The organism is Duganella phyllosphaerae, from assembly GCF_001758785.1.
Lineage (GTDB): Bacteria > Pseudomonadota > Gammaproteobacteria > Burkholderiales > Burkholderiaceae_D > Rugamonas > Rugamonas phyllosphaerae.
In genome coordinates this window covers 1-115,343 of the sequence record NZ_LROM01000077.1, presented here as the reverse complement: position 1 = coordinate 115,343, position 115,343 = coordinate 1, and the positions used below count along the sequence as shown (strand labels likewise).

The 115,343-nt window shown below is 64.2% G+C and carries 89 protein-coding genes and 3 tRNA genes (1 of these 92 running past the window's edge); 37 read left to right on the top strand and 55 right to left on the bottom strand.

Going from position 1 to position 115,343, the window contains the following annotated elements; genetic code table 11:
- Window positions 1–307, top strand: partial view of a sugar diacid recognition domain-containing protein gene (locus DUPY_RS10390; protein ID WP_070247751.1) — the 3' portion only. The gene continues 851 nt to the left of window position 1, outside the view; 307 of the gene's 1,158 nt are visible here — the last part of the coding sequence; its start codon lies beyond the left edge, outside the window; it ends in the stop codon at window positions 305–307.
- A gap of 1 nt (window position 308) precedes the next feature.
- Here the strand turns inward: DUPY_RS10390 and DUPY_RS10385 are convergent, their stop codons facing one another.
- On the bottom strand, window positions 309–1,910 hold the full coding sequence (locus DUPY_RS10385; protein ID WP_070247750.1) for a methyl-accepting chemotaxis protein: 1,602 nt from the start codon (window positions 1,908–1,910) through the stop codon (window positions 309–311).
- A gap of 314 nt (window positions 1,911–2,224) precedes the next feature.
- Between DUPY_RS10385 and DUPY_RS10380 the strand changes: the two genes are divergently transcribed.
- The 6 genes from DUPY_RS10380 (at window position 2,225) to DUPY_RS10355 (ending at window position 6,844) form a co-directional block, all read left to right on the top strand.
- Window positions 2,225–3,721: a protein adenylyltransferase SelO gene (locus tag DUPY_RS10380; RefSeq protein ID WP_071651616.1), complete on the top strand. Its 1,497-nt coding sequence runs from the start codon at window positions 2,225–2,227 to the stop codon at window positions 3,719–3,721.
- A 14-nt stretch (window positions 3,722–3,735) separates the two neighbouring features.
- Window positions 3,736–4,134 (top strand): peptide-methionine (R)-S-oxide reductase MsrB, encoded by a 399-nt coding sequence (msrB, locus tag DUPY_RS10375; RefSeq protein WP_070247749.1) that lies wholly within the window; start codon window positions 3,736–3,738, stop codon window positions 4,132–4,134.
- A gap of 16 nt (window positions 4,135–4,150) precedes the next feature.
- Window positions 4,151–4,780, top strand: coding sequence for a septation protein A (locus DUPY_RS10370; RefSeq protein ID WP_070247748.1), 630 nt, complete (start codon window positions 4,151–4,153; stop codon window positions 4,778–4,780).
- A complete protein-coding gene (locus DUPY_RS10365) occupies window positions 4,777–5,049 on the top strand; it encodes a BolA family protein (RefSeq protein WP_070247747.1) in 273 nt (90 codons plus the stop codon). The genes DUPY_RS10370 and DUPY_RS10365 overlap by 4 nt, the downstream gene beginning before the upstream one ends.
- Window positions 5,050–5,183: 134 nt before the next feature.
- Window positions 5,184–5,966 carry a peptidylprolyl isomerase gene (locus DUPY_RS10360; RefSeq protein WP_070247746.1) on the top strand — a complete coding sequence of 261 codons (783 nt, stop codon included), beginning with the start codon at window positions 5,184–5,186 and terminating at the stop codon, window positions 5,964–5,966.
- Between the two features lie 98 nt (window positions 5,967–6,064).
- A complete protein-coding gene (locus tag DUPY_RS10355) occupies window positions 6,065–6,844 on the top strand; it encodes a peptidylprolyl isomerase (protein WP_070247745.1) in 780 nt (259 codons plus the stop codon).
- Window positions 6,845–7,169: 325 nt separating this feature from the next.
- Here DUPY_RS10355 and purL read toward each other — a convergent pair whose 3' ends face one another.
- Window positions 7,170–11,180, bottom strand: a complete 4,011-nt coding sequence (gene purL / locus DUPY_RS10350; RefSeq protein ID WP_070247744.1) for a phosphoribosylformylglycinamidine synthase — start codon at window positions 11,178–11,180, stop codon at window positions 7,170–7,172.
- Window positions 11,181–11,454: 274 nt separating this feature from the next.
- Here purL and DUPY_RS10345 point away from each other — a divergent pair, with 274 nt between their 5' ends.
- The gene (locus DUPY_RS10345; protein WP_070247743.1) at window positions 11,455–13,092 is read left to right on the top strand and encodes a response regulator; all 1,638 of its coding nucleotides are present in this window, start codon (window positions 11,455–11,457) and stop codon (window positions 13,090–13,092) included.
- Window positions 13,093–13,103: 11 nt separating this feature from the next.
- Here the strand turns inward: DUPY_RS10345 and DUPY_RS10340 are convergent, their stop codons facing one another.
- Together DUPY_RS10340 and DUPY_RS10335 are read right to left on the bottom strand one after the other, a co-directional pair.
- Window positions 13,104–15,161, bottom strand: coding sequence for a hybrid sensor histidine kinase/response regulator (locus DUPY_RS10340; protein WP_084640646.1), 2,058 nt, complete (start codon window positions 15,159–15,161; stop codon window positions 13,104–13,106).
- The gene (locus tag DUPY_RS10335) at window positions 15,158–18,787 is read right to left on the bottom strand and encodes a hydantoinase B/oxoprolinase family protein (protein ID WP_070247797.1); all 3,630 of its coding nucleotides are present in this window, start codon (window positions 18,785–18,787) and stop codon (window positions 15,158–15,160) included. Before DUPY_RS10335 ends, DUPY_RS10340 begins: the two co-directional genes overlap by 4 nt.
- Window positions 18,788–18,895: 108 nt before the next feature.
- Here DUPY_RS10335 and DUPY_RS10330 point away from each other — a divergent pair, with 108 nt between their 5' ends.
- Entirely contained in the window at window positions 18,896–20,515 is a 1,620-nt protein-coding gene (locus tag DUPY_RS10330; RefSeq protein WP_070247741.1) for a bifunctional ADP-dependent NAD(P)H-hydrate dehydratase/NAD(P)H-hydrate epimerase, read from the top strand.
- A gap of 205 nt (window positions 20,516–20,720) precedes the next feature.
- On the opposite strand, the gene chrA is transcribed toward DUPY_RS10330, so the two are convergent.
- The 3 genes from chrA to DUPY_RS10315 are packed head-to-tail and all read right to left on the bottom strand — an operon-like array spanning window position 20,721 to window position 24,189.
- Window positions 20,721–21,965, bottom strand: a complete 1,245-nt coding sequence (gene chrA, locus DUPY_RS10325) for a chromate efflux transporter (RefSeq protein WP_070247740.1) — start codon at window positions 21,963–21,965, stop codon at window positions 20,721–20,723.
- The gene (locus DUPY_RS10320) at window positions 21,911–23,455 is read right to left on the bottom strand and encodes a S41 family peptidase (RefSeq protein WP_070247739.1); all 1,545 of its coding nucleotides are present in this window, start codon (window positions 23,453–23,455) and stop codon (window positions 21,911–21,913) included. Before DUPY_RS10320 ends, chrA begins: the two co-directional genes overlap by 55 nt.
- Before the next feature lie 14 nt (window positions 23,456–23,469).
- Window positions 23,470–24,189, bottom strand: a complete 720-nt coding sequence (locus DUPY_RS10315) for an ABC transporter ATP-binding protein (protein ID WP_070247794.1) — start codon at window positions 24,187–24,189, stop codon at window positions 23,470–23,472.
- 31 nt (window positions 24,190–24,220) lie between these two features.
- Between DUPY_RS10315 and DUPY_RS10310 the strand changes: the two genes are divergently transcribed.
- Both DUPY_RS10310 and mnmH read left to right on the top strand, forming a co-directional pair.
- Window positions 24,221–24,871: an arylesterase gene (locus tag DUPY_RS10310; RefSeq protein ID WP_070247738.1), complete on the top strand. Its 651-nt coding sequence runs from the start codon at window positions 24,221–24,223 to the stop codon at window positions 24,869–24,871.
- A complete protein-coding gene (gene mnmH / locus DUPY_RS10305) occupies window positions 24,868–25,929 on the top strand; it encodes a tRNA 2-selenouridine(34) synthase MnmH (protein WP_070247737.1) in 1,062 nt (353 codons plus the stop codon). Before DUPY_RS10310 ends, mnmH begins: the two co-directional genes overlap by 4 nt.
- Before the next feature lie 145 nt (window positions 25,930–26,074).
- Here the strand turns inward: mnmH and DUPY_RS10300 are convergent, their stop codons facing one another.
- From DUPY_RS10300 to DUPY_RS10250, 11 genes are all read right to left on the bottom strand, one after another.
- Window positions 26,075–27,988, bottom strand: coding sequence for a SurA N-terminal domain-containing protein (locus DUPY_RS10300; RefSeq protein WP_071651615.1), 1,914 nt, complete (start codon window positions 27,986–27,988; stop codon window positions 26,075–26,077).
- Between the two features lie 335 nt (window positions 27,989–28,323).
- A tRNA-Asp gene (locus tag DUPY_RS10295) sits at window positions 28,324–28,400 on the bottom strand.
- A gap of 54 nt (window positions 28,401–28,454) precedes the next feature.
- Window positions 28,455–28,530: transfer RNA gene (locus DUPY_RS10290), tRNA-Val, on the bottom strand.
- A 53-nt stretch (window positions 28,531–28,583) separates the two neighbouring features.
- Entirely contained in the window at window positions 28,584–28,856 is a 273-nt protein-coding gene (gene hbs, locus DUPY_RS10285) for a non-specific DNA-binding protein Hbs (RefSeq protein WP_019921008.1), read from the bottom strand.
- A 216-nt stretch (window positions 28,857–29,072) separates the two neighbouring features.
- The gene (gene lon, locus DUPY_RS10280) at window positions 29,073–31,484 is read right to left on the bottom strand and encodes an endopeptidase La (protein WP_070247735.1); all 2,412 of its coding nucleotides are present in this window, start codon (window positions 31,482–31,484) and stop codon (window positions 29,073–29,075) included.
- 282 nt (window positions 31,485–31,766) lie between these two features.
- Complete coding sequence (gene clpX, locus DUPY_RS10275; RefSeq protein WP_070247734.1) at window positions 31,767–33,035, bottom strand: ATP-dependent Clp protease ATP-binding subunit ClpX; 1,269 nt, start codon at window positions 33,033–33,035, stop codon at window positions 31,767–31,769.
- Window positions 33,036–33,217: 182 nt separating this feature from the next.
- Window positions 33,218–33,856: an ATP-dependent Clp endopeptidase proteolytic subunit ClpP gene (gene clpP / locus DUPY_RS10270; protein WP_070247733.1), complete on the bottom strand. Its 639-nt coding sequence runs from the start codon at window positions 33,854–33,856 to the stop codon at window positions 33,218–33,220.
- Window positions 33,857–34,029: 173 nt separating this feature from the next.
- Window positions 34,030–35,370, bottom strand: coding sequence for a trigger factor (gene tig / locus DUPY_RS10265; RefSeq protein WP_070247792.1), 1,341 nt, complete (start codon window positions 35,368–35,370; stop codon window positions 34,030–34,032).
- A gap of 31 nt (window positions 35,371–35,401) precedes the next feature.
- Window positions 35,402–35,488, bottom strand: a tRNA-Leu gene (locus DUPY_RS10260).
- A gap of 226 nt (window positions 35,489–35,714) precedes the next feature.
- The gene (locus tag DUPY_RS10255; RefSeq protein ID WP_070247732.1) at window positions 35,715–38,822 is read right to left on the bottom strand and encodes an efflux RND transporter permease subunit; all 3,108 of its coding nucleotides are present in this window, start codon (window positions 38,820–38,822) and stop codon (window positions 35,715–35,717) included.
- A complete protein-coding gene (locus DUPY_RS10250; RefSeq protein ID WP_141749502.1) occupies window positions 38,819–39,943 on the bottom strand; it encodes an efflux RND transporter periplasmic adaptor subunit in 1,125 nt (374 codons plus the stop codon). Before DUPY_RS10250 ends, DUPY_RS10255 begins: the two co-directional genes overlap by 4 nt.
- Window positions 39,944–40,163: 220 nt before the next feature.
- On the opposite strand from DUPY_RS10250, the gene hpnC reads away from it, so the two are divergent.
- The 5 genes from hpnC (at window position 40,164) to DUPY_RS10225 (ending at window position 44,932) form a co-directional block, all read left to right on the top strand.
- Window positions 40,164–41,015: a squalene synthase HpnC gene (hpnC, locus tag DUPY_RS10245; RefSeq protein ID WP_070247730.1), complete on the top strand. Its 852-nt coding sequence runs from the start codon at window positions 40,164–40,166 to the stop codon at window positions 41,013–41,015.
- Between the two features lie 38 nt (window positions 41,016–41,053).
- Window positions 41,054–41,887 (top strand): presqualene diphosphate synthase HpnD, encoded by an 834-nt coding sequence (hpnD, locus tag DUPY_RS10240; RefSeq protein WP_070247729.1) that lies wholly within the window; start codon window positions 41,054–41,056, stop codon window positions 41,885–41,887.
- Window positions 41,874–43,343, top strand: a complete 1,470-nt coding sequence (hpnE, locus tag DUPY_RS10235; RefSeq protein ID WP_084640645.1) for a hydroxysqualene dehydroxylase HpnE — start codon at window positions 41,874–41,876, stop codon at window positions 43,341–43,343. Before hpnD ends, hpnE begins: the two co-directional genes overlap by 14 nt.
- Before the next feature lie 130 nt (window positions 43,344–43,473).
- Window positions 43,474–44,115: a DUF1700 domain-containing protein gene (locus tag DUPY_RS10230; RefSeq protein ID WP_229255319.1), complete on the top strand. Its 642-nt coding sequence runs from the start codon at window positions 43,474–43,476 to the stop codon at window positions 44,113–44,115.
- A gap of 10 nt (window positions 44,116–44,125) precedes the next feature.
- Complete coding sequence (locus DUPY_RS10225) at window positions 44,126–44,932, top strand: head GIN domain-containing protein (protein WP_070247727.1); 807 nt, start codon at window positions 44,126–44,128, stop codon at window positions 44,930–44,932.
- Here the strand turns inward: DUPY_RS10225 and DUPY_RS10220 are convergent, their stop codons facing one another.
- Window positions 44,933–46,183, bottom strand: a complete 1,251-nt coding sequence (locus DUPY_RS10220; RefSeq protein ID WP_070247726.1) for a TIGR03862 family flavoprotein — start codon at window positions 46,181–46,183, stop codon at window positions 44,933–44,935.
- A 33-nt stretch (window positions 46,184–46,216) separates the two neighbouring features.
- Between DUPY_RS10220 and DUPY_RS10215 the strand changes: the two genes are divergently transcribed.
- Window positions 46,217–46,450, top strand: a complete 234-nt coding sequence (locus DUPY_RS10215) for a hypothetical protein (RefSeq protein ID WP_070247725.1) — start codon at window positions 46,217–46,219, stop codon at window positions 46,448–46,450.
- Here the strand turns inward: DUPY_RS10215 and moaD are convergent.
- The 3 genes from moaD to thrC are packed head-to-tail and all read right to left on the bottom strand — an operon-like array spanning window position 46,447 to window position 49,405.
- The gene (gene moaD / locus DUPY_RS10210) at window positions 46,447–46,701 is read right to left on the bottom strand and encodes a molybdopterin converting factor subunit 1 (protein ID WP_070247724.1); all 255 of its coding nucleotides are present in this window, start codon (window positions 46,699–46,701) and stop codon (window positions 46,447–46,449) included. The two genes, DUPY_RS10215 and moaD, sit on opposite strands and share 4 nt — an antisense overlap.
- Window positions 46,701–47,900, bottom strand: coding sequence for a molybdopterin molybdotransferase MoeA (locus DUPY_RS10205; RefSeq protein WP_070247788.1), 1,200 nt, complete (start codon window positions 47,898–47,900; stop codon window positions 46,701–46,703). The genes moaD and DUPY_RS10205 overlap by 1 nt, the downstream gene beginning before the upstream one ends.
- Window positions 47,901–47,926: 26 nt before the next feature.
- Window positions 47,927–49,405 (bottom strand): threonine synthase, encoded by a 1,479-nt coding sequence (thrC, locus tag DUPY_RS10200; RefSeq protein ID WP_070247723.1) that lies wholly within the window; start codon window positions 49,403–49,405, stop codon window positions 47,927–47,929.
- A gap of 225 nt (window positions 49,406–49,630) precedes the next feature.
- Here thrC and DUPY_RS10195 point away from each other — a divergent pair, with 225 nt between their 5' ends.
- Window positions 49,631–52,417, top strand: a complete 2,787-nt coding sequence (locus tag DUPY_RS10195) for a putative bifunctional diguanylate cyclase/phosphodiesterase (RefSeq protein WP_070247722.1) — start codon at window positions 49,631–49,633, stop codon at window positions 52,415–52,417.
- Between the two features lie 88 nt (window positions 52,418–52,505).
- Here DUPY_RS10195 and DUPY_RS10190 read toward each other — a convergent pair whose 3' ends face one another.
- From DUPY_RS10190 to kbl, 3 genes are read right to left on the bottom strand one after another with little or no spacing between them, the layout of a single operon-like run.
- Window positions 52,506–53,891 (bottom strand): L-serine ammonia-lyase, encoded by a 1,386-nt coding sequence (locus DUPY_RS10190; protein WP_070247721.1) that lies wholly within the window; start codon window positions 53,889–53,891, stop codon window positions 52,506–52,508.
- A 35-nt stretch (window positions 53,892–53,926) separates the two neighbouring features.
- Window positions 53,927–54,910 carry an NAD-dependent epimerase/dehydratase family protein gene (locus DUPY_RS10185; protein WP_070247720.1) on the bottom strand — a complete coding sequence of 328 codons (984 nt, stop codon included), beginning with the start codon at window positions 54,908–54,910 and terminating at the stop codon, window positions 53,927–53,929.
- A 59-nt stretch (window positions 54,911–54,969) separates the two neighbouring features.
- Entirely contained in the window at window positions 54,970–56,175 is a 1,206-nt protein-coding gene (gene kbl / locus DUPY_RS10180; RefSeq protein ID WP_070247719.1) for a glycine C-acetyltransferase, read from the bottom strand.
- 214 nt (window positions 56,176–56,389) lie between these two features.
- On the opposite strand from kbl, the gene DUPY_RS10175 reads away from it, so the two are divergent.
- The gene (locus DUPY_RS10175) at window positions 56,390–56,965 is read left to right on the top strand and encodes a helix-turn-helix domain-containing protein (RefSeq protein WP_070247718.1); all 576 of its coding nucleotides are present in this window, start codon (window positions 56,390–56,392) and stop codon (window positions 56,963–56,965) included.
- A 39-nt stretch (window positions 56,966–57,004) separates the two neighbouring features.
- On the opposite strand, the gene DUPY_RS10170 is transcribed toward DUPY_RS10175, so the two are convergent.
- The 9 genes from DUPY_RS10170 to DUPY_RS10135 form a co-directional block, all read right to left on the bottom strand.
- Window positions 57,005–58,717: a response regulator gene (locus DUPY_RS10170; RefSeq protein WP_141749501.1), complete on the bottom strand. Its 1,713-nt coding sequence runs from the start codon at window positions 58,715–58,717 to the stop codon at window positions 57,005–57,007.
- Window positions 58,692–60,242: an ATPase domain-containing protein gene (locus DUPY_RS10165; RefSeq protein ID WP_070247717.1), complete on the bottom strand. Its 1,551-nt coding sequence runs from the start codon at window positions 60,240–60,242 to the stop codon at window positions 58,692–58,694. Before DUPY_RS10165 ends, DUPY_RS10170 begins: the two co-directional genes overlap by 26 nt.
- A gap of 73 nt (window positions 60,243–60,315) precedes the next feature.
- A complete protein-coding gene (locus DUPY_RS10160) occupies window positions 60,316–62,463 on the bottom strand; it encodes a prolyl oligopeptidase family serine peptidase (RefSeq protein WP_208600029.1) in 2,148 nt (715 codons plus the stop codon).
- A gap of 101 nt (window positions 62,464–62,564) precedes the next feature.
- The gene (locus DUPY_RS10155; protein ID WP_070247716.1) at window positions 62,565–64,994 is read right to left on the bottom strand and encodes a putative bifunctional diguanylate cyclase/phosphodiesterase; all 2,430 of its coding nucleotides are present in this window, start codon (window positions 64,992–64,994) and stop codon (window positions 62,565–62,567) included.
- Between the two features lie 10 nt (window positions 64,995–65,004).
- Window positions 65,005–65,634: a methylamine utilization protein gene (locus DUPY_RS10150; protein WP_229255318.1), complete on the bottom strand. Its 630-nt coding sequence runs from the start codon at window positions 65,632–65,634 to the stop codon at window positions 65,005–65,007.
- 169 nt (window positions 65,635–65,803) lie between these two features.
- Window positions 65,804–65,959: a hypothetical protein gene (locus tag DUPY_RS28865; protein ID WP_229255317.1), complete on the bottom strand. Its 156-nt coding sequence runs from the start codon at window positions 65,957–65,959 to the stop codon at window positions 65,804–65,806.
- Window positions 65,960–67,222 (bottom strand): tetratricopeptide repeat protein, encoded by a 1,263-nt coding sequence (locus DUPY_RS10145; protein ID WP_229255316.1) that lies wholly within the window; start codon window positions 67,220–67,222, stop codon window positions 65,960–65,962.
- Window positions 67,223–67,333: 111 nt separating this feature from the next.
- Window positions 67,334–67,951: a 3'-5' exonuclease gene (locus DUPY_RS10140; protein WP_070247714.1), complete on the bottom strand. Its 618-nt coding sequence runs from the start codon at window positions 67,949–67,951 to the stop codon at window positions 67,334–67,336.
- Window positions 67,944–69,206: an Hsp70 family protein gene (locus DUPY_RS10135; protein WP_070247713.1), complete on the bottom strand. Its 1,263-nt coding sequence runs from the start codon at window positions 69,204–69,206 to the stop codon at window positions 67,944–67,946. Before DUPY_RS10135 ends, DUPY_RS10140 begins: the two co-directional genes overlap by 8 nt.
- 246 nt (window positions 69,207–69,452) lie before the next feature.
- On the opposite strand from DUPY_RS10135, the gene DUPY_RS10130 reads away from it, so the two are divergent.
- The 5 genes from DUPY_RS10130 (at window position 69,453) to DUPY_RS10110 (ending at window position 76,758) form a co-directional block, all read left to right on the top strand.
- The gene (locus DUPY_RS10130) at window positions 69,453–70,583 is read left to right on the top strand and encodes a LacI family DNA-binding transcriptional regulator (RefSeq protein ID WP_070247782.1); all 1,131 of its coding nucleotides are present in this window, start codon (window positions 69,453–69,455) and stop codon (window positions 70,581–70,583) included.
- 3 nt (window positions 70,584–70,586) lie between these two features.
- Window positions 70,587–72,776: an ATP-dependent helicase gene (locus DUPY_RS10125; RefSeq protein ID WP_070247712.1), complete on the top strand. Its 2,190-nt coding sequence runs from the start codon at window positions 70,587–70,589 to the stop codon at window positions 72,774–72,776.
- A 115-nt stretch (window positions 72,777–72,891) separates the two neighbouring features.
- The gene (gene pal / locus DUPY_RS10120) at window positions 72,892–73,422 is read left to right on the top strand and encodes a peptidoglycan-associated lipoprotein Pal (protein ID WP_070247711.1); all 531 of its coding nucleotides are present in this window, start codon (window positions 72,892–72,894) and stop codon (window positions 73,420–73,422) included.
- 190 nt (window positions 73,423–73,612) lie between these two features.
- A complete protein-coding gene (locus DUPY_RS10115) occupies window positions 73,613–74,347 on the top strand; it encodes a hypothetical protein (RefSeq protein WP_070247710.1) in 735 nt (244 codons plus the stop codon).
- Window positions 74,344–76,758: a hypothetical protein gene (locus tag DUPY_RS10110; RefSeq protein WP_070247709.1), complete on the top strand. Its 2,415-nt coding sequence runs from the start codon at window positions 74,344–74,346 to the stop codon at window positions 76,756–76,758. The genes DUPY_RS10115 and DUPY_RS10110 overlap by 4 nt, the downstream gene beginning before the upstream one ends.
- Window positions 76,759–76,795: 37 nt before the next feature.
- Here the strand turns inward: DUPY_RS10110 and DUPY_RS10105 are convergent, their stop codons facing one another.
- The 3 genes from DUPY_RS10105 to DUPY_RS10095 form a co-directional block, all read right to left on the bottom strand.
- Window positions 76,796–77,254: an FKBP-type peptidyl-prolyl cis-trans isomerase gene (locus tag DUPY_RS10105; protein WP_070247708.1), complete on the bottom strand. Its 459-nt coding sequence runs from the start codon at window positions 77,252–77,254 to the stop codon at window positions 76,796–76,798.
- A 102-nt stretch (window positions 77,255–77,356) separates the two neighbouring features.
- A complete protein-coding gene (locus DUPY_RS10100; RefSeq protein ID WP_070247707.1) occupies window positions 77,357–77,584 on the bottom strand; it encodes a hypothetical protein in 228 nt (75 codons plus the stop codon).
- Between the two features lie 46 nt (window positions 77,585–77,630).
- Complete coding sequence (locus tag DUPY_RS10095; RefSeq protein WP_070247706.1) at window positions 77,631–79,079, bottom strand: SulP family inorganic anion transporter; 1,449 nt, start codon at window positions 79,077–79,079, stop codon at window positions 77,631–77,633.
- A 204-nt stretch (window positions 79,080–79,283) separates the two neighbouring features.
- Here DUPY_RS10095 and DUPY_RS10090 point away from each other — a divergent pair, with 204 nt between their 5' ends.
- Entirely contained in the window at window positions 79,284–79,508 is a 225-nt protein-coding gene (locus DUPY_RS10090) for a hypothetical protein (RefSeq protein WP_070247705.1), read from the top strand.
- 15 nt (window positions 79,509–79,523) lie between these two features.
- On the opposite strand, the gene DUPY_RS10085 is transcribed toward DUPY_RS10090, so the two are convergent.
- The 4 genes from DUPY_RS10085 to DUPY_RS10070 all read right to left on the bottom strand — a co-directional run bounded on the left by DUPY_RS10085 (window position 79,524) and on the right by DUPY_RS10070 (window position 84,219).
- Window positions 79,524–80,306 (bottom strand): Crp/Fnr family transcriptional regulator, encoded by a 783-nt coding sequence (locus DUPY_RS10085; RefSeq protein ID WP_070247704.1) that lies wholly within the window; start codon window positions 80,304–80,306, stop codon window positions 79,524–79,526.
- A 211-nt stretch (window positions 80,307–80,517) separates the two neighbouring features.
- The gene (locus DUPY_RS10080) at window positions 80,518–82,614 is read right to left on the bottom strand and encodes a TonB-dependent receptor family protein (protein ID WP_070247703.1); all 2,097 of its coding nucleotides are present in this window, start codon (window positions 82,612–82,614) and stop codon (window positions 80,518–80,520) included.
- A 75-nt stretch (window positions 82,615–82,689) separates the two neighbouring features.
- The gene (locus DUPY_RS10075; RefSeq protein WP_141749500.1) at window positions 82,690–83,190 is read right to left on the bottom strand and encodes a hypothetical protein; all 501 of its coding nucleotides are present in this window, start codon (window positions 83,188–83,190) and stop codon (window positions 82,690–82,692) included.
- Window positions 83,191–83,244: 54 nt separating this feature from the next.
- A complete protein-coding gene (locus DUPY_RS10070) occupies window positions 83,245–84,219 on the bottom strand; it encodes an extracellular catalytic domain type 2 short-chain-length polyhydroxyalkanoate depolymerase (protein ID WP_443093057.1) in 975 nt (324 codons plus the stop codon).
- A 241-nt stretch (window positions 84,220–84,460) separates the two neighbouring features.
- Here DUPY_RS10070 and DUPY_RS10065 point away from each other — a divergent pair, with 241 nt between their 5' ends.
- The 3 genes from DUPY_RS10065 to DUPY_RS10055 all read left to right on the top strand — a co-directional run bounded on the left by DUPY_RS10065 (window position 84,461) and on the right by DUPY_RS10055 (window position 87,490).
- Window positions 84,461–84,889, top strand: a complete 429-nt coding sequence (locus DUPY_RS10065; protein ID WP_070247700.1) for a Fur family transcriptional regulator — start codon at window positions 84,461–84,463, stop codon at window positions 84,887–84,889.
- An 86-nt stretch (window positions 84,890–84,975) separates the two neighbouring features.
- Window positions 84,976–86,250, top strand: a complete 1,275-nt coding sequence (locus DUPY_RS10060; RefSeq protein ID WP_070247699.1) for a GTP-binding protein — start codon at window positions 84,976–84,978, stop codon at window positions 86,248–86,250.
- A 52-nt stretch (window positions 86,251–86,302) separates the two neighbouring features.
- Window positions 86,303–87,490: an esterase-like activity of phytase family protein gene (locus tag DUPY_RS10055; RefSeq protein ID WP_070247698.1), complete on the top strand. Its 1,188-nt coding sequence runs from the start codon at window positions 86,303–86,305 to the stop codon at window positions 87,488–87,490.
- Here the strand turns inward: DUPY_RS10055 and DUPY_RS10050 are convergent.
- Both DUPY_RS10050 and DUPY_RS10045 read right to left on the bottom strand, forming a co-directional pair.
- Complete coding sequence (locus tag DUPY_RS10050; protein WP_070247697.1) at window positions 87,456–89,123, bottom strand: RecQ family ATP-dependent DNA helicase; 1,668 nt, start codon at window positions 89,121–89,123, stop codon at window positions 87,456–87,458. The genes DUPY_RS10055 and DUPY_RS10050 overlap by 35 nt on opposite strands.
- Before the next feature lie 114 nt (window positions 89,124–89,237).
- A complete protein-coding gene (locus DUPY_RS10045) occupies window positions 89,238–89,624 on the bottom strand; it encodes an OsmC family protein (RefSeq protein ID WP_070247696.1) in 387 nt (128 codons plus the stop codon).
- Window positions 89,625–89,770: 146 nt separating this feature from the next.
- On the opposite strand from DUPY_RS10045, the gene DUPY_RS10040 reads away from it, so the two are divergent.
- Complete coding sequence (locus DUPY_RS10040) at window positions 89,771–92,038, top strand: outer membrane beta-barrel family protein (protein ID WP_070247695.1); 2,268 nt, start codon at window positions 89,771–89,773, stop codon at window positions 92,036–92,038.
- 59 nt (window positions 92,039–92,097) lie between these two features.
- Here DUPY_RS10040 and DUPY_RS10035 read toward each other — a convergent pair whose 3' ends face one another.
- Window positions 92,098–93,267: a branched-chain amino acid ABC transporter substrate-binding protein gene (locus tag DUPY_RS10035; RefSeq protein WP_070247694.1), complete on the bottom strand. Its 1,170-nt coding sequence runs from the start codon at window positions 93,265–93,267 to the stop codon at window positions 92,098–92,100.
- A gap of 122 nt (window positions 93,268–93,389) precedes the next feature.
- Here DUPY_RS10035 and DUPY_RS10030 point away from each other — a divergent pair, with 122 nt between their 5' ends.
- A complete protein-coding gene (locus DUPY_RS10030) occupies window positions 93,390–94,550 on the top strand; it encodes a pyridoxal phosphate-dependent aminotransferase (protein ID WP_070247693.1) in 1,161 nt (386 codons plus the stop codon).
- A gap of 3 nt (window positions 94,551–94,553) precedes the next feature.
- Window positions 94,554–96,755 (top strand): hybrid sensor histidine kinase/response regulator, encoded by a 2,202-nt coding sequence (locus DUPY_RS10025; RefSeq protein WP_070247692.1) that lies wholly within the window; start codon window positions 94,554–94,556, stop codon window positions 96,753–96,755.
- 15 nt (window positions 96,756–96,770) lie between these two features.
- Here the strand turns inward: DUPY_RS10025 and DUPY_RS10020 are convergent, their stop codons facing one another.
- On the bottom strand, window positions 96,771–97,844 hold the full coding sequence (locus DUPY_RS10020; RefSeq protein ID WP_070247691.1) for an NAD(P)/FAD-dependent oxidoreductase: 1,074 nt from the start codon (window positions 97,842–97,844) through the stop codon (window positions 96,771–96,773).
- Window positions 97,845–98,004: 160 nt separating this feature from the next.
- On the opposite strand from DUPY_RS10020, the gene DUPY_RS10015 reads away from it, so the two are divergent.
- Genes DUPY_RS10015 through DUPY_RS10000 form a run of 4 tightly spaced genes read left to right on the top strand, consistent with a single transcriptional unit; the run spans window position 98,005 to window position 101,682 of the window.
- Window positions 98,005–98,958 carry a MerR family transcriptional regulator gene (locus DUPY_RS10015; protein ID WP_070247690.1) on the top strand — a complete coding sequence of 318 codons (954 nt, stop codon included), beginning with the start codon at window positions 98,005–98,007 and terminating at the stop codon, window positions 98,956–98,958.
- A gap of 28 nt (window positions 98,959–98,986) precedes the next feature.
- Window positions 98,987–99,694, top strand: a complete 708-nt coding sequence (gene folE, locus DUPY_RS10010; RefSeq protein WP_070247780.1) for a GTP cyclohydrolase I — start codon at window positions 98,987–98,989, stop codon at window positions 99,692–99,694.
- A 16-nt stretch (window positions 99,695–99,710) separates the two neighbouring features.
- The gene (locus DUPY_RS10005) at window positions 99,711–100,136 is read left to right on the top strand and encodes a BLUF domain-containing protein (RefSeq protein ID WP_070247689.1); all 426 of its coding nucleotides are present in this window, start codon (window positions 99,711–99,713) and stop codon (window positions 100,134–100,136) included.
- 4 nt (window positions 100,137–100,140) lie between these two features.
- On the top strand, window positions 100,141–101,682 hold the full coding sequence (locus DUPY_RS10000) for a cryptochrome/photolyase family protein (protein ID WP_070247688.1): 1,542 nt from the start codon (window positions 100,141–100,143) through the stop codon (window positions 101,680–101,682).
- A gap of 1 nt (window position 101,683) precedes the next feature.
- On the opposite strand, the gene DUPY_RS09995 is transcribed toward DUPY_RS10000, so the two are convergent.
- The 9 genes from DUPY_RS09995 to DUPY_RS09955 form a co-directional block, all read right to left on the bottom strand.
- The gene (locus DUPY_RS09995; RefSeq protein WP_070247687.1) at window positions 101,684–103,786 is read right to left on the bottom strand and encodes a LamG-like jellyroll fold domain-containing protein; all 2,103 of its coding nucleotides are present in this window, start codon (window positions 103,784–103,786) and stop codon (window positions 101,684–101,686) included.
- An 81-nt stretch (window positions 103,787–103,867) separates the two neighbouring features.
- A complete protein-coding gene (locus DUPY_RS09990) occupies window positions 103,868–105,124 on the bottom strand; it encodes a TerD family protein (protein ID WP_070247686.1) in 1,257 nt (418 codons plus the stop codon).
- 109 nt (window positions 105,125–105,233) lie between these two features.
- Complete coding sequence (locus DUPY_RS09985; protein WP_229255315.1) at window positions 105,234–107,549, bottom strand: glycoside hydrolase family 2 protein; 2,316 nt, start codon at window positions 107,547–107,549, stop codon at window positions 105,234–105,236.
- A 220-nt stretch (window positions 107,550–107,769) separates the two neighbouring features.
- Window positions 107,770–108,099: a type II toxin-antitoxin system RelE/ParE family toxin gene (locus tag DUPY_RS09980; RefSeq protein ID WP_070247684.1), complete on the bottom strand. Its 330-nt coding sequence runs from the start codon at window positions 108,097–108,099 to the stop codon at window positions 107,770–107,772.
- Window positions 108,096–108,362, bottom strand: coding sequence for a type II toxin-antitoxin system Phd/YefM family antitoxin (locus tag DUPY_RS09975; protein ID WP_070247683.1), 267 nt, complete (start codon window positions 108,360–108,362; stop codon window positions 108,096–108,098). Before DUPY_RS09975 ends, DUPY_RS09980 begins: the two co-directional genes overlap by 4 nt.
- A 60-nt stretch (window positions 108,363–108,422) precedes the next feature.
- Window positions 108,423–110,720, bottom strand: coding sequence for a xanthine dehydrogenase family protein molybdopterin-binding subunit (locus tag DUPY_RS09970; protein WP_070247682.1), 2,298 nt, complete (start codon window positions 110,718–110,720; stop codon window positions 108,423–108,425).
- Window positions 110,717–111,766 carry an FAD binding domain-containing protein gene (locus DUPY_RS09965; RefSeq protein WP_208600028.1) on the bottom strand — a complete coding sequence of 350 codons (1,050 nt, stop codon included), beginning with the start codon at window positions 111,764–111,766 and terminating at the stop codon, window positions 110,717–110,719. Before DUPY_RS09965 ends, DUPY_RS09970 begins: the two co-directional genes overlap by 4 nt.
- The gene (locus tag DUPY_RS09960) at window positions 111,763–112,317 is read right to left on the bottom strand and encodes a (2Fe-2S)-binding protein (RefSeq protein ID WP_070247681.1); all 555 of its coding nucleotides are present in this window, start codon (window positions 112,315–112,317) and stop codon (window positions 111,763–111,765) included. The genes DUPY_RS09965 and DUPY_RS09960 overlap by 4 nt, the downstream gene beginning before the upstream one ends.
- Window positions 112,318–112,412: 95 nt before the next feature.
- Entirely contained in the window at window positions 112,413–112,601 is a 189-nt protein-coding gene (locus DUPY_RS09955) for a hypothetical protein (RefSeq protein ID WP_141749497.1), read from the bottom strand.
- Window positions 112,602–112,794: 193 nt separating this feature from the next.
- On the opposite strand from DUPY_RS09955, the gene DUPY_RS09950 reads away from it, so the two are divergent.
- Together DUPY_RS09950 and DUPY_RS09945 are read left to right on the top strand one after the other, a co-directional pair.
- Entirely contained in the window at window positions 112,795–114,642 is a 1,848-nt protein-coding gene (locus DUPY_RS09950; RefSeq protein ID WP_070247679.1) for a rhamnogalacturonan lyase, read from the top strand.
- Between the two features lie 74 nt (window positions 114,643–114,716).
- Window positions 114,717–115,064, top strand: coding sequence for a hypothetical protein (locus DUPY_RS09945; protein ID WP_141749496.1), 348 nt, complete (start codon window positions 114,717–114,719; stop codon window positions 115,062–115,064).
- Between the two features lie 12 nt (window positions 115,065–115,076).
- Here the strand turns inward: DUPY_RS09945 and DUPY_RS09940 are convergent.
- The coding region (locus tag DUPY_RS09940; RefSeq protein WP_141749495.1) for a response regulator at window positions 115,077–115,343 on the bottom strand (267 nt) is incomplete at its 5' end.

Below are 115,343 nucleotides of genomic sequence, written 5' to 3'. Positions count from 1 at the left end.
CTATTACGACCAGGCGCTGCCGGTGCTGCTGTCGGGACTCGATGCCGGCTGGCAGGCCGAGCAGCTGCGCCAGCCGATGCAAAAGCTGCGAGCGCAGGACAAAAGCAAGGAACTGTTGCAGCGCACCCTGGAAACATGGTTCCGCCACGACAGCCATTTGGCCGCCACGGCGGAAGCATTGCACATCCACCGCAACACGCTCGACTACCGGCTGCGCCGCATCGGCGAGATCACCGGGCTCGAGCTGGCGCGGCTGGAAGACCGCTTCCTGTTATATGTATCGTTGTTGCTGGCCGATGTAGATTGAATCAGTAACCGAGCGCCAGCGCCGGTCGCTTCGGCGCCCGACCCAGGCGCGGCGCCGACTGCGCCTCGACCTGGAACGTGCTGACCAGCGCTTCCAGCGTTGCCGCCTGCTCCTGCAGCGACCCTGCCGCAGCCGCAGCTTCTTCCACCAGCGCCGCGTTCTGCTGGGTCACTTCGTCCATCTGCGCAATCGCCTGGTTGATCTGGTTGATGCCCTCGCTCTGCTCTTCGCCGGCAACCATGATCTCGCTGATGATGCCGGTCACGCGCTCCACGCTGCTGACGATCTCGTCCATCGTTGCGCCGGCCTTGTCCACCAGCTGCGAGCCAGCATCGACCTGCTCCACCGACGCCGTGATCAGTTCCTTGATTTCCTTGGCTGCAGCCGCCGACCGCTGGGCCAGGTTGCGCACTTCGGTGGCCACCACCGCAAAGCCCCGTCCCTGTTCACCGGCGCGCGCCGCTTCCACTGCCGCGTTCAGCGCCAGGATATTGGTCTGGAACGCAATGCCATCGATCACGCCGATAATGTCGGCGATCTTGCGCGAGGAACCGTTAATCGTGCTCATGGTATCGACCACTTGCGAGACCAGCTGGCCGCCCTTGCTGGCCACGTCCTGGGCGGTTACCGCCAGGTGGTTGGCCTGGCGCGCATTGTCGGCGTTGTGGCGCACGGTGGTGGTCAGCTCTTCCAGCGAAGACGCGGTCTCTTCCAGTGCGGCAGCCTGGTTCTCGGTGCGGCGCGACAGGTCAAGGTTGCCATGCGAAATTTCGGCGCTGGCAGTGGCAATCGAATTGCTGCCGCTACGGATGCCGCGCACGGTGGTGGACATTTGCTCCTGCATGCGGATCAGGCCCTGCATCAGGTTGCCCATCTCGTCGTCGCGATCAACCTGTATGTCGTTGGCCAGGTTGCCGCCGGCAATCTGGTCGAAGTGGCCGAGTGCGGCGCGCAGCGGTTTCAGGATGGCCGACAGCAGGCGCAGCGTGGAATAAGCGATCAAGGCCATGGCCGCCAGCAAGGCGATCACGAAGCCGATTTCGAACTTGCCGAAGAATGACTGGCTCTCGTCATAGTGTTTTTGAGCGCCGTCGAGCTGGTATTTTTCCAGCTTGTTGGAGGCGGCGTCGAAAATGCCGAACTCCTTGCTCATCTTGTTCATGGCCAGGTCGTCGATCTTCTCGGCATTTTGGGTACGGATCGCCGCCATCAGCTCGCGCAGGAAGCCGATATACACGGTGCGCTTTTTATCGAGGTCGGCGGCCAGCGCTTGCTCTTCGCCCACCAGCGGCAGCGCCAGGTATTCCTTCCAGGCCTTGTCGCCATCGACAATGAACCCTTCCGCGCGGCTCAGGGTTTTTTCGAGGTCCGATGCCTCCGGATGAAATACGCCGCGATCGATGACGAAGCGCGCGCGATTGAGGAAGTTCTTGGAATTGCCGAGTATGAGTACGGACGCCATCTGGTTCGAATAGACGTCCTTCAGGGCAAAGTTGACCTTGTTCAGGCCAAACAGGCTAACGACACCGATGGAAATAATCAACAGGCCGAGAACTGTCATGGTGACAATAAGCCGGGTACGGATAGTGAGACTAGTGAACATGGGGGTCCTGGAGCGCTGGGCGCGAAGTCGAAGAAATGCTGCAAAGCAATAATTTACGGGTAAATACTTATTACCGTCAATCAATTTATGAATGAAGTAACTTACTATTAGCTAGTTGAGGTTTGCGCAATATTGCTGTTCGCAAGGGCTGGCGCGGGTTTGCCGGCGATTTTCTGCGCTGCGAGTAAGACGACTATTTGTATTTTTCGCGCCACGCGGGCCGACAGTGCGCTCAGTGCGCGCCGATCGCGCTTCGTCCATGCATGCACGCTACGCGCTTGCCCACGCTGCGGTAAAATCGCGCTTTCCGGCCCATGGGCCAGGTGCTCTTCACAGGAACCATCATCGCTACCAATCTGACCTCGCTGCCGCTGGACAATTCTTTTGCGTCCTTGCCGCCCGCGTTCTATACCAGGCTGATGCCCACGCCCCTGCCCTCGCCCTACCTGGTAGCGGTGAGCCCGGCGGCCGCGCAACTGATCGGCCTCACGCCGCAGCAGGTGGCGGACAGTCTCGACGTCCTGGTCGGCAATGCCGTGCCGGAACAGGCGCAACCACTGGCGGCCGTGTATTCAGGCCACCAGTTCGGCGTGTGGGCCGGCCAGCTCGGCGACGGCCGCGCCATCCTGTTCGGCGCCGCCGCCACCCCGCAGGGTCCGCTGGAGCTGCAATGGAAAGGCGCCGGCCAGACGCCCTACTCGCGCATGGGCGACGGTCGCGCCGTGCTGCGCTCGTCGATCCGTGAATTCCTGTGCTCGGAAGCCATGCATGGCCTCGGCATCCCCACGTCGCGCGCGCTGTCGATTGCCGGTTCCAACCAGGGCGTGATGCGCGAGACGGTAGAAACCGCCGCTGTCGTGGTGCGCTTGGCGCCCAGCTTTGTGCGCTTCGGCTCGTTTGAGCACTGGTACTACCGCAAGCAGAACGACCAATTGAAAATCCTGGCCGACTACGTGATCGACCATTTTTACCCAGAACTACGCGCCAGCGACAATCCCTACCAGGGCCTGCTCGAGCAAGTGACGCGCCGCACCGCGCACATGATTGCACAGTGGCAAGCGGTGGGCTTCATGCACGGCGTGATGAACACCGACAATATGTCGATCCTGGGCCTGACCATCGATTACGGTCCGTTCGGCTTCATGGAAGCATTCGACGCAGATCACATCTGCAACCATACCGACCAGCAAGGCCGCTATGCGTATTCGAACCAGCCGCAGGTTGGCCATTGGAATTGCTACGCGCTGGCCCAGGCCCTGCTGCCGCTGATCGGCGAGCCGGAAGACGCACAGGCGGCGCTCGACGTGTACCAGCCAGCCTTTGCGGCCAAGCTCGACGAACTGCTGCACGCCAAGCTGGGCCTGACGCAACTCGACGCCCACGCCGACGCCGACCGCGCCCTGTTCGACGGCATGTTCGCCATGCTGCCAGGCGTGGACTTTACCCAGTTCTTCCGCCGCCTCGGTGGCCTCAAGTCGCAGGACGCCAGCGGTGACGAACCGCTGCGCGACCTGTTCATCGACCGCGCCGCCTTCGATGCGTGGGCCCGGCAATATCGCCAGCGATTGCAGGCCGAGCACAGCGTCGATGGCGACCGCCAGCTTGCGATGAACCGAATCAACCCCAAATACGTGCTACGCAATTACCTGGCCCAGGTGGCCATCGACAAGGCGCAGCAGCACGACTATTCGGAAGTCGAAAAATTGCTGGCCATCTTGCAGCACCCGTACGACGAACAGCCCGAGCACGACCAATACGCCGCCTTGCCGCCCGACTGGGCCAGCCATCTCGAAGTGAGTTGTTCTTCTTAAGAAAGATCTAAGCCATGACCAATAAAGTCACCAAGTCCGACGCCGAATGGCGCGCCATGCTCGATCCAATGGAATATGAAGTCACCCGCCACGCCGCTACCGAGCGCGCCTTTACCGGCAAATTCTGGGATCACCACGAACACGGGACGTATACTTGCGTGTGCTGCAACACGCCGCTGTTTACTTCCGACACCAAGTTCGATTCCGGTTGCGGCTGGCCCAGCTACTTCGAGGCCATCGATCCTGCCAACGTGATCGAGAAAACCGACCGCACCCATGGTATGCTGCGCACCGAAATTCTGTGCGCCGTGTGCGACGCCCACCTGGGACACGTGTTCCCGGACGGACCGCCGCCGACCGGCCTGCGTTATTGCATCAACTCGGCGTCGCTGCGGTTCGATCCACAAGATTAAAAGATATTGAGGCACCATGAAATTCCTGTTCGACTTATTCCCGGTCATCCTCTTCTTTGCCGCCTACAAGCTGGCCGGCATGCATGCCGAAGCAGCGCAGGTGTTTACCAACACCTACCTGGGCAGCATCATTTCAGGTGGCAGTGTGACGCCGGACCAGGCCCCCATCGTGCTGGCCACGGTGGTCGGCATCCTGGCCACGGTGCTGCAGATCGCTTACCTGAAAGTGCGCGGGCGTAAGGTCGAAGGAGTGATGTGGTTTTCCCTGGCCATGTTCGTGTTCTTTGGCGGCCTCACCATCTACCTGCACGATGAAGCCTTCGTCAAATGGAAGCTGAGCATCGTCTATTGGTCATTCGCCGTCGGCCTGCTGGTCAGCGACCTGGTCTTCAAGAAAAACCTGATGCGCAAGTCGATGAGCGAATTCGTCGAACTGCCCGATGCGGGCTGGACCCGTATCAACCTGGCCTGGATCGCCTTTTTTACCGTGATGGGCGTACTCAACTGGTACGTGGCTTTTGTGCTGTTCAAAGGTAACACCGATGCCTGGGTCAATTTTAAAATGTTCGGCACCACCGCGTTGATGTTCGTGTTCATCATCGGCCAGACCGTTTACCTCTCGCGCCACATGAAGGAGCAAGCATGACCGAAACCCGTATCGAGCGCATCCGCAGCAAGCTGGAAGCGGCCTTGTCCCCGCTTCAATTGACACTCGACGACGACTCCCATTTGCACGCCGGCCATGCTGGCGCCGCCTCCGGCGGTGGACATTACAGCGTCAGAATCGTTTCGTTACAATTTGAAGGGCAGAGACTCGTCACAAGACATCGACTCGTGTATGATTCCGTGAACGATATGATGCATAAAGAAATTCATGCATTGGCCATTACTGCATTGGCTCCGTCCGAAGTATGATGTTGTGCCGGTGGGGTGGAACCAGGCTATAGGTCTCAGAAAATATTCGAACACAAAAGCTGAATAAAAGACAGATAGCAACTCTTACTCCCTCCTCCGGTTTTCGCTAAATCTTCCCCCTACAGGAATTAATAATGACTTTCAAGCCAGCCCGTTTGCTGATTGCACTGCTCGCCGTTGCCGCCGTACCTGCTTTTGCACAAAATGTTGCCGTTGTTAATGGCAAAGCCATCCCGAGCTCGCGTGTTGACGCTGTCGTCAAGCAAGTCGTCGCCCAAGGCCAGCAGCCGGATTCGCCACAGTTGCGCGAGCTGATCAAGAAGGACCTGATCGGTCGTGAAGTCATGATGCAAGAAGCCGAAAAACAAGGCTACGGCAAAAACCCTGCCGTCAAAGATCAGATCGAAAACGCCCGCCAGGCCATCATCACCAATGCGCTGGTAGGCGACTACGTCAAGAAAAACCCGGTCTCGGATGCCGACGTCAAGGCCGAGTACGACAAAGCCGTGGCTGCCGCTTCGGCCGAAAAAGAGTATCACGTGCGTCACATCCTGCTGGCGACCGAGGCCGAAGCCAACGACGTCATCGCCAAGCTCAAAGGCGGCGCCAAGTTCGAAGATCTGGCCAAGCAGTCGAAAGACACCGGTTCGGCTGCCAACGGCGGCGACCTGGACTGGGCTACCCCATCGTCGTTCCCACCAGTATTCTCGGCAGCTTTCGTCAACCTGCAAAAAGGTGGCGTGACCGAGAAGCCGGTGCAAACCCCTAACGGCTGGCACGTGATCAAGGTCGACGACACCCGCGCCGTGAAACTGCCGCCGCTGGAAGAAGTCAAAGGCCAGGTACAAGAAGGCCTGATGCAGAAGAAAGTTCAAGCTTACCAGGAAGAACTGGTTAAAAAAGCAAAAGTGCAGTAATGTTCTGCAAGGCGGCGCCCTACGGGGCGCCGTTTCTCATTTCAAGTTGGTAATATGCGCGTCCAAGTGCAATTTCAAGCTTTTAAAGGATTTAGATAATGATGTTGAAACCAGCCCGTCTGTTGTTAGCCATGCTCGCTGTTGCTGCAGTGCCCGCTTTTGCGCAAAACCTCGCGACCGTCAATGGCAAAGCCATTCCGGCCGCCAAGGCAGACCAAATGGTCAAACAGGTCGTAGCTCAAGGCCAGCAACCTGACAGCCCGCAATTGCGCGAAATGGTCAAGAAAGAACTGATCGGCCGCGAAGTGATGCTGCAGGAGGCGAATAAACAAGGTTATGGCAACAAGGCTGACGTCAAAGCCGCCATCGATAACGCCAGCCAGAGCATTATCATCAACGCCATGCTGGCCGATTATGTGAAAAAGAATCCGGTCAAGGATGCCGATATCAAGGCCGAGTACGACAAATACAAGGCAGCCAACGGCGGCAAGGAATATCACTCGCGCCATATCCTGGTGACCACCGAACAGGAAGCCAAGGACATTATCGCCAAGCTGAAAGCCGGCGGTAAGTTCGAAGAACTGGCCAAGGTATCGAAAGACGGTTCCGCCAACAATGGTGGCGATTTGGGCTGGATGTCGCCAGGCAAGCTGGTCAAGCCATTCGCCGATGCGATGGTCGCCCTGAAACCAGGTGCGATCACCGAAACCCCGGTCAAGACCGAGTTCGGCTACCACGTGATCAAGCTGGACGAAGCGCCACGCGATGCCCAGTTCCCACCGTTCGACCAGGTCAAGGGCCAGATCGCCCAACAGATGCAGCAAGGCAAAATCGCCGCGTACCGCGACGAGCTGCAAAAGAAAGCCAAGGTTCAGTAAGTTGAACCGGGCAGCGTGAGGCTGCCTTGATGTAAAAGCGCCCGGCCTTGTGCCGGGCGTTGTCGTTTACCGGCTTCATGCTGCGGCAGCACAGCCAGATGTCAGCTTGAAGATGCCAAACTCTGGCGCAATCCTCCGAGCCCGTCATCCTCGTGAACGCGGGGATCCATGCTGAGCAAGCACACCGCGCGGCCCATTCTTCACGCGTTCTATGGATCCCCGCGTTCGCGGGAATGACGGATTAGAGTGCAGTGTTAATAACCGATGACAAAAAGCCGGGCCACTGCTTGCGCAGGGCCCGGCTTTCAGGAACGACTAATACTGTTTAACCGACAAACTTGCGCGCGTTACGGAACATGCGCATCCACGGCGACTCCTCGCCCCAACCTTCCGGATGCCACGACTGCTGCACTGTGCGGAACACGCGCTCGGCGTGCGGCATCATGACCGTGAAGCGGCCGTCAGGCGTGGTCACCGACGTAATGCCCTGCGGCGAACCGTTCGGATTATACGGATACGCTTCGGTAGCCTCACCGCGATTGTCGACAAAGCGCATTGCCGCGATCGCTTCGGTGATATTCCCGGTCTGGGTAAAGTCGGCATAACCTTCGCCGTGCGCAATCGCGATCGGGGTCTGGGTACCGGCCATGCCATTGAAGAATATCGACGGGCTATCCATTACTTCCACCATCGCAAAGCGCGCTTCGAATTTCTCCGATTTATTGGTGGTGAATTTCGGCCACGCGTGGGCGCCGGGAATAATCGATTTCAGATTACTCATCATCTGGCAACCATTACAAACACCGAGGCCGAAACTGTCGCCTCGCGCAAAGAAGCGGGCGAACTGTTCCGACAGCGCGGTATTGAACAGAATAGTCTTGGCCCAGCCTTCGCCCGCACCCAATACGTCGCCATACGAGAAACCGCCGACCGCGATAACACCCTGGAAGTCGTCGAGTTTCACTCGGCCGGCAATCAGGTCGCTCATGTGGACATCGACCGCGGTAAAGCCGGCCTGATGCATCACGTAAGCGGTTTCGATATGCGAGTTGACGCCCTGCTCGCGCAGGATGGCCACCCGTGGCCGCACGCCAGTGGCCAGGAATGGCGCGGCGATATTGTCGCCCAGGTCGAACGTGATGTTCGGCTGCATGCCCGGATCCTGTTCGTCCAGCAAGCGGTCATATTCGGCATCGGCGCAGGCCGGGTTGTCGCGCAGGCGTGCGATGCGCCAGCTGGTTTCGCTCCACAGGCGGTGCAGCGCGCTGCGCGGCTGGCTGTAGATCAGCTTGGCATCGCGGGTGAATTCGATCACGCCACGGTCGTTCGGCTTGCCGATGATGTGGCTGCACGCGCCCAGGTTGAAGCTGCGCAGCACGTCCATGACCAGCGACTTTTCTTCGGCACGGACCTGGATCACGGCGCCCAGTTCTTCCGAGAACAGCGCGCGCAGGGTTTGCTCGTTGCGGCGCTCGGCGATCTGGCCGGTCCAGTTCTTGGCGTCGCCCTGGTCGGCGCCATGGCCCTGTTCCAGGGTCAGGATGTCGAGGTTGATCGACAGGCCGGCACGACCGGCAAACGCCATCTCGGTCAGCGTGCCGTACAGCCCGCCGTCGGACCGGTCGTGGTAGGCCAGCAGCTTGCCGTCGCGGTTCAGTTGCTGGATGGCAGCGAAGAAGCCTTTCAGGTCTTCGGCGCTGTCCACGTCCGGGGTCTCGTTGCCCAGCTGGTTCATCACCAGGGACAGCGCCGAGGCGCCCAGGCGGTTCTTGCCACGGCCGAGGTCGATCAGGATGATGGCCGTGTCGCCGGCATCGGTCCTGATTTGCGGCGTCAGCGACTTGCGTACGTCATACACTGGCGCGAATGCCGAGACGATCAGCGATACCGGCGACAGCACGGCTTTCGCCTGATCCTCATCCTTCCAGGTTGTGCGCATCGACAGCGAATCCTTGCCGACCGGAATGCTGATGCCCAGTGCCGGGCACAGCTCCATGCCGACCGCTTTCACGGTGTCGTACAGCGCGGCGTCCTGGCCAGGCTGGCCGCAGGCGGCCATCCAGTTGGCCGACAGCTTGATGTCGGAGATATCGGCAATTGGCGCGGCAGCGATATTGGTGATCGCTTCGGCGACCGCCATGCGGCCCGAGGCGGCAGCGTCGATCACGGCCAGCGGGGTGCGCTCGCCCATGGACATCGCTTCACCGAGGTAGCCCTCGAAACTCATGGTGGTCACGGCGCAGTCGCCGACCGGCACCTGCCAGGGACCAACCATCTGGTCGCGCACCGACATGCCGCCCACGGTACGGTCGCCGATGGTGATCAGGAACGACTTGTCGCCCACGGTCGGCAGCAGCAGCACGCGCCTGGCCGCTTCGGCCAGGTCGATGCCGGTCAGGTCCAGTGGCGGCAATGTGCGCACGACGTGTTCCACATCGCGCTGCATCTTCGGCGGTTTGCCCAGCAGTACGTCCATCGGCATGTCGACCGGGTTGTTGCCCAGTTCCGGATCGATCAGCTTGAGCTGGCGCTCTTCGGTGGCGGTACCGACCACGGCAAACAGGCAGCGCTCGCGCTCGCACAGCGCCTGGAACAGCGGCAGGCTTGCCGGTGCAATCGCCAGCACGTAACGTTCCTGCGATTCATTGGACCAGATTTCCTTCGGCGCCATGCCGCTCTCTTCGAGCGGAATCTTGCGCAGGTCGAAGATCGCGCCGCGCTTGGCGTCGTTGGTAATTTCCGGGAAAGCGTTTGACAAGCCGCCGGCGCCCACGTCGTGGATCGAGATGATCGGATTGTCTTTACCGAGCTGCCAGCAGCCGTTGATCACTTCCTGGGCGCGGCGTTCCATTTCCGGGTTGCCGCGCTGGACCGAGTCGAAGTCGAGGTCGGCAGAGTTGGTGCCGGTCGCCATCGACGAGGCAGCCGAGCCGCCCATGCCGATGCGCATGCCGGGGCCGCCCAGCTGCACCAGCAGGCTGCCGACCGGGATGTCGTTCTTGTGCGTGTGCTGCGACGAGATGTTGCCGATGCCGCCGGCGATCATGATCGGCTTGTGGTAGCCGAACACGGCAGCTTCACCGAACTGGGCGCTGACATTTTGCTCGTAGGTGCGGAAGTAGCCGCCGAGCACCGGGCGGCCGAATTCGTTGCTGAACGCGGCGCCGCCGAGCGGGCCGTCGATCATGATTTGCAGCGCCGAAGCGATGCGGTCCGGCTTGCCGTAGGCTTTGCCGTCGGCATCGACTTCCCACGGCTGCACGGCGTCCGGCAGCAGCAGGTTGGAGACCGTGAAGCCGGCCAGGCCAGCCTTGGGCTTGGCGCCGCGACCGGTAGCGCCTTCGTCGCGGATCTCGCCGCCGGCGCCGGTGGAGGCGCCCGGGAATGGCGAGATGGCGGTCGGGTGGTTGTGGGTTTCCACCTTCATCAGGGTATGGGTCAGCTCGGTGACCGGGGCGTATTCCTGGCCGGCGCCTTGCGGGAAGAAGCGCATCACGGTCGCGCCTTCCATGATCGACGAGTTGTCGCTGTAGGCCACCACCGTGCCCTTCGGCTGCAGTTCGTGGGTGTTCTTGATCATGCCGAACAAGGACTTGGGCTGCGCCACGCCGTCGATGGTCCAGTCGGCGTTGAAGATCTTGTGGCGGCAGTGTTCGCTATTGGCTTGCGCGAACATCATCAGTTCGACGTCGGTCGGGTTGCGGCCGGCGCGGGTGAATGCCGCGTCCAGGTACTCGATCTCGTCGTGCGACATCGCCAGGCCCAGGTCGGTATTCGCCTTTTCCAGCGCACTGGCGCCGGCGCCGATCACGTCCACGGTCTCCAGTGGCTTCGCGTCCAGCGTGCGGAACAGGCCGGCAGCTTCGTCCGGGTGGCGCAGCACCGATTCCGTCATGCGGTCGTGCAGCAAGGCGGCCACGGTCTGCACATCCTGGTCCGACAGTTTCTTCGGCGCGCCGATGCTGCTGCCCAGGATGCCGCCCTTGAGGTTGATGCGGAACGCGATGCCGCGCTCGACGCGCTTGACGTGCGCCATGCCGCAATTGTGGACGATGTCGGTGGCCTTGGAGGCCCACGGCGAAATCGTGCCGAAACGCGGGATCACGAAGAATTCCTCGACCGCACCGTCAGCGTTGTCGGCCTGGGCCGGTTCGCCGTAGGTCAGCAGCGCGCCGAGACGGCTGGTGTCGTCGGCCGACAGCGGCTGGGCGGCATCGATGAAGTGGACATAGCGGGCCTGGACTGCGGCAACCTGCGGAAGCGCGGCTTGCAGTTGGTTTAACAGGCGTTGGCTGCGGAAGGCGGACAGGGCGTTGGAGCCCGGGAGTATCAACATGATGGAAGAGTAGTTGATGCAGCGTGGCTGCGGATTAAAGGTAGACAGCGAAATTGAAACACAGGCATGGGCTTGCAGAATTCCTTTTGCGCGCATTATACCCGTTCCGCCCCTCCCCATACAGCACCAGGATGCGGCTGCCGACAGCGACAAAGTATTCCACAAGCAACGTTTAGGGGCCGAGGCGCGCCAAAATGTGACTTGTGCCATGCAAAAACGCATCATTTCACCGACCTTCGGTTATGCTGGGAACAACCTGGAATGGATAAGAAACATGGCGGACTATAGCGAGTTGTCGGTACTGATCGTGGACCCGAACCCGGGCATGCGCGGCAGCCTGCACAATATGCTGAACCAGTGCGAGATCACCCGTATCGAGTACGCGGTGGGTTCCGGCACGGCCATCCGCCAGCTGAGCCGCCGCCAGTTCGACATCGTGCTGTGCGAGTACGACCTGGGTAACGGCAGCGAAAACAATGGCCAGGACGGCCAGCAGCTGCTGGAAGATTTGCGCCACCATCGCCTGATCCCGCCGTGGTGCATCTTCATGATGATCACGTCCGAGGGCGTGTACAGCCGCGTGATCGGCGCGGTGGAGCTCGCGCCTACCGATTACGTGCTCAAGCCATTCACCGTGGATGCCCTGCTGCAGCGGATCCGCCGCGCGGTGGAGCGGCGCGACGTGTTCTGGCCGGTGTACCAGCATGTAGCAGCCGGCAATATCCGCAAGGCGATCACCGGCTGCAAGGAGGGGGAGCAAGCCAACCCGCGCTACGCCACCGACTACGCGCGCCTGCGCGCCGAGCTGCTGGTGTCGATCGACGACCTGGTCGAAGCCGAGTTCGTGTACCAGGCGATTTTGCTCACCCGCCCTACCGCCTGGGCCAAGCTGGGCCTGGCGCGCTGCCAGTTCGGCCTGGGCAAGCTGGTCGAAGCGCAGCAAACCCTGACCGACCTGCTGCAACAGCACACCACCTTCATGGCCGCCTACGACTTGTTGGCGCGCACCCTGCAGGCGCTGGGCCAGCAGCAGTCGGCCAAGAAGGTGCTCGAAGACGCGGTGGACATTTCGCCGCACATGGTGCGCCGCCTGCGCCACCTGGGCGAAGTGGCGTTCGCCACTGGCGACGTCGGGGTGGCCGAACGGGCGTTCAAGCAGGTGGTGACCAAGGCCAAGTATTCCGAGTTCCGCGACCCCGAGGACCACGTCAAGCTGGTCAAGACGCTGGTTAAAAAAGGCGACGCCTACCAGGCCGGCGGCGTGATCCGCGACATGGAGCGCTCGCTGCGCAACAATGCCAACACCGACACCTGCCGGGCGATTGCCGCCGGCATGGTGCAGCAAATGGCCGGCAATATGACCGCCGCCGCAGCCGAACTGACCACTGCCGTCAACGGCATGGCCAACACGCGCGGCCTGTCGAGCGAGCTCAAACTCGACCTGATCCAGAGCTGCCTGAACGTCAAGCTCGACCAGCAGGCTTCGTCGGTGATGCTGGACCTGATGAATGACGACGACAGCGGCGTGTCGATGGACGATGCAGTTGAGGTCTTCGAAAAAGCGGGCCGCCACGACCTGGCCCAGGGGATGGGCGAACAGATCAAGATGCAGGTGGGCGAACTGCTGGCGCACGCGGCGCAGAAAAGCACCGAGGGCGACCTGCGCGCGGCGGTGGACACCCTCAACGCCGGCCTGCGCAAGGCGCCAGCCAATATGGCGCTGCTGCCGGCGGCCGCGTCGGCCATCCTCAGGCAGCTCGACGACATGGGCTGGGAAGCGCCACTGGCCGAACAGGCCGCGTACCTGCTCGAGCGCATGCGCAAGATCGACGCCCACCACCCGGCGCTGGACGCGCTGTTGGCGCAATACCACCACACCCAGCGCAAGTACGGTATCGCGACATCGGCCTAGGCAACCCCGGCCTAGCCGGGTTTGACCGGCCCAGTCAGCACCTGTCGTACCTTGCGCGCCAGCGCCTCGCGGGAATACGGTTTGCCCAGCAGTTGCACGCCGGGCTCGAGCCGGCCACCGTGGACGATGGCGTTTTCCGCGTAACCCGAGGTGTAGAGCACGGCCAGTCCGGGCGTCTTCTGCCGCGCCAGCCGCACCAGGTCGGTGCTGCGCAGCGGACCAGGCATCACCACGTCGGTAAACAGCAGGTCGATGCCGATGCCGCTGTCGAGGATGCTCAGTGCGGCAGTCGCGTCGGCGGCCTTGAGCACGGAGTAGCCGAGTTGCCTGAGCAATTCGACGGCAGTCTCGCGCACGCCCTCGTCGTCTTCGACCACCAGCACGGTTTCGTTGCCGCCTACCACGGCGCCGGCTTCGGGCTCCGCCACACAGGCATCCTCTTCTTCCAGGCAGCGCGGCAGGTAGAGCTTGACCGTGGTGCCGCTGCCCACTTCGCTGTAGATGTTGACATGGCCGCCAGACTGCTTGACGAAGCCGAATACCATCGACAGTCCCAGTCCCGTACCCTGCCCTTCGGGCTTGGTGGAAAAGAACGGATCGAACGCCTGCCCCAGCACCTCGGGCGGCATGCCGCAGCCGGTGTCGGTGACCGCGATCAGCACGTACTGGCCGGGCTGGACGTCGGCGTGGCGCTGCGCATAGTGCTCGTCGAGGCTGGCGTTGGCCACTTCGATGGTCAGCCTGCCGTTGCCGTTCATGGCGTCGCGGCCATTGATGCACAGGTTGAGCACGGCGTTTTCCACCTGCGCGGTATCGACCAGCGCGCTCCAGGTGCCGGGCGGGATCACGGTCACCACCTCGATGGTTTCGCCCAGCGACCGGGCCAGCATGTCGTCCATGGCCGCGATCAGCGCGCCCACCTTGATTACGCGCGGCGCCAGCGCCTGGCGCCGGCCAAAGGCCAGCAGGTAGCTGGCCAGCCGGGCCCCGCGCCGCACCCCGCCCAGTGCGCTGTCGACGTAGCGCTGGCCACGACTGTCGCCCGCCACCACGTGCGACAGCAAGTGCAGGTTGCCAGAGATGACTTGCAGCAGGTTGTTGAAGTCGTGCGCGACGCCGCCGGTGAGCTTGCCCATCGCTTCCATCTTGCGGGCCTGGTGCAGCGCTGCTTCGGTTCGCTTCAACGCCTCGGCAGCGGCCCGCTCGGCCGTGCTATCGCGGCCGATGCCAAGCAGGAAGTTGCCATTGAGCGCATTGGTCCACTCCATGTAGATGTACTCGCCGCGCTTGTGGCGCAGGCGCACCTCGATCCTCGGTGAGCCCTGGCCATGGCGAATGGCGTCCAGGCGCCCGATCACGACATCGCGTTCGAGCGGATGGATCAGCGCGGCCACCGGGGTGCCGGACAGTTCATCCTCTTGCCAGCCGAGGGTGCGGCTAAAGGCAGGATTGACGGCGGCCACGCCGTTGTCGCTGTCGAGCAGCGCCATCGCATCGCTGGACAGCTGCCAGATCCGGTCGCGGTCCTGGGTCAGTACCTGCAACTCGTCCTTGAGCGCGGCCGAATAGCGCGCCGTATCGCGCAAGGCGTGTACCTTGGCCGTGGTTTCCACCACCGTGTCGAGCACGCCGACGGTGACGCCCTGCTCGTCCAGTACCGGGCTGTAGCAAAAGGTGAAGAAGGCTTCCCTGATCTGGCCGTCGCGGTCGACCATCAGCGGGAAATCCTCGATGAAGGTGGATTTACCCTGCCAGGCGCGGTCGAGGATCGGCTCGATGTCGTCCCACACTTCGCTCCAGACCTCGGCCAGCGGACGGCCCAGGCCATCGGGCTTCTGGCCCATCAACGTCATGTAACCGTCGTTGTAAATCATCAACATGTCCGGCCCCCAGAACAGGCAGGACGGGAAGTCCGAGGCCAGTATCAGGTTCACACTCACGCGCAGCGAGGGCGGCCAGTCGGCGATGTGGCCCAGGCCTGTGGCAGCCCAGTCGTGCTCGTACACCCGGGCGGCCATGGAACTGGTCAATTGAGCGGGGCGATGCGCTGTCGGCCGGACCGCGCTCATGGCAGCACCGTGCCGTAACCGCCGCCGCCCGGCGTCTCGATCACGAAAGCGTCGCCAGCCTGCATGGCGGTCTTGCCGATGTGGCCCAGCTGCTCCACCGAACCGTCGGCGCGCAGCACGGTGTTGCGTCCCAGCGCACCGGGATGGCCGCCGGCCATGCCGAACGGCGGCACAATCCGGTTGTTGGACAGGATCGCCGCTGTCATCGGTTCGAGGAAGCGCACCGTGCGCACGCCGCCGTCGCCGCCGCGCCATTCGCCGGCGCCGCCGCTGCCGGCGCGGATGCGATAGCTCTCGAGCCGCACCGGGAAGCGAAATTCGAGGATCTCGGGATCGGTCAGGCGCGAATTGGTCATATTGGTCTGCACCACGCTCACGCCGTTGAAACCGGGACCGGCGCCGGAGCCGCCGCTGATGGTTTCGTAGTACTGGTACTTGGCGTTACCGAAGGTGAAATTGTTCATGGTGCCCTGCGCGGCCGCCATCACGCCCAGCGCGCCGTACAGGGCGTTGGTGATGCAGGTGGACGTTTCCACGTTGCCAGACACCACCGAGGCCGGGTAGTGCGGGTTGAGCATGGAACCGGGCGGTATGATCACCCTCAGCGGCTTCAGGCAGCCGGCGTTGAGCGGAATCTCGTCATTGACCAGGGTGCGGAACACGTACAGCACCGCTGCCATGCACACGGCTGACGGCGCGTTGAAGTTGTTGTCCAGTTGCGGCGAGGTGCCGGTGAAGTCGATCTCGGCACTGCGGCTGTCGTGATCGACGGTGACGGTGACCGCGATCTGCGCGCCGTTGTCGAGCTCGAGCCTGTAAGCCCCGTCATGCAGCGCGCTGATCACGCGCCGCACCGCTTCCTCGGCATTGTCCTGCACGTGGCCCATGTAGGCGCGCACCACGTCGAGGCCGAAGTGCGCGACCATCTTGCGCAGCTCTTCCACGCCCTTCTGGTTGGCAGCCACTTGCGCGCGCAGGTCGGCCAGGTTCTGGTCCGGGTTGCGCGCCGGGTAGCGAGCGCCGGCCAGCAGGGCCCGGGTTTCCGCTTCGCGCAGCTTGCCGCCGTCGGCGCCCTCACTTGCCCCATCCACCAGCTTGAAATTACTGATCAACACGCCCTCTTCCTCGATCACGCGCGAGTCCGGTGGCATCGAGCCGGGCGTGGTGCCGCCGATGTCCGCGTGGTGGCCGCGCGATCCGACGTAGAACAGGATCTCGGCCCCGGCCTCATCGAAGACAGGCGAAATCACCGTCACATCGGGCAGGTGGGTGCCGCCGTTGTACGGATCGTTGAGCATGAACACGTCGCCGGGCTGCATCTGGCCGGCGTTTTCGCGCATCACGGTCTTGATGCTCTCGCCCATGGAGCCGAGATGCACCGGCATGTGCGGGGCGTTGGCGATCAGGTTGCCGTCGGCATCGAAAATCGCGCAGCTGAAATCGAGGCGCTCCTTGATGTTGACCGAATACGCGGTGTTTTGCAGCCGCAGCCCCATCTGCTCGGCGATCGACATGAACAGGTTATTGAAGATTTCGAGCATCACCGGGTCGGCGCTGGTGCCGATGGCCACGCGCTGCGGCAGTGCAGCCACCCGGCGCAGCACCAGGTGGCCGCGCGCCGTGGCTTCGGCGCGCCAGCCCGCTTCGACGATGGTGGTGGCGTTGGCTTCGGCGATGATCGCCGGGCCGTCGATGACAGCGCCCGGCTCGATGTCCACGCGCTGGTACAAGCCGGTTTGCAGCCACTGGCCGCCAGCGTACATCGGCACCACGGTCGCCGGTGCCGGTGCTGTCGCCGGCGTGGCGGCCTGTGGTTCGGCCTCGGCCGGCGCATCGGATGCGCCCACCGCTTCCACCGACACCGCTTCCACGATCAGCGCCCTGCCCTGCATCAGGAACGAGTAGCGCTTGCGGTAGGCCGCTTCGAACTGCGCCCGCATGGCGGCAACGCCGCCGGATGGATCGAACAGGGCGATCAGCGCCGTATCGGTGCCTTCGTAGCGCAGGTGCACGCGCTCGACCAGGGTAATCCGGTGTTCCTCGACGCCCTGGTGCAGCAGGTCGGCGCCGGACTGGCGGCCCAGCGCATGCAGCCGCGCTTCCAGGTCGGGCAGCGCGTGTTCGTCAAGCCGGGCTTCCACTGCGGCCTCGCGCATGCTGGACTGGTCGGCCAGGCCCATGCCGTACGCCGACATCACGCCCGCCAGTGTGTGCACGAACACGGTTTTCATGCCCAGCGCGTCGGCCACCAGGCAGGCGTGCTGGCCGCCGGCGCCGCCAAAGCTGGTGAGCGCGTAGTCGGTCACATCGTGGCCGCGCTGCACCGAGATCTGCTTGATGGCGTTGGCCATATTGCCCACTGCGATGGCAAGAAAGCCTTCAGCCACCTGCTCCGGCGTGGTGGGATTACCGGTGGCGGCCGCAATGCGCGCGGCCAATTCGACGAAGCGCACCCGCACTGCCTGGGCGTCGAGCGGCTGGCGGCCGTCGGCGCCGAACAAATGCGGGAAGTGCTCGGGCTGAATCTTGCCGAGCATGACATTGCAGTCGGTCACCGCGAGCGGACCGCCACGGCGGTAGCTGGCCGGCCCCGGGTTGGCGCCGGCGCTGTCGGGGCCCACGCGGTAGCGGCTGCCGTCGAAGTGCAGCACCGAGCCGCCGCCGGCAGCGACCGTGTGGATGCTCATCATCGGTGCGCGCATGCGCACGCCGGCCACCTGGGTGTCGAACACGCGCTCGAACTCGCCGGAAAAATGCGAGACGTCGGTGGACGTGCCGCCCATGTCGAAGCCGATCACCTTGTCGAAACCGGCCAGCTGGCTGGCGCGCACCATGCCGACGATGCCGCCGGCCGGGCCACTGAGGATGCTGTCCTTGCCCTGGAAGGCGCGCGCATCGGTCAGGCCCCCGGACGACTGCATGAACTGCAAATTCACACCAGGCAGCTCGTACGCCACCAGGTCCACGTAGCGGCGCAGGATCGGCGACAGGTAGGCATCGACCACGGTGGTGTCGCCGCGCGCGACCAGCTTCATCAACGGGCTGGCCTGGTGCGAGACCGAGACCTGGGTGTAGCCGATGTCGCGCGCGGCGTCGGCCACGCGATTCTCGTGCGCGTGGTAACGGTAGCCGTGCATGAAAACGATGGCCAGCGAACGCAGGCCCTTGTCGTACGCCGACTGCAACGCCGCGCGGGCGCCGGCCAGGTCGAGCGGCACCACGGTGTCGCCGTGGGCGCCCATGCGTTCGTCGATTTCGATGACGTCGGTGTACAGCAGTTCGGGCAGGACGATGTGGCGGTCGAACAGGCGCGGGCGGTTCTGGTAGGCAATACGCAGCGCGTCGCCGAAGCCGCGCGTGATGGCCAGCGCGGTCGGCTCGCCCTTGCGCTCGAGCAGCGCGTTGGTGGCGACCGTGGTGCCCATCTTGACGGCGCCAATGCGTTCGACCGGGATGGCTTCATGCGCCGCCACGCCCATCAACTGGCGGATGCCGGCGATCGCGGCATCGGCATAATGTTCAGGATTTTCGGAAAGCAACTTCAGGGTGCGCAGTTGGCCATCGGACGCCAGCGCCACGATGTCGGTGAAAGTGCCGCCCCGGTCGATCCAGAATTGCCAGTCCATGCATGCCTCGTAGCTTTCGGTGAAGCGGCTATTGTAGTGCGTGTGGCGTCCGCCACTCAACACGGCTGGCAACACGGCTGGCACGAGCGCCAATGTTAAGATGGCGGCATGAAGCCACTTTACCGCAGCGCCGACATCCGCGCCATCGAACACGCAGCCGCAGCAGAGCTGCCAGAGGGTGAGTTGATGCGGCGCGCGGGGCGGGCTGCGGCCGCTGCTGCGCAACGCCTGCTGTCATCCGCAGCGCCTCATCCAGGCCCGGCGGATACCTTTCCTGACCGGGCGCCGGCGCTGCAGCGGTTACAGGTGCGGGTGCTGGTGCTGGCGGGCCCCGGCAACAATGGCGGCGACGCGCTGGAAGCGGCGGCGCACCTGGCCGACGCCGGGATTTCGGTGACAGTGCTGCACAGCCGGCCCGGTAATGCGCAGTCGCCGGAACGGGCAGCAGCATGGCGGCGGGCCGCCGACAGCAGCGCGCGCTTTGAAGAGCTGTCGGCGCCTGCCGTGCAGACGGGCGACTGGCAACTGGTGATCGATGGCCTGTTCGGCATCGGCCTGGCGCGGCCCATCGGCGGTGCACTGCGCGCGCTGGTGGAGGCCGTCAACCAGCTGCCCTGCCCGGTCCTGGCGCTGGACGTGCCCAGCGGCCTCGATGCGGACACCGGCGCCATCGTCGGCCCGGACGGCATCGCGCTGCGCGCCAGCCACACCATCACGTTCATCGGCGACAAGCCGGGCCTGCATACCAACGAGGGCCGCGACCATGCCGGCATCGTCGAGGTGGCGCACCTGGACATCGACCCGGCGCTGTTGCCGACCGCTGAGCTGCAGTTGAACCGCCTGGAATTATTCGCCCGCCATTTACACGCACGACGCCACAGCGGCCACAAGGGCACTTACGGCAACGTCGCCGTGATTGGCGGCGCCACCGGCATGCGCGGCGCGCCGATCCTGTCTGCGCGCGCCGCGCTGCATGCCGGCGCCGGCCGCGTGTACGTGCTGTTTCCCGAAGATCCGCTGCCAGCCGACAGCGGCCAGCCCGAACTGATGTGCCGCCTGGCCGAAGGCTACGACTTCGGGCAAGCCACGCTGGCCATCGGCCCCGGCCTCGGCGACTCGGCCACGGCCGCCGATTTGCTGGCGCGCGCCATCGCCAGCCAGGGCCCCCTGCTGGTCGATGCCGACGCCCTCAACCTGCTGGCGCACACCCCGGCCTTGCAACGCGCGCTGGCCAGCCGTGGCGCAACCGCCGAGCCGACGCAGCACGCGCTGCAAGCGGCGCGGTTGCTGGACGCTAGCGCAACCGCCGTGCTGACGCCCCATCCACTGGAAGCGGCGCGGTTGCTGGGTTTAAGCGTCGCCGCCGTGCAGGCCGACCGGGTGGCGGCAGCGCGCACCCTGGCCGCGCGCTTGCAGGCAGTGGTGGTATTGAAAGGTTCGGGCACCGTCATCGCCGCGCCCGGTGGCGACTGCGTGATCAACCCCACCGGCAACCCGGCGCTGGCAACGGCCGGCACCGGCGACGTGTTGTCGGGCCTGTGCGCCGCCCTGCTGGCGCAGGGCTGTCCGCCGTGGCCGGCAGCGCTGGCGGCTGTGTGGCTGCACGGCGCGGCAGCGGACGAATTGGCGGCCAGTGGCGTCGGACCGATCGGCATGACTGCCGGCGAGCTGATACCGGCGATCCGCGCTGGCATCAACCGGCTGGCGCGACTGAACCTGGTCCGATAACAGACGCCCTGAGGCCCTCTGCCTGAACGGATGCCGCACCGCTGAGGTCTGCCCCCAATGCCGTCAATTAGGAACAGTCATTCTGCATCGGCGCGCAGGCGATAATACATGCCGAGCATATGATCACGCGCTCTATGGATTCCCGCCTGCGCGGGAATGACGACTCATCGGTTGCGGTTAAAACGCTTAATTTGGCGGCACTCGTTTAACCCGGTGCGAGACCCAGCCAGCCGACCAGGGCGCAAGCAAGCACCACCACCCACGGCTGCAGCTTCCACCAGGTTAAAGCGGCCAGTGCGGCCAAGGCCAGTGCCAGGTCGCGCCAGCCGAGTATGGCGCTGGTCCACACCGGGTGGTACAGCGCGGCCAGAAGCACCCCGACAACGGCCGCGTTCATGCCAGCCAGCGCAGCCTGGGCGCGGCGGTTTTTCCTCAGCGACTGCCAGAACGGCAAGGCGCCGGCCAGCAGCAGGAACGAGGGCAAAAAAATCGCCAGCAGGCAGATCGCGCCGCCCAGCCAACCGGACGGCGCCACCGTCATCGACGCGCCCAGAAACGCGGCAAACGTGAACAGCGGTCCCGGCACCGCCTGCGCTGCGCCGTAGCCGGCCAGGAAAGCCTGGTTGCCCACCCAGCCGCTCGGCACCACCTCCGCTTGCAACAGCGGCAATACCACGTGGCCGCCGCCGAACACCAGCGCACCGCTGCGGTAGAAGGCATCGACCATCGCCAACGGCTGGCCCGGCAGCCAGTGCACCGCCACCGGCAAGCCGATTAACAGCGCAAAGAACAGCGCCAGCCAGCAGGCGCCGGCGCGGCGGCTGATCGTGACCGGGAGAATGTCGACAGCAGCGACCGCGCCTGGCCGCAACAGCAGCAGCCCGATCACGCCCGCCGCAGCGATCACGCCCACCTGCGCCCACGCCGAAGGCCCCAGCAGCACGCCACCGGCAGCAGCGACCATCAGCAGCACGCGCGGCAGGTCGGTGCACAGCTTGCGCCCCATGCCCCACACCGCTTGCGCCACCACGGCCACCGCCACCACTTTCAGGCCATGCACCGCGCCTGCCGGAAACAGGTCGCCATGGCTGGCCAGGCCCAGCGCAAACACGATCAGGAGGATGGCCGAGGGCAGCGTAAAGCCGGCCCAGGCCGCCAACGCGCCAGCGTAGCCGGCGCGCGACAAGCCCAGCGCCATGCCCACCTGGCTGCTGGCGGGACCGGGCAGGAACTGGCACAGCGCCACCAGGTCGGCATAGCCAGCTTCGGTCAGCCAGCGCCGCCGGGTGACGAATTCATCGCGAAAATAGCCAAGGTGGGCGATGGGGCCGCCGAACGACGTCAGCCCCAGGCGCAAAAAGATCAAAAAAACGCGCCACGGGTGGCGCGCATCGTTCAACGGCGCACCAGGTCGGCTTCGATGGCTTTCAGGAAGGCGCGCTGCGACCATTCGAGGTCATTGACCACGATGGCCGGCGTGTAGAACGTGGCGGCGCTGCGCGGCCGGTTGACCACCACCTTGGACGGCACGATCACCGACGCCAGGCCCGACTTGAGCGGCTCGAGACGGATGCCGGTGTACGACGAATCGGCCGCGCTGGGCGCCCCGATCAACCTGGTATTGGAAAACAGCGAGAACACGTCGAGCGCTTCGAGGCAGGCGCCGGTGCACTGGCCCGGCACCACCACGTACACCGGCTTGGTAAACGGCGCCGGATCGCCGGGCAGGTTTTCGGCGCGGTCGCTGTCACTCACCGGGGCCCGGCGCGCCGGATCGGGATAGAATTTTTCATCGCGCGACTGCGCCGCCAGCATGCCTTGCGCAATTGCGGCCGGATCGTAACCAAGCGCGCTGCGCTCCTTGTCTGTCAACTGCGCCGACTCGAACGAGGTGTAGGCGATATTGCCGAACGACGCACGCCACATCACCGCCTGCCGCGCCTGCGCCACCTTGAGGCGGCGGTTGACGCGCGACTCGCCCCACAGCGCGCGCGCCAGGTTCATGGCCCAGACCGCGTCGCCACCCTGGTTGCCGCGCAGGTCGATCACCACGGCGTTGGCGTCGAGGTAACGCTGGCGATTGGCCTGCACCTCGGCCAGCATGGCGACGTAGGCTGCGCGCTCGGTGTCGTTGGGCTGGAACGTGGGCAGCGCGAACCAGTGCAGGCCGTAGCGCGGCGTGCTCACGCCGGGCGGTTGGGTGACGCCGTTGAAACTGTCGTCGCGCAGGCGCTGAGCCGCCTCGTCCATCGGGCGCCAGCTGAGCGTGAGGCGCGACTCGCGCCCCTCGTCGATGAAGATGCACTGCACCGGCAAGGTGATGAATGGATTGCCCTGGTCGATGAATACGTCGGGGGCAAACGACCACCATGGGCCGGTGCCGCCGCTGCGCTGGCCGAAGCCGAACACATTGGTCTCCACCAGTTGCGCAATCGGTTTGCCATCGCAGTCGGCAATGCGCGCGCCCACGGCCGGGCCGCCGGGGGTGGTGGCGGCCACGAACATATTGTCGCCACGCCACGCAGTAATAAAGCCGGGCCAGCGCGGCGGCGCTGGCGGCATGTCCTTGAGCACCACGCCGGCACGGCCATCGCCAAGCAGGGCGTTAAAGTGCTGCAACGCTGCCGCATAACCGGCGCCGTCGCGCACTTTCGAAGCCAGCAACTGGGCGCCTTCGCGCGCTTTTTCAAGGTTGCCGGCAAAGTCGGGGTTGGCGGGATCGACCGTGCCCGGGTGATCGTCCAGCGTGACCAGGTAGGCCGCTTCGACATCGGCAACGGCAGCCTGCCGCCACTGCTCGGCGGACATGGTGGGCGCTGCGGCCGGCGCGGCCGGGGAACGCAGGGCCGGCGCCTGCGCATACGCGCCCGCCATGGTCACTGCCAGCCAGGAGCAAACGCCGAAACTGCGCGCGGATTTTTTAACGGATGCGATCGACATATGGACTCCCCTGCTCAGACCAGCCGCCCGGCGGCAATCGTGATCGTGCGGCCGCAACGCGCGGCCATCGACTGATCGTGGGTGACCAGCACCAGGGTGGAACCGTGCTGGCGGTTCAGTTCGAACATCAGCTGGATCACCGCTTCGCCGGTGGCGGCATCAAGGCTGCCGGTCGGTTCGTCGGCAAACAGCAGCGGCGGCTCGCTGACGAAAGCGCGGGCCAGCGCCACGCGCTGCTGTTCGCCACCGGACAGGTACTTGGGGTAATGCTTGAGCCTCGATGACAGGCCCACGCGATCGAGCATGGCTGCGGCTTTTTCGCGCGCACCGGCCACGCCGGCCAGTTCGAGCGGCAACATGACGTTTTCCACGGCAGTCAGGTGCGCCAGCAACTGGAACGACTGGAACACGAAACCGAGCTTTTCCTTGCGCAGCGCGGCGCGGCCGTCTTCATCGAGCGCGTAGATATCGACGCCGTCGAGGATGACCTTGCCGGCGCTGGGGGTATCGAGTCCGGCCAGCAGTCCCAGCAAAGTGGACTTGCCGGAACCGGAGGCGCCCACGATGGCAAGCGTCTCCGCCCGTTGCACGGTAAAATCCACCTCATGCAGGATCGTCAGTTCGCCACTGGCATCGGCCACCCGCTTGGCGAGGCCGCTGACGACGATGGCGGCCTGGTTGGCCGTCACGCTGGTGGCGGCTTGGGCTGCATTGAATCCGGGACCATCCGGCACGAAATTGGAAGACGCTTTAGGGAAATCAGGCATGCGCAATATGGTAATGAAGTTTGCAAAGAAGCTCAGTGTACACGCAGCAGCCGCCCTGCTGATGGCAGCTGCATCGGCGAGCGCTTATTCTGCACCAAAAACAGTCCTCGTGCTGGGCGACAGCCTCTCTGCGGAATACGGCCTGGCCCGGGGTACCGGCTGGGTGGCGTTGGCAGAAAAGAAAGTCAAGGCGCAGAAGCTCGATGCCGAGATCGTCAACGCCAGCGTCAGCGGCGAGACCACCAGCGGCGGCCGCTCACGCCTGCCCGCGCTGCTGACCAAACACAAGCCGGGGCTGGTCGTGATCGAGCTGGGCGCCAACGACGGCCTGCGCGGTTTGCCGGTGGCGGCGGCGCAGGCGAACCTCAAGGCCATGGCCGAGGCAGCCGGCCAGGCCGGCGCCAAGGTGATGCTGGTCGGCATCCGCATCCCGCCCAACTATGGCCGCGATTATTCGGAAAAATTCTATGCCATGTACGGCATCCTGAGCCGCGAGCTGAAGGCGCCGCTGGTGCCATTCATGCTCGAAGGCGTGGCCGAGAAAACCGAATTGTTCCAGCCCGACCGCCTGCATCCGCTGGCGGCGGCGCACCCCACCATCCTCAACAATATCTGGCCCGTGCTGGAAAAATCGATCAAGGCAAAATGAAATATCCAGAAGTACTCGGCATCGCCGATGTCCTGCCCCAGCTCGCCAGCTTCGACGCCATCATCGACGCCCGCAGTCCGGGCGAATACGCGCAGGACCACCTGCCCGGCGCCATCAATGCGCCGGTGCTCGACGATGAGCAGCGCATCCGCATCGGCACCATGTACAAGCAGATCGGCTCGTTCGAAGCCAAGAAGCTGGGCGCGGTGCTGGTGGCAAAGAACATTGCCAGCCATATCGAACAACTGTGGCTGGACCAGCCGCGCGAATGGCGGCCGCTGGTCTATTGCTGGCGCGGCGGCAACCGCAGCGGCTCGATGGCCCACATCCTGTCCAAGGTAGGCTGGCCGGTGGTGCAGCTGGACGGCGGCTACAAGGCCTTCCGTGCCGAAGTGAACGCCGACCTCGAGATAGCGCCGCCGCTGCGCTTCAAGGTGATCTGCGGCACTACCGGCAGCGGCAAGAGCCGCTTGCTGGAGGTCCTGGCCGCACAAGGTGCGCAGGTACTGGACCTGGAACAGCTGGCCGCGCATCGCGGCTCGGTGCTGGGCAACCTGCCCAGCCAGCCGCAGCCGAGCCAGAAAGCGTTCGAGACACGTATCTGGGACTGCCTGCGCCACTGCGACCCGGCGCTGCCGGTGTTCGTGGAATCGGAAAGCAAAAAGGTCGGCAACCTGCGCGTGCCGGCCGCCCTGATGGACACCATGCGCAGCGCCGACTGCATCGCGCTCACATTAAGCCGCGCCGACCGCGTGCGGCTGCTGATGGAAGACTACGCGCATTTCCTGGTCAGCCCGGCCACCCTGAACGCCCAACTCGAGCACCTGGCAGCGCTGCACGGCAAGGAAAAGATTCGCCGCTGGCAAGCGATGAGCGAGAGCGGCGCGATGCCGCAGCTGGTCGATGAACTGTTGGCCGAACACTATGACCCCGCTTACCTGCGCTCGATCGACCGCAATTTCGTGCGGTATGGGCAGGCAATGCCGCTCGAGCTTGGCGACATCGGCGCGGACGATTTCCTCGCTGGCGCGCGCTGGCTGATGGCTTCGGTGCGCTAGCTCATCCCCTCCCCCACGCTGCGATAAATCACCGCTACCACGTGGGGTCGGACCCGGTACCGGGTCCGACCCCGGATGGCTCTGCGGGTTTAATACGTGCAAAAAAAAGCCGCGTATCGAACGCGGCTTTTTCGTTTCTAACGTATTACTCTTTAACTTCGGTCACCGTCGTGGTGGTGATCGGTTTCAGGATCTTGACCTTGGCGCGCTGCTTGAGCAGTTCGATGTATTCGTACATCTCTTGCTGGGCCAGGATGGTACCGATCTGCTCGGCTTCCTGCTTGCGACGCTCGGCGTCCTGCTCGGCAGGCTGTTGCACCTTGCCAATGCGATACACGCCATAACCCATGCCTGGCAACTCCACGCCCACGTAGGCTGGCAGCTTGCTGGTGTCGGCTTTCATCACGTCTTGCAAGGCTACGCCATTCAGGCCTTCCGGCTTGCTGCGCGAGACCAGCTTGGCAGGGCCGAAACCGGTGGCGTCGCCAGCTTTTCTGGCAGCAGCGAGTTTCTCGGCGCCGGCTTTCATCGCCAGCTTCGATGCTTCTTCCATGGTCACGCGCTGGCGGATCGCCGCGTCCACTTCGGCCAGCGGACGCTTGGTCGCAGGCTTGAACTCGACGATACGGCCGGCTACCAGGGTGCTTGGCGCCACTTCGATCGCTTCGGTGTTGGTCTTCTTGGTGATCGAGTCATTCGAGAACAACGCGGTGAGGAACTTGGCGTTGTTGTACGGCGCAGGACCGGCTTGCGGCGACGGCGTGCGCGAGATGTTGCTGGCAGTCTCGATCTTCAGACCCAGCTTGTCGGCGGCCGGCTTCAGGCTGTCTGACTGCTCATACACGGTGTTGGTGAACGCTTCGGCCATTTCCGAGTATTTTTTCGACGCTTGCGCGGTTTTCAGTGCTTCGGCCACTTCGGTCTTGACCGAGTCCAGCGGCTTGACCACCGCAGGTTTCAGTTCCGTCACGGTCAGCACATGGAAACCGTAGTCCGACTGCACCGGATCGCTGATCTCGCCCTGCTTGAGCTTCATGACCACCGCTTCGAGCGCTGGCGCCGGCAGGCTGCCCTTGGTCACCAGGCCCAGGTCGCCGCCCTCTTCCGACGATGGATCTTCGGACTTGGCTTTGGCGATCTTGGCGAAATCGGCTGGCGCTTTGCGCACTTCGGCGGCAATCGCTACGGCCTTGGCCTTGGCGGCTGCGACGTCGGCAGCGCTGGCGCCTTTTTTCAGTGCGACCAGGATGTGGGCGGCACGGCGGGTTTCCGGCGTGGTGAACGCGGCCGGGTTGGCTTCGTAATACTTGGCGATGTCGGCATCGGTGACTTTTACCTGGCTCAGCACGGCTTCGTTGTTGAGCACCACGTATTCGATCTTGGCCTGCTCGGGAATTTCGAAGAACTTGCTGTTCTTGTCGTAGAAGGCCTTGACCATGGCATCGGTCACTTTGACCTGCGGCACGAAATCGGTGATCGGCAGCATCAGTTCCTGCACTTCACGCTCTTGCGAACCGATGTTCGACAGCGTGGTGGCGACCGTGCGCGGCGCAAAACCGGTATTCTGCACGGCGCCGCCCAGCTGCTGCAGCGCCATGTCGCGGCGCATGCGCGCATCGTTCATGGCTGGCGTGAGACCTTGCGACGCCAGGATGGCCTTGTAGCGCTCCATGTCGAAGTTGGCGGCGCCGCCGAACAGGTCCATGATCGCGCGCTGCAATTGCGGGTCGCTGATGGTCAGGTTGGAACGGATGACTTCGGCGCCAATGGCGCGCTCGGCGATCAGTTGGTCGAGGATGTTTTGCTTGAACTCGGGCGTGTCGAACATTTTCTGGTCGAACTGCGCACCCATGCGCTGGCGATAGCTGTCGAGCTGGTTACGCAGGGCATTGTCAAATTCTTGCTGGGTCAGCGGTTGACCGCCGACCTTGGCGATGGTGGTCGCATCGTCGCCAAAACCTTTGTAGCTTTCGAGACCGACTAAGGCAAACGACGGGACGATGATGATCGCCAGGAGAATCTGCATCAAACGTTGATGATTACGAATAAATTCAAACATGGTCAGCCAATTCCGATTGATAGGGACTTGCACATACAAAAATGGCGAACTCGCGTCCGCCAACTCCACGGGATTTTACAGCGCACACACCTCTATAGCAAGGGTAATCATGGCAGCTTGCTATGGGCTGGATTGGGCCGCTTGCCTCAAAACCGTCATTCCCGCAAAAGCGGCAATCCATGCTGAGCGTGCTAATCAAGCGGCCCATGGATCCCCGCGTGCGCGACGATGACGGATTAAGCGATAACGTTATAAACTCGGTATTCAACTCGCCGATTAATTGAGCACAAAAGAAAAACCCCGCAGCTATTACTAGCTGCGGGGTATCTTGTTCTTGGCGGAGCGGACGGGACTCGAACCCGCGACCCCCGGCGTGACAGGCCGGTATTCTAACCAACTGAACTACCGCTCCAGCAAACTTACTAGGTGCAACATTGTACTACAAGGCACTACATTTTGCAAACCCTGGTGGGCGGTGAGAGGCTCGAACTCCCGACCTAAGCCTTGTAAGGGCTCCGCTCTACCAACTGAGCTAACCGCCCCAGATTTGCTATGGCAAACAGTTAATTTAACCTTAGCTGCCCACCGAAGTCCGTTAGTTTACAGCATCTTTCAAAGCTTTGCCAGCTTTAAATTTAGGAACTTTTGCTGCTTCGATGGTGATCTCTTCCTTGGTGCGCGGGTTGCGGCCGGTACGGGCAGCGCGTTCGCTCACGGAGAAGGTACCGAAGCCGACCAGGGTCACGCTGTCGTTCTTTTGCAGGGTGGTGGTCACGCCGTCGATTACGGCATCCAGCGCGCGCGCAGCAGCAGCTTTCGAGATATCAGCGGAAGTGGCGATATGGTCGATCAATTCAGTCTTATTCAAAGCAGTTCCCCGTCACATAAGTTATAACATTTAGCCCGTCGATTTATTGGTCAATTCAACCAGTCATTCGCGGCCGAGAAAAATCTCAGGCCGTATTAAACAAGCCAGCGTGTACCCCTGTCAAGGTTGGCACTGTAGAAAAGTAGGTGAAAATAAAAAACAGGCGCCATAAAAGCGCCTGTTTTGGTAAAACGTGATACTAAAAACGAATAAGTGTTAGTGCTTTACCACTTCCGTTTGGCCGTCCGGTTTGGCGGCAGCGGCTGCCACCGCTTCCACCGGCGCGGTTTCCGTCAACGGTTCAGGCTGGCGTTCCAAGGCCACTTCGAGCACCTTGTCGATCCAGCGTACCGGAACGATTTCCAGCTTGTTCTTGACGTTGTCCGGAATGTCGGCCAAGTCCTTGACGTTCTGCTCGGGGATCAGCACGGTCTTGATGCCACCGCGCTGGGCCGCCAGCAGTTTTTCTTTCAGGCCACCGATCGGCAACACTTCGCCGCGCAGGGTGATCTCGCCCGTCATGGCCACGTCGGCACGCACCGGAATGCCCGTAAACACCGACACCATCGCCACCGTCATCGCCGCGCCGGCCGAAGGACCGTCTTTCGGCGTTGCGCCTTCCGGCACGTGGATGTGGATGTCGCTCTTCTCGAACACTTCGTTCTTGATCCCGAGGCGATTGGCACGGCTACGCACCACGGTGCGGGCCGCTTCGATCGACTCCTTCATCACGTCGCCCAAAGTACCGGTACGAATCACGCCGCCTTTACCAGGCATCGACACGGCTTCGATGGTCAGCAAGTCGCCGCCCACTTCGGTCCATGCCAGTCCAACCACCTGGCCGATCTGGTTTTCTTTCTCGGCCACGCCAAAATCGTAGCGGCGCACGCCCAGGAACTTGTCCAGGTTTTTCGGCGTGACCAGCACTTTTTTGTCGGACCTTTTCAGCAGCAGCATCTTGACGACCTTGCGGCAGATCTTCGAGATTTCGCGTTCCAGCGAACGCACCCCGGCTTCACGGCTGTAGTAGCGGATGATGTCGCGCAGCGTCGCTTCGGAGACCGAAATCTCTTCTTCCTTCAGGCCGTTGTTCTTGATCTGCTTGGGCAGCAGGTAACGCATGGCGATATTGGTCTTTTCGTCCTCGGTGTAACCCGACAGGCGGATCACTTCCATGCGGTCGAGCAGCGCCGGCGGAATGTTGTACGAGTTCGACGTTGCCACGAACATCACGTCCGACAGGTCGAAGTCCACTTCGATGTAGTGGTCCGAGAACGTGTGGTTCTGTTCAGGGTCCAGCACCTCGAGCAGGGCCGACGACGGATCGCCACGGAAATCGGCGCCCATCTTGTCGATCTCGTCGAGCAGGAACAACGGGTTGCGCACGCCGACTTTCGACAGCGATTGCAGCACCTTGCCCGGCATCGAGCCGATGTAGGTACGACGGTGACCACGGATCTCGGCCTCGTCGCGCACGCCACCCAGGGCCATGCGCACGAACTTGCGGTTCGTGGCGCGGGCGATGGACTGGCCCAGCGAGGTTTTACCCACGCCCGGAGGACCAACGAAGCACAGGATCGGTGCTTTCAGTTTGTCCACGCGCTGTTGCACCGCGAGGTATTCCAGGATGCGTTCCTTGACCTTGTCCAGGCCATAGTGTTCGCCCTCGAGTACTTTTTCGGCGTTCGACAGGTCGTTGTTGACCTTGGACTTTTTCTTCCATGGCAAGCTCACCAGCGTGTCGATGTAATTGCGCACGACAGTCGCTTCGGCCGACATCGGCGACATCAGCTTGAGCTTTTTCAGTTCTGCAGTGGCCTTGTCCAACGCTTCTTTCGGCATCTTGGCCAGCGCGACTTTTTTCTCGAGTTCGTCGAGGTCGGCGCCATCTTCGCCCTCGCCCAGTTCCTTCTGGATGGCTTTGACTTGCTCGTTCAGGTAGTACTCGCGCTGCGATTTTTCCATTTGGCGCTTGACGCGGCCACGGATGCGCTTTTCAACCTGCAGAATGTCCAGTTCGCCTTCGAGCTGGCCCAGCAGGTGCTCGAGGCGCTTGGCGACGCTGAAGATTTCCAGTATCACTTGCTTCTGCTCGAGCTTTAGCGGCAGGTGCGCGGCAACGGTGTCGGCCAGGCGGCCGGCGTCGTCGATGCCCGACAGCGAGGCCAGGATCTCCGGTGGAATTTTCTTGTTCAGTTTGACGTACTGGTCGAACTGCTGAACGATGGCGCGGCGCATCGCTTCGATTTCCGAATCGTCGCCCAGCTCGGAGTCGAGCGGCGTCAGGTCGGCCACGAAGTGCGTTGGCGTATCGGTGATCTTGTTGATGCGTGCGCGCTGGGCGCCTTCGACCAGTACCTTGACGGTGCCGTCAGGCAGCTTGAGCATTTGCAGAATATTGGCCACGCAGCCGATTTCATAGATATCGGAAGCGGAAGGTTCATCCTTGGCGGCCGCTTTTTGCGCGGCAAGCATGATGCTCTTGCCCTGCTCCATTGCGGCTTCCAGCGCCTTGATCGATTTCGGGCGTCCTACGAACAGCGGTATCACCATATGCGGAAAAACGACGACGTCCCGCAACGGCAATAACGGCAGTTGAGTTTGCTCTGTTAATTTGGAAGTTGTCATGGCGTACCTTATGTGAAAGCGTAAAGATGATGTGGCGATGGTCCGCCCAATCACAAGACCGAACTACAAGAAATAATACTATGGATGAAAGAATATTGCCCACAGCGGTACTTGCATTGCAGTCACGCTGAAAATCCAATTAAAAAAGCCACGCGCAACAGCTGCTGTCACGCGTGGCTTTTCGATGGAAGCCTGCTCTGTTCTTGATTTAAATTGTACCGCCTGACCCGGAGGATGAGAAAAGATTTTTACATCGATCCGGGATAAGTGTGCACCTCTTAATTAATTCTCACCAGAGGCTTTTGCCTGCTCCTGGTAAATTAATAAAGGTTTGGCGCCGCTGGTAATGGTATTTTCATCAATAACCACTTTTACGACATTGGTTTCATTCGGCAGCTCGTACATGGTGTCGAGCAGCGCGTGTTCCAGGATCGAACGCAAGCCACGGGCGCCGGTCTTGCGCGCCAGGGCTTTCTTGGCGATCGCGTGCAAGGCGGCCGGACGAATTTCCAGCTCGGCGCCTTCCATGTCGAGCAGCTTGGCGTACTGCTTGACCAGCGCGTTCTTCGGCTCCACCAGGATCTGGATCAGCGCTTCTTCGGTCAGCTCGGCCAGGGTGGCGACCACCGGCAGACGGCCAACGAGTTCCGGGATCAGGCCGAACTTGATCAGGTCTTCCGGTTCCGCGTCGAGCATCACTTCGCTGTTGCTGCGCTCTTTCTTGCTCTTGACGCTGGCCGAGAAGCCGATGCCCGATTTTTCCGAGCGGTTCGAGATCACTTTGGCCAGGCCGTCGAACGCGCCGCCGCAAATGAACATGATGTTGGTGGTGTCGATCTGCACGAAGTCCTGGTTAGGATGCTTGCGCCCGCCTTGTGGCGGTACCGAGGCCATGGTGCCCTCGATCAGTTTCAACAGCGCCTGCTGCACGCCCTCGCCCGACACGTCGCGGGTGATCGAAGGATTGTCCGACTTGCGCGAAATCTTGTCGATCTCGTCGATATAGACGATGCCGCGCTGGGCTTTCTCGACATCGTAGTTGCAGCTTTGCAGCAGCTTCTGGATGATGTTCTCGACGTCTTCACCGACGTAACCGGCTTCGGTCAGGGTGGTCGCATCGGCAATCACGAACGGCACGTTGAGCATGCGCGCCAGGGTTTGCGCCAGCAGGGTTTTACCGGAACCGGTCGGACCGACCAGCAAGATGTTGCTCTTGGCCAGTTCGATATCGTCTTTTTTGCCCAGGTGCTTGAGGCGCTTGTAGTGGTTGTACACCGCCACCGACAGGATGCGCTTGGCGGTCTGCTGGCCGATCACGTACTGGTCGAGCAAGTCCTTGATTTCGTTCGGCGTCGGCAGGTCCGACTTGGCGCCGGTCACCGATTCCACGGCCGACGTTTCGTCGCGGATGATGTCGTTGCACAGGTCGATGCACTCGTCGCAGATGAACACCGACGGGCCGGCGATCAATTTCTTTACCTCGTGCTGGCTCTTGCCGCAAAACGAGCAGTACAGTAATTTTTCGCCGCTGGAGGATTTTTTGTCTGACATGGGGCAGTTTTCTCTAGTTACAGGATGCAAGCGTGAATGCAGAAATGTCCGCTAAGCCACATGCTACCCGAAATAAAAACGAAACGCCCGAACGTTTGATCGCCCGGGCGTTTCATGGCAATTCGTCAGCAATCGCACGGGTGGGTCACCCGTGCTTAAAGCCCATACTTCAAGCCCGCAGATCAGGCACGGTTGGTCAGCACCTGGTCGATGATGCCGTACTCTACCGCTTCTTCGGCCGACATGAAACGGTCGCGATCGGTGTCTTTGGCCACCTGCTCGATCGATTGACCGGTACGGTCAGCCATGATCGAGTTCAGGCGATGGCGCAGGTACAGGATTTCCTTGGCCTGGATTTCGATATCCGAAGCCATGCCTTGCGAACCACCGGACGGCTGGTGAATCATCACGCGCGAGTTAGGCAGCGAGAAACGCTTGCCCTTGGCGCCGGCGGCCAGCAGGAACGCGCCCATGGACGCGGCGATGCCGGTGCACAAGGTCGACACTTCTGGCTTGATGAATTGCATGGTGTCGAAAATCGCCAGGCCGGCCGAAACGGAACCGCCAGGGGAATTGATGTACAGCGAGATGTCCTTGTCCGGATTTTCGCTTTCCAGGAACAGCAGCTGTGCCACGATCAGGTTGGCCATCTGGTCGTTGACGGGGCCAACCAGGAAGATCACGCGCTCTTTGAGCAGGCGCGAGTAGATGTCGTACGAGCGCTCGCCACGGCCGCTCTGTTCGACCACCATCGGGATCAAGCCCAGGGATTGGGTATCCAGTGCAGGATTACGGCCGGGGTTACCATTATAACCAGTCATTCTTTTTCCTTGTGAAGCAGCTAAGTCCAGAGGGAGGAACGGCGGCGCTGCTCCGTCATTCCCGCGTAGGCGGGAATCCAATTTCGTTGTATCGCCACAAAATTGGGTCCCCGCCTGCGCAGGGACGACGAAGCAAGCGCCGCCGGGTGTCACTCTATTCTAGCCTAGCTGGATTACGCTTGTGCGTTGCTTCCCATCAGTTCGTCAAAGGCAATACCCTTGGACGACGTTTTCGACAGGCCCAGCACGTAGTTGACGACGTTTTCTTCCAATACAAGGGCTTCGACTTCCGCCAGACGACGACGATCGCTGTAGTAGTACTTCAGCACTTCGCGCGGGTCTTCGTAGCTTTGGGCGAAGTCTTCGATCTGCGCTTTGACTTGCTCAGGCTGGGCTTGCAGGTTGTTTTCGCCAACCAGTTGCGACAGGATCAGGCCCAGGCGTACGCGACGCTCGGCTTTGTCTGCGAACAGTTCTGGTGGGAATGGCACGTCCTTGACGTTCATGCCGCGCTGCGCCATGTCCTGGCGGGTGATTTCAGCCAGGCGCTCGGTGTCCTGGGCGATCAGCGACTGTGGCACGTCGAGGGTAGCGGTTTTCACCAGCGCATCCATCACGGCTTCCTTGTTGCGGGCTTTGACACGGCCGGCAACTTCGCGTTCCAGGTTGACCTTGATGTCTTCGCGCATTTTGGCGATGTCGCCGTCAGCTACGCCCAGAGACTTGGCGAATTCTGCGTCAACTTCCGGCAGGTGCGCCCATTCCAGTTTTTTCAGGGTGATGGTGAACGAGGCGGTTTTGCCGGCCACGTCTTTACCATGGTAGTCCTCTGGGAAAGCCAGTGGGAAGGTCTTGGCTTCGCCAACTTTCAGGCCCAGGGTGGCTGCTTCGAATTCTGGCAGCATGCGGCCTTCGCCCAGCACGAACGGGTAGTCTTCAGCTTTGCCGCCGTCGAACTCGACGCCGTCGATCGAGCCGACGAAGTCAACAGTGGCACGGTCGCCGTTGGCAGCAACTGGCTCGCCGCCGTCGCCGTGTTCGCCAGCTTCGCCCTTGGTGTGGAAGTGCACGCGCTGCTTGCGCAGGATGTCGATGGTCTTGTCGATCTCGGCGTCGGTGACCTCAGCCTTGACGGTTTCGATTTCCACGGTGGTCAGGTCGCCGACCTGCACTTCTGGATAGACTTCGAAGGTTGCATCGAAGGTCAGCACGCCCGCTGGCGACTCTTCCTTCGGCTGGATGTTCGGGTAGCCGGCAACGCGCAGTTGCGCTTCGTTTGCGGCATCGTTGAAAGCGCGGCCAACTTTATCATTGAGCACTTCGGTTTCGATCTGATAACCGAATTGTGCTGCGACCATTTTCATAGGTACTTTGCCCGGACGGAAGCCTGGCGCTTTAGCCGTTTTGGCTTGCACTTTCAGGCGCTTCTCTACTTCGGCGCGGACTTCGGTCAGCGGGAAGGAGATCGTGATACGACGTTCGAGTTTGCCCAAGGTTTCGACTGCAGTTGCCATGTAAAAATCGTCCAAAAAAATATAATACAGTTGGTGCGAGGAGGGGGACTCGAACCCCCACACCATTGCTGGCGTCAGGACCTAAACCTGGTGCGTCTACCAATTTCGCCATCCTCGCGGCATGTTTGCACAAAAGCAAAGGGCGACCCGTAAGTGAAAACGGTCGCCCTTACCCCGGTAGACTCGGGGGCTTTCAACTTCAACGCGATATTCTAACGGGTTTTTTAGTGAAATGTGGTGTTTTTTAAACCAAGCGGATTAATGCGGCATTTTTCGCTTATCTTCACTCTTTTAACCCGCAAAACCGACCAGGGTCGGACCCCGTTCGGGGTCCGACCCTAAGCTTAGGGGGGGCTTATCGCTTTCGGGGCAACCGGTTTCTTGACCCGGAACCACGCCGCGTACAGCGCCGGCAGGAACAGCAGGGTCAATGCCGTGGCCAGAATCAACCCGCCCATGATGGCCACTGCCATCGGTCCCCAGAATACCGACCGTGACAACGGTATCATCGCCAGCGCCGCCGCAGCAGCGGTGAGGATGATCGGCCGGCAGCGGCGCACCGCCGATTCGACGATCGCGGTCCACGGATCATGGCCGGCGGCGATATCCTGCTCGATCTGGTCCACCAGGATCACCGAGTTGCGGATGATCATGCCGAACAGCGCAATGATGCCGAGATTGGCCACAAAGCCAAGCGGCCGGCCCAGCAGCAGCAAGGCCATCGCCGCCCCCGCCACGCCCAGCGGCCCGGTCAGGAACACCAGCAGCGCCCGCGAGAAACTGTGCAACTGCAACATCAACAGCGTGAAGATGATGAAGATCGCCAGCGGCAGGTTGGCCGCGATCGACGCTTCGGCCGTGCCGCTGTCGGCGGCGGCGCCCTTGACGGTGATCGCGTAACCGGCCGGCAGCGCGGCGCGCAGCTTCGCCAGTTCCGGGTCGATCTGGCCGGACACGGTAGCGCCTTGGATATGATCGCCGACGTCGGCCTGCACGGTGATCGCCCATTCGCGCCCTTCCCGCCACACTACGCCCGGTTCCCACACGAAATGCGCCCGCGCCAGCTGGCTGATCGGCACGTACTTGCCGCTGGCGGTCGGGATGTTGGTGTCGTTGAGCACGGAAATCGTGTTGCGCTCATTGATCGGCTGGCGAATCTGGATATCGATCAGGCGGATATCTTCGCGGAACTGCCCTACCGTCGTGCCGGACAGGATGGTGTTGGCGGCGCGCATCACCGTTTGCGACGTCACGCCCAGCGCGCGCATCTTGTCCTGGTCCAGGTCCAGGCGCAGCACCTTGACCGATTCGTTCCAGTTGTCGTTGACACCGATCGCGTTCGGATTGGCGCGCATGATGTCCTTGACCTGGTCGGCAATCGCGCGCACCTTGGCCACTTCGGTGCCGGTCACGCGGAACTGCACCGGGTACGGTACCGGCGGGCCGTTAGGCAACAGTTTCACCCTGCCGCGCACTTCCGGGAAGTCCTTTTCGAACACCTTGGTGATCTGCTCGCGCAAGGACGCCCGCGCGGCCAGGTCCTTCGGCAGCACGACGATTTGCGAGACGTTCGACTGCGGGAAGATCTGGTCGAGCGGCAAGTAAAAGCGCGGGCTGCCGGTGCCGACGTAGCTGGTCACACTGACCACGCCCGGCAATTTGCTCACGAAGGCTTCGAACTTTTTCACCTGCGCCTCGTTGGCGGTAAAGCTGGTGCCTTCCGGCGTCCACAGCTCAACCATCAGTTCGGGCCGGCTGGAGTCGGGGAAGAACTGCTTTTCGATGAAACTGAAGCCGTAAATGCCCAGCGCAAACACCAGCAAGGTGGCGACGATGGTGGTCTTGCGGAATTCCACGCACCAGTTGACCACGGCGCGGAAGCGGCGGAAACCGGGGGTGTCGAAAATGTCGTGATCACTATGTCCGTCCGCGTGCGGCTTTACCTTGAGCAGCAGGAAACCGAGATACGGCGTAAACGTTACCGCCACCACCCACGAAATGACCAGCGCCAGGGCATTGACGGAGAACAGCGAGAACGTGTATTCGCCGGCTGCCGACTTGGCCAGCCCGATCGGCAGAAAGCCTGCGACCGTGATCAGGGTGCCGGTCAGCATCGGGATCGCGGTGGACGTGTAGGCGAAGGTGGCCGCATCGAAGCGCGACATGCCCTCCTCCATCTTGCGCACCATCATTTCCACCGCGATGATGGCGTCGTCCACCAGCAAGCCCAGTGCAATGATCAGCGCGCCCAGCGAAATCTTGTGCAGGTCGATATCGAGCATGCGCATGAACAGGAACGTCACGGCCAGCACCAGCGGGATTGACAGCGCCACCACCAGGCCCGGCCGCACGTCGAGGCGGAACGGCTTGGTGTGCAAGCCGAGCGCGACAAAACTCACCGCCAGCACGATCAGCACCGCCTCGATCAGTGTATGGACGAACTCGCCCACCGATGCCTTGACCGCTTGCGGCTGGTCCGACACGCGCTCGAGCGTGATGCCGACCGGCAGCTTGGCCTTGATCTCGGCCACGGTCTTTTCCATGTTCTGGCCCAGCACGATGATGTTGCCGCCCTTTTCCATCGACACACCCAGGCCGATCACTTCCTTGCCGTTGAAGCGCATCTTGTCGCTCGGCGGGTCCTGGTAGGTTCGCTTGATGGTGGCAAAGTCGCCGAGGCGGAACGTGGTGCCGTTGGCGCGCAGCTCGAGCTGCTCGAGGTCTTTCGGGGTTTTCAGCGCGCCGGTCACCCGTACTTGCAGGTTGTCGGTGGGCGTGACCAGCACGCCGGTCGATTCCACGCTGTTTTGCGTGGCGATCTGGTTGGCAATGGTCTCGATCGGAATGCCGAGCTGGGCGAATTTCTTGTGCGAGAACTCGATGACCAGTTTTTCATCCTGCACGCCGAACAGCTCCACCTTGGCCACGGAAGGCACTTTGAGCAGGCGCTGGCGCACGAAGTCGGCATATTCCTTGACTTCGGCATAGTTGAAACCGTCACCCGAGAGCGCGAAGATCGAGCCATAGGTATCGCCGAACTCGTCGTTGAAGAACGGTCCCACCACGCCCGGCGGCAGGGTCCCTGCAATGTCGCCGATCTTCTTGCGCACCTGGTACCACGACGTGGGCACGTCCTTGGGCGACGTCGATTCGCGCAGCTTGAGGATGATCAGCGTCTCGCCCGGCTTGGAGTAGCTGCTGATTTCATCGATGCCAGGCGTTTCCTGGAGTTTCTTTTCCAGCTTGTCGGTGACTTGCTCGGCCATCTGCAGGGCGGTCGCGCCCGGCCACATGGCGCGCACCACCATTGCGCGGAACGTAAACGGCGGGTCCTCGTCCTGGCCCAGGTTGCTGTAGGCGAGCGCGCCGCCGATCAGCAGCACCGCCATCAGGTAGCGCGTCAGCGGGATGTGTTCGAGCGCCCAGCGCGAGAGGTTGAAGCCACCTTTCATTTGGCGGCCCCGATTGCAGGCTTGGCAGCGGCTGCCGGCGCGGCAGGAGCGGCCGGCGCAACCGGCACATCGTTACCAAGGATGGTCACCTTCTGGCCCGGCTTGAGCAGGTTGACGCCGGCGGTCACCACCGACTGGCCCGGCTTGACGCCACTGGACAACACCAGGTCGTTGCCGGCAGCGCCCGCCACGGTGACCGGCACCAGCTTGACGGCGCCGTTTTCCACCACCCACACCGAGGTGGCCGATTTTTCGTGGAACAAGGCAGTCAAAGGCACCTTGATCTGCGGCGTGGCCGTGCGCGAGGCGAATTGCACGACGGCGGTCATGCCAAGCTTGGCGTCCAGGGTATCGGGTACGGTCACCTTGGCGGTGTAGGTGCGGGTGGCCGGGTCGGCCACCGGCGAAATTTCACGGATCTTGCCAGCGACCGCGCGGCTGGGGTCGGACCACAGCCGCACCTGCACGTCGGTGACCTTGCGCAAGGTATCGACCTTGTCCTCAGGCAAACCGATAACGATTTCCTTCTCGCCGGCCTTGGCCACCTGCACCACCGGTGTGCCCGGTGAGACCACCTGCCCCACTTCGGCATCGACTTGCGTGACGACGCCGTCGACGTCGGACGTCAAGGTGGCGTAGGCGGCCTGGTTGGACTGGCCGCTGTAGAGCGCCTGCTGGGCGTCGACCGAGGCTTGCGCCGCTTTCAACGTCGATTCCTTTTCATCGAGCACGGCCTGGCTGACAAAATTCCTGGCGCGCAGTTCGCGGTAGCGCTGGGCGTCGGCCTTGGCCAGGTCACGGCTGGTTTCCGCCGAGCGCAGCGAGGCCATGGCCTGCGCCTGCGACAATTTGAGATCCTGCGGATCGAGCGCCATCAGCACCTGGCCGCGCCTGACCAGCGTACCGACATCGACTTTGCGGCTGACGATCTTGCCACCCACGCGGAATCCGAGGCGCGATTCGACCCGCGCCCGCACCTCGCCAGCAAACTCGGCATTGACATCGACATCGCTGCCGGCCAGCACCATCACCCGCACCGGGCGGATATCCTCGGTCTTTTCAACCGGCTTGGAACACGCGGACAGCGCCGCACACGCAACTACTATATAAATAGATCTCAAAGGAATAGGGCTCAAACAAACAGGGGTCAAACGGGGGAATCTGGAGGAGACCACGATACTTTCCTTTTCCTTGCTCTCAACGGCAAATTGGCACTACCATTACGGGTTAGAAATAAATGACTTTCCGTTAATTAATTATAAGCTGCGGAAACTGCTTTGCAAATGACTTTTGAGTCATCAACTCAAAAATCTGCAATAAACTGCTTTAGGCCACAACTACATGCCTGTAGAACACTACGAAAACTTCCCCGTCGCGTCGATTCTGTTACCGAAAAAGCTACGCCCCGCTGTTGAAGCGATCTACGCCTTCGCCCGCAGCGCCGACGACATTGCCGACGAAGGCGACGCCACGCCGGAACAGCGCCTGGCCGACCTGAGCGCCTACGAAGCCGCGCTCGACCGCATCGCACAGGGCGCCACCGGCCACAGTCCGCTGTTCGAGCGCCTGGCCGTGGTGGTGCGCCAGTACGACTTGCCGCTCAAGCCGATGTACGCGCTGCTGTCCGCCTTCAAGCAGGACGTGACCGTGCACCGCTACGCCACCTACGCCGACCTGCTCGACTATTGCGCGCGCTCGGCCAACCCGGTCGGCCACCTGATGTTGCACCTGTACGGCCAGGCCACCGCAGACAACCTGCGCGATTCGGACGCCATCTGCAGTGCCCTGCAACTGATCAATTTCCTGCAGGACGTGGCGATCGACCTGCACAAGGAGCGCATCTACCTGCCGCTGGAAGACCTGAACCGCTATGCGATCCTGCCCGGCGCGCTCGATGCCCCGGACTCGCGGCCACGCTGGCGCGCCATGATGAAATTCGAAGTGACCCGCGCCCGCGCGCTGATGCTGAGCGGCGCGCCGCTGGCGCTGCGCATGAAGGGGCGCATCGGTTTCGAGTTGCGCATGGTGGTGCAAGGCGGCCTGAAAATTCTCGACGAGATCGAGCGCGTGCAATACGACGTGTTCCGCCACCGGCCCAAGCTGGACCGGCGCGATTGGATCAACGTGTTCTGGTCGGCCGTCCGCATGAAGCAGAGGATGAAATCGGCCCCGTTACAGGGCGCGACACTATAAAATAGCGGCTTCGATAGGCCAACCTTGCTTTTTTATTCATGTCCCCCGACGACTACTGCCAGCAAAAGACCGCGCAAAGCGGCTCCAGTTTTTATTACAGCTTCCTGTTTCTCACGCCGGAGCGTCGTCGCGCCATTACCGCCCTGTACGCGTTTTGCCGCGAGGTGGACGATACCGTGGACGACTGCACCGACGAGTCGGTCGCCCGCATCAAGCTGGAATGGTGGCGCAAGGAAATCGCTGGCATGTATGAAGGCCGCCAGTCGCACCCGGTCACGCAAGCGCTGCAACCGCATCTCGCGGTGTACGACCTCAAGCAGGAACACGTGCAAGCCATCATCGACGGCATGGAGATGGACCTCAACCAGACCCGCTACCTCGACTACGCCGCCCTCACCCGCTACTGCTGGCACGTGGCCAGCGTGGTGGGCATCCTGTCGGCCAGTATTTTTGGCGTGACCACGCCGCAAACCTTGCAGTATGCCGAAAAGCTGGGTCATGCCTTCCAGCTCACCAACATCATCCGCGACGTGGGCGAAGATGCGCGCAAGGGCCGCATCTACCTGCCAGTGAACGAATTACAACAGTTCGGCGTCACCGCAGCCGACCTGCTCAATGCCCGCCACTCGGAAAAGTTCGAGCAGTTGATGGCGTTCCAGGTGGCGCGCGCGCAGCAAGCCTACGACGACGCGTTTGCCCTGCTGCCAAAGCAGGACCGCCGCGCCCAGCGCCCGGGCCTGATGATGGCGGCCATCTACCGCACCGTGCTCGACGAAGTGCAGGCCGACGGCTACCACGTGCTCACCCAGCGCATCTCGCTCACGCCGATCCGCAAGCTGTGGCTGGCGTGGAAGACCTATGTCCGTGGCTGAGCACGTAGCGTCCAACATCGCTGACAAGGCGCCTGACCAGCGGGCCGACAACGGCGCCGACAAACGCCTGGCACCCAAGGGCGGCAACGATGTGGGCCGGTCGGTGGCCGTCATCGGCGGTGGCTGGGCCGGCTGCACGGCGGCCGTGGAACTGGCGCGCGCCGGCTTCAAGGTCACGTTGTTCGAGGCCGCGCGCGTGCTCGGTGGCCGCGCGCGCCGCATCGAAACCGACCGCAAGCAGCTCGACAACGGCCAGCACATCCTGCTGGGCGCCTACAGCGAAACCCTGCGTGTGATGCAACTGGTCGGTGTCGATCCGGCCCAGGCGTTGCTGAACCTGCCTTTACAGATGCGTTATCCGCGCGTGGCCGGTGGCCCCGGCGGCATGGACTTCATCGCCCCGCGTTTGCCGGCGCCACTGCACCTTGCAGTGGCGCTGTTCCGCAGCCAGGGCCTGGACCGTGCCGACAAGCTGAGCTTGCTGCGCTTTTCGTCCACCGCGCGCTGGATGGACTGGCAATTACACCAGGACTGCACGGTGACCGAGCTGCTGGAACGCTACGACCAGACCGCGCGCCTGACGCGGCTGCTGTGGCGTCCGCTGTGCCTGGCGGCGCTCAACACGCCGCCGGAACGCGCTTCCGCACAAGTGTTCCTGGCCGTGCTGCGCGACAGCCTGGGAGCGCGCCGCGCTGCCTCCGACATGCTGGTGCCGCGCGTGGACCTGTCGGCCCTGATGCCCGAGGCGGCGGCGAAATATATCGAAGGCCATGGCGGCGCAGTCCGCACCGGCGCCAAGGTGCAGGCGCTGCGCTCGATCGAAGGGCGGCTGTGGCAGGCCGACATCAGCGGCGCCGCCGTTGGCGGCACCTGGAGCACTTATTTCAACGGCGTGGTCGTCGCCACCGGCCCCAACCAGGCGGCGACGTTACTGCACGGCATCGCCGATTGCGACACAGGGGCGGTTTGCGCCAGTCTCACCGCGCTCGAACCGGAAACCATCACCACCGTCTACCTGCAGTTTGCCAGCGATATCGGGCTCGATTCGCCGTTCTACGCCCTGCTCGACGATCCGGACAACCACGAATGGGGCCAGTTCGTATTCGACCGCGGCCAGCTCGACGCCAGCCAGGCCGGCTTGCTGGCGGTGGTCATCAGCGCTTCGGCCAGCGCCGCCGCCGAGCAGCAGGATTTACTGGCTGAAGCCGTGGCGGTGCAACTGGCGGTCGCGTTCCAGCGCCCCGAGCTGGGCCGGCCGCAATGGTTCAAGGTGATCACTGAAAAACGCGCCACCCACGCCAGCACGCCCGGCCTGGTGCGCCCGGCCAACGACACCGGTTTGCCGGGCCTGGCGCTGGCGGGCGACTACACCGCCGGCGCTTACCCGGCCACCATCGAATCGGCCGTGCGCAGCGGCGTGGCTGCCGCGCGCCTGCTCAATGGTGTGGAACCCTGAGCCCGCTTGACGGACTGGCGCACGGGCGTGTCGCCTGTACCGCAATTTACGCAGACTGTCACATGCCGGTGGCGCGGCTCTGCGTGCTTGCGTACAGTGCCAACATCGACAGCAACAACGATTGAACATCATGAAACCCGAGACAGCCCGCCAGTCACCACCGCCGCCGCGCCACATCCTCCGGACTGTGGGCTCGCTGGTCGGTTTGTCCTTTTTTAACCTGTTCATGGTAATTCCGGCCATGGTGTATGCGTCGCTGCTGCTGGCTGCGTACCTGTCGGCATTCAGCTGCTACATCGGCGGCGTGGCGGTGACCGCCAGCGGCCTGTCCGGGCAAAACGAACTGGCGCTGCAAGGCCCGATCCGCCAGGTGATGGCGCTGACCAATTCACACTTCGATACCCGCGAAGAGGAAGAACAGGCCATGGGCTGGAAGGTGGCGATCACCAGCCGCGGCGTGCAGGTGTTTCGCGAGCCCGAAACCAGCACTGGTGGTAATGTCGGCAATGTTGGCAATGTCGGCAACCTCGCCCCGGACGCCGGCAGCCGCAACGCCCGCATCTGGGACCGCGCCGAAGCCGTGGCCACCGGCGACATGACCATCACCACCGACTTCGACAGCGGCGCCCGCACCACCCAGACCCTGATCGGCCTCGGACTGGTGCTGGGCGGTATTGGCCTGTGCCTGGTGTGCATCGTGCTCACCCGCTACACCCTGGTCGGCATGCGCCGGTACGCGGCCATGAATATGTCGCTGTTGCGCGGACATTGAGAGGCCCACCATGCGCTCCCTGATGAAAATCGGTTTCAGCCTGCTGCTGTTCGCCTTCGTGCTGATCGGCATCAGCTACAGCTTCCTCAAGTCGTACGGCGCCGCCAACCCGGCCAGCAGCGCTGGCCGTTCGCTCTCGAGCGAGGTACGCCGCATTGACGCCATGGCGTCGGTGGTCGATATCACCGGACCGATCGACCTGGTCCTCACGCAAGGACCGGTCGCCTCGCTCAAGGTGCGTGGCGAACAGCGCTCGCTGGCCAATATCGCCACCGAGCAGGATGGCCGCGACCTGCAAATCCGCACCACCGGCATGTTGCTCAATCCGCGCCACCGCCTGCAGGTGGAGCTGGTACTGCCGCAATTGCAGGAACTGGTGGTGCGCAGCAGCGGCAACGTCAAGGTCAGCGGTTTTAATGGCGAACGCATGGACCTGCAACTGATGGGCTCGGGCGACGTGGCGTTCAACGGCCGTTATCGCAAGCTCAGCGCGGCGGTGCACGGCAGCGGCAACCTGGCGCTCAATGCCGGCAGCGGCCAGCACGTGGAACTGGAGTTGATGGGCTCGGGCCGGATTACGGCCGCCGGCAGCTGCCAGGTCATGGAGATGCAACTGGCCGGTTCCGGCACCCTCGACGCCCGCCACCTGGCGGCGGACCGGGTGGAAGTGATGCTCAAGGGATCCGGTTCGGGCCACGTGTTTGCGCGCCGCGCTGCCGAGATCGAATTGCAGGGCAGCGGCAACCTGGCCGTGTATGGCAACCCGGACCAGCGCGAGATCAACCGCAAGGGCTCGGGTTCAGTACGCTGGGAGTAGTCACGCGCCCCGGTTGTGCGGGCCGGCGAGCCAGGCCAGCACGTCGCGCCCAGCAGCCAGGCCACTGGCAAAGCACGCCGTCAGCAGGTAGCCGCCGGTCGGCGCCTCCCAGTCGACCATCTCGCCCGCCACGAACACGCCCGGTACTGCGGTGAGCATGGCGCCGTCCAACGCCTGCCACTTCACGCCGCCGGCGCTGCTGATCGCCTCGTCGAGCGGCCGTGGCCGCACCAGCCGCACCGGCAAGCGCTTGATGGCGCCGGCCAGCAGCTCGGCTTCGGCATACGATTCCTTGTCCAGGCACTCGCGCAGCAGCCCCGCTTTGACGCCCTTGAGACCGAGCCGGCTTTGCAGGTGGCTGGTCAGCGAGCGGGCGCCGCGCGGGCGCGTCACTTCATCAAGCACGCGGGCAGCCGAGAGGTCGGGCAGCAGGTCGAGGTGGATGGTGGTGTGGCCATTTGCCGCAATCTGGTCGCGCAGCGCCGCCGACAGCGCATAAATCAGGCTGCCCTCCACGCCGCCGCCAGTGATCACGAACTGGCCCTGCTTGCGGAACTCGCGCCCGTCCGCGGCCACCGAGGTGATCGCCACGGTGGTCAGCGGCTCGCCCGCGTAACGCTCACTGAAATGCGCGCTCCAGTCGACGTCGAAGCCGCAGTTGGCGGGGACCAGCGGCGCCACGTCCACCCCGCGCGCCTGCAGCAGCGGGATCCAGGCGCCGTCCGAACCAAGCCGCGCCCAGCTGCCGCCGCCCAGCGCCAGCACCACGGCGTCCGCTGTTACCTGCACCTCGCCGTCGGGCGTGTTCAGCACGAGCGCGGCGCCGTTCCAGCCGGTCCAGCGATGGCGCATGTGGAACCGCACGCCGTGCTCGCGCAGCCGATGTAACCACGCGCGCAGCAGCGGCGCCGCCTTCATATCGGTGGGGAACACGCGGCCGGACGAGCCGACGAAGGTTTCCACGCCCAGGCCATGTATCCAGGCCCGGACGGCCTCGGGGCCGAAGGCGTCGAGCAGCGGCCGCAATGGCGGCGCACCGGCGCCATAGCGCGTGACGAAATCGGCATACGGCTCGGCGTGGGTGATATTCATGCCGCCGCGCCCGGCCAGCAGGAACTTGCGGCCGACCGAGGCCATGGCGTCGTACACATCCACCTGGGCGCCGCCGCGCGCCAGGGTTTCGGCGGCCATCAGGCCCGCCGGGCCGCCGCCGATGACGGCGACGCGAAAAGGTGGCACACTAGGCTGCATGGGTTTCGATCAACAAAATAAGAAGGAGACGGTATGGGCGCATTGTTCTGGCTGAAACGCTACCTGCTGGCGGCGCTGCCGCTGTTTGCGATCCTGGCCGCTGTGGAGTGGTTCAAGGGTTCCACCGCGCCGGCAGACTACATGAGCGCCGGGCTGTGGGCGCTGGCTGCCGCCGGCCTGTTCACCTACAGCCACTGGCGCCGTTACCGGCAGGCCCTGCCGTGTGCGCGCTGCGATGATACCGGGACCGCATCCAGGAAAACCTAGCCGCCGGTCACCGGCGGAAAAAACGCCACTTCCACGCCATCGGCCACCGGTGTGGCCGCATCGCACATCACCTGGTTGCAGGCCATGCGCAGCGCCGGACTCTCCAGCGCAGCGCGCCAGTTGCCGCCGCGCGCGGCCAGGTGTGTGCGCAGGTCGCCCACGGTGGCCACGCCAGGCGGCAAGGCCAGCGACTCGGTGGACACGCCCACGGCTTCGCGCACGCTGGCAAAAAATTTAACGGTAACTGCCATCAGTGCATCAACTCGCTGAACGGGATGAACCGGACCATATCGCCTTCGGCGATGGTACGGTTGGGGGGATTGTCGATCACGCCGTCGCCCCAGACCGTGGACGTGAGCACGCCCGAACTCTGGTTGCGGAACGGTTCGAGTCCGCCGCCGGCATTGATGCGCGCGCGCAGGAACTCGTTGCGGCGGTCGGCCCTGGGCAGGTTGAAATCGGCGCGCATGGTAAACGCGCGCGGCGCCACCGGCCCCTGCACGCCTTGCAGGCGCAGGATGAACGGCCGCACGAACATCAGGAACGTGATGAAGCTCGACACCGGGTTGCCGGGCAAGCCGACGAACGCGGCCTGCCCCACCTCGCCGAACGCCAGCGGCTTGCCGGGCTTGATGGCGATCTGCCACATGGTCAGGCGCCCTTCCGCTTCCACGGCCGGCTTGATATGGTCTTCTTCGCCCACCGAGACACCGCCCGAGGTGATGATCAGGTCGTGGCCGACGGCGCTGGTGCGCAGCACGGCGCGGGTGGCGTCCAGCGTATCGGGCACGATGCCGAAATCGGTGATCTCGCAGCCGAGGTTTTCCAGCAGCGCGCGCAAGGTAAAGCGGTTGGAATTGTAGATGGCGCCGGGAGCGAGCGGCTCGCCCGGCATGGCCAGCTCGTCGCCGGTGAAGAACACGGCCACGCGCAGCTTGCGCCGCACTGGCAGTTGTGCCAGCCCGACCGAGGCGGCCAGGCCCAGCTCCTGGCTGCGCAGGCGCGCGCCAGCCGGCAGAATGGTGCTGCCGCTGGTGATGTCTTCACCGGCGCGGCGTATCCATTCGCCGGTCTTGGGCGTGTGGCGGATGGTGACGGTGTCGGGGCCGGAGACTTCGCACTGCTCCTGCATCACGACTGCATCGGCGCCAGGTGGAATCAAGGCGCCGGTGAAGATGCGCGCGGCGGTACCCGGTTGCAAAGGCTGGCCCACGTGGCCGGCAGGAATGCGCTGCGACACCTTGAGCGCGGCGTGGCCGCTGACGCAATCGGCCGCGCGCACGGCGTAGCCGTCCATTTGGGTATTGTCCTGGCCCGGCACATTCATGCCGGACACCTGCGCTTCGGCCAGCACGCGGCCGTTGGCCTCGAGCGTGGGCACGACTTCGATGTCGGCCACCGGGCGGGCGGCGGCCAGCATCTGCGCCAGCGCCTCGCCCATGGTCAGCATCGGCTTGGAAGTGGGCACGGCGCCGCTCACAGGCCGGTGTTGGCGGCGATGTAGGCTTTCATCGCCTCCACGTCGGCCTTCATGACCACGAACTTTTGCGGCAGGTCCTCGATGTTCTCGAAGCCGTCCGGGCGCTCGGCGTCTTCGCCCAGCGCGTCGAGAATGGTTTCGTTGAACTTGGCGGCCAGCGCGGTTTCCAGCACGATCATCGGCACGCCGCGTTCCAGGTGTTCGCGCGCGACCTTGATGCCGTCGGCGGTATGGGTGTCGATCACGATGCCGTAGTCGTCGGCGACGTCGCGGATGGTGTCGAGGCGGTCTTCATGGGTGGACTTGCCCGACTTGAAGCCATACCTGGCCACCAGCTTGAACTCGTCGCCATCGCTGCCCGGTTTGCCGGACAAATCGAAGCCGCCGTGAGTTTCCACCTTGTGGAACAGCGCGCGGGTGCGGTCGCCATCGCGGCCCACCAGTTCGTACACGAAGCGCTCGAAGTTGGACGCCTTGGAGATGTCCATCGACGGGCTGCTGGTGTGGTAGGTCTCCGACGACTTGCGCACGCGGTAGACGCCGGTGCGGAAGAATTCGTCGAGCACGTCGTTTTCGTTGGTGGCGGCCACCAGCTTGTCGATCGGCAGGCCCATCATGCGGGCGATGTGGCCGGCGCAGATATTGCCGAAGTTGCCCGACGGGACCGTGAACGACACCTTTTGGTCATTGGAGGTAGTCGCTTCGAGGTAGCCGCGGAAGTAGTACACCACCTGCGCCACCACGCGCGCCCAGTTGATCGAATTGACAGTGCCAATCTTGTGACGCGTCTTGAATGCCAGGTCGTTGGACACCGCCTTGACCATGTCCTGGGCGTCGTCGAACACACCTTCGATGGCGATGTTGTAGATATTGGGGTCTTGCAGGCTGAACATCTGCGCGGCCTGGAACGCACTCATTTTTTCGTGCGGCGACAGCATGAACACGCGGATGCCCTGCTTGCCGCGCATGGCGTATTCGGCCGCGCTGCCGGTGTCGCCCGAGGTGGCGCCAAAAATATTCAGTTCCGCTTTCTGCTTGGCCAGCGCGTACTCGAACAGGTTGCCCAGCAATTGCATGGCCATGTCCTTGAACGCCAGCGTGGGGCCGTTCGACAACGCCTGCAACAGCAGCCTGGTGCCGTTGCCCTCTTCCAGCACCCGCAGCGGCGTGATGCGCGACGAATCTTCGTCGGGACGGGCGTTGCGGTACACCTCTGGCGTGTAGGTCTTGGCGGTAATCGCGCGCAGGTCGGCTTCGGGTATGTCGGTGGCAAACTTGCGCAGGATTTCAAACGCCAGTTCGGCGTACGACAGCTTGCGCCAGGCATCGAGTTCGGCGCCGGTCACCTGCGGGTACTCGGCCGGCAGGAACAGGCCGCCGTCGGTGGCAAGCCCGCCGAGCAGGATGTCCGAAAATTGTTGGGAGTTTGACGAGGTGGCTGGCGACGGCGCTGCGCGGGTAGAGACGTATTGCATAGATGAGTAAGTCCGGTTGTACTGGCAACAAAATGGCGGAACGCTGCAAAATGAGCGGATATTATAGTGCGCCACGGCGATTGCGGTGAAGGTCGCGTTGTTTTACGGCTATCGCGCGCAAAGGCCTGAGCGTTTCGGCATCCGTGCGCTGACTTCGCTATCTTTCAGGCAATATATCGCATCCGTCAGTTTTCCAGGCTTACAGGGCGTTTGCCGCCATCCATTATGAAGTTGCCAGTTTCCCGCCAGCCTGCACCCAAGCAGTTCGTCAGCATCCTGTGGGCGTGTTTCGGCGCCCTGTTCATCGTGACCGTCGCCTTCCTGCTGTATGTCTGGACGGAGAAGCGCATCGACCACGCCAACCAGCAGCGCTACGCCTCGCGCACACTGATCGAGGAGCTGCGCCAGTCTTCCGACGACCTCACCCGCATGGCGCGCAGTTACGTGGTCACCGGCGACCCGCAATACCGCCGACAGTACCAGGAAGTGCTCGACATCCGCGACGGCCGCGTGCCGCGCCCGCAAGGCTACGACAATGTGTACTGGGACCTGGTGGTGGACCCCGCCAAGCGCCCGCGCCAGCCTGGCGCCGCCGTGCCGCTGATCGACCTGCTGCGCCAGGCCGGCTTTACGCCCGGCGAGCTGCGCCTGCTCACCCAGGCCAAGGACGAATCGGATCGCCTGACCGGCATCGAGAACAAGGCCCTGGCCATGCGCGACTTCGGCGGCGACGATCCCGACGCGCTGGCCGCCGCCCGCGCCATGCTGTACGACGCCAGCTACCACCGCGCCAAGGCCGCCATCATGCTGCCGATTGCCCAGGTCACCGAGAGCGTCGAACGGCGTACCCTGCATGCGGTGGAAAACACGGCGCTGCAAGCGAATGGTGCAAGGCTGGGCTTCATCCTGTTTGCGCTGGTGCTGGTGACGCTGCTGTGGCGCGCCAAGCGTCGCCTCGACGCCACCCTGGGCTGCTCGGTGGACCAGCTGCAGCAGGAGATACTGCGCCTGGGCCGGGGCGACATGACCGAGCCGCCGCCGGTGCCAGTGCCCGACAATGCGCGCGACAGCGTGCTGGCCTGGCTGGCCGAATCGCGCCACCGGCTGGCCAGCGTGGCCCAGGAGCGTACCGACGCGCTGGCCCGCGCCCAACGCCTGGGCAAGCTGTATGCGGCGCTGAGCCAGTGCAACCAGGCCATCGTGCGCAGCCGCGACGAGCAGGAACTGTTCGCCAGCGTGTGCGATGCCGTGGTCTCGCACGGCGGCATGTCGCTGGCGTGGGTCGGCCTGCTCGATCCGGACTCGCTGCGGGTCACCCCGGTGGCCGGCGCCGGCGACCATATCGACTATCTGAACCAGCAACCGATTTCGGTCGATCCGGCGCTGCCGGAGGGGCGCGGTCCCGCCGCCGCCGCGTACCGCGACGACGCGCCGTTCTGGTGCCAGGACTTCGGCCAGGTGCCGCTCTCGCCGCTGTGGCGCCAGCATTCGGAGCGCTGCGGCTGGCGCGCGGCGATGTCGATTCCCTTGCATCGCCACGGCGCCATCACGGGATTTATCTCCGCCTATTCCACCGCAGCGGATGCCTTCGACCCGGAAGTGCAGGCGCTGTTCAGCGAAATGGCCAGCGATATCGAATTCGCGCTGAAGAATTTCGACCGCGAACGCCAGCGCGAACAGACCGACGAACGGATCCAGTACCTGGCCCACTTCGACACCCTCACCGGCCTGCCCAACCGGGCGCAATTGCAGGAGCACACGCTGCGCGCGCTGGACCAGGCACGCGCCCAGGGTGCGCCGCTGGCGCTGATGATGCTCGACCTCGACCACTTCAAGGACATCAACGATTCGCTGGGCCACAGCGTGGGCGACGGCCTGCTGTGCGAACTGGCCAAGCGCCTGCGCCAGGGCCTGCGCGAGGGCGACATGGTGGCGCGCCTGGGTGGCGACGAATTCATCTTCGTGCTGCAAGGCGCCGGCGCCCAGGAGGCAACCGAGGCGGCGCGCAAGATCATGGAACTGATCGCCCAGCCGTTCCGGGTTGGGATGCACGACCTGAAGGTGACGGCGTCGGTCGGCATCGCGCTGTGCCCAGATGATGGTGACGACATGGAAAACCTGCTGCAACGGGCCGACGCCGCCATGTACCAGGTCAAGCGCGCCGGCCGCCACGATTATCGCTTCTTCACCGCCGCCATGCACCAGCGCGCGGCGCGCCACCTGCAACTGGTCAACCTGCTGCGCTATGCGATCGAGCGCGGCCAGCTGCGCGTGGTGTACCAGCCGCAGGTGGCCTTGCCAGATCAGCGCATCGTCGGCGCGGAAGCCTTGCTGCGCTGGACCACGCCGGAGCTGGGCGACATCTCGCCGGTCGAATTCATCCCCGCCGCCGAAGACAGCGGCCTGATATTGCCGATCGGCGCCTGGGTGCTGCGCCAGGCCGTGCGCCAGGCGCGCGCGTGGCTGGACGCCGGCCTGCCGCCGCTGGTGATGGCGGTGAACCTGTCAGCCACCCAGTTCCGCGACACCGAGCTGCCGGAACTGGTATCGCAAATCCTGCTGGAAGAAGGCCTGCCGCCCGAGTACCTGGAACTGGAACTGACCGAAGGCGTGGCGCTGCACGACCCGCAAGGCGCCATCACCATGATGAACCACCTGCACGAGCGCGGTATCCGCATGTCGATCGACGATTTCGGTACCGGTTACTCGTCGCTGAGCCACCTGAAAAAGTTCAAGGTCTATAAGCTGAAGATCGACAAGTCGTTCGTGCGCGACATCAGCACCGATGCCGAGGACAAGGCGATCGTGAGCGCCATCATCAACATGGCGCGCAGTTTGGGGCTCAAAACCATTGCGGAAGGAGTGGAAACGGCGGAACAGCTGGCGTTTTTACGGCAGCAGGATTGTGACGAGATGCAGGGGTTTTACTTCAGCAAGCCGGTGGATGCGGAGGAGTTCCGGGGTTTGCTGGCTGATCATGCGTTCCATGGATCCCCGCGTGCGCGAGGATGACGACTTTTATTTCGCGAACTCAAATCCGTCATCCCGCATCGGCGGACCGCCGCGCAGGCGGGGATCCATAGACCCTCATCAAATTCGGTCAACAAGCAGCATGGTTGACAGTAATGACGTGGATCGCCAACCCGCCCAATGACGTTTCCTTGTACTTGGCCTGCATATCGGCACCGGTCTGGCGCATGGTCTCGATCACCTCGTCGAGACTGACAAAGTGGGTGCCGTCGCCCTTCAACGCCAGCGACGCCGCCGTAATCGCCTTGACCGCGCCCATGCCGTTACGCTCGATGCACGGAATCTGCACCAGGCCGCCGATCGGATCGCACGTCATGCCCAGGTGGTGCTCGATGCCGATTTCGGCGGCGTTCTCGATCTGCAGATTGGTGCCGCCCAGGGCCGCCACCAGGCCGGCAGCGGCCATCGCGCACGCCACGCCCACCTCGCCCTGGCACCCTACCTCGGCGCCCGAGATCGACGCATTGCGCTTGCAGAGCATGCCGATCGCTGCGGCGGTCAGCATGAAATCGCGGATGCCGGTGACCGGGTCGCTCGGCTTGCAGTCTTCCGCGTAGTAGCGCAGAACTGCCGGGATGATGCCGGCCGCGCCGTTGGTCGGCGCCGTGACCACGCGTCCGCCGGCGGCATTTTCCTCGTTGACCGCCATCGCGTACAGGCTGACCTGGTGCAGCGCGTCGTGCGGCAGGTGGTTGGCCGGCGCCACGTTCGACTGCGCCTGCTGCCACAGGCGCGCCGCGCGGCGCTTGACCTGCAGGCCGCCGGGCAGGATGCCGGGCGTTTCCAGGCCGTGATTGATACAGTCGCGCATCACGTGCCAGATGCGGTCGATGCCGGCGTTGAGCTCCTCGTTACCGAGCCGCGCGCACTCGTTGGCACGCAACATCTGCGGGATGCTCAAGCCGCTGGACTGGCCGTGCGACAGCAGCTGGTCCATGGTATCGAACGGGTATGGCAGCGCCGGGCGCGTGGTATCGGGTGCGGCCTGCTGCGCCTCGCCCTCTTCGCGGATAAAGCCGCCCCCGACCGAGTAATACACCTTGCTGGTCGTCGAGCCGTCGGTACGGGTGAGCGTGAAGCGCATGCCGTTCGGGTGTTCGGCCAGCGATTCGGCCATGTGAAAAATCAGGTTGACGCCGCGCTTGAACGGCACCGTGTGTCCGCCCAGCAGCGCCAGCTGGCCTGCCGCTTCGGCGGCAGCCAATTGCGCGTCCACCTCGGTGGGCACCACGTCCTGCGGGGTTTCGCCCATCAGGCCCAGGATCACGGCCTTGTCGGTGGCGTGGCCCACGCCGGTCAGCGCCAGCGAGCCATACAGCTCGGCGGTGACGCCGGCCGCATCGTCGAGCGGCGCGCAGTCCAGCAAAAAACGGCGCGCCGCCACCATCGGTCCCACGGTGTGGGAACTCGACGGTCCTATGCCGATCTTGAACAGATCGAATACGCTCATATCCATCAGTGTCTCTCGTTGTCGTTTTATATGATGGTCAATTACGCCGCGCGACCGAGCTTGACGTCGACGTTGGCCAGCATGTCGGCCACCATGGCGTCGATGCCGATGCGCGCCTGCCAGCCCCAGTCGGCGGTGGCCACCGCGTCGTCGAGGCTTTGCGGCCACGAGTCGGCAATCGCCTGGCGGCTGTCCGGGGCATAGCCGATCTTGAAGTCCGGGACCGCGCGGGTGATGGCGGCCGCCAGTTGCTCGGGGTTGAACGACACGCCGGCCACGTTGTACGACGAGCGCACTTTCACCTGCTCGCTTGGGGCTTCCATCAGTTCGATGGTGGCGCGGATGGCGTCGGGCATGTAGATCATCGGCAGCGTGGTGTGCGGGCCGAGGAAGCATTCGTAACGCTCGCCGCGCAGCGCCGAGTGGAAGATCGCAATCGCGTAATCGGTGGTGCCGCCGCCCGGAGGCGATTTGAAGCTGATGATGCCGGGGTAGCGGATGCTGCGCACGTCCACGCCGTACTTGAGGAAGTAGTACTCGCACAGGCGCTCGCCGGCCAGCTTGCTGATGCCGTAGATGGTGGTCGGGTCCATCACCGTGGTTTGCGGCGTGTTCACTGCTGGCGTATTGGGACCGAAGGCGGCGATCGACGACGGCCAGAACACTTTCAACGGCTTGCCGATGGCGCCGCGCTCACGCGCCACTTCCAGGATATTGAGCAGGCCGTCCATGTTCAGGGTCCAGGCTTTGAGCGGCGCCGCTTCGCCTGTGGCCGAGAGCATGGCTGCCAGCTGGTACACCTGGGTGATGCCTTCGTTGGTCACCAGCGCCGCCAGCGCTTCCTTGTCGAGCACATTGAGCGTCAGGTAGCGCGCTGCGTTGTACAGGTTGGTGGGGCTGATATCGGCGGCGAAGACGTTGTCGGCGCCGTGGCTGGCCGCCAGCGCCTCCACCAGTTCGCTGCCGATCTGGCCATTGGCGCCGATGACGAGAATACGTTCGGCGCTTGGGGTAGTGGTGTTCATGTGGTTCCTGACGATGTGCATGGTATTGTTTGGCGGTCTGGCGGTTGAGCGGCCAGTGGTTACCTGGCCAGCAGGCCCAGTTCATTGCCGGCCTGCTCGAAGGCCTTGAGCACGGTGTCGAGCTGCTCGCGGGTATGGGCAGCCGACAGCTGCACGCGCACGCGCGCCTGGCCCATCGGCACGACCGGGTAGAAGAAGCCCGACAGCAGCACGCCCAGCTCGTACATGCGCGCCGCGAACTTTTGCGCCACCGGCGCGTCGAACAGCATCACCGGCACCACCGGGTGCGTGCCCGGCTTGATGGTAAAGCCGATGCGCTCGATCTCCTTGCGGAAGTAGGCGGTATTGAGGTGCAGGCGGTCGCGCAGTTCGGTCGATTGCGACAGGCGCTCGAGCACGGCCAGCGAGGCGCCGGCAATCGATGGCGCCAGCGTGTTGGAGAACAGGTAAGGACGCGATTTCTGGCGCAGCATGTCGATCACTTCCTTGCGCGCGGACGTAAAGCCGCCCATGGCGCCGCCCAGGGCCTTGCCGAGGGTGCCGGTGATGATGTCGATACGGCCCATCACGTTGTGGTGCTCGTGCGTGCCGCGGCCGGTGGCGCCCATGAAGCCGGAGGCGTGGCACTCGTCGATCATCACCAGCGCGCCGTACTGGTCGGCCAGGTCGCAGATCTTGTCCAGCTGGGCGATGGTGCCGTCCATCGAGAACACACCGTCGGTGACGATGACTTTATGGCGCTTGCCGGCGGCTGCCTGCAACTGCTTTTCAAGGTCGGCCATGTCGTTGTGGGCGTAGCGGAAGCGCGCAGCCTTGCACAGGCGGATGCCGTCGATGATCGAGGCGTGATTCAGGGCGTCGGAAATGATGGCGTCGTTCTCGTCGAACAGCGGCTCGAATACGCCGCCGTTGGCGTCGAAGGCTGCCGCGTACAAGATCGTGTCTTCGGTACCGAGGAATGTCGAGATCGCCTGTTCCAGCTGCTTGTGCACGGTCTGGGTGCCGCAGATGAAGCGCACCGACGACAGGCCGTAGCCGTATTTTTCAGTAGCGTCGATCGAGGCCTGTGCCACCCATTCTTCGCCCGACAGGCCCAGGTAATTGTTGGCGCACATATTGATCAGGGTGCGGCCGTCATCGCCCACCACTTCGGCGCCCTGGCGCGAAGCGAGCACCCGCTCCGGCTTGAACAGGCCATCGCTGCGCAACTGGTCGAGGGTGTGCTGCAGGCCGGTGAAGAAGGTGTTTTTGGCGGCTATGGTCATGGTGATCCCTTGTCGGTAATGTAGGGTGTAGTTCGGATGTGGTACGATCGCGACACGTTTTCACTGCCTGAGCAGAAATTCGGTATGTCGAACTAGAATTCAATATAGTGGATATTACAGAGAACAATTGAACCGCGCAAGCCGGGACCATGCGGAAATATCCGCAGGGTCCGACAGATTTACCTGCAATTTAGCCCATCCGCCGAATAAAACAATGCAAACACCCGTTTCGACGAACGCCCCGCCCGAAGTCGGCGCCGCCCTGCAACGCCTGCGCCTGGCGCGCGGCCTCACGCTCGAGGACCTGTCGCGCATTGCCGGCGTCTCCAAGTCGATGCTCTCGCAGATCGAGCGCGAAAAGGCCAACCCGACGATTGCCATCACCTGGCGCCTGGCCAACGCGCTCGGCGTGCCGATCGGCGACCTGCTGGCGACAGCAGAAAAGGAAACCGCCACCATCCGCGTTCTGGAAGCGCACGAGACCCCCACCCTGCCCGGCACCCACGCCGGCTACGTGCTGCGCATCCTGGGTCCGATGGAACTGGCCGGCAAGTACGAATGGTACGAACTGACGCTGGCCCCGGGCGGCGAACTGGCCTCGCAAGGCCACGACCCGGGCGCCCAGGAACACTTGACGCTGCTGCATGGCGCGGTGGAAGTGGTGGTGGGCGCCGACAAGAAGAAAGTCAAACTGGGCGCCACCGCGCGCTATGCAGCCGATTTGCAGCACGTGATCCGCAACGTGGGCAAGACCGAGGCGAAGGCGTTGATGGTGGTGATCCACCGCTAGACCGGGGCCTGCAAAACAATCTCGCTGCCCCGACGACACTCACCGCCGCAGCGCGTGGTCCACCGTTGCCGCCAGCTGTCCCAGGTGGAACGGTTTGCGCAGCACGGTGTTGTCGCCGATAACGGCGTCGATCGCTTCCATGTCGGCGTAACCGGTGGCGATGATCATCGGCAGTCCGGGGAACTCGACGTTGGCGGCGGCTACCAGTTGGGCGCCGGTCATGCCCGGCATCAGGTAGTCGGTGATCATCAGGTGCGGCTTGGCGCGGCGCAGTTCGCGCAGGCCCGCTTCGCCGTCGTCGGCCTGGCTGACCTGGTAACCCAGCGTCTCGAGCAGTTCCACCATTGACTGGCGCACCGACTTGTCGTCTTCCACGACCAGGATGCGTACACCATCGCCGGCAGGCTTGGGTGCGATCGCCACCGGTGCACTCGCTTCCGCCTCGGCCTGCTGCGCCAGTTGCAGCCAGATCTCGATAGTGGTGCCGCCGCCCTCCGCATTCACGATGCGTGCGGTGCCGCCCGACTGCTGGGCCATGCCATACACCTGGCTCAATCCCAGGCCGGTGCCCTTGCCCACGCTCTTGGTCGTGAAGAATGGTTCGAACACCTTGCCGACGATGGCAGGGTCGATGCCGGGACCGTTGTCGGTCACAGCGATGCGGCAATACCGCCCGGGCGGCAGCAACCCCTCCGGCGGACTGGCTGTGCTGGCGCTCACCGTCAACTTGCCGCCGTCGGGCATCACGTCGCGCGCGTTGATGGCCAGGTTGAGCAGGGCCATCTCCATCTGGTTGGTGTCGGCCATGACCAGGCCGACGTCGTCAGCCACGTCGAACTCCAACTTGACCCCGCTGCCCAGCGAGGTGGCCATCAGCTCGCGCACGCCGTCGAACATGGCGCGCACCGGCGTGGCGCGCAGGTTCAGGCGCTGGTTGCGCGAAAATGCCAGCAGCTGGCTGGTGAGCTTGGCGCCACGCTCACAAGCGCGGCGCGCCACCTCGGCCTTGTTGCGGGCGTTGGCGTCTTGCGAGAGCAGCAGGATCAGGTCCATGCTGCCCTGGATCACGTTGAGCAGGTTGTTGAAGTCGTGGGCGATGCCGCCGGTCAGGCGCCCTACCGCTTCCATCTTCTGCAGCTGCACCATGGCCAGCTGCACCCGCTCGCGCTCGATCACTTCGTTCATCAGGCGGTCGTTGGCCTGGGCCAGCGCGCGCGTACGTTCCTCGATGCGCGATTCCAGCGTTTCGTTCAGTTGCAGCAGTTCGGCACGGCTGTCGCGCAGGCTGTCCGAGGCCAGCGTGCGCTCGGCCAGGATGCGGCGCGCCTCGTACTGGCGCCGCCGCGCGCGCAGGCCCGAGGCGGCGGCGCTGCGCAGGGTTTCGGCATTGAGCGGGCGCTCGAGCAGGATGATGTTGCCCAGCTGGTCGAAGGTGCTGCGCGCCGCCTGGGTATGGCCACCGCCCCTGGCAACGAGCACCACGAACGGGAAATCGGACCACGGTTCCTGGGTGCCCAGCCATGCCAGCAATTGCTTCACACTGGAGTCGCGCAGCGCCTCCTCGGCGATCACGCAGGCGCCGGCCCCCTGCTGCAGGCCGGTCACCAGCGCCTCCACGTTGGCCACCGCGCCGCCGCTGAAGCCGTCGCGCAGCAATACCTGGTGGATCACCTCGGCGTCGCGGCCATGCGGCGCCAGGATCAGGATGCGCTCCTCGATGGTGTGGTCAGCGGCGGACATCGGTATTGACATGGGTATCGGCATCGGTCGCCATCATCGGCGTGGCGCCGCGATAGGTGGGCAGGCCGGTGAGCACGCCCTCGAAACCTTCGAGCGCCGGGCCGATGGCCATGCCACCGCTGCCCAGCACCAGCTCGTGGATGGTCAGTGCATGGTCGGCGGTGCGGCTCTTGATCACGGTGAGCGCGCGGCGCAGCCGGCCGTTCGATTCGAAGAAGCGCACCAGCACCGTGGTGTCGCTCATGTAGCTCAGATCGACGTCGGTACGCACTTCGCCGATCACGCCATGCTGGCCCAGCACCAGCACCGTGGTCACACCCTGCTGGTTCAGGTACGACAGCAGCTCGTGCATCTGCAAGGTGAGGAAATGCTCGCCCGGCATCGCCTGCAGGTAGGCGTTCAGGCTGTCGATGACGATGAACTTGACGTTGGCGCCCTCCACCGCGTCGCGCAGCATCTGGGCGAATTCGCCCGGCGCCAGCTCGGCCGGATCGATGTGGTGCATCTTGAGTTGGCCGCTGTCGGCGTAGCCGCGCAGTTCCATCCCCAGCGCGGCCGAGCGCGCGAAGAACGTGCCCAGGCCTTCGTCGAACAGGTAGAACGAGGCCTTCTCGCCGCGCTCGAGCGCCGACAGCAGGCAGCGCACCGACATGGTGGTCTTGCCGATGCCGGATGGCCCCACGATCAGGGTGTTGGTGCCGGAGGCCAGGCCGCCGCCCAGCAGCGCATCGAAGCCCTCGGAACCGGTGGAGCTGACATGGGCACTATAGGGCCGGTGATGCTCGGCCGCCACCAGGCGCGGGAAGATCTTCAGGCCGCCGGTCTCGAGGATGTAGTCGTGGTAACCGCCCCGGAACTTGGTGCCGCGCATCTTGATCACATTCACGCGGCGGCGTTCCTTGCCGAATTCCTGGGCGATCTGCTCGAGGCTGATGACGCCATGGGCGATGCTGTGCAGCTGCTGGTCGGGCGTATTCGATTTATCGTCGAGCAGCAGCACGGTGCAGTCGCGCTGCGAAAAAAACTGTTTGAGGGCGAGGATCTGGCGCCGGTAGCGCAACGGGTTTTGCGCCAGCAGGCGCATCTCGGACAGGCTGTCGAACACCACCCGCAAGGGCTTGAGCGTATTGACGCGCTCCATCACGCTGCGCGTGGTTTCGCCCAGTTCCACTTCAGACGGGTGAAACACCGACTGCTGCGCCTCGGGATCGAGTGAGGTGTCATTGGCCAGCTCGAACACGTCGATGCCTTGCATGTCCCAACCGTGGCTCTCGGCCACCGCCTCCAGTTCATCGGCGGTTTCCGACAAGGTGATGTACAAGCCGGTCTCGCCGAGCCTGACGCCTTCGAGCAGAAACTGCAGGCCCAGGGTGGTCTTGCCGGTACCCGGCGAGCCCTCCACCAGGTACACGCGCTGGGCGGTCAAGCCGCCGCACAGGATGTCGTCGAGGCCATTGATGCCGGTCGAGATACGCGTAGTCGGCTGGCGCTTGGGCCGCGCGGTCGCTGTGCTATTGGTCGTCTGCGATGTAATCATGGCGTGATGGAGTGGTTAAGTCTATAACCAATAGTAATTCCATCACGCCATTTCTTATGTTCGCTATCGAACCTTATTTCGCATCCATGTGCAGGGCGCGCGTGAGGAAGCCCCAGCGGTCGGCCACTTCTTCGATCTGTTTCGTCGTCGGTTTGCCAGCGCCGTGACCGGCCTTGCTGTCGATGCGGATCAGGATCGGCGCGGCGCCTTTCTGGCCTGCCTGCGCCGCCTGGGCGGCTGCGGCGAACTTGAAGCTGTGCGCCGGCACCACGCGGTCGTCGTGGTCGGCGGTCGTGATCATGGTCGCCGGGTAGCACGCGCCTTTTTTGAGGTTGTGCAGCGGCGAGTACTTGACCAGCGCCTTGAATTCGTCGGCATTGTCGGACGAGCCGTAGTCCGACGTCCACGCCCAGCCGATGGTGAATTTATGGAAGCGCAGCATGTCCAGCACGCCCACCTGCGGAATCGCCGCCGCGAACAGGTCCGGGCGCTGGGTCATCGCCGCGCCCACCAGCAGGCCGCCGTTGCTGCCGCCGCCGATTGCCAGCTTGGCAGGCGACGTCACCTTGTGCGACACCAGCCACTCGGCCGCACCGATGAAGTCGTCGAACACGTTCTGCTTTTTTAGCTTGGTGCCCGCCTCGTGCCACGATTCGCCGTACTCGCCGCCGCCGCGCAGGTTGGCCATCACGTACACGCCGCCCATTTCCAGCCAGGCCAGGTTGGCCACCGAGAAGGTCGGCGTGAGCGAGACGTTGAAGCCGCCGTAGCCGTACAGATAGGTCGGGTTGCTGCCGTCGTACTTGATGCCCTTCTTGGCGACGATGAACATCGGCACCCGCGTGCCATCGCGGCTGGTAAAGAATTCCTGGCGCGTTTCATACGCTGCCGGGTCGAAGTCCACCTTGGGCTGCCGATACACGCTGCTCTTGTTGGTCTTGAGGTCGTGGCGATAGATGGTCGACGGCGTGGTGAAGCTGGTGTACGCGTAAAAAGTCTCGGTATCGACGCGCTTGCCCGAGAAACCGGACGCCGTGCCCAGTCCCGGCAGCTTGACGTCGTGCAGCGGCTTGCCGCGCAGGTCGAATACCTTGACCAGGCTGTGGGCGTCGCTCAGGTAATCGACCAGCAGCTGGTTGTTGACCAGCGAAGCGGAAACCAGCGTGCTGCCGCTTTCCGGCACGACCTGCTTCCAGCTCAGCACCGCCGGTTTCCTCACGTCGATGGCGACGATGCGCCCGCGCGGCGCGTTGCGCTCGGTGTGGAAGTAGAACACGTTGCCGTCGTTGCCCACGAAGTTATAGGCGGCGTCGAAGTCTTCGAGCAGGCCCACCACCTTGCCGTCCTTCTGCGTCAAATCCTTGTAGAACACGCGGTTCTTGTTCTCGGTACCCTGCGAGGCGGTGATCACCAGGAACCGGCCATCCTCGGTCACCTGGGCCGAGAAGCCCCAGTCCTTGTTGTCCGGGCGGTCGTACACCAGCGTGTCCGCGCTTTGCGGCGTGCCGATCTTGTGGAAATACAGCTTCTGGAAGTAGTTGACGGCAGCCAGCTTGCCCGCTTCGGTCGGCTCGTCGTAGCGGCTGTAGAAGAAGCCGGAACCGTCGTGCAGCCAGGCCGTGTTGGAGAACTTGACCCACTTGATCTGGTCGGCGACATCCTTGCCGGTGTCGATATCGCGCACGCGGATCTCGTTCCAGTCCGAGCCCGAGGCGGCGGTGCTGTAGGCCAGGTATTTGCCGTTGGGGCTCACCGCCAGGCCAGCCAGCGCCACCGTGCCGTCGGCAGCCAGGGTGTTCGGGTCGAGCAGCAGGCGCGGCATGTCTGCCAGCGACTTCATGGTGTAGAGCACCGCCTGGTTTTGCAGGCCGTCGTTACGGCTGTAGAAGTAGCGGCCACCTTCCTTGAACGGTACGCTGAAACGCTCGTAGTTCCACAACTTGGTCAGCCGCGCCTTGATGGCGTCGCGGCCCGGAATCTGCGCCAGGTAGCCTTGCGTGAGCTGGTTCTGTTGCTGCACCCAGGAGGCGGTGTCGGCGCTGTTGGCGTCTTCGAGCCAGCGGTACGGATCTGCCACGGTGGCGCCGTGGTAGTTGTCCTGCTGGTCCACGGTGCGGGTGACGGGATAGTCGATGGCCGGCCAGTTGCCGTTGCAGGTTTGCGCCATGGCGGCAGCTTGCGTCAAGATCAGGGAAGCGAAGAGAGTCAGTCGTCGTGGCATTGCGATCCTTGGTGTATGAACAGAACGGATGTGTTCGGCAACCAGATCATAGCCTGAAGTATGACAAATATGACACGCCAGGCATGCCCGTAAAGAAACTTTTATTCGGTAGGGTGACCAGCGGTTACCGCCGGCTGCGCGGCCACTGCAATCGGCGCGCGCCACTTCTCCAGCCACGCCACCAGCTGGTCACCGGGAATTGGCCGGCTCATGAAGTATCCCTGGCCCTGGTCGCAGCCGAGTTCGGCCAGCAGGCGCCACACGGCCTCGCTCTCGATGCCCTCGGCCACCACGCGCAAGCCCATGTTGTGACCGAGGTCGATGGTCGAGCGCACGATCTTGGTGTCGCCTTCGTCGTTTTCCATGTTCAGCACGAACGACTTGTCGATCTTCAGTTCGTTGACCGGCAGGCGCTTCAGGTAAGCCAGCGACGAGTAGCCGGTGCCGAAGTCGTCGATCGACAGGTCCACGCCCATGTTCGACAGGCGCTCGAGCGTGGTCTGGGCCCGCACCGGGTCGTCCATGATGGCGCTCTCGGTGATCTCCAGGCAGAACGAACCGGGCGACAGCCGGTAGCGCGCCAGCAAGTCGGCAAACTTCACCGGCAAATCCTGGTCGAGCAGATCGCGGGTGGACAGGTTGACCGACACTTTCAAATGGTGGCCCTGCGCCGCCAGCTGCTGGCACAGCTCCGCCGATTTTTCCATCACCCACCGCGTGAGCAGGCGGATAAAGCCGGTCTGCTCGGCGAACGGAATGAACTCGTCCGGGAACACGTTGCCGCGCTCCGGGTGCACCCAGCGCACCAGCGACTCCATGCCCACTACCTGGCCGGTATCGAGCATGATCTTGGGCTGCACGAACAGGCGGAACTCGTTGCGCTCGATGGCGTTGCGCAGTTCCGTCAGCAGCGACAGGCTCTTGTCGCTGGACTTGTCCATGGCTGCGTCGTACACCACGGCGCCGTCGTTGCGGGTCTTGGCCGCGTACATCGCCACCTCGGCCATGCTGAGCAGCTGTTCGCCATCGTCGCCATGGGTGGGATAGCCGGCAATGCCGAGGCCCGCGCCGATGTCCACGGTCTGGTCGTCGAGCGACAGCGGCGCTTCCAGCGTTTGCAGGATTTCGCCGGCCATGCGCTGCGCCGCTTCGAGGTCGGATGCGGGCAGCAGCACCGCAAATTCGTCGCCCCCCAGGCGCGCCACCTGGGCCGACGACTGCAGCCGGTTGACCAGCAACAGCTGCAAGCGGCCCGCGACCTGGCGCAGCAGCGCGTCGCCGAAGCTGTGGCCCATCACGTCGTTGACGTGCTTGAAGCGGTCGAGGTCCATCATCAGCACGAACACGGCCTCCTCGCGGCCTTCCGCGTTGAGCAGCGCGTCGTTAAGCAGCAGCAGGAATTGCGCGCGGTTGGGCAGGTTGGTCAGCGTGTCCCAGTACGCCAGCCTGCGGATTTCCTGTTCGCGCTTGGCGATCGATTCGCGCATCGAGTCGAACGCGCCAGCCAGGGCGCCGATTTCGTCGGACCGGCTGGTGTCGATGTCGCCCTTGTAGTCGCCCTGCTCCAGGCGACGGGCGGTGGCGGCCAGTTCGCTGATCGGCTGGGCGATGCGCTTGGCGGTGATCACGATGACGATGGTGGAAATGACGATGCCGCCGAGCGTGAGCAGGATCAGCCAGCGTTCGAGCTTGCGGTATTCGGCGGTGGCTTCGTCGATCGAGCGGGCCAGCACCACGCCGGCGACCTGGCCGTTATCCTCGCCGATGCGCAGCAGGCGCGCGCTGTAGCGGCTCTCTTCCACCTCGAGGTCAAACGTCGCGGCGTCGCCGCTGGCAGGCTTGGGCAGCGCCTGCAACTGCGCCACCACCGCTTGCGCCGACGGGCCGACGAAGGTGGAGCCGGCCGGCAGCCAGTGGCCCGCCTGGTCGCGCGTGGCGATGGTGGCGTGCAAGGAGGTCACTTCGCGCATTTCCGTGGCCAACTGGCGGTCGATCGGAAAGGTCATGACGATCCAGCCGATGGTGATCGGCGCCTTGACCGGCATCACGACCACCTGGTACGGCCGGCGCTCGACGATGGCGATGCCGTTGGCGCCGTCGGCCGCCTCGGCCGGGTCGAGCATGCCGTCAACGATTTTTGCCAGCAGCAGCGCCTGCGCGGCATTGGTGGACACGCTAATCTGGCGTTCGCTGTTGACCAGCATGGTCATCGTCGCCTTGATGCGGCGCCCGCTGTTGGCCAGCGCCGATTCGATGGTGGCGCGGTCGCCCTCCTCGTTGTTGCCGATGGCAGCCAAAAACGCCGTGTCGCGCGCCAGCAGCCGCGCGCCGAAGCGCAGGTTCTGGGCATTTTGCTCGAGCAGACGGCCGAACACCTTGGCCCCGTTGTGCAATTCGCCGGCGATGGCCTGGCGCGCGTTGTTGTCGATGCCGCGCTGGATGACCAGCAAACCGATCACCTGGACCGCCACGATCAGCACCAGGAACAAGGTGACGATGCGGCTTTCAAGGCTGCGAAATACGATACGCATGCCGTAATCTCTACAGCGACGCCGCGCCGTCGGCAGGCGCCGGCGGCTTCATGGGCAGCTTGAAGATGGCGGTGGCGACCGTGTCGCCGGCCTTCACCAGCAGCGCCTGCTCGGGCGTGGCGCCACCCACGGTGTTGTAGTGCCAGGCGCGCACCGTGTACTTGCCGCCGGCCGGCAGTTCGATGCGCACCGCGCCGGCGCCATCGGTCTTGCCGAAGTACGGCGTCTCGACGATTTTGATATACGCCAGCATCTTGTCGTGGATATTGCAGCCCAGGACCACGGTGCCGGCCTTGTCGAATACCTGTGGCGTGGCGGCCTGGCCCGAATACAGCTTCTGGTCGAATTTGTGCGCGGGCGAGAACGAATAGATGTGGTGGCGCACCTTGTCGTTGTTGGGGAAATTGATCCTGGCGCCGGTCTGGATCACGGTGACCAGGGGCAGGAACTTCAGGCCTTTTTGCTCGATTTCGGCGCCCGTGGGTGCCTTGCCGCCACTAAAGCCGCCTTCCGGCTCGAGGTACACCACGGTGTCGGGCAAGGGCTTGCCGGCAGCGTCCTGCACCTGCACCGCTATGCCGGTGGCGCCGGCGACAATGCAACAACCTGTCAGGGCGCTGGCGATCACAGCGCGGCTCATAAAACGTCGCATGGCTTACCCGGGGTGTGAGGTGGCGGAATTGAACTCGTCGATCACCCATTGTAGCGCCTGGACGATGCATCATGGCAATAGTTACTGTGATGGGCGCGAATTTGCGACGGCGGACGTCAATTGTGTCGCAAATTGGTTCGCGCTGTCACAGATGCTTTCAGGTCGATAGCAGCGCGCGGCCATTCTGAACGCGCAACCGCCAGCGCAGCAGCAGTTCCTGGGCCCGCGCCATGGCCGGCGCGCTCATGGCCGGAGCCAGGACGGCGCAATTGGCAATTGCCGCCGCTTCGCCTTTTTCGGCGGCCAGGCACATTCACATGAAAGCGCGCGCCGGATCGCGCTGCACGCCTCGGCCCCCGCCATACATGGCGCCCAGGTTGATCTGCGCCAGCGCGTGGCCCTGGCGGGCAGCGCGGGCGTACCATTGGGCAGCGCGGCGGTCGTCGGCGGGAACGCCGCAGCCGTTGGCGTACATCACGCCCAGGTTGTTCTGGGCGCTGGCGTCGCCCTGGACGGCGGCGCGGCGGTACCAGAGCACGGCCTGCGCGGCGTCGCGCGCCGTGCCCTGGCCGTTGGCGTACATCACCGCCACGTTGAACTGGGCGCTGGCCGCGCCCTGCTCCGCCGCCCGCCGGTACCAGCCCAGTGCGCGCACATCGTCGCGCGGCGCGCCACGGCCGCGCGCGTACATCCCGGCCAGGTTGTACTGGGCCAGCACGTGGCCCGACTGCGCAGCGCGGCAGTACCAGGAAAACGCCAGTTCGTCGTCGCGCATGACGCCGCCAGCGGGGTCGCCCCCCTTGCCAACGCGGCCATTGGCCAGCAGGATGCCGAGGTTGAACTGGGCGTCGGCATCTTCCTGTTCGGCGGCGCGCAGCAGCCAGGCAAAGGCGCGCTGCGGGTCGGCCGCCACGCCCTGGCCTTCGGCATAGGCCACCCCCACCAGGCGCTGCGCCACCGCATCGTTGTGGGCGGCTGCCTGGCGCAGCCAGGCCAGCGCCAAGTGGTCGCAGCGCGCCACGCCCTGGCCCCGCTTGTACATCAAGCCGAGATTGCGCTGGGCGCCGGCATGGTTTTGCAGCGCCGCCTTGCGCAACCAGGCCAGCGCCAGCGCGTCGTTGCGGCGCACGCCGACGCCGCGCGCATAGGCCAGACCGAGGAAGGCCTGGGCGCTGGCCACGCCCTGTTCGGACGCCAGGAAGCACCACGACAGCGCAGTTTCGTCGTTGCGCGGCACGCCGCGTCCCTGCTTGTACATCAGCGCCAGGTTTTGCTGGGCCGCGGCCTCGCCCTGGCCGGCCGCGCTGCGAAACCACCTGACCGCCGCGCGGTCGCTGGGCGGCACGCCACGGCCGTTGTAGTACAGCACCCCGAGATGGTTCTGGGCGAAGGCCAGCCCTTGCTGGGCAGCCTTGTGGATCCAGTGCGCGGCCTGGCGGTCGTCGCGCGCCACGCCGCGGCCATGCTTGTAGAGCAGGCCGAGATTGAACTGGGCGTAGGGATTGCCACGCTCGGCGGCGGACCGATACCACAGGTAACTGTCGTAGCCATCCCTGGCCGAGCGCTGGTTGTTCATGGTACACCTCTAGTCAGTTTGGCAACTTAATTGACTAAAGTGTAAAACCCGCCCGAGTCCGGCGTTTGCGCGGAGTCAAACGCGTCCGGGACGGTTGGCGCTAAGACGCGTCTAGCGCGGGTGTTTCAGCAGGAACTGGTGCACCTTGGCCGCCGCCAGCTTGTTGACCGACACCAGCAGCGCCGGGTCGACTGCGGCGATGCCGTACGTGGCGCCAATATGCTTGCCGATATGGATCAGCACCTGCGCCGCCACCTCGGCATCGGACTCGGCCCGGTGGGCTGCGCTCCTGAAGCGTATCCCGAGCTGGCCCGACAGTTGCCCCAGCTTGTAGCTGGGCAGTTGCGGAAACACCCGGCGCGACAGTTTTAGCGAGCACACCAGCGACTGGTGGCGCGCCTGCAGGTCCAGGCGCGCGGCCTCGGCCAGCAGGAATTTCTCGTCGAAGCTGGCGTTATGGGCCGACAGCGCGTCGCTGCCGATAAACTCGAGCAGCTCCGGCAGCACCTGGCGCACCGGCGGCGCACTGTCCACCATGGCCTGGGTAATGCCGGTCAGGCCGGTGATGAACGACGGAATGCGCACATTGCAGTTGACCAGCGAGACGTAACGCTCGACCACCTCGCCGCCGACGATGCGCAGCGCGGCTACCTCGGTAATGCGATCTCCCATCACCGGCGAGAGGCCGGTGGTCTCGAAGTCGAGCATGACGATCGGTTGATCAAGCATGGGCGCCGCCGAACTTGCGCACCGCGTCGAGCGCCAGGCCGGCGCCGATGCTGCCGAACAGGTCGCCCTCGACCTTGCGCGCGGCCGGCACCAGCGCCGCAATCCGCTCGCGCAACATGCGCACACCGCTCGAACCACCGGTAAAGAACACGGTATCGACCTGGTCGGGCGTGACGCCGGCGTCGCGCAGCAGGTCGAGCACGGTGGTTTCCACCGAACCGACCAGGTGGCTGATGGAATCGTCAAAACGGCTGCGGTCGAGTTCCAGCGTGACCGGCGGGCTCAGGCGGTCGAGTTCCAGCAGGTGCTGCTCGGCGCCGGACAGCGCGATCTTGCCTTCTTCCGACTTCATCGCCAGCCAGTGGCCGGCGCGGTCGTCGATCAGCCGCTGCAGGCGGCCCAGCTTTTCCTGCTCGGCCGAATCGCGCAGCAGGTCGGCCAGTTGGGTCCACATCTTCTTGGTGTAGGCCTGGTTGATGGTATGCCAGGTGGCCAGGTTGAAAAAATAGCTCGATGGCACTTCGCTGCCGTTGCGCAGCTTGCTGCCAAAGCCCAGCAGCGGCATCACCGCCGCCAGGCTCAGGTATTTATCGAAATCGGTGCCGCCGATGTGGACGCCGCCATTGGCCAGGATGTCGTCGCGCCGCTCGGCTTTTTTGGCGCGGTCCGGTGACAGGCGCACCAGCGAAAAGTCGGAGGTACCGCCGCCGATGTCGGCGATCAGCACCAGTTCCTCGCGGTCAATCTGCGACTCGTAATCGAAAGCGGCGGCGATCGGCTCGAACTGGAAGGCGATGTCGGTAAAGCCGACCGAGCGGGCAATCTCGGCCAGCGTGTCTTCGGCCAATTGATCGTTGGCGGCGCTGTCGTCGATGAAGTGCACCGGGCGGCCGAACACGGCGGAATGGAACTGGCGGCCGGCGGCGCGCTCGGCGCGGTGCTTGAGCTCGCCGATAAACTGCGCCAGCAACATGCGGAACGGCAGCGCGCGGCCACCGACCTCGGTCTGGCCGTCGATCAGGCTGGTGCCGAGCAGGCTCTTGAGCGAGCGCATCAGGCGGCCCTCGTAACCGGCCAGGTAGTCGGCCAGCGCTGCGCGCCCGAACTTGACTTCTTCCTCGTCGGCGTTGAAGAACACGACCGACGGCAAGGTAGTTTTGCCGTCTTCCAGGCCCAGCATTACAGGGTGGCCGGGCCGTACCCAGCCCACCGTGGAATTTGACGTTCCGAAATCGACGCCGCATGCGTTGGCCATGTCGCCCCTTCAACTGATAAAGGGGCGATATGCTACCAGAAAATGCGCAGCCAGCCGCCGCTGGCCCTAAAAATCGCATCGATGCGACAGTATGCGTCGGAATACGTAGGTAGTTTCCACATGGAAATCGCCTTAAATCGCAATTCATATTGCCTATGGGAAATTTCTTGATTATGCTCATGGCAATACAACCGCTGGTGTCGCCAGGCGTGCCAGGTGCGCGCCTCGCACCTCAACAACGAGACGATGACCAAACCAAAGCCGTGCGTGGAAGCTGCCGCCCTCGCCCACAAAGCCGTGATCGCCCGCGAGGCGCGCCGCGTGACCTCGTACGACGTGGCGCTGGTGGCCGGCGTGTCGCAGTCGGCGGTGTCGCGCTGCTTCCAGGCCGGCGCCAGCGTCTCCGAGACCACGCTGGCCCGGGTGATGAAGGCCGCCGGCCTGCTCGACTATATTCCCAACGCCGCCGCCCGCAGCCTGATCACGCGGCGCTCGAATATCGTGGCCGTGCTGATCGCCAGCCAGGCCAACCTGCACTACCCGGAACTGCTCGGTGAATTAAGCCAGCAAATGGGCGCGCGCGGCAAGCGCGTGCTGCTGTTCATGCTGCCCAGGGAAACCGACGTCGAGCGCGTATTGTCCGAGGTGTGGCAGTACCAGGTCGACGGCGTGATCGCCGCCGCCCACCTCTCGTCCGGGCACATCGCCGAATTCGAGCGGCGCCAGATGCCGCTGGTGCTGTTCAACCGCACCGTGCGCGAGCGCCCCGTCCACACCGTCACCTGCGACCACCGCGAGGCCGGCCGCATGCTGGTGTCGCGCCTGGCCGCCGCCGGCCACCGCCGCTTCGGCATCATTGCCGGCCTGGAGGACTCCACGGTCGCCAACGAGCGCCGGCGCGGCGCCTGCGAGCGGCTGGCCGAACTGGGCCTGCCACCGCCGGTGGTGGTGCCGGGCCAGTCCGACTACCCGAGCGGCGCGGCCGGCCTGCGCGCCATCATCAGCGCCATGGGCGCGGTGCCCGATGCGATCATCTGCGGCAGCGACGTGATGGCCATCGGTTGCCTCGATTGCGCGCGCCACGAGCTGGGCATCGACGTGCCGCGCCAGTTGTCGGTGGCCGGCTTCGACGCGGTCGAGCCATCCAACTGGCTCAGCTACAACCTCACCACCCTGCGCCAGCCGATGCCGAGGATGGCGCAGGCCGCCGCCGAATTGCTGTGCGCCGTCATCGACAACAATCATCCCGCCGCCACGCCGGACCGCCGCGTGTTCAGCGCCCAGTTCATCGAGGGCGCCACCGCGCGCCTGGAGCCGGTCTTCAGCACAATCACCGGCGCCACCCCGGGCCTGGCCGCGCCGGTCGCTATAATGTAGCGGATGAACGCTACCCAGTTGCCACAACCGCAAAACCAACCCCGCTTCACGCCGCGCGGCCTGATCCCCACACCGGAGCAGCGCGCCATCCAGCTGTCGCAAAACAAGGTCACCCTGGTAGACGCCAACGCTGGCGCGGCCAAGACCACCACGCTGGCGCTGCGCATCGGCGAAGCGCTGGCGCGCAAGCTGCCGCCCGAACAGATCCTGGCCCTGACCTTTACGCCCGAAGCGCGCGACGTCATGCGCCAGCGCCTGCTGGACGTGGGCGTGCCCGCCACGCTGGCCGACCGCGTTGACGTGCTGACGTTCGAAGACTTCAGCGCGCGCCAGCTCGACACCATCGACGGCGACGGCCTGCGCACCTGCACCGAGCCGCGCCAGCTGAAGCAACTGGCGCTGGCCGCCATGGACCGCGTGGGCGAGCGCTACGCCGGCCGCGTCGACAGCCTGGAACTGCATACCCACAGCATCGCCGTCAGCCAGTTCCTGGAAACGCAACTGACGCTCAAGGCCACCATGGCGCTCGACGCCGACGTCGAATTCATGGACGTCGAGGAAGCTGCCGAGCAGCTGGGCGTGCCGGTGGCCGACTATCTGACCACGCTCGAATACGAAGCGCTGCGCCTCGATGGCGGCGCCGGTGCCCTGCTGCGCGGCCCGTTCGACGCTACCTACGACCTGGCCTGTAACCTGGTCGGCGGCGCGCGCCTGGCCGAACAGTTCCCCGACTACCGGCTGGTGCTGTGCGACGAACTGCATGACCTGAACGAAGCGGCGTTCCGCATCCTCGAAGCACTGATCGACCGCCCGCAATGCTATTTCGTCGGCGCCGGCGACAAGGACCAGGTGATTTACGCCAGGCTGGGCGCCAGCGACACCTTTTTGAACCAGCGGTTCGACCAGCGTTTTCCCAAGCTGGTGCGCCTGCCGCTCACGTACAGCTACCGCCACGGTCCGCACCTGGCCTACGCCATGGCCGCGTTCAAGGACAAGCCCGTGGAATCGAGCCTGGCGCTGCGCACCGAGATCAGCCAGCCCCACTACGACGACGCCGCCCACTGCGCGCGCCAGGTGGTGGCAGCGGTCCAACGCTGGAAGGCAGATGGTCATCCGTTCGACAGCTGCGCCATCCTGATCCGCGACCGCCACCAGTCGGTGGCCATCGAAAACGCCCTGATCGAAGCCGACATCGATTACCGCACCCCGGCCATGGCCGGCTATCTGCAGCGCGACGAAATCCTGTTCTTGCGCGGCATGCTGGCGATTGCCCTGCGTGATTTTCGCGCCGTCAAGTCGGAGCAGGTGCGCGGCGCGGTGGTCGATGCGCTGGTGGCGTTTTCCGAAATGGCCTTCAGCGCGCGCCGCATTGACCACTTCAAGACCCAGATCGCCAAGTCGCCCGACCTGCTGGGTGAACTGTTTTTGATCGAGGACGAATACCGCGACGGCGTCGAGACCAGCTGGCGCGACGTCGCCAGCGTGACCACCAAGCGCGCCGTGATCGACGCCATCGCCTGGCTGTCCACGCTGGACCCGGCCACACCGGCCGCCCTGGTCCTTACCGAATTGTGCGAGCGGGTGCAACTGGTAGCGGCGGCGCGCCGCATCTTCGTGCGGCCTTACGACGCCGGCGTGGTCAACAAATCGGTGGACGGCTTGCTGGCCTGGGCATCGGCGTCCGGGCTGGGATTGGCCGACTTCTGGGCCGCGATGAACGCGCGCGAAGCATTCGTGCGCCGCAAGCGCGCGCCCAAGGCGGTGCTCATCGAGCGCGTGGCCGATGCCAAGGGCAAGGAATTCGACCACGTGATCGTGCCGTATCTGCAGGCCGACGAGTTTCCGCATCCGCAGCAACCGCGCCGCGACGAGGAAAACCTGTTCTACGTGGCAGCCACCCGCGCACGATTGAAACTGACCTTGTTGTCGCCATCCGACAACGGCGCCCGCAGTGCGTTCCTGGCCCGCCTGCGCTTGCCGCAGTGCAATACGGCCGCCGACGCCGCGATTACGCGCAACCATGAGCAGCAAGCCGCTGCCGCTGCGGCTCCCGGCCGTCACTACCTGACAGCCAGTTACCAGGAGAAGGATGCGGTGAAAGCGCTGGGCGCGCAGTTCGACAGGGCGCGCCGCGCGTGGTACGTCGAAAGGGGGACCGATTTGGCTCCCTTCGCGCCATGGATCAAAAAATAATGCAGCGCGCCAATTATAACCAGAGAAACCCTTATATAATATCGGTCGCGGCTGGCTTGACAGCCTCACACCCTTTAGTGTGCCCCACAACATAATTCGAATCGGGAGTATATCGATGAAAGCAAATACCAACATCCTGCTGGCAGCCTGCACCGTAGCCCTGCTGAGCGCCTGCTCGACTCCAGCACCTGCACCAGCGCCAGCACCTGAGCCAGTCAAAGCTGCTCCAGCACCGACCCCGGCACCAGCGCCAGTCGCAGCACCGGTACAAGCGCCACTGGCCGCCTACCTGGATCCGAACAGCTCGATCTACAAGAACCGTAGCGTCTACTTCGATTTCGACAAGTACACCGTCAAGCCAGAGTTCGACGGCCTGGTTGCCGACCACGGTAAATTCCTGGCTTCCAACCCGAACGTGTCGGTCAAGGTCGAAGGTAACACCGATGACCGCGGCAGCGCCGAGTACAACCTGGCCCTGGGCCAGAAGCGCGCCCAGGCACTGGTCACCGCCCTGAAAGTTCAAGGCGCGAAAGACACCCAGATGGAAGCCATCAGCTACGGCAAGGAAAAGCCAAAAGCCACCGGTTCCGATGACGAATCGCGCGCCCAGAACCGCCGCGACGACATCGTCTACCCAAGCAAGTAATTCTGTCGCGTCAGCGCAGAACGATAAAACGCCCGGCCTTTGCGCCGGGCGTTTTTGTTTGCGGCCGGCGCCTGAGGACAAATAAGCCATTTTGTTTATTTGATAAACATCGGTAGAATGGCGCACCGAGTTTGTGCGTAACCGTCCGATGTCGTTGTTCCCCCGAATTGCTGCACTGATCCCAATTCTGATGCTGGCCTGCCCAGGCACCAGCGCTACGGCGCTGGCACCCGCGCCGGCATCGGCGCCTGCCGTGGCCTGGCTGTGGGACAGCGCCGTGCTGCCGTCATGGTCCACCGCCGAGGCGGCGGTGCTGCAACGCCACATCCTGCTCACCGGCCCGTCGGCCCGCACCCGTCCGCGCGCGCACTGGCCGCTCATGCCTTCGACCACCCGCGTCACGCCGGTGCTGCACGTGGAGGTCAGCACCGTCAATGCGCCGGTTGCCATCGACACCCGCGCCGACATGATCGTGCGCGCCATGGTGGAAGCGGCGCAGGCCAGCACCTCGGGCTGGGTGCAACTCGATATGGAGGCCAAGCCGTCACAGCGCGCGTTCTACCGCGCGCTGGTGGCGCGGGTGCGCGCCGAACTGCCGCCCCAAATCAGACTGAGTGTGACCGCGCTGGCCTGGTGGTGCCGCGCGCCCGCCTGGCTCGACGGCCTGGCCGCCGACGAAGTGGTGCCCATGTTCTTCCGCATGGGCCGCGACAATGCACAGATGCGCCACATCGTCGAGCACACGCCGCAGTTGCTGCACGCCAGTTGCCGGCAGGGCAGCGCCGGTTTCGCGCCGCAGGAACCGTTCGCACCGCAGGTGATTGCCCGCTACCGCAAGACTTACTGGTTCGACCGCTACGCGTGGAAACGCAGCGCCTCGGCCACCGCCCCTATTTCCCCGACTGTTCCAGGAACCATGCCATGAAACGCCCGCTGCTCACCCTCGCCACACTCCTGATGCTCACTGGCGGCCACGCCGTTGCCAGTGGCGGCGGCGACGATCCGACCGACGAATTCGTCAATCGTTCACGCACCGACGTCGCGCTGGGCCGCTACCAGGCCGGCCACCTGGGCGTGGTCCTTCCCTCCTATGTGCGCAGCAACCTGTTTACCGCGTGGCGCGCCGTCATGCTGGGCGCGCCGGGACTGCGCGCGGCGCCCAATGCGGCCGGCGGCCTGGCCCTGGTCGAAGAGCGCCGCAGTGGCGGCTGGCAGGATCAGCAGAAAGGGGGCGACATCTACAAGGCCTGGCGCGCCGCCGTGCGCGGCGCCCTCAAGCGGGAAATGGAACCGGCGCCCGATGCCGATCCGCTCGTCAACAGCTACCTGAACTGTCCGGTGGCCAGCTATCAATTCGCCACGCACACGCTGGGCGACCTGTCCGCGCGCGCGGACGCCACGCCGGCGCGATTGGCGGCGTGGGTGGCCACCCAGCGCGAAGTCTTCAAGGCCTGCGGCGACGATCCCCTCGACCGCAAGAATGCCTACCAGCAAACCAGGAAGTCGGTCCAACCGGCGCCGCTGGCAGCGGCCGAGCCGCTGTTCTGGCGCCAGGTGCAGGAATACCAGCTGGGGTCGGCCGCGTTCTACAGCGAAGACTACGCGCGCAGCACGGCGCTGTTCGACAAGATAGGCGCCACCGAAGGCCATCCAATGCGGGCCTGGGGCGACTACCTGGCGCTGCGTTCGCAGGGCCGCGCCGCGCTGTACGTGCCGGGCACGCCCGACGAACGCTGGCGCGCGCGCGAGGCGCAGGCAAAAGAAAGTCCGGCGGACCAGGCCGCGCGCCAGGCACGCCAGCAACAGGCATTGGCCGACGTCGAGGCACGCGTGGGCCGCATCGTGGCCAATCCGGCGCTGGCCGCGCGCCACGGCGACAGCCGCGCCATCGGCCGCATCCTGCAGGCCAGGTTTACGCCGGTCGAGCGCTACGCCGAGGTGAGCAGGCTGCTCGACGACCCGCGCAATGACCCGTACCTCGACGACCGCCTGGGCGACTGGCTGGCGCTGGCCGACCGCCTGGCCGAGACGCCAGCGGCGACGCCGGCACGGCCGGCTCAACGCCCGGCATCGTCCCTGGTCGACTGGGTGATGACGGTGCAGCAGTGCGCACCCTACTACCCGGACGACAACAGCGAGTACGCCACCAAGGTGGCAGAGACTTGTGCGCCATCGCGCACGCATGCGCACGAACGGTGGCGGCATTACGCAAAAGCAGGCAATGCCGCCCAGGCGCGCGCCTGGCTGTTCGCCTCTGCCATGATCAGCGGCAAACTGGCGCCGGAGATGGAACAGGCCCTCCTGCAAGTGGCGCCCTCCGCGCCCGAGTATCTGACGGTGCGCTACGCGCTGGCGCGTCATTACCGCCTGGCCGGACAAGCAGAGAAAGCCCGCGCACTCGGCGAGGCAGAGTTGACCGGCGCACTGCTGTCGTCCACCGCCTCGGACTCGGCGCGCAACCTGTTCCTGCAGGAGCGCTTTGCGGTGGCCACGTCGCTCACCGACGCAGCCCGCTACCTGCTGCGCAGCCGAGGCTACAAGGTGGACAGCGACACCGGCGAACCGGCAGCGGTGCAAGATCCCTACACCGTGGCACGCGGACGGCTGGCAGCCGACGGCAAGCGCTGGCTCAATGCCGGACTGGCGGCCAGCGACCTGCTGACATTGGCGGCGGACCGCCAGTTGCCGGCGGAGGAGCGCGGACGTATCGCCCTGATCGCGCTGATGCGCTTCGACATGACCGGCCAGTACCAGGCAGCGGTGAAAGCGACGCAACTGGTGGAGGCCAATGCGCCCGAACTGGCGCCGGTAATGAAGCGCTACCGGGAACTGACGCCAAACGCGGAGCGCCACCACTGGCTGCTGCTTACCGCCCTCAAATATGGTTTCAGCCCGATGCGCAATACCTGGGCGCTGCCGGTGCCGTACGTGCCACGCGCGGTCGAGGAAACCAGGGCCGACATGTGGTGCAAGATGCCGTCCAGCGGCGAGAAGGAATACCAGGAAAATGGCTGGTCGGGGCAATCGGTGTGGGTGGAGCAGGCGCCGACGATGCCGCAGGTGGCGGGGGTAGATGCCGCCCGTCGCAAGGCCGAACTGGCACAACTGGGCGCCCTGAAAACCGCCACCGGCTACCTGGGCGACCACGTGCTGCAAAGAGTGGCGGCGAAACCGAAAGACGCCGACCTGCCATGGCTGCTGCACGTCGTGGTGCGCTCCACGCGCGGCGGTTGCCTCGACGACGACGCCAAGGCGTTGTCTAAAAAGGCATACACCACGCTGCACAAACGCTACGGCAACAGCGAATGGGCGAAGAAGACGCCCTATTTCTACTGATGCCGTAGTGCTTACGCCATCAGCGCTTTTAGCGCACTTAGCGCACTTCCACCAGTTCGATGTCGAAGACGAGGTTGGAGTTGGGCGGGATCGCGCTGTTCCCTTGGGCGCCATAGCCCATGCTGGCCGGGATCAGCACCGTGCGCTTCCCGCCCACTTGCATGCCGGTCACGCCTTGGTCGAATCCCTTGATCACAGAGCCGCTGTCCAACACGAAAGAAAACGCCGCCTTGCCGACCGAGGAATCGAACTGCACGCCCTTTTTGGATGGCGCGGCGGCATCGTACAGCCAGCCGGTGTATTGCACCGAGACGGTTTTGCCAGCAATAGCCGGCGCACCGGTGCCGACCACGTTATCGATCTTCTGCAGCACGATGGTGTCGGCGACCGGAGGCACCACCGGTTGCACCGGCGCAGCAGTATCGCCGCCACCGCCACCGCAACCAGACAGGGCCAGCGTCAATCCCAGCGCGCAAGACGAAAACAGGTATCTCATAGAACTCTTTCTCAATGATGGTGAACACAAATTTCACAAATCCGGCAAAATGCGCTGGCAGCATACAGTAACAATGCCTTTGTGACCATCATTTAAAAGACGCTATTTGAGGATGACTTTACGGACGAATTCGATCGCGGCGAGGGCGAAGAAGGTGTAGGCGCACCAGGGGATCAGGTAGCCGGGGATGAACGAGGGTCGCATGGCGCCCAGCGCGGTAAAGGCTGCGCCGAAGGCAAAGGCGGCTGCCAGTACCCATTCCTTTTGTTTGGAAAACAGCCCGACGCAGGTGATGGTGCCGGCCAGGCTGATGATGGTTGCTATCTGCATTGGAGAGTGCTCTTCTGTCAAGGATGGGCAGAATACCACGAACACTTCATGCGGTCACCGATACGCCGGCCCGCACCAGCAACTGTTCGCAGCGCTGCGACAGGTGCTGCACTTGCAGGCGCTTGCCGGCGCGTGCATACCGCTCGCTCAGGGCGGCCACCGCCACCACTGCCGAATGATCGGCCAGGCGCAGGTGGCGGCAGTCGAGCACCACCTGTTGCGGATCATCCTGCGGCACGAACAGGTCGTTGAAATGGGCGATCGAGGCAAAGAACAGTGTGCCGTGCGGCGTGTAGTGCTTGACGCCGTCGGCGTCCACCATCGCTTCGCACCGCACCTCGCGCGCGTGGCGCCAGGCGAAACTGAGTGCGGCGATCACAATCCCGCACAGCACCGCCACCGCCAGGTCGGTCGCCACGGTAATGCAGGTAACGACCACGATCAGCAGCGCGTCGTGGCGCGGCACCTTGCCCAGCACTTGCAGCGAACTCCAGGCAAAGGTCTGCTGGGCGACGACAAACATCACGCCCACCAGGGCAGCCAGTGGAATACGCTCGATCAGCGGCGACAGGAACAGCACGAACAGCAAAATCATGATGCCGGCCACCGCACCCGACACCCGGGTGCGGCCGCCGGAACCGAGGTTGATCATGGTCTGGCCGATCATGGCGCAACCGCCCATGCCGCCGAACAGGCCGGAGGCGACGTTGGCCGCACCCAGCGCCACGCATTCGCGGTTGGGCAGGCCGCGGGTTTCGGTGATTTCATCGGTGAGGTTAAAGGTGAGCAGCGTTTCGAGCAGCCCCACCACCGCCATCAGCAGTGCATACGGCAGCACGATGCGCAAGGTCTCCATGGTGAACGGCAACTGCGGAATGCTGAACGACGGCAGACCGCCGGCGATGGTGGCCATGTCGCCCAGCGTGCGCACCGGCAGATGCAGCAGTTCCGACAGCAACCCCACGCCCACGATGGCCACCAGCGCCGGCGGCACCGCCCTGGTCAGGCGCGGCAGCAGGTACACGATGGCCATGGTCAACGCCACCAGCCCGCCCATCCACCACATCGCCGCACCCGCCAGCCAGCCGCCGTCAACCCGAAAATGCTGCAATTGCGACCAGGCGATCACGATCGCCAGGCCGTTGACGAAACCAAGCATCACCGGGTGCGGCACCATGCTGACCAGTTTGCCGAGCCGCAGCAGGCCGAACAGCAGCATGATCACGCCGCTGAGCACTACCGTGGCCAGGAAATACTGCAAGCCATGCTGTGCCACCAGCGCCACGATCACCACTGCCATCGAGCCGGCAGCGCCCGAAATCATGCCCGGGCGGCCACCAAACATCGCGGTGATGGTGCAAATGAAGAAGGCGCCATACAGCCCTACCAGGGGATTCAAGTGCGCAACCAGCGCAAACGCGATGCATTCAGGAACCAGTGCAAACGACGTGGTGAGGCCCGCCAGGGCATTTTTAGTGAAATTGGTGGACCACATATCGGTTTCGGAAGAAGAGTATTCGGGACGAGCGGCGCGCAAAAAAATAGCTGCAGAGCATCATTGATGCGCTGCAGCAGGGGTATTTTACACGGAGGAGACAGGTTACCGCAGTGATTGGGTGAACTGGCGCACATTCAAAACCGGTCGCGACAGGCAAAATGGCTTTGCTTTCCAACCAACAACTGCCAAGCCGAGCCCACCATGACCACGATGATGAATGCCACCCGCGCCCTGAACCGTCAAAAAATCGCTGTCGAGAGAACGCTGTATGCACGCTCGGCAGAGGAATCGCAACTGGCAGCGCGTTGGGCCGCCGCCTGGCACAAGCTGGTCCAGCGCAAACTGGACAACATGGCCACCCGCTCTGCCCCTCGGGTGGACTTCAGCGGATTCCTGGTGAATCCGCCGTCCCGCGTACTGCATTAATTTCCCGGCTATTCTTCAAGCAGCACGCTGTTCCATGCCGGCCGCCTTGTTGCGGCCGCCTTGGTAGCAGCTGCCTGCGCGCGCTTCCATCCCCGCACGATCAAGTACCGTAACGCAACCACGGCGGTAGGAAATCAAGCCTTCGTCGGCCAGCTTGCCAGCCGCGCCGGTCACGCTTTCGCGACGCACGCCCAGCATGTTGGCGATCATTTCCTGGGTCACTTTCAATTCATTGCCCATCGAGCGGTCCAGGCGTTCGAGCAACCAGCGGCACAGCTTTTGCTCGATACTGGTGTGACGGCTGCCGGCCACGCTTTGCGCCAGCTGGGCGAACATGGCGCTGGTGTAACGCATCAGTTGCTGGGCCAACGGGCCGCCGGCGTAGAACACGTCGCGCAGCACGTCGGTGCGCAGGCGGTAGCCGTAACCGGCAGCCTCCACCACGGCCGAGTAAGAAGCACGCTCGGTCGGGTACAGTGCCACGCCTACCACACCTTCGCGGCCTACCACGGCGATCTCGGTGGTGGCGCCGTCTTCCATCACGTATTGCAGCGAGATGATGGCGTTGGTCGGGAAGTAGGTGTACTCGACCTTGTCGCCGAAGTCGAACAGGTGCTTACCGGCAGGCAACGCAACCAGTTCCAGCTCGCTGAACAGCGCCAGCAGATCGTCGCGCGACAGGGCGCGCAGCAGATCGTTCTGCTGCGCGCCGATCAGGCTGATCTGCGAACCGGCGCTGCTGTTGCCTGCGATGGCGTTGGCAGCGGCGGTTGCGGAAGTGGTGTGGTATGCGTTCATGGTGTCTGCCTCTTGGTGTGTGGTCTTGGTGGCTGATGTATCAAACTTGGGTATCGCTCACCGTTGATGACACTATATCTAGCAGACCGATCTACCGGTATAGGACCGGCGTGTAGGCCAATGTAGGCTGCAAGCAAGAAGAAATGTGGGCCTTGTCCTACGTTGGCATCATGACACTGTGCAGTCGCGCACCGAACTGCGCATGAACTGCTCAATAACTGGCACGCAATTGCAGGTATGCGGTACGTGGCGCACCAACCATGCGCCCGGCATTGCCATCGACATTGCGGGTGTAATAACGCCGGTCCGCCAGGTTGTTCACCCCTGCCATCACCTCGTAGCCAGGTTTCCCCTTCACTTTCCAGCCCACTTGTGCATTCCACAGGCGGAAACCGGGGATCGCTCCTGCGCTGCCGTTGGCCGCTTCGGCCACGGTATTGGCGGCGTCCGAGTACTGGCGGGTCTGGTGCGTGCCCGACACGTTGAAGCTCCACGCGTCGCGCTTGTAGCGCGCGCCCACGGTGTCGGTGCCGCGCGAGTAGAACGGCACGTCCAGCCCGGCCGTGGCGCCCGACTCCTGGATCGCCTTGGTGTAAGTGTAGTTGGCGTACAGGTTCAGGCCCGCCAGCGCGCCGGCTTCGTCGAAGCTGTAGTCGAATGCCGATTCGATCCCTTCGTGGTTGGTCGCGCCAATGTTCTGGAACGTGGCCGGCAGTGTGCCCGGCACCTGCAAAATCTGGTTGTCGAACTTGAGCTTGAAGGCGGTCAGCTCCGCGCTCACCGCGCGGTTCTTCCAGCGCGCACCAAGCTCGACGGTCTTGGCCACTTCCGGATTGAGCGGATTGGTGGCGCTTTGCGAATTGAGCTGGGTGTTCTGCACCGCGCCGAACGACGTGGTGTAGTTGGCGAACACGGTCAGCGCCGGGTTGACCAGGTAGGCCACGTTCAACGACGGCAGCGCCTTGTTGTTGTCCGAAGCGAAAGCTGCGCTGCTGCCCGCATCGCGCCGGTCAGAGCGGATGCGCTCGTAGCGTACGCCGGGCGTGATGCGCCAGGCGCCAATGGCGATGCGGTCGTCGATGTACACCGAGTGGGCATCGGTGGCATTGTCGAACCTGGTGGTGGCGCCTTGCACGCCAGTGGCAACCGTCACGGCATAGTTGTTGTCGTCGCCGCGCTCGCGCAGGAAGCGGTAGCCGGCGGTGACATCGTGGGTGAGACCGGCAGCAGTGAAGCGCTGGGTGTAGCGCGGCTCGATGCCCAGCACCTGGTAGTTGCGCGGCTGCCAGGTGACCTGGGTACGGGCGGCGTTGATCAGGGCGCTCTGGCGGAAGCTCTCGTTGTAATAAGCCTTCACTTCGAATTCCTGGGTGGCCGAGATGGTGTTCAGGTAGCCGACGTCGCCGCCCTTGCGCTCGCCGCTCCAGAAATCCGTGGGCCGGGTGTTCTGGAACGGATCGGCGGCGTACTGTGCCACGGTCAGCCCGCCCGGCGTGCGCGAGTTGACGTCGAAGTACGTCAGTTTGCCGTACACCTCGCTGTGGGCGTTGAGCGGGTAGCGGAATTTCAGCGCCACGTCGTTGAGCTTGTCGTTGCTGGCGGTGCGCCAGCCGCCGCCATCCATGCCCGAGTACATCAGCGCCAGGCCCAGGCCATTCTCCAGCGTGCCGCCAAGGAAGGCGCTGTACTGGGTGTTATGCCCGGTTTCGCTATAGTCGTTGTAGCGCACCGAGACATCGCCGCTCAGCGCCCCGTCCGGGATCGACCGGCTGCGAAAATTGATGATGCCGCCCACGTTTTGCGGACCGTAGCGCACGGCGCCGCCGCCGCGCACCACGTCGATCGATTCGATGTTGTTCAGGCTGACCGGGGCGAACGATAGCTGCGGCTGACCATACGGGGCCACTGCCAGCGGAATGCCGTCGAGCAGGATGGTGGAACGCGGCGAATAGCGCCCGGTCAGGCCGCGCACGCCGATATTGAGCGAAATGGCGCTGCCGGCGGTGCCGGAATTGTCGGTGGCCTGCACGCCCGGCACGCGGCGCAGCACGTCGCCGATGTCGAGCGCGCCCGAATCCTCGATGTCGTCCTGGTTCACCACCGTGCGCGCGCCGGCGAAATTCCTGACGCTGTTTTGCAGCCCGGAGCCGAGCCAGCTGCCGGTCACCTGGATGGTTTCCATCGGCGCCGGGGCGCGCTCTTGCGCCTGCTCTTGTGCATGCGCCAAGGGCATGGCCAGCAGCGCCAGCGCTGCGGCCATGGAAGTCAACGGGAATGGTGGTGCAAGGTGCAAAGTCTGGAGGGGCATGGCAATGAAAGGAGTATCATGAAAGTGACAATGATAACACTTCTCATTCGCATGTTCACCCCTCCTTGGGACTGGTTATTGGCCTTTGGCAGCTTCAGCCAGCGCCCGATCGGACAGCACGGTGGCGGCGGCGCTGGTGGAGTTGAGCAAGGTGCCGGCCTGTTCCGCACTGTTCTGCAATACCTGGCCCAGGTCCTTGAAGAAGCCGACCGTTACCAGGCCAACCTCGTCGGTGGAAACGGTCTGGCGCAGGTCGCTGGCATAGGTCTCGGCGCGCGCGCTCACCTGCTGCAACACCTCTTTTTGCTGGGCGGCCAGGCCCTCCAAAAACTGCGCCTGCAGTGCGAACAATTGTCGCACCGACGCCGCCGCGCCGCCGCCTTGCACCAAGTCCAGCTGCGCATGCAGCGCATTGAGGCCAGTCGAGGACTGCTGAGCACTCCATTCGCGGCCGGCAGCGATGGCCGCCTGCGCCGCTTGCGCGAACGGCGCCAGGGCCGCAAAAGGGGCGAACGTGGTGGATGGCGTCAGCGAGGCCGGGATGCTGAACAACGGTTGCAATGCCTGGGTAGTCATGTGATGCCCTTTCGGTTGGTGGACTTGCAGTGGTCAAGCGTGTCAAGGGAGGATTCAGGGCCGGGCGGCAGCCAGCGGCTGCCCCAGGCGGTCGAGCATGGCAACGATGGCGGCCATTTGCGGCGCGTTGCGGGTATAAAAAGTGCGCTGCGCCGGGTTGTCGTCGCTGTAACCCCAGAAATCCCAACACCCCTTGGGATTGAACGGTATGCCATTCGACGGTACCGCCTGCGGATAGAGCACAATGGTGCGGTTGGTGTCGGCATACTGGTTGTAGCCGGTGCCGTTGTAAAACCGGTCGCCGATGACGGCGGCGCCCTGCTGGCAACCGTGCAGCGCGACGTGGACCTTGCAACCGCCCTGCTCGCAATCGGCGGGAATATAGGCATACGCGGTCTGGTCCATGCTGCTGCGCCGCCCTTTCACGAACTCGGCCTGGTCGAAGCTGACGATCTTGCCCTGCCTGTTCGTAGCCGGCGCCGTGCTGCCGGGATAAATATGGGCCAGCAATTCCTGCGATTGTTCGAAGCCGCAATTATTGATATACGGACTGTGGGTCGTGCTGCACGGCACGGCCTGCGGATTGTTGACGATGATGGAATGGCCGGCGTTGACGTCGTGCCGATAGACGATGTTGGCAGGCGGCGTCTGCGCCAGGCTGTAATACGTGGGCACCGTGGCCGCGACCAGCGGCTTGACGGTCTGGTCGTTGGTGCCGCTGAATACATACACGCGCTGGCGCGCCAGGTATTCCACGTCGTCGATCCAGTCGCGGTGGGCGAAATAGCGCGCATTGCTCAGCGATACGGCAGGCAGCGGGCCGACCGCAGCATTGACCGGGCTCATACAGGTCGCCGTGGCGTTTTGCAGCGGCGTCAGCGCCGGATAAGTACCGGCACAATAATAAGGTCCGGCCGCTATTACGCCCACGCCAATAAACCTGCTGGAATAAGCGGTCGCCAATTGCGCGGCCATAAAACCACCGGACGATATTCCCGATACCGATGTTTGAGATAAATCAACACCCATTGCAGGTAAAGGCGTTATAGCCCGCGTAATAACTGGAAGCATGCCCAATATAATCAACAGCGGCAAGCGTGATAATCGGTGACTTTTCATTCAAACCTCCTTGGATTAGAATATTTACGGGGGACAATTAATACTAAACCGATTATCAACTTATTAAAAGACGTCTTGATGACTATTTTTCGGTACCGCACTTCCAGCCCACCTTGCCATAGCTGCAGCGCAGCCGTGGTAACATACGCGGATGCAAACATCCACCTCAGACCAGGCCGAAACACTGATACGCGCGACCGGCGCCCGCGTCACGCGCCAGCGCGTGACCGTGCTCGAGTTTTTGATGGGACAGGAAAAGTCGCTGACCCACCACGATATCCAGGCCCTGCTGCCGGACGAGGCGCTCGATTCGGTCACCCTGTACCGGGTGCTCGAATGGCTGACTGAGAACGAACTGGTGCACCGCATCGCGGGCGCCGACCAGGTCTGGCGTTTTCGCGCCGGCGCCGGTCATCACTCGCACGAACATGCGCACTTCCAGTGCACCCATTGCGAAGAAGTCACCTGCTTTACCGACGTGCCGCTGCCGCGCACGATCAAGCTGCCCAGCGGCTTCCAGAGCCAGGAAATGGATTTCCTGATCAAGGGCACCTGCCCGCACTGCGCCACCAAAAAATAGCCGCGCACGATCCGCGCTAATGCAACAAGCTTGCATTAGCGATCAATCGGACTTATGATGCAACTCGATTGCATTTAAGGACCGCTATGACCACCCTTCCCCGACCACTGGCCGATGTGCGCCTGCCCGTTACCGTTCTTTCCGGCTTTCTCGGCGCCGGCAAGACTACCCTGCTCAACCACGTGCTGGCCAATCGCGAAGGCTTGCGCGTGGCAGTCATCGTCAACGACATGAGCGAAGTCAATATCGACGCGTCGCTGCTGCGCCACGGCACGGAAAATGCTGGCGCCGCGCTGTCGCGCACCGAAGAGAAGATGGTGGAGATGAGCAACGGCTGCATCTGCTGCACGCTGCGCGAAGACCTGCTGCTGGAGGTGCGCAAGCTGGCGGCGGAAAACCGCTTCGACTACCTGCTGATCGAATCGACCGGCGTGGGCGAGCCGATGCCGGTGGCCGCCACGTTCGACTTTGCCGACGAAGACGGCGCCTCGCTCAACGATGTGGCCCGCATCGACACCATGGTCACCGTGGTCGATGCCGTCAACCTGCTCAATGATTACAACTGCGCCGACTTCCTGGCCCAGCGCGGCCAGAGCGCAGGCGAAGGCGACGACCGCACCCTGGCCGCGCTGCTGTCGGAGCAGATCGAGTTTGCCGACGTGATCGTGGTCAGCAAGACCGACCTGGTCACCATCGAACAGATGGGCGCGGTACGCGCGGTGATCAAGGCGCTCAACCCTACCGCCAAGATGGTGCTGGCCGAGCAAGGCCGGGTGCCGCTGCACGAGATCCTGGGCACCGGCAAATTCGACCTTGACCGGGCCAGCCAGATGGCCGGGTGGGCGCGCGAACTGGCCGGCATCCACACGCCGGAAACCGAGGAATACGGTATCGCCAGCTTCGTTTTGCGCGAACGCCGTCCGCTGCACCCGCAGCGCTTCAACGAGTTTCTCGACCTGGCGCTGCCGGGCCTGATACGCGCCAAGGGCTATATCTGGTTTGCCAGCCGTCCTGACTGGGCAGTGGCCTATTCGCGTGCCGGCCGCATTGCGTCGGTAGAGCCGGTGGGCCAGTGGTGGGCCGCCAGCGACCGCGCCAACTGGCCGCCGGTGGGCGACGCCGACCGCGATGGCATCGAAGCGGCCTGGGTGGAGCCGTTCGGCGATCGCCAGAACGAACTGGTCTTCATCGGCGCGGACCTGGATCGGCCGGCCCTGGAAGCCGCCTTCCGCCGCTGCGTGCTCACCGACCGCGAACTGGCCGCCGGCGCCGCCGCCTGGATAACCTACGTCGATCCGTTCCCGGCCTGGAGCCGCGAAGACGAGATGGAAGATCTGGAAGCGTCAACAGCGAAGGCCTGACAGGCACCACCGGGGCCGCTATACTGCACGCTTTCCCGACCTGAGCAATGTCATGGCCGTTCTGCCCTCCCCTGTTCGCACCGCCCTCGCCGCCGCCAGCTTGCCATTTTTGCTGTTGCTGAGCTCCCACGCCAGCGCCGAAACGCTGGCCGCCGCACCGGTATCTGCATCGGCGCGCACGCCGGAATCGATCACCTCGCTGCGCCTGATCGGCGAACAACGGCTGCCGTGGCGCCAGCGGTACAGAGGCACGATGGTGGGCGGCCTGTCGGGCATCGACTACGACGCCGCGCGCGGCGAATGGGTACTGATCTGCGACGACCGCTCCGAGCATAATCCGGCGCGCTACTACCGCGCCAGGCTCGACTACGACCAGCAGTCGTTTCGGCGAGTCGCCTTGACTGGTGTGACCACGTTGTTGCAGGCCGATGGCTCCGCGTATCCATCGAAGAAGACGTTCGCGCGCCGGGGCGGCGCCGTGGCCGACCTGGAAACGCTGCGCGTCGATCCGCGCGATGGCGCGATCTGGTACGGCAGCGAAGGCGATGTCACGCTCAAGCTCAATCCCTTCGTGCGCCAGGCCGACGCCAACGGCAGCCTGCGCTACGAGTTGCCGCTGCCGCCGCTGTTCGACGTGGCAGTGGACCAGAGCAGCGGCCCGCGCAACAACCAGGCTTTCGAGGGCATGAGTTTTACGCCCGACGGCGCGTCGCTCTGGGTGGCGCTGGAAGGACCGCTGTACCAGGACGGTCCGGCGCCCACGCCAGCACACGGCGCGATCAGCCGTATTACCCGCTTCGCCCGCGACGGCACGGTGCTGGGCCAGTACGCCTACGCGCTGGAGCCGATTCCGGCAGCGCCGGGCAAGGGCAAAAACGCCGACAACGGCATCTCGGAAATTATGGCGCTGTCCGATACCCGCATGCTGGTGCTGGAACGTGCGGGCGTGCAGAACGATAAAGGCCGCTATCGCAATTACGTGCGCCTTTACGAGGTGGAGACCGCCGGCGCCACCGATATTGCGCAGTTGGCCACGCTGGCCAGCGCCAGCTACACGGTGATGACCAAGCGCCTGGTGCTGGACCTGAACCAGGCCGGCCTGCGACGGGTGGACAACCTCGAAGGCATGGCCTTCGGCCCGCGCCTGGCCAACGGCCACGCCAGCCTGGTACTGGTTTCGGACGATAACTTCAATGACAAACAGGTTACGCAGTTCCTGCTGTTCGAGGTAATGCCATAGCACTGGCGGCGGCCACCAGCGGCGCAGGAGCCAGTTCAGGCAATGCGGTCGTGGCGATCGGGGGCACGCCCGGCTCAGTGGCCGTATCGATGTCCGTATCGATGTCCGCCGCGGTAGCCAGCTCGATGGGCTGGTCGAACGACGACAGCTGGATCGCCGGCGGCGACAGGCAGTTATCGCACTTGCAGCACTGCTCGAAGCCGGGCGCTGCGTCGCCGAAATAATCGAGCAGCAGCTTCCAGCGGCAGTAGCCGCTCTGGGCGTAGCCGACCATTTGCTCCAGTCCCTCGCGGTCGCGCTCGTGCTTGTCGGCGTACACCCGCGCCATCTCTTCGTACTGCGCGGCCTTCGGTTCGGTTTTGGCCAGCGAATAATCGAGCTTGCGGCTGCGCTTGAGCAGCTTGCCGTCCTTGAGCATCTTCAGGCAGATTTTCAGCTGGCTGGCCGAGATGTGTTCGAGCCTGGGCTTCAGGTCGGCCTCGGTAAACGCGGCGCGCTCGTTGCTGGCCACCGCCTGGCGGGCAGCTTCATACACCGCGCGCAGTTCCTCGGCTTGCGGATAGTGCTTGACCAGGAAGAACTGCTGCAGGCGCTTGTCGGCGTGGTAGTACAGCAGCGTGCATTCGGCGTCGTGTCCATCGCGCCCCGCCCGGCCCGACTCCTGGTAATACGCTTCCAGGTTGGCCGGCACCTGCAAGTGGATCACGAAGCGCGTGTCCGGCTTGTCGATGCCCATGCCGAACGCGTTGGTGGCCACCATCACGCGGCGCTCGCCGCTCATGAACAGGTTCTGGTTTTCCACCCGCTCGCCGGCGCGCAGCTTGCCGTGGTAGATCGCCACGCTTTCGCCGGCATCCTTGAGTTGCGCATGCATTTCCTCGGCCGCCTTGACGGTGGCGGCGTAGATGATGCCCACGCCTTCGGTGCTGCGCACCAGCTCCAGCACCTGCGCCGTCTTTTCGGACGGGTTGGTGACCTGCTTGACGCGGTAGTGCAGATTGGGACGGTAGATGCCGGTGTTGACCACGGCCATGCGCGGACGGCCCAGCTGGGTGCGGATATCCTTGATCACGTCATCAGTGGCGGTGGCGGTGAGCGCCAGCACCTGCGGACGCCCAAGCGCTTCCAGGGCAGCGCCGATTTCCAGGTAGGCGGGACGAAAATCGTGGCCCCACTGCGAGATGCAATGGGCCTCGTCGATCACTACCAGTGCGATATCGCTGTCCTTCAGCAACGCCAGGAAGTCCGGCGTGATCAGGCGCTCCGGGGTGCAGAACACGATGTCGTGGGCAGCGCTCTCGATGCCTTCGAGCGCCGCCAGTTCGTCGGCGCGCGACAGGCTGCTGTTGATTTGCGCAGCGCTGGCGATGCCGGCTTCCTCAAGCTTTTCAGCCTGGTCCTTCATCAGCGAGATCAGGGGCGAGACCACCACCGTGAGCCCTTGCAGCAGCCGCGCCGGCAACTGGTAGCACAGCGATTTGCCGCTGCCGGTAGGCATGACGGCCAGGGTGTCGTGACCGGCCAGCACGCTGTCGATGACGTTGCGCTGGCCATCGCGCAAAGCTTCGATGCCGAATACCTTGCGCAGCAAGGTGGTGATTTGTTTGCTCTGCGGGGCTGACGGGGCTTTCATGGGGGACTCTCTGGTGGTGTGGATCTATGGCCAGAGTAGCCAACCGGTTAACAATGCACTGTGCGCCAGCACACCGCGCGGCTTAACCGGTAGTCACGATTTGCAACTGGATTGTCATGCAACAGTGGTATCGATACGGGCGCCGGTTTTGAGCGTCATCGTCACCGGCGTGCGCTCGGCGATATCGGCCAGCCGCGCCACCTGCTCCGCATCGAGCGCGCCGGTCAGGTGCAAGGTGCGGGTGATGACGGTACCGTCATCGCTGCGCTTGAGGTGCAGGTCCACCTGCACCGCCTCCAGCGGCCACTGCTTGCGGTCGGCGTACATGCGCAGCGTGATCGCCGTGCACGAGCCCAGGCCCGCAAGTAAAAAATCGTAAGGCGCCGGTCCCGCGTCCTGGCCGCCGTTGCGTGGCGGTTCGTCGCCAATCAGCTTGTGTCCACCCACCTCGATCTCGGTGGAATACATGTCGCGCCCGATGCGGGCAAATCCTTGTGCCATGGTTGAATCTCCTTTCCGGTATTTTAGCTCCCAGGATACAAACTTCACACCAGCTTCACCTAAGTAAAGTATTGTAAATGGCAAGTATTAAGGCATTGCTTCTGTAAAATAGCCGCATTGGCTTACTTTCATCATTTACTTCCCCCATGCAAAAGATTCTCCTGACCTGCTCCCTGCTGACGTCGCCCATGTGTGCGCTGGCCCAGACCACCGCCGCGCCAGCGGCCGCCCCGGCGGCCAAGCCCGGCGCCGTCAAGGCCGACGAGGCGCAGGTGGTGCCATCGGTGACGGTGGCGGCAGAGCGCCCCACCAACCGCATCGACCGCCAGGTGTACGACGTCAAGTCCGATGTCTCGAGCACCAACGGCACCGCTGCCGACGCCTTGAACAACGTGCCGTCGGTGGCGGTCGATCCCGATGGCACGGTGTCGCTGCGCGGCAGCAGCAATGTGCAGATCATGATCGATGGCAAACCGTCGGCCATGCTGCAGGGCGAGAACCGCGGCGCGGCGCTGCAAGCGATGCCAGCCGACGATATCGAATCGGTGGAAGTGATCAACAACCCCGGCGCGCAGTTCGGCAACGAGGGTGGCAGCGGTCCGATCCTGAACCTGGTCATGCGCCGCAACCGCAAACCTGGCGGTTTCGGCTCGGTCAACGCCAACGCCGGTACCGAGGGGCGCTACAACAGCGCCGTCAACGGCAGCTACAACGAGGGACTTTGGGGCTTCCAGGGCGGCCTCAATGTACGCCATGACGGCCGCAATTCCACGTCCGAGGTGACCCGCGAGCGGCTCGATCCGCGCACCGGCCAGTACGTGCCCAGCACCCAGGATGCGGTAAGCAAGGGCCTCAACGACATGGTCGGCGCCAACGGCACCGTCAGCTACAATATGAACCAGTCCGATACGCTGACCGGCAGCGCATCGTTCATGGGGCGCGGCAACGACCAGCGCTCGACCGAACACTATGTGAACGGCGCCACCGGCTTCAAGCCCGCCAACGACTACGTTCGCAACACCGCGCGCAGCGGCGACGCCAAAAATTTCGGCTGGGGTGCGCGCTACGACCACAAGGGCGAACTGCCCGGCGAAACCCTCAAGATCGACCTTCGCGTGTCGGCATCCGAAAACGATAGCGACACCAGCTACGCCAGCGACTACGCCACCGGCGCCGACAATTTCGGCCGCACCGACCCGCGCGCATTCCAGCACAGCGACACCAGCACGCGCGTGATCGACTTCACCGGCGACTACAGCCGGCCGCTGTGGGGCGGCACCACCAATGTCGGCTACAAGGTGGCGCGCACCACGAACAATTTCGACACGCTCTACACCGACATCGACCCGGTCACGAATATCGCGATCATCAATCCGTCGCGCACCAACCGCTTCGATATCGAGGAAACCGTGCTGGCCCTCTACGGGACCTACCAGATGCGCCTGTCCGAGCGCTGGGGCCTGCTGGGCGGCGTGCGCACCGAGCACACCGACATGGACATCCACCAGGTCACCAGCGGCATCGAGGCAAAGAACAGCTACATCAACTTCATTCCGAGCATGTTCGCGACCTATAAGGTCTCGGACGACGCCAATCTGCGCTTTGCCTACGCGCGCCGCCTGCGCCGTCCGCAGGCCAACGATCTCAATCCGTACGTGACCTACCGCGACGAATTCAACGTCTCATCCGGCAACCCGGACCTGAAACCGACCAAGACCGATTCGTTCGAGGTCGGTTACGAGACCAAGTTCGGCGGCCTGGAGACCAACCTGCGCGGCTACTACCGCCGCGACACCGACGCCATCGTCGACTACCGCTACTTCATCGCCGACAACGTGCTGCTCACCACGCGCCAGAACGGCGAAGGCAGCCACTCGAGCGGCCTGGAATTTACCGTCAGCGGCAAGCTCACGCCCACGCTCACGCTCAATACCAGCGGCAACCTGATGCGCAGCCAGCAGCGCTCGCAGGATGAAGCGGGCGTCGTCACCAGCCGCACCGCCAATTCGCTCAGCGGCCGCGCGCGCCTGAACTGGCAGATGACCACCGCCACGCAAGTGCAACTGGCGCTGCAAATGCAGGGCAAAACGCTGTCGGGCCAGGGCTACCGCTCGCCCAACAATACCGTCAACATGAGCGTGCGCCATGCTTTGAGCAGCCAGTGGAACCTGGTGGCCAACGTCACCGACATCTTCGACCGCAACAAGATGGAAACCATCGTCAACAGCACCACGCTGCGCGAAACCAGCACGCGCCGCTTCGACGGCCGCGTGTTTTACGTGGGCCTGTCGTACCGCTTCGGTGGGGTCAACAGCAACCGTAGCGAAGGTGAAGGCGGCTTCCGTCCGCGTCCCGGTGGTCCGGGCGGACCTGGCGGTCCCGGTCCCGGCGGCTTTGGCCCGCCCGGCGCTTGACCGATACAAAAAAACGCCCGGGGCTTCACAGCCGCCGGGCGTCTTTCATATCTCCACGATTACTTCACCACCGCGACTTTTACGCGCTTGCCCTTCTGGAACGTGAAGATGGTCAGCGCCCCATCCTTGATGTCGCCGCGCGCATCGAACGAGATATCGCCGGTCACGCCCTTGTGGTGGATCTTCGCCAGGTAAGGCAAATACTTGACCGGGTCGGGCGAGCCGGCCTGCTGCATCGCATCGACCATGGTCATCAAGGCGTCGTAGGTTTGCGGCGCATAGGTCTGCACCTCGACGCCAAAACGCTTCTTGTACGCGGCCTTGAAATCGGTCAGCGCCTTTTCCTGCGCCGGCGCCACGCCGCCCGCTTCTGCGCATAAAACCTGGTCGTCGTTCATGCCGTCGCCGGCCAGGCGCGGCACCGAATCCGAGCACATGCCGTCGCCGCCCATGAACTTGACCGGGAAGCCCAGCTGCTTCATCTGGCGCAGCATCGGCGCGGCTACCGCATCCATGCCGCCGTAGAACACCAGGTCCGGCTTGGTGGCCCGGACCGTGGTCAGGATGGCGTTGAAGTCGGTGGCCTTGTCGGTGGTGTACTGGGTGCTGACGATGGCGGCGCCAGCCGCCGGTCCCAGGCGCTTGATATTTTTGGAAAATTCATCGGCCAGGCCCTTGCCGTAGGCGGTGCGATCGTCGATCACGGCGATGCGCCTGGCCTTGACGTTTTGCAGCGCGTAGCGCGCCAGCGCCGCACCCTGCTGCTCGTCGTTGGCGATATTGCGGAACGCCGACGCGAAGCGCTGGCGCGTGTACTGCGGATTGCTGGCCGACGGCGAGATCTGCGGAATGCCGGCATTGAAGTAAATGCGCGACGCCGGGATGGTGGTGCCCGATACCTGGTGGCCGATCACGCCATTGACCTTGGCATCGACCAGTTTTTGCGCCACGGCCGTGCCCTGCTTGGGATCGGATCCATCGTCCTCGGCCTGCAGCACGATCTTGTACTTCTTGCCGCCGATGACCACGCCCTTGGCGTTGAGTTCTTCGACCGCCATGCGGGCGCCGTTTTCATTGTCCTTGCCCAGGTGGGCGGCGGTGCCGGAGGTGCCGGCCGCGTGGCCGATCTTGATGATGTCCTGCGCGTTGGCGAGTCCCGGAAGGGCGGCGCTTGTCAATCCCAGCGCGACGGCCAGGGCGATTTTTGGTGCGTGTGTTGGGTACGGCATACAACTCCTTACGAATTTAGCCGGTTAGGATACCATCCGACAAGATAGTCTGCCATCAGTAGATGCCGCACAGCTATTTACGTAATATACTTATTACCTAACCGCATAAGTCATTGATCACTATGGAAATTTCCCGTCGCATCGCGAAGTCCCGACCACTCGCCACCACCGCCATGCACGGCCGGGTGGACGCCATGAAGGACCGCGGTGAGCACGTCATCGATTTTTCCATCGCCATCTCGCATTTCCCCGCACCGCCCGCCGTCCTCGCTGCCATGCACGAGGCGCTGCAGCGCCCCGCCCTGCCCTACACCGCAGTCGGTGGCGACGCCGGCGTGCGCGCCCGGCTGGCCGCCCGGGTCGGGCGCGAGAACGGCATCGACGCCGCGCCAGCCGACATCCTGGTCACCAACGGCGCCAAGCAGGCGCTGTACCAGGCGCTGTACGTGATGGCCGATCCCGGTGACGCGGTGATCATTTTCAAGCCATACTGGCCGGCGTACGTGGCCACCAGCGAACTGCTGGGCCTCAAGCCGATCCTGGTCGATCTGCCGAGCCAGATCACCACCGAGCTGCTCGACAGCCTGCCACCGGCCAGGATCCTGATCCTCAATAATCCGCACAACCCCACCGGCGCCCTGCTGGCGGCCACGGAACTCGCGTGCATCGCCGCCTGGCTGCGCAAGACCGGCACCCGCGCCATCGTCGACGAGAGCTACGAAAAACTGGTGTTCGACGGCGTCCACCAAAGCCTGGCGGCGCGCCCCGACTGGCGCGAGCTGGGTGTGGTCACGCTGTTCTCGGCGTCGCAAAGCTATGCCATGATGGGCTGGCGCGCCGGTTTCGCAGTAGCCCCGGCGCCACTGGTGGCGGCCATGGAAACCGTGCAGGGACCGATCACCGCCGCCGCGCCGATGCTGATCCAGCTGGCGCTGGCGGCCGCCTTCGAGTCGGACGACACGCCCGAGTCGAAGGCCATGCTGGCCGACTACCGCGCCCGGCGCGACCTGGTGCTGGACCTGACCGCCAACCTGCCCTGGCTGACAGTGCGCACACCGGCCTCGGGCCCGTACCTGTGGCTCGACGTCGCGCCGCTCGGGCTGGACACGGTGGCTGCGTCCGAGCAGCTGCTGGCCGAACACGCGGTGGCGGTGATGCCCGGCGACGCCCTGGGCGTACCCGGCTACCTGCGCATCGGCTTCATCGCCGACGACGTCGCCACCTTGCGGCGCGGCGTGCAGGCCATCATCGCTTTCGGCAACCAGCGCCACGGCGGCCGTTGAACGATGGCGTTCCTGCTCTTCAGCCTCAACAGCCTGCGCGGACGCCTGCTGCTGCTGGTGGCGCTGGCGATCGCCCCGATCGCCGTGATGACGATCATCAGCGGCATCCGCGAGCATGACCACGCCATCAGCGTGGCCGAGGAAAACCTGCAACGCCTGACCAACCTGGCCGCCGCCAACGAAGCGCAGTCGATCGAAAGCGCGCGCCAGATCCTGCGCGACCTGGCCAGTGTGCCCGACCTGATGAAAGACCAGGCCCGCTGCAACAACCTGCTCGACAGCATCCAGCGCCAGAACGGCGACTACGCCAACTTTGGCGTGATCCAGTTGAACGGCGACGTCAACTGCACCGCCATCCCGTCGTCGGGACAGGTCAACCTGCGCGACCGCTCGCACTTCCGGCGCGCCGTGCACCTCAAGCGCTTCGTCGCCGGCGGCTATATTTTCGGCCGCGTGATCCAGAAGCACACGGTCAACCTCACCTACCCCATCCTCGACGACGACGAGCAGGTGCGCGGCGTGGTGTTTGCCGCCATGGACCTGACCAAGCTCGATCGCTTTGTCGCCGACATCCAGCTGCCACCGGGCTCGGTGCTGATGACGGCTGACTCGGAAGGCAAGATCATCGCCCGCAAGCCGAACCCGGAGCAGTGGTTCGGCAAGCCGGTCTGGCCCGAGCTGCGCGCCGCCATGGCGGGCGAGCCGGGCAAACCGGTGCAGCTCACCGGCCCCGATGGCGTGGAGCGGCTGCACCGCTTCGCCCGCGTGGGCAACAACGGCCTGACCGACTACACCGTCACCATCGGCATCCCGGTGGCGGACATTACCGCCGTGGCCCGCCGCGACCAGGTGATGGACCTGCTGGCGCTGGCCGTGACGCTGGTGCTGGCCATGCTGGCCGCGTGGTTCGTGGGCGACGTGCTGGTGCTGCGCCGCGTGAAAATGCTGGCCACCACCGCCAACAGCATCGCCTCCGGATCGCTGGGTGCGCGCAGCGGCATCGCCTACGGCAAGGAAGAAATCAGCGAACTGGCGCGCGCGCTCGACGCCATGGCCGCCGCCTTGCAGGACAAGGAGCGCCAGCACCTGAAAGCCGAGGCGCAGCTGCGCCTGGCCGACCAGCGCAAGGACGAGTTTTTGGCCATGCTGGCGCACGAGCTGCGCAACCCGCTGGCGCCGATCAGCGCCGGCGCCCAGCTACTACGTAGCGGCAACGCCTCGCCGGCCGCCGTGGACCGCACCGCTGACATCATCGTGCGCCAGGTGAACCACATGACGCGCCTGATCGACGACCTGCTCGACGTTTCGCGCGTCACCCGCGGGCTGGTGACGATCACGCGCGCGCCATTGAACGTGGCCGCCGTCGTGGCGGACGCCGTGGAACAGGCCGAACCCATGATGCGCGCACGCCAGCACCGCTTCGAACTGGTGATGCCGGAACAGCCATTGCAGGTGATGGGCGACCACAAGCGGCTGGTGCAGGTCCTGGTCAATGTGCTCAACAACGCCGCCAAGTACACGCCCAGCGGTGGCGAGATCGTGCTACGGGTGCAGGAGGACGAAGGCAATGTACGGCTGCAGGTGCGCGACAACGGCATCGGCATGTCCCACGAACTGCGCGGTCGCGTGTTCGAACTGTTCGCCCAGGCCGACCGCAGCTCCGACCGGTCCGAGGGTGGCCTGGGACTTGGACTGGCGCTGGTGAAAATGCTGGTGGAGCTGCACGGCGGCACGGTGACGGTGGACAGTGGCGGCGAACGCCAAGGCAGCACGTTTTCCATCGTGCTGCCAGCCACCGAAGCGCAAGTGGTGCCAGTGGCGACCAAGCCCGTCAGCGCCACCGGTTCGCTGCTGCGCGTGCTGGTGGTGGACGACAACGTCGATGCCGCCCAAACGCTGCAACTGCTGCTCGAAGCGGCAGGTCACGAGGTGGTGGTGGCGCACACCGCGCACGGCGGGCTGGAGGCGGCGCAGCGGCTCGAACCGCAACTATGCCTGCTCGACATCGGCCTGCCCGACCTGAACGGCAACGACCTGGCGCGCGGCCTGCGCATGCTGGGCGCCAGCAAGCACGCCACGCTGGTGGCGGTGTCCGGCTATGGCCGCCGCGAAGACCGCGAGATCTCCAAGGCGGCCGGCTTCGACCATTATTTTGTCAAGCCGCTCGACCTCGATGCGCTGCTGGCGGTGATCGCGACGCTGTAGGGGTAATCCTGTGCGTCAAGAAGATGCGGCGCAGGCCATGCTGGCGAGCACCTGCGCCGCCAGCGTCCGGCCGCTGAGCCATGCGTCTTCCACGCGGCCGCCGGCCAGCCAGTCGCCGCACACGCCCACCCGTACCGCCGGCAGCCAGATGGCCTCGCGCAGCACTGCGGATTCACCGTCTTCGTCCACGTGGTTTTGCTGGATTGCTTGCCCGTTGTCTTGTTGGCCCCCGGCCCTGGCATACCGCCAGCGGTGCGCAGTCACCTCGTCAGGCGGCGGCGCGCCCAGCGCCGCAAACGCGGCCAGCAGTGCGGCGATCACGCTGTCGCTGTCGTCTTCCAGGTGCTGCGCGCTCCAGCCGGCAGTGGCCTGCAACACCCACGTCTCGCTGCCCTGGCGGCCGGGCTTGGAACCGTCGCGGGCGATCCAGCCGAGTGGCCCGTGGTTGACGAAAGCGGCGTCGTAGCCGGGCGCAAAGCGGATTCCGGGCGTGCGGTAGCGCAACATCAGGGTCCAGCAAGGCAGCATGTCGGTGACGGTTTGCCGGGCGGTGAGCGGCAGCAGGGGCTGCAGCAGCACGGTGGCCTGCGGCGCCGGGATCGCCAGCACCACGGCGTCGTAGCGGTCGTCGTGCACGCCGTGTTCCTTGCTGTGCAGGCGCCAGCCGGCGCGGTCGTGTTGCATGTCGACGATGGTGTAGCCGCTGTGCACCCGCAGATTGGCCGCCAGCCAGCCGGCCGGTGCGCTCATGCGCGGTAAGCCGACGAAGCGCGCGGTGCTGTCGGGCGCTTTGCGCGCGACGCTGCCATCTGCCTCCAGCACGGCCAGCCTCGGCTCCCACAGCGCCGCCACACCGGCGGTCTCCCAGCGCGCCACCTCGTCGCGGAAACGGTTGTCGCGCACCGTAAAATACTGGGCGCCGTGGTCGCACTGCCAGTCGTCACCCCGGCGCGTGCTCATGCGCCCACCAGGACCGCGCGCCTTGTCGAATACCGTTACGCGGCAGCCGGCGTCCTGTAAATGGCGCGCGCACGACAGGCCGGCCAGGCCCGCGCCGATCACCGCGATGTTTGGTCGGGTAGCTATCATGTTGAACTCCTTGGTTGCATGTTCTATCGATGTCCCAGTATACTGACCCGCTTGCCGCCTCATGCGCCTATACAGCCCGCTAAAGCGGTTCAATACCGGGACAAAATGGCTCACAGGCATGAAACTGTTAAAATGCGGCCATCGATCAACAAGGACCACTGTGGCAGACTCCGACGACAATTCGACCAGCACCGGCGCCGGCTACCGCAGCGGCGTGGCTGCGCGCCTGGCCGGCCTGCCGGTAGAGACGCTGCGCGTGTGGGAGCGGCGTTACGGCGTGTCCGACGCCGGCCGCTCGCCGCGCGGCCAGCGCCTGTATTCGTCCGAACAGGTGCGCCGGCTCGGCCTGCTCAAGCGCGCGGTGGACCAGGGCCATGCGATTTCCACCGTGGCGCGGCTGGACACCGACGAGTTGCTGGCGCTGACCGGGGTGGCGCCACCGGCGGAAAACGAACCGCGCCTGTTGCGCCTGGCCGTGGCTGGCGGCGCCCTCACGCGCCAGCTGGCGGCGGTGCGCACCGCACCCGTGCTCGACATCGTGGCCAGTTGCCAGCACCTCGAACAGGCGCCGCAAGCGCTGGCCGGCGCGGCCGCCGACCTGCTGCTGATCGAAGCGTCCGAGATGAACGCCGATGCCCTGCCGCTGGTCATGGCTACGCGCGCAGCATTGCAGGTGCGCGCGGTGGTGGTGCTCTACCGTTTTTGCGACAGCGCCACCGTGCGCCGCCTGCGCGAACAGGACTGCCTGGTGGCCCGGGCGCCGTCCGACGCCGCCGAAGTGGCGCTGCTGTGCGCCACCGCCTTTGCCGGCGGCGGCCGTCCGCCCGCGCCACCGGTCACACCGGCCGAGCCACGCCGCCTGACTGACCAGCAGCTGGCCGACCTGGCCGCCATCTCCACCACCATCGAATGCGAATGCCCGCGCCACCTGGCGGATATACTGCTGATGTTGACCAGCTTCGAGCGGTACAGCGCCCAATGCGTGAGCCGCAACGCCGCCGACGCCGCGCTGCACCAGGACCTGGCGCGCAGCGCCGGGCACGCCCGCATGCTGATGGAACAGGCGCTGGAACGGCTGGCCTATGCCGAAGGCCTGCCGCTGCCGCCCCGGTAGCACTTTTATTTTTTTGATTGGATTCCGCATGACCACCGAGCCGCAACCGGCATACCTGCCTGTCACCACCACCGCCTCCGAACGCATTCGCGCGCGGCTGGTGGCCAGCAACACCCGCTTCCACGCCAACGACAACATCGCCGCCTATATCGAACCGGGCGAGCTCGATCAGCTGCTCGATGAAGTGAGCGGCCATATGCAGAAGGTGCTCGAGAGCCTGGTGATCGACACCGTGAGCGACCACAATACCCAGGACACCGCGCGCCGCGTGGCCAAGATGTACATGACCGAGGTGTTCGGCGGGCGCTACGTGGACATGCCGCCGGTGACCGAATTCCCCAACGCCGCCAACCTCAACGAGTTGATGATCATCGGTCCGATCACGGTGCGCAGCGCCTGCTCGCACCACCTGTGCCCGGTGATCGGCAAGGTGTGGATCGGCGTGATGCCCAACCAGCACTCGAACCTGATCGGCCTGTCGAAATATGCACGCCTGGCCAGCTGGATCATGAGCCGCCCGCAAATCCAGGAAGAAGCCGTGGTGCAGCTGGCCGACCTGCTGCAGGAAAAAATGCAGCCGGACGGCCTGGCCGTGATCATGGAAGCGGACCACTTTTGCATGCAGTGGCGCGGCGTCAAGGACATGGACGCGCGTATGATCAACAGTGTGATGCACGGCTCCTTCCTCAAGGACCCGGCGCTGCGCCGCGAGTTCCTCTCGCTCATCAAACGTTAATCTCCAGGAGATCCGCATGCTCGTCCGCCTTCTGTACGCCAGCCACGCCGCCAAAGAAACGCCTGCGGGCAGCATCACCGCCATCATGCAGCAGTCGCACAGCAACAACCCCAGGCAGGGCATCACCGGGGTGCTATGCCACAGCGAACGCCTGTACCTGCAAGTGATCGAAGGTGGTCGCGACCAGGTCAACGCGCTGTACGCCAAAATCCTGCGCGACCCGCGCCATACCGACGCCATCCTGCTGCACTACGAAGAAATCTGCGAGCGCCGCTATTCCGGCTGGACCATGGGCCAGGTCAACCTGAACAAGCTCAATCCCGGCACCCTGCTGCGTTACTCGGCGCTGCCCGAATTCAATCCGCACGCGCTGTCGGGCAAAAGCTCGCTGGCGCTGATTGACGAGCTGATGGCGGCCGCCTCGGTCCTGGGCCGCGCCTGACATCTTGAGCACGGCAGCCACCACGCTCAAGCTGGTGCTGGGCGACCAGCTCAGTTGCCAGCACAGCTGGTTCCACACGCCGGACCCCGGCGTGGTGTTCGTGCTGATGGAAGTGCGGCAGGAAACCGACTACGTGCTGCACCACGCGCAAAAAATCATCGCCATCTTTGCCGCCATGCGCGATTTTGCACGGCGCCTGCGCAACGCCGGCCACCGCGTGCACTACCTGGCCATCGACGATGCCGACAACCTGCAGTCGCTGCCGGCCAACCTGGACCGGCTGCTGGCGCACTACCAGGCCGGCGAATTTTGCTGGCAGGCGCCCGACGAGTACCGTCTCGACCGCCAACTGGCCGACTACGCCGCCGCTTTGCCCATCCCCTGCGCGATGGCAGACACCGAACATTTCTACACCGCCCGCCACGAAGCGGCGCAGTTGTTCGACGGCCGCGCCAGCTGGGTGATGGAACACTTCTACCGCCACATGCGGCTGCGCCACAAGGTGCTGGTCTCGGACACCGGCAAACCGGTGGGCGGCGAGTGGAACTTCGACCACGACAACCGCGCAGCCTGGAACGGCATACCGTGGGAACCGGCCGATCTGCGCGCCTCGCACGACCACAGTGCGCTGTGGGCGACGATCGAGGCATCGGGTGCAGCCAGCTTTGGCGCGCCGAATGCGGCCGACCTGCGCTGGCCGCTGAACCGCGAGGAAGCGCTGGCGCAGCTGGAACGCTTCGTCCAGCACGCCCTGCCCCATTTCGGCCAGTACCAGGACGCGATGAGCTTCAAGGCCTGGCGCCTGTTCCACTCGCTGCTGTCGTTCGCCATGAACGTCAAGATGATCGCGCCGTCCGAAGTGGTGGACCGCGTGGTGCAGGCGCTAGCCGACGGCGCGGCGCCGCTGGCGGCGGTGGAAGGCTATGTGCGGCAAATCCTCGGCTGGCGCGAATACGTGCGCGGCGTGTACTGGCATCGCATGCCCGGCTACGATCAGCTGAACACCTTCGGCCACCAGGAACCGCTGCCGCACTGGTTCTGGTCGGGCGACACGCGCATGCGCTGCCTGGCCACGGCGATCGGCCAGTCGCTCGAGCATGCGCACGCGCACCACATCAACCGCCTGATGGTGATCGGGAATTTCTCGCTGCTGGCCGGCCTGTCGCCGCAGGCGCTGCACGGCTGGTACCTGGGCGTGTACATCGACGCCTTCGAATGGGTGGAACTGCCCAACACGCTGGGCATGAGCCAGTTTGCCGACGGCGGGCTGCTGGCAACCAAGCCGTATGTCTCGAGCGCGGCGTATATCGACAAGATGAGCGATTACTGCAAGGGGTGCCACTACGATAAAAAGGCCCGCACCGGTGAGCGCGCCTGTCCGTACAACGCGCTGTACTGGGATTTTTTCGACCGCAACCGGGAGCGGCTGGTGGGTAATCACCGGCTGGGGATGGTGTACCAGCAGCTCAAACGCATGGACGGGCCGGTGCTCGATGCGGTACGGGAGCAGGCGGCGCGCACACGTCGCGGTTTGGCCGAGTTGTAGATCAGGATCGCCGCGCAGTCAGCCACTGCGCCGGCTTCAATGCACCGGACGCCACGCGGATCTCGCCGATATTGCCGAAGAACCCGTCGGCGCGCTCGCCATCCCACGAACCGCCCCCCACCACCCACGGCGACCGGGCCGACAGCGTCGCCAGCCCAACCACGTTGCTGCTATTGCGCAGCACCGGTGCGCCTTCCACGTACATTACCGTGTCGTGCGTGACCGGGTCGTTGACGATGGCGACATGGACCCAGGTGCCGGCGATGATCTCGCCCGACCAGCTGGCAAGCCCGCCGCGCGCGCCGCTCACATCGGGCACGACCTCCCACTGCACTTCGCGCAGGCTGGAGATGGCGAACAGCAGCGGCGGCGATTCGGCATCGCCACCGTTAAAGCCTGCCAGGTCGCCGCGCTTGCCGTCGCGCGTCATGATGTTCATCCACGCGTGCTTCGAATTGACCCAGGCCGGGTTGATCTTGATGAAGGCCTCGATGGTGTAGCCGGTGGTGGCAAAGGTCTGGGCGTTGATCGCGGCCGCCGCGTCGGTGACGAAGTAGCTGAGGCGCGGCACGTTCTTGTCGGTGTTGATGAAGCTGACCGAACCGGGCGCCGATGACAGGCGGTGACGGTCGGTGCTCCAGACGATGTCGCCCGCTTCGGCATTTTTCACGCCGTTGACATTGAGCGCATCGCGCACCAGCGGGTTGGCGCCGGTGACGTCGGCAATCCGGGTGCCCGGCGCCACGGCCGCGCCGTCGGCGCCGCCGAAGAAGCGCCAGTGCGCCACCGTCGATGCCACTTTCGGATAATCGTCGGCATCCTTGGGCACCACCGGTTCGACCACTGCCGGTTCCGTGTAACCCTTCAGTACCATCGCCCTGGCCTGCTCCACCAGCGAAGACGCCACCGTGACCTGGCCCACGCCGAAGGTGGGATTGAAGCGCGCAAAGCGCTTGGCAAAATCGATATCGATGGTGAAGGCCTGGTTGGCTTCGGTAAGCACCGCGCGGTCGAAGGCGTTGAGCGTGTCGGCCGGTTTCATCGGCACCCATGGCGAGAACGACAGCACCTTGATCTGCTTGTTGGTCAGGTCGAATTCGTACAGGCGCATCAAGCCGTTGCCGCCCTGGTAGGCCATCTGGTAATCGACCACCATTTCTTCGACCGGGTTGCCGAAATTGTTGGTCTTGGTCAGGCGCGCGGCGCCGTGGTGGTGGCCGTTCAGGGTCATGAAAATCTGGTCGTTATCGCGGATCAGCTTTTCCCACAACATCTTGCCGTAGTCGGTTTCCAGCGGCGTGACCGCGTCCGGGGCGATATTCATCAGCTGGTGGTTGACCAGGATGACCGGCAGCGTCGGATTGTCGGTGATAACCTTGCGCGCCCAGGCGATGCCGGCGTCCGAGATGCGCCACGACAGCGACAGCACCAGGAAGCGCTGGTCCTGCGCGGTGAAGATGTGGTACTCGTGGAAGCCGCTCGGATCGCGCGCACCGAAGGTGGCCTGGCGCTGGGCGCGGCGCGCACCGAACCATTGCAGGTAAGGCTCGTTGGCCAGCACGCGCTGGGCGTCGGTGCCGCGCGACTGGTCGCCGTTGTAATCGAGGTCGTTCAGGACGTCGTGATTGCCGGCCAAAATCGAGTACGGCAGCTTGGCCACTTCCAGCACCTGCATGGCGCTGTCGGCTACCTTCCATTGTTCCGGCTTGCCCACCTGGTCGACCACGTCGCCGAGGTGGATCAGGAACGGGATGTTGAGCGCCTGGGCGTTGCGTGCCACCCAGTTGGTCTGCGCGGCGAACGGCTCGTTGCCGTAGTGGCGCTGGTACTGGTTGCTCTCGCCCGAGGTGGCGTAGCGCGCATAGAACTGGGTGTCGGGCAGCACGGCCAGGGCGAAGCTCGAGATTTTCGCGGCTGGTGTCGGCGTTGGCGCCGGCGCTGGCGTGGCGCTCACCGCGTCGCTGCCGCCGCCGCAACCGGCCAGCAGGCCGCCGACCGACAGGGTCGAGGCCGAAGCGAGGCCCATTTTCAGCAGCGTGCGGCGGCTGGTTTGCGGTTCGTTGCTTGGTTCGTTGCTTGGTTCGTGGTTGACTTGGTTGGGCATGACCGGCTCTGGAAAGGTGGGAATGCCACGCATTCTAGAGCCGGGAAGTTACACGCCCATGACATACTTACCAAATACAAGTTACCCCTTGGAACCAGCACGCCAGCGCAGCTTGAAGCCGTACTTGGTGCCCAGCACCTCGTGGCCGCTGATCTTGCCGTCGCCGGACACGTAGTCCACCAGCTTGGTCACCTGCAGCTTGCCGCCCTGGTTTTCGATCATGGCGATTGCGCACATCGGCTGGTTGCCACCGTGGTCGAGGCGTACTTCCACTGGCGGCTGGTTCGGCACTTCGATCAGTACCACGCCGTCGGTGGCGGCCCAATTCGGTACGCCCTCGTAAATGAAACTGAAGATCAGCACGCGGCCGATTTCGTCGAAGCGGTCGCCATTGATATAGATGTTTTCGCCATCGCTGACCGCGCCGCTGCGATCGTCCCCGGCCAGGTGGATGTACGGCGGGCGGTCGAATGCACCCCAGCTTTCGCCCAGCGCCTGCACGCCGCCCGGAGTGCCGTCGCGCAGCTCGAACAGGCAGGCCAGGTCGAGGTCGATGCCCTTGGGCTTGTCGCCGCCGGTCAGCTTGGCGAAGAAGCCGGTCTTGGCCTGCTGCTCCTGCGGACGCTGGTTCCAGTTCAGGTTGACGCGGATCTTGCCGAAGCCGCGCGCGGCGCCCTTCTCGAGCGAGATCTTGTCGCCGCGCTTTTCCAGCGTGATTTTCGACAGCGAGATTTTGGGTGCGGGGGCTGGTGCTGGTGCTGGTGCTGGGGCCGGAGCCGGTGCGGTAGCGGGAGCAGCGGGCGCAGGGGCCGGGACCGGCGTGGCTGCGGCAGCCTCGGTGCCGCCAAAATGCGCCAGCAACGCAGCCATGCCGCCGTTGAAGCCCTGGCCGACGGCGCCGAAACGCCAGGCGCCATCGCGGCGATAGACTTCGGCCAGGATCACGGCCTTTTCGTCGGCAAAGTCGGTACCGGTCAGGGGGAACGTGGCGGCGCCGCCGATGGTGATGCTGCCGGGAGCGATGGCGCGCATGGTGCCGCCGCCATCGAGCGCGCCGGTAAATACCAGCCGCTCGATCGAGGCCGGCAAGGCGTCGAGGTTGAGCTGGAACCGGGCGGCGCCCGCCGACAGCGTCAGGCGCACCGCGCCTTCGGGGCTGGCCAGCTGGTTGTAGAACACCATGTAGCGGTCATCGGACAGCTTGCCTTGCGCATCGAGCCCGAAGCACGACAGGTCGATGGTGACACCCGGCGCCTGCAGCGCCACGTCCACCGCCACGTTGCTGCCGCAACCGAGGTCCGCCAGTTTGCCTTTTTGACCGCGTCCGAAAGTAACCATGTGCACACTACCTTTTTTCAAGTGATCGTGTGCGCCATGCTAACGCATAAGCGCGTCGCCCGGTAGTGAACGCAGCGACGCGTGCGCGCCACCACGCCGCGACATACTGCTAGAGGCTGCCGCGCAGATTGGCGCCATCGGCAGCGATCGTGCCCTTGCCACCGCTGGCGCCCACGCGCACCAGCACGCTGGCGATGCCGCCCTCGGTGGTGACGGTGGCAGGACCGACGATCTCGTAAGCGCCGCCGGCGGTGAACTTTACCGACTGGCCGTTGCCGGCCACCAGGTTGCCCTTGGCATCGACAACCTTGGCGCGGATGAACACCAGGTCGCCGGTTGCCGATTTCACGCCCAGGTCATCCACCGATACGTCCAGTTTGGCGCCCTCGCTGGCGGTACGCACCACGTGTTCGGCCACCTTTTTGCCACCGAGGTAAGCGACCGCCTTCAGTTCACCGGCAGCGAACTGGCCGGCGTCGAACTCCAGCGGTGGATGCTTGAGGTTCGGGTGCAGCTTGGTGGGCGCGCTCTTCACGCGACCCAGGCTTTTACCGTTGAGGAACAGCTCCACTTCGTCGGTGTTGGCGAACACGCGCACCTTGGGCGAGGAATCCTTGTCCCAGTGGCTGGCGATGAACACCATCGGGCCACCGCCCCACTTGCCCGATTCCAGCGCGCTGCGCTGCGAGCGGAAGAACTCGCTGGAAAACTTCGGCAAGCGGTCGATGGTCATGATGCCGGACGACTCCAGGTCGGGTGCGTAGCCACGGCCGTAGTCGAACATCACCCAGTAGCCATCGGCAACCGCGCCGGTATTGAAATTATCGTCGTGCGATTCGGCCAGGTTTTTAGCCTGCTGCAGCAGGCGGGTTTCGCCGTCGGCCAGCAACTGGCGGCTGCTGCGGTCGGCCGCTTTCAGGTCGCCCCAGGCGGTCTGGTTGAAGCCCGCGTTCATTGCGTAGTATTCCCAGTCGCCGTATTCGGAAACGATCAGCGCCTTGTCGGGCTGCGGGCGCTTGTCCTCCAGGCGGTGCTGGCGCGCTTGCAGGTACACGTCGTAGGTCTGCGGCACCCAGCCGGCCGAGTAGACATGGTCGCCCGGGAACTCGGTGTGCACGGTCTTGTGCAGTTTTTCCACCAGCGCGTCCGGCATCTGGGTTTCGTTGAGCGAGCATTCCCAGGCCAGCACGCTGGCGTGGTTGCGGTCGCGGCGCACCATGTCGGTACAGGTCTTTACTACCTGGGTGGTGAAGGCCGGATCGGGATTGAAGTACTGCCAGCCCGGAATGCCCGGCACCACCATGATGCCCAGTTCATCGGCAGCGGCCATGAACGCCGGCGAATGCGGGTAGTGCGACAGGCGGATGTAGTCGAAACCGGCGCGCTTGATCAGCAGCGCATCGCGGTACTCGGCCTGCGGCGACAGCGCATAGCCGACGTATGGATATTCCTGGTGGCGGTTGACGCCCCGCAGGAAGGTCTGCTCGCCGTTGATCAGCAGCTTGCCCTTGCTCATCTCGATGCGGCGGATGCCGACGCGGGTTTTCACCAGGTCCGATTGCCCCTTGCTGGCAACCGTGGTCTCCAGCGCATACAGGTTGGGCGCCTTGGGCGACCACAGTTGCGGACGATCGACCTTGAGGTCGCGCGTGACGTGGCGACACTCGCCAGCGGCCAGGCTGACTTTCTCGGTCGCGTCGGCCACGCGGCTGTTTTTGCCGAGCAGGCGGTGGCGCAGCTCGGCGGTGCGCGGCTCGGTCGCGGTATTGCACACTTCGGCCTTCACGCGCACGGTCGCCGACGCCTTGTCGATCTGCGGATAGGTGACGAAAATGCCGCCGCCCGCTTCGGTATTGGACAGCATCTCGTCGCTGATATGCACGGCCGGCTTGATGGTGAGCGTGACGTCGCGGTAGATGCCGCCGTACTGGATGTAGTCGAGATCCTTCAGCGGCTTGGGACCGGTAATGGCGTTGTCTTCGTTATTGATGCGCACCACCAGCTCATTGCCGCCGCCCGCTTTCAGGTGCGCCGTCACATCATAAGAAAACGGCAAGTAGCCGCCCAGGTGCTGGCCCAGGTGCTTGCCGTTGACCCATACGTCGGCGACGTTCATCGCGCCTTCGAAACGCAGGATCGCCTGTTCGCCCGGCGCCACCTTGGCGTCGAAACGCTTCTTGTAGAACGCCGTGCCCTGCCACGAATTGACCGGCACCTTCGCTTCCAGGCGCGCCGTGTGCGGCAGGTTGACGCGGCTCCAGCCATTGGCCGGCACCTGCTCGACGGTGGCGGCGACCTTGGCGTCGTCGCGGTAAAAGTCCCAGGACTGATTGAGGCTGGTGGCGCCGATGGTGGCTGCGCTGGCCGACGATGCAACCGCCAGCGCCAGCAAACCGATGGTCGGAAACTGCTTTGTAAGCCTCAAGATAAAACTGGTCATAGTGCCTGGAACTCCCAAAAAAATACCGCATAACTAGGATCGGACAAGCTGCGGCCGGGCGCCAGTGGCGCCCGGTCCAGTTATCACGGCGCAGTATATCGAGTATTGATTTGGGGCGCGGGGCGTATACAAATTATTCATGGGTAGAGAGAACTTTGTTATACGCACACCATACCGGGTAACGGGAGGCATCCCGCATTCCCCTTTATATATCGAAGAGTCGCTGAAAGAGATGTGATCTGAAGTCCATATTGCTGTGTATAAACATGTGAACCAGTACCTTCTCATCATCAAACTCATAGACGACCTTGGTCTGTCTTACCAAACGCATTCTGAAGTTCTCCCCGCCCACGCCCTCAAGTTCGGTAAAGTTTTTGCCGCCTTCAGCGTTCAGTCCAATTTTCCTGATCGACTCTTTGAACTCCGCATTGACTTCGTCCCAGACCAGGTCGCCGAAATCCCTTTTGACATGGCGCTTAATTTTTCTGAAGTCTGCTCTGGCGACATCGAGGACGATAACCTTCCTCGTTTTCATTCTTCGTTATCCATCTCTTCGAAGAATGACTGCGCGTCCTGATAGCGGCCTTGTTCAAACTCTTTACGGCCGAGAGCAATCAACTTGAGCAAAGCCAGTGTCTCTTGCTGCTTCTCGTACTCGTGAATGTCCATGACAACCATTTTCGCCTCACCATTTTGAGTGATGATGAGCGTTTCGGGGTTGGTCGCAAACTCCTTCACGATGTCGGCCGCATTGGATTTCAAGTACGAAATCGGCTTGATACTGGTGGCAAGGCTCATGGTCGGCTCCTGGTTGGCGTGGGTCTGCCGGCCTATTATAGTCCGAATTTAGCCGGCTTCTTACCCGCGCATCACCTTCTCCGGCGTCATCGGCGTACTGCGCACGCGCTGCCCGGTCGCATGGTAGATGGCATTGCACACGGCCGCCGCCACGCCCACCTGGCCGATCTCCCCTACCCCCTTGGCGCCGATGCGGCTGACGATGCGGTCGTCTTCTTTCACGAAGATGACGTCGATGTCGTGGATGTCGGCGTTGACCGAGACGTGGTACTCGGACAGGTTGTGGTTCATGAAGCGGCCCAGCCGGTGGTCGCAGTGGGTCTCCTCGTGCAGCGCCTGGCCGATGCCCCATACCACCCCGCCGATGATCTGGCTGCGCGCAGTCTTGGCGTTGATGATGCGCCCCGCCGCCACCGCGCTCACCACCCGCGTCACGCGCACGGTGCCGAATTCGGGATCGACGCGCACTTCGACGAACACCGCCGAGTGGGTGGCGCGCTGGAATTTCATCTGCTTGAGCATATTCGGGAGCATCAGGTATTTTTCCTCGAGCGGCTGCTCGATGCCGGCCAGGATTTGCGTGAGCGGTACGCTGGTGCCGGGGATGTTGCGCAACCGGACCACGCCGTCGACAAACTCGACGTCGGCCAGGCGCGCGGTGGCCAGCGGCGAACCGGCCATTTCCCTGGCGCGCTTGAACACGGTTTTCTGCAGTTTTTCGCACACGCCCGCCACCGCCGAACCCACCGTGGCAACGTGCGAGGAGCCGCCCTCGATCGGCGCCACCGGCAAGGTGGAGTCGCCGAGCTGGAAGCGCACTTTTTCCAGCGGCAGGCCCAAGGCCTCGGCGGCGATGATGCACATCGCGGTATAGGTGCCGGTGCCGATGTCGGATGCGGCGCTGCTGACCACCAGGCTGCCGTCCGCGTGCAGCACGGCGCTGGCGCGGGCGAACATCTGCATGGCGTCCCACATGCCGGTGGCCATGCCCCAGCCGATCAACTCGCGCCCCTCGCGCATGGAGCCAGGCTCCAGGGGCCGCTGGTCCCAGCCGAAGCGCTGCGCGCCTTGCAGGTAGCATTCGCGCAGCTCCTTGGTGGAATACGGCAGGCCGTGGGACGGATCGATCTCGGCGTAGTTTTTCAGGCGCAGCGCCAGCGGGTCCATCTTGAGCGCGTACGACAATTCGTCCATCGCCACTTCCAGCGCATGCACGCCGTGGGCGGCACCTGGTGCGCGCATGTCCATCGGGCTGGCGTGGTCGAGATCGACGATCTTGTAACCGAGGCGGATATGCTCGCACGCATACAGTTCGCCCGACCAGTTGACCACGACTTCCACGTAGTCCTCGTAGCGCGAGGTTTCGGCCACCGCTTCGTGGACGATGGAGGTCAGCGTGCCGTCGGCATCGGCCGAGAGCTTGAGGCGCTGCTGGGTTTCCGGACGGTGGCCGAAGGTAAACATCTGCTGGCGCGTGAGCACCACCCGCACCGAGCGCTCGAGCTTGAGCGCAGCCATCACCGCCAGCGGCAACTGGTACTGCGGGCGCAGGCCGGAGCCGAAGGCGCCGCCAACGTAGGGGTTGCGCACGGTGACCTTGTCTTTCGACAGCCCGAACACGTGCGAGACGTACCAGCGGCTGTTCTGCGAACTTTGGGTTTTATCGTAAATCGTCAGGTGGCCATCGGCGCCGTGGATGACGGTGGTGGCGAACATCTCGAGCGGGTTGTGGTGTTCCACGCCGCTGTAGTACGAAGCTTCAATTTTTACGGCGGCCTTGTCCCACACTTCATCGGGATGGCCCTTGACGTCTGGCGGCGGCGTGTAGCCGGCCTTCAGGCGGCTCGGCTTGTGGGCGCGGCCCTGGTGTTCGAGCAAATACGTCTCATGCGGTTGCACGTCGTACTCGACCCGTACCAGCGCCGCCGCATGGCGCGCGGCCTCGAAGGTGTCGGCCACCACCAGCGCCACCGGCTGGCCGCTGTAGTGCACTTCGTTGTTGTACAGCGGACGATAGGGCGAGCCGCCGGGCGCGGTCATGTCCTTGTAAAAAATATCGAATGAACGGATCTTGGGGCGGTTCTCGTGCCAGATCACGTCCACCACGCCGGGCACCGCCATGGCCGCCTCGGTGTGGAGGGCCCTGATATGGCCCTTGGCGATGGCGCCGCTCACCACCACGCCGTACAGCAGACCAGCCTCGCTGGCGCCAGCATCTGGCGTGTATTCAGCGGCGTAGCGCGCCTGGCCGGTTACCTTGTCGCGGCCGTCCACGCGCGAGACGGCGTCGCCGATGCGCACCTGGCCGGTGCCGGGGTCCGCACTCGGGGTGCGCAATGCCTGGATCAATACGGTCATACTGGTGCCTCGTTTTCGGTCAGTTCTGTGGTGTTGTCGTGGGTGCCCTCGACCGCCTGGGTCAGGGCGCGGATCACGGCGCGGCGCGCCATGGTCACCTTGAAATCGTTCTGGCCTTGCCCTTGGGCGCCGGCCAGCAGCACGTCGGCCGCTTCGGCAAACGCGGTTTCATCGACCTGGCGGCCGATGAGGACCGCTTCGGCGGCCGGCACGCGCCAAGGTTTGTGGGCCACGCTGCCCAGCGCGATGCGGGCGTCGCGTACCTTGCCGTCCTCCCCGACATCGAGCATGGCCGCCACCGACACCAGCGCGAACGCATACGAGGCGCGGTCGCGGAATTTCAGGTAGGCCGAGTGGCGCACGAACTGCGCTGCCGGCGGCAGGTCGATATGGGTGATCAAATCGCCGGCGGCCAGGACCGTGTCGCGCTCGGGCTGTTCGCCAGGCAGGCGGTGGAAGTCGGCAAAGTCGATGCGCCGCTCGCCGGCGCTGGAGCGCACGCACACCACCGCGTCGAGCGCAGCGAGTGCCACGCACATGTCGGACGGATGGGTGGCGATGCACTGCGCGCTGGCGCCCAGGATAGCGTGCTGGCGCGTGAGGCCGCCGATGGCCGAGCAGCCGGTACCCGGCGCCCGCTTGTTGCACGGCGTGGTGGCGTCGTAAAAATAGTGGCAGCGCGTGCGTTGCAGCAGGTTGCCGCCATTGCTGGCCATGTTGCGGATCTGCGGCGAGGCGCCGGCCAGGATGGCGGCGGTCAAGACCGGGTACTGTGCGCGCACCAGCGGGTGGTAGGCGGTATCGGCGTTGCGGGCGATGGCGCCCAGGCGCAAGCCACCATCGGGTGCAGCCGTGATCTGGTCCAGCGGCAGCGCATTGATGTCGACCAGCTGCTGCGGTCCCATCACGCGCTCCTTCATCAGGTCGAGCAGGTTGGTGCCGCCAGCGATGACCTTGGACGGCGCGGCGTTGGCATCCACACCCGCGTAAAGATGGGACAGCGCGCCGCTCACGTCCAGCGGCGCCACGTAGGTGACCGGGTTCATGCCGGCACCGTGCCAGGCTGGAATGGACGCGCCGGGTCGTCGTGGCCCGGTATGCCCATCACCTCGGTGACGGCCGCCACGATGCCGGGGTAGGCACCGCAGCGGCAGACGTTGCCGCTCATCAGCTCGCGTACCTGGCCGGCGGTGCAGGCATTGCCTTCGTTCATCAGGCCCACGGCCGAACATAGCTGGCCCGACGTGCAATAGCCGCACTGGAAGGCGTCGTTGTCGATGAACGCCTGTTGCACCGGATGCAGTTGGTTACCGTCGGCCAGGCCTTCGACCGTGGTGACCTCCTTGCCGTTTTGCATCACGGCCAGCGTGAGGCAAGAGTTGATGCGACGCCCACCGACCAGCACGGTGCAGGCGCCGCACTGGCCGTGGTCGCAGCCCTTCTTGGAGCCGGTCAGGCCTGCATGTTCACGCAGCAAGTCCAGCAGCGTGACCCAGGCTTCGACGCGGAAGTCGTGCTCACGGCCGTTGATGTTGAGGGTGAGCGGATACGTTTGCACGGCAGCGCGCGGGGGCGCAATTGTTTCGGGAGCGTTCATGGCGGACTTTGCAATGATGATGGAGTGTCACCACTGTAGCCGCGCACGCTGCCACGCTTTGTGGGACAACTAACACTGTCCCGATGCGCACCGAATTATTCGGCTGCCATGCCCGCCTTGACGTCGCGGCACGACACCTTTTTGCCTTTTTTCAGCTCGGCTGCTTCGATCCGTTGGCAGTCGGTGTAGTCCGCCACCACCACGAACACGTAGCCGACGACGGACAGCGCCACGGCAGCCATGGCGGCGAGGATGAGGATCTTGGTTAGCTTCTGGGAGGACATGGAATTCATCAAAAACAGGAGGCGGACGCCGATGATACCACGCACAGCCAGCAGCAAAAAACAACAACATTGCTCGACAAGTTGACTATTAAGCTCTAGGGCGGTTTGCGATGGTGACTTGCATTTTCCCTGAGGTACCGTAGTCGGGCCCGCGACACGGGCCCATAACCATATTCCAAATGGAGACAAACCCATGAACTTACGCATCGCCTCGGCGGTATCCATCCTGGTCGCCACGCTGGCAGCCGGCACGGCGCCAGCCGCCAACAAGCAGATCGAACGGCTCAATCGCGGCGCCGTCGCCATTGCCTCCGGCAACGGCGTGTTCGTCAGCTGGCGCCAGCTGGCCACCGACGCCGCCGGCACCACCTTCAATGTCTATCGCGACGGCATCAAGATCACGGCCACGCCGCTCAACGCGCTCAATTTCAGCGACAGCGTGGGCAACGCCGGCAACCAGTACGCGGTGCGCGCGGTGGTGGGCGGCGTCGAGCAGGCCGCCTCGCAGTTCGGCGCCGGCGTCACCTGGGCCCAGCCGTATAGATCGATCCCGGTGCAGGCGCCGGCCGGCGGCACCACGCCCGACGGCGTCGCCTACACCTACGAGCTCAACGACGGTTCACCGGCCGACCTCGACGGCGACGGCACCTACGAGATCGTCGTCAAGTGGCAGCCGACCAATGCCAAGGACAATTCGCAGTCGGGCTACACCGGCAACACCTACCTCGATGCGTATCAACTCGACGGCACGCGCCTGTGGCGCATCAACCTGGGCAAGAATATCCGCGCCGGCGCCCACTACACCACCTTCCTGGCCTACGATTTCGACGGCGACGGCAAGGCCGAGGTGATGGCCAAGACCGCTGACGGCACCGTCGACGGCCAGGGCACGACCATCGGTTCGGCCAGCGCCGACTACCGCTCCAGCGCCGGCTACATCCTGACCGGACCGGAATTCCTCACCGTGTTCAATGGCCAGACCGGCGCCGCCATGAAAACCGTCAACTACCTGCCGGCGCGCGGCACCGTCTCGAGCTGGGGCGACAGCTATGGCAACCGGGTGGACCGCTTCCTCGGCGGCGTCGCCAACCTCGACGGCGCCCGCCCGAGCGCGGTGTTTTCGCGCGGCTACTACACGCGCGCCGTGATTGCAGCGTGGGACTGGCGTAACGGCAATCTCACCAGCCGCTGGGTGTTCGACACCGACGCGGCCGGCAGCGCCGCGCGCGGCCAGGGCGCGCACTGGTTTGCCACCGGCGATGCCGATGGCGACGGCAAGGACGACATCGTGTATGGCGCGGCCACCATCGGCAGCAACGGCCAGCTGCTGTACGCCACCGGCCTGGGCCACGGCGACGCCCTGCACTTCGGCAAATTCGACCCGAACCGCAGCGGCCAGCAAATCTACATGGTCCACGAAAGCCCGGGCAGCTACGGTGCCAATGGGTCCGGCATGCACGATGCCGCCACCGGCGCGCTGCTCTGGGGCGCCAGCGGCTCGAACACCGACGTCGGCCGCGGCGTGTGCTTCGACATCGACCCCAACCACGCCGGCGCCGAATGCTGGGCCAGCCGTGGCGGCCTGCGCACGGTCACCGGCACGCAATTGAGCACCAGCGCGCCCGGGTCGATGAACTTCGGCGTGTGGTGGGACGGCGACCTGCTGCGCGAGCCGCTGGGCAGCACCATCGTGCAAAAGTGGAATCCGGCCACGTCCAGCATGAACAACCTGCTCGACCTGGGCGCCTACGGCGGTGCGACCAACAACGGCACCAAGGCCACGCCGGTGCTGACGGCCGACCTGTTTGGCGACTGGCGCGAGGAAATCGTGGTGCGCAACAGCAGCAATACCGCGCTGCTGGTGTTCAGCACCGCGATTCCGACCAGCACCCGCATTACCACGCTGATGCACAATCCGCAGTACCGCAGCCAGGTGGCGGGCCAGAACGCCGGCTACAACCAGCCGCCGCACCCCAGCTTCTACCTGGGCAACGGCGCCACCTCGTTCCCGCAGGAACCGGTGCAAGTGACGGCGCAGTAAGTCCTTGATCCGTGGCGTGTTTTGCAGGCTTGAGGTTGCTTGACGACCGCGAGCCTGCGCTCTACGATGACTGGATGGACATCGAACATCGCGACGTCAGGCTGGAAGAATTTGCTGCCGTCACCGGCGAACGGTTGGCGCGTATCGAATCGCGCCTCGATGAGACTGCCACCAAGGCTGACCTGTCCGATTTACGTGCAGAGCTGCGGGCGGAAATACACAGCAGCGCCAACGACACCATCCGCTGGATTGTCGGGGTGGGCATCGGGCTGGGCGTGACCGGCATCACCATCATCACCTTTGTACTCAACAACGCCACCCCAAAAGCACCGCCGACACCATCCGCACCGATCACCATTTACGCCCACCCCGCGTCACCTGCAGCACAGGCGCCGGCACCGTTCGCGCCACGGCAACCGTAGCCGCGCTGCGTGCTAACTCACCGTCGTCGCCGCCTGCAAATCCTCGAGCGACGCCGGCTTGGTCAAGTGCAAGTCGAAGCTGGCCGCATACGCCCGTTCCACGTCATCCTTCTGGCCATAGCCGGTCAGCGCCACCAGCCGCACCGCCCTGCCGCCCGCTTCGGCGCGGATGGCGCCGGCCAGTGCGTAGCCGTCCATATCGGGCAGGCCGATGTCGAGGATGGCCACCTGCGGCAGGCAATCGCGCACGGCCGCCAGCGCCGCCGCGCCGCTGTGGGC

Coding starts and splice junctions, on each gene's coding strand:
- DUPY_RS10385 (WP_070247750.1), bottom strand. CDS start 1,910: ATGTTCACTAGTCTCACTATCCGTACCCGGCTTATTGTCACCATGACA.
- DUPY_RS10380 (WP_071651616.1), top strand. CDS start 2,225: ATGGGCCAGGTGCTCTTCACAGGAACCATCATCGCTACCAATCTGACC.
- msrB (WP_070247749.1), top strand. CDS start 3,736: ATGACCAATAAAGTCACCAAGTCCGACGCCGAATGGCGCGCCATGCTC.
- DUPY_RS10370 (WP_070247748.1), top strand. CDS start 4,151: ATGAAATTCCTGTTCGACTTATTCCCGGTCATCCTCTTCTTTGCCGCC.
- DUPY_RS10365 (WP_070247747.1), top strand. CDS start 4,777: ATGACCGAAACCCGTATCGAGCGCATCCGCAGCAAGCTGGAAGCGGCC.
- DUPY_RS10360 (WP_070247746.1), top strand. CDS start 5,184: ATGACTTTCAAGCCAGCCCGTTTGCTGATTGCACTGCTCGCCGTTGCC.
- DUPY_RS10355 (WP_070247745.1), top strand. CDS start 6,065: ATGATGTTGAAACCAGCCCGTCTGTTGTTAGCCATGCTCGCTGTTGCT.
- purL (WP_070247744.1), bottom strand. CDS start 11,180: ATGTTGATACTCCCGGGCTCCAACGCCCTGTCCGCCTTCCGCAGCCAA.
- DUPY_RS10345 (WP_070247743.1), top strand. CDS start 11,455: ATGGCGGACTATAGCGAGTTGTCGGTACTGATCGTGGACCCGAACCCG.
- DUPY_RS10340 (WP_084640646.1), bottom strand. CDS start 15,161: ATGAGCGCGGTCCGGCCGACAGCGCATCGCCCCGCTCAATTGACCAGT.
- DUPY_RS10335 (WP_070247797.1), bottom strand. CDS start 18,787: ATGGACTGGCAATTCTGGATCGACCGGGGCGGCACTTTCACCGACATC.
- DUPY_RS10330 (WP_070247741.1), top strand. CDS start 18,896: ATGAAGCCACTTTACCGCAGCGCCGACATCCGCGCCATCGAACACGCA.
- chrA (WP_070247740.1), bottom strand. CDS start 21,965: ATGGTCGCAGCGCGCCTTCCTGAAAGCCATCGAAGCCGACCTGGTGCG.
- DUPY_RS10320 (WP_070247739.1), bottom strand. CDS start 23,455: ATGTCGATCGCATCCGTTAAAAAATCCGCGCGCAGTTTCGGCGTTTGC.
- DUPY_RS10310 (WP_070247738.1), top strand. CDS start 24,221: ATGCGCAATATGGTAATGAAGTTTGCAAAGAAGCTCAGTGTACACGCA.
- mnmH (WP_070247737.1), top strand. CDS start 24,868: ATGAAATATCCAGAAGTACTCGGCATCGCCGATGTCCTGCCCCAGCTC.
- DUPY_RS10300 (WP_071651615.1), bottom strand. CDS start 27,988: ATGTTTGAATTTATTCGTAATCATCAACGTTTGATGCAGATTCTCCTG.
- lon (WP_070247735.1), bottom strand. CDS start 31,484: ATGACAACTTCCAAATTAACAGAGCAAACTCAACTGCCGTTATTGCCG.
- clpX (WP_070247734.1), bottom strand. CDS start 33,035: ATGTCAGACAAAAAATCCTCCAGCGGCGAAAAATTACTGTACTGCTCG.
- clpP (WP_070247733.1), bottom strand. CDS start 33,856: ATGACTGGTTATAATGGTAACCCCGGCCGTAATCCTGCACTGGATACC.
- tig (WP_070247792.1), bottom strand. CDS start 35,370: ATGGCAACTGCAGTCGAAACCTTGGGCAAACTCGAACGTCGTATCACG.
- DUPY_RS10255 (WP_070247732.1), bottom strand. CDS start 38,822: ATGAAAGGTGGCTTCAACCTCTCGCGCTGGGCGCTCGAACACATCCCG.
- hpnC (WP_070247730.1), top strand. CDS start 40,164: ATGCCTGTAGAACACTACGAAAACTTCCCCGTCGCGTCGATTCTGTTA.
- hpnD (WP_070247729.1), top strand. CDS start 41,054: ATGTCCCCCGACGACTACTGCCAGCAAAAGACCGCGCAAAGCGGCTCC.
- hpnE (WP_084640645.1), top strand. CDS start 41,874: ATGTCCGTGGCTGAGCACGTAGCGTCCAACATCGCTGACAAGGCGCCT.
- DUPY_RS10230 (WP_229255319.1), top strand. CDS start 43,474: ATGAAACCCGAGACAGCCCGCCAGTCACCACCGCCGCCGCGCCACATC.
- DUPY_RS10225 (WP_070247727.1), top strand. CDS start 44,126: ATGCGCTCCCTGATGAAAATCGGTTTCAGCCTGCTGCTGTTCGCCTTC.
- DUPY_RS10220 (WP_070247726.1), bottom strand. CDS start 46,183: ATGCAGCCTAGTGTGCCACCTTTTCGCGTCGCCGTCATCGGCGGCGGC.
- DUPY_RS10215 (WP_070247725.1), top strand. CDS start 46,217: ATGGGCGCATTGTTCTGGCTGAAACGCTACCTGCTGGCGGCGCTGCCG.
- moaD (WP_070247724.1), bottom strand. CDS start 46,701: ATGGCAGTTACCGTTAAATTTTTTGCCAGCGTGCGCGAAGCCGTGGGC.
- DUPY_RS10205 (WP_070247788.1), bottom strand. CDS start 47,900: ATGCTGACCATGGGCGAGGCGCTGGCGCAGATGCTGGCCGCCGCCCGC.
- thrC (WP_070247723.1), bottom strand. CDS start 49,405: ATGCAATACGTCTCTACCCGCGCAGCGCCGTCGCCAGCCACCTCGTCA.
- DUPY_RS10195 (WP_070247722.1), top strand. CDS start 49,631: ATGAAGTTGCCAGTTTCCCGCCAGCCTGCACCCAAGCAGTTCGTCAGC.
- DUPY_RS10190 (WP_070247721.1), bottom strand. CDS start 53,891: ATGGATATGAGCGTATTCGATCTGTTCAAGATCGGCATAGGACCGTCG.
- DUPY_RS10185 (WP_070247720.1), bottom strand. CDS start 54,910: ATGAACACCACTACCCCAAGCGCCGAACGTATTCTCGTCATCGGCGCC.
- kbl (WP_070247719.1), bottom strand. CDS start 56,175: ATGACCATAGCCGCCAAAAACACCTTCTTCACCGGCCTGCAGCACACC.
- DUPY_RS10175 (WP_070247718.1), top strand. CDS start 56,390: ATGCAAACACCCGTTTCGACGAACGCCCCGCCCGAAGTCGGCGCCGCC.
- DUPY_RS10170 (WP_141749501.1), bottom strand. CDS start 58,717: ATGTCAATACCGATGTCCGCCGCTGACCACACCATCGAGGAGCGCATC.
- DUPY_RS10165 (WP_070247717.1), bottom strand. CDS start 60,242: ATGATTACATCGCAGACGACCAATAGCACAGCGACCGCGCGGCCCAAG.
- DUPY_RS10160 (WP_208600029.1), bottom strand. CDS start 62,463: ATGCCACGACGACTGACTCTCTTCGCTTCCCTGATCTTGACGCAAGCT.
- DUPY_RS10155 (WP_070247716.1), bottom strand. CDS start 64,994: ATGCGTATCGTATTTCGCAGCCTTGAAAGCCGCATCGTCACCTTGTTC.
- DUPY_RS10150 (WP_229255318.1), bottom strand. CDS start 65,634: ATGAGCCGCGCTGTGATCGCCAGCGCCCTGACAGGTTGTTGCATTGTC.
- DUPY_RS28865 (WP_229255317.1), bottom strand. CDS start 65,959: ATGTGCCTGGCCGCCGAAAAAGGCGAAGCGGCGGCAATTGCCAATTGC.
- DUPY_RS10145 (WP_229255316.1), bottom strand. CDS start 67,222: ATGAACAACCAGCGCTCGGCCAGGGATGGCTACGACAGTTACCTGTGG.
- DUPY_RS10140 (WP_070247714.1), bottom strand. CDS start 67,951: ATGCTTGATCAACCGATCGTCATGCTCGACTTCGAGACCACCGGCCTC.
- DUPY_RS10135 (WP_070247713.1), bottom strand. CDS start 69,206: ATGGCCAACGCATGCGGCGTCGATTTCGGAACGTCAAATTCCACGGTG.
- DUPY_RS10130 (WP_070247782.1), top strand. CDS start 69,453: ATGACCAAACCAAAGCCGTGCGTGGAAGCTGCCGCCCTCGCCCACAAA.
- DUPY_RS10125 (WP_070247712.1), top strand. CDS start 70,587: ATGAACGCTACCCAGTTGCCACAACCGCAAAACCAACCCCGCTTCACG.
- pal (WP_070247711.1), top strand. CDS start 72,892: ATGAAAGCAAATACCAACATCCTGCTGGCAGCCTGCACCGTAGCCCTG.
- DUPY_RS10115 (WP_070247710.1), top strand. CDS start 73,613: ATGCTGGCCTGCCCAGGCACCAGCGCTACGGCGCTGGCACCCGCGCCG.
- DUPY_RS10110 (WP_070247709.1), top strand. CDS start 74,344: ATGAAACGCCCGCTGCTCACCCTCGCCACACTCCTGATGCTCACTGGC.
- DUPY_RS10105 (WP_070247708.1), bottom strand. CDS start 77,254: ATGAGATACCTGTTTTCGTCTTGCGCGCTGGGATTGACGCTGGCCCTG.
- DUPY_RS10100 (WP_070247707.1), bottom strand. CDS start 77,584: ATGCAGATAGCAACCATCATCAGCCTGGCCGGCACCATCACCTGCGTC.
- DUPY_RS10095 (WP_070247706.1), bottom strand. CDS start 79,079: ATGTGGTCCACCAATTTCACTAAAAATGCCCTGGCGGGCCTCACCACG.
- DUPY_RS10090 (WP_070247705.1), top strand. CDS start 79,284: ATGACCACGATGATGAATGCCACCCGCGCCCTGAACCGTCAAAAAATC.
- DUPY_RS10085 (WP_070247704.1), bottom strand. CDS start 80,306: ATGAACGCATACCACACCACTTCCGCAACCGCCGCTGCCAACGCCATC.
- DUPY_RS10080 (WP_070247703.1), bottom strand. CDS start 82,614: ATGCCCCTCCAGACTTTGCACCTTGCACCACCATTCCCGTTGACTTCC.
- DUPY_RS10075 (WP_141749500.1), bottom strand. CDS start 83,190: ATGACTACCCAGGCATTGCAACCGTTGTTCAGCATCCCGGCCTCGCTG.
- DUPY_RS10070 (WP_443093057.1), bottom strand. CDS start 84,219: ATGGGTGTTGATTTATCTCAAACATCGGTATCGGGAATATCGTCCGGT.
- DUPY_RS10065 (WP_070247700.1), top strand. CDS start 84,461: ATGCAAACATCCACCTCAGACCAGGCCGAAACACTGATACGCGCGACC.
- DUPY_RS10060 (WP_070247699.1), top strand. CDS start 84,976: ATGACCACCCTTCCCCGACCACTGGCCGATGTGCGCCTGCCCGTTACC.
- DUPY_RS10055 (WP_070247698.1), top strand. CDS start 86,303: ATGGCCGTTCTGCCCTCCCCTGTTCGCACCGCCCTCGCCGCCGCCAGC.
- DUPY_RS10050 (WP_070247697.1), bottom strand. CDS start 89,123: ATGAAAGCCCCGTCAGCCCCGCAGAGCAAACAAATCACCACCTTGCTG.
- DUPY_RS10045 (WP_070247696.1), bottom strand. CDS start 89,624: ATGGCACAAGGATTTGCCCGCATCGGGCGCGACATGTATTCCACCGAG.
- DUPY_RS10040 (WP_070247695.1), top strand. CDS start 89,771: ATGCAAAAGATTCTCCTGACCTGCTCCCTGCTGACGTCGCCCATGTGT.
- DUPY_RS10035 (WP_070247694.1), bottom strand. CDS start 93,267: ATGCCGTACCCAACACACGCACCAAAAATCGCCCTGGCCGTCGCGCTG.
- DUPY_RS10030 (WP_070247693.1), top strand. CDS start 93,390: ATGGAAATTTCCCGTCGCATCGCGAAGTCCCGACCACTCGCCACCACC.
- DUPY_RS10025 (WP_070247692.1), top strand. CDS start 94,554: ATGGCGTTCCTGCTCTTCAGCCTCAACAGCCTGCGCGGACGCCTGCTG.
- DUPY_RS10020 (WP_070247691.1), bottom strand. CDS start 97,844: ATGATAGCTACCCGACCAAACATCGCGGTGATCGGCGCGGGCCTGGCC.
- folE (WP_070247780.1), top strand. CDS start 98,987: ATGACCACCGAGCCGCAACCGGCATACCTGCCTGTCACCACCACCGCC.
- DUPY_RS10005 (WP_070247689.1), top strand. CDS start 99,711: ATGCTCGTCCGCCTTCTGTACGCCAGCCACGCCGCCAAAGAAACGCCT.
- DUPY_RS09995 (WP_070247687.1), bottom strand. CDS start 103,786: ATGCCCAACCAAGTCAACCACGAACCAAGCAACGAACCAAGCAACGAA.
- DUPY_RS09990 (WP_070247686.1), bottom strand. CDS start 105,124: ATGGTTACTTTCGGACGCGGTCAAAAAGGCAAACTGGCGGACCTCGGT.
- DUPY_RS09980 (WP_070247684.1), bottom strand. CDS start 108,099: ATGAAAACGAGGAAGGTTATCGTCCTCGATGTCGCCAGAGCAGACTTC.
- DUPY_RS09975 (WP_070247683.1), bottom strand. CDS start 108,362: ATGAGCCTTGCCACCAGTATCAAGCCGATTTCGTACTTGAAATCCAAT.
- DUPY_RS09970 (WP_070247682.1), bottom strand. CDS start 110,720: ATGACCGTATTGATCCAGGCATTGCGCACCCCGAGTGCGGACCCCGGC.
- DUPY_RS09965 (WP_208600028.1), bottom strand. CDS start 111,766: ATGAACCCGGTCACCTACGTGGCGCCGCTGGACGTGAGCGGCGCGCTG.
- DUPY_RS09960 (WP_070247681.1), bottom strand. CDS start 112,317: ATGAACGCTCCCGAAACAATTGCGCCCCCGCGCGCTGCCGTGCAAACG.
- DUPY_RS09955 (WP_141749497.1), bottom strand. CDS start 112,601: ATGTCCTCCCAGAAGCTAACCAAGATCCTCATCCTCGCCGCCATGGCT.
- DUPY_RS09950 (WP_070247679.1), top strand. CDS start 112,795: ATGAACTTACGCATCGCCTCGGCGGTATCCATCCTGGTCGCCACGCTG.
- DUPY_RS09945 (WP_141749496.1), top strand. CDS start 114,717: ATGGACATCGAACATCGCGACGTCAGGCTGGAAGAATTTGCTGCCGTC.